The following is a 115343-nucleotide window of genomic DNA, read 5'->3' on the forward strand; positions in this document are numbered from 1 at the left end:
GCAAATGACCGCCAGCAACTTCTGGACAAATTTTCCAAGAACATCAAAGAAATCGCACAGGTCGGCGGGTTGCAGAACTTTACCGTTGCCGACGCCAAGGGTAACGTCATTGCGCGTGCCCACGCGCCTGAAAAATTCGGTGACAACTATCTGAACCGCCGCAAGACGGTCGCCTCGACAATCTCGACCGGCAAGGTTTCCGCCGGTATCGAGCCCGGTCGTACCGGCATTGGCATTTATGCCGTTGCACCCGTTCTAGTGGACGGCAAGGTTGTCGGTGTCGTCGATATCGGAACCGAACTTTCCAACGCCTATTTCACACCGCTTGCCCAAAGACTGGGCGCAGAGATCGCCGTCAACGTCATGTCCGAAGGCAAGCTGGTCAACCAGTCATCGACCGAAGACGGTAAGACACTTCTGCCTATGGAAACGGTGCAGGCTGCTTTTGATGGTAAAGCCATCTTCGAACCGTTGGTGCTCGACGGTCGCGACATACTGGTCAAGGCAGTACCATTCAATTCCTTCTCTGGGGAAAAGATCGGCGTCTTTGAAATTGGCACCGATGCAACGGATATGCTGGCGCAGGCCCGCACCGCATTGTGGACCATGATCGGAGTGACCATTTTGACGTCGCTGCTTGCGCTTGCGGCGTTCTTTATGTTTGCAAAATCACTTGGTGATGCAATCGGTCGCCTGACTGGGACCATGTCACGTCTTGCGGCTGGCGATCTCTCGGTTACCATCGAAGGCGAAGGCCGCTCTGACGAGACCGGTGCCATGGCGCGCGCTGTTCAGGTCTTCAAGGACAATGCCCTCAAGACACAGGAACTTGAACGTCAGGCCGACGAGCAGCGCAATCTGACCGAAGAGCAGCGCCGCAAAAATGGCGAGGAAGAGCGTCAACGCGCCGAGGCCATGGCTGAAGCCACCAACGGCCTTGCTGCCGGTCTTAAACATCTGTCATCCGGCGACCTGACCTATCAGCTTGATCGTCCGTTTGCGGCAGACTTCGAAAACCTGCGTGCAGACTTCAACGCAACGGCCGAACAGCTGCGCAACACGCTTCAATCTGTTGCGCACTCGACCAGCTCTATCGATAGCGGCTCGCGCGAAATCAGCCAGAGTGCCGACGACCTGTCGAAGCGGACTGAACAGCAGGCGGCATCACTGGAAGAGACCGCAGCGGCGCTCGACCAAATCACGGTCAATGTCACCAACTCTTCCAAACGCGCCGAAGAGGCTCGTACGGTCGCGATCCAGGCAAACGAGAGCGCACGCCTTTCCGGGGCCGTTGTTGCCAACGCCGTACAGGCGATGGGACGGATCGAGGAGTCCTCCGGCCAGATTTCCAGTATCATCGGTGTGATCGATGAAATTGCCTTCCAGACCAACCTTCTCGCCCTGAATGCCGGCGTTGAAGCCGCTCGAGCAGGCGAGGCTGGCAAGGGCTTTGCGGTCGTTGCACAGGAAGTGCGGGAACTGGCCCAGCGCTCAGCGCAGGCTGCCAAGGAAATCAAGGAACTGATCAGCAAGTCGTCTGTCGAAGTTGGCAGCGGTGTCAAACTGGTCAGTGAGACCGGAGAAGCCCTTCGCACCATTGAATCCTACATCGTCACCATCAATCAGCATATGGATTCGATTGCGACATCGTCGCGCGAACAGTCTGTTGGACTGGCGGAAGTCAACACAGCCGTCAACCAAATGGACCAGGTAACGCAGCAGAACGCAGCAATGGTGGAAGAAGCCAATGCCGCCGGTGCTACGCTTGCCACCGAAGCCGGTCGTCTTCGCGAATTGATCAGCCAGTTCCAGCTTGGACATGGTGGCGTTGGTGGCGCAACGAACCAGACCGCAGCCCTTCGCAAGACGGCAGGCGTGATGGCTGCCTCGCCGCGTTCAACCCCTGCCCCGTCGCCTGCGCGTGGTATGGTTGGCAAGATTGCCCAGGCCTTCAGTGGTCGTTCTGGTGCGGCAACGGCGGCAGCGACCGACAGTTGGGAAGAGTTCTGATCTGAAGGTTTAAAACGTTGAACAAGCAAAGGCGGGAATGGAGATCATTCCCGCCTTATTCATATCCGGACACCACGGGTATGCTGATCGCGAGATACGGGCTCCGCAATTAGACAGCAGCGCGACCTTCTGCCAGACGAATGGACCGCCGCTCCCATGCGACAAGAACAAGGCTTGAGGCAACGATTACAAAGGCACCGACAAAAACATTGGTCGCGGGGATTTCGGCCCAGATCAGATAGCCGTACACGAAAGCCCAGATGAGACCGGTATACTCCACCGGCGCCAAGGCAGACGCCGGCGCATGGCGGAACCCTTCGTAAAGCAGGTATTGACCTATTGTCGCGACAAGACCCAGACCGATCATCAAGGACCAACCGAGCATGTCAGGCGTTTTCCAGATCCACGGAAATGTCACGGCGCAAGCAAGACCGAACAGCAGGCTTGTCGCCCACATCTGGGTGAGCGTCGTTTCCGTCTTGCTGACAAGGCGAATGAGAATGGTGCTGCAAGCCCAGAAAAAACCAGCAAGGATACACATCAGCGCCGGAATGACGTGGGGTGAATGGGTCGGATTTGCCGCGATCACCATGCCGGCAAACCCGCCAAAACAGGCAATCCAGCGACCAATACCTACCTTTTCCTTCAAGATCGGGATCGACAGGAACACAACCATGATTGGCGCGGAAAAATAGAGCGTCGTCAGCTCCGCCAGCCCCATGACCTTGGCGGAATTATAAAAAAGCAACCAGGCAAACAACATCAAAGCCGCGCGAAGCACCAGCGTCCCACGATATTTACTCTTGAATATCGACGGGTGGCGAAATTGCGCTGCAAGCGTGCCGGTGATCAATACGATGACCAGACTTCGCATGAACAGGATTTGCGGCACTTCATAGGTATCCACCAGCCATTTAACCAGCGCGTCCTGTAAGGCAAAACAGGCGTAGCCGCCAGATGCAAGGGCAATTCCAAGAAGAGTTCTGCTGTCGGGAGCTGCGGTCATTATCTCAATGCTTTTACGATCGTGACGCTATCCGCCCGATGTTGTGGTACAAGGCGTTAGAGTGTGGCGCGCTTTGTTGCAACTGCAAAAGCAACTTGCAGGAGCCGGTGAGATTTGATTGTGCAAACAACCTTTGTCGTCCTGCGCCTGACACGTCGATTGACGAGACCAAGAATTGCGGCGTTCTAATTTCAAATCGCAAGCACTATCATATGGATATGCAGACACTTTGGCCGAATGGCTTGGAAAAGCAAATCTCTGATGCGACCAACTTTATTGATCGACTTTTAAGTAGTCGACGCTAATATGCCTTAATATTGAGCCAAGAAAAGAGCTTCTAGCAGCCTGTGATGAGGGAGAATCTCTCAGAGATGAGCAAAGCGCAATCGAGTTGGCAACGGTCTTCCGGCGGCACCAGTGATTGTGCTGACAAGTTGACGATCTTCGATCGTCAGTTCAAACTCGTTGATGTCACGGCAACTGTGCAAACCTCCGTTTCGCGTGAAAGCGATTTATCCCTTTGGGAGATCTATCCAGAGTTGGACAGGACGAGCGTCTTGAGCCACTTTGGTGCGACACCGGATCAACCACTGCGTCTCAGCCGTGACCTCGGGGCTGGCGCATTTCGCGAACTTGCAATCCACGCGATCGGTGATTTTTACGGCGTCGTCCAGACCCATCGAACGGCAGATGAAACTGAACGCATGGCCCTGCTCTATCAGGCAACCCATGACCCGCTGACCGGACTGCCGAACCGGCGCCAGTTCGCGCGAGATTTATCGGCGGCACTCACCGCCATTTCGTCTGATGGCAACAGTGTTTCACTGATGCAGCTTGACCTTGATGACTTTAAACCTGTCAACGACACGCTGGGGCATCCCGCTGGCGACAAGCTGCTGCAACTGGCTGCTGACAGGATCAAGGAATGTCTTGTCGGCAAGGAGTCCGCATACCGTTTGGCAGGGGATGAGTTTGCCGTCATCACCTCCGGTCAGGACCAGCGCCAACGCACCAGTGAATTGGGGGATGCCCTGGTTCACGCCTTCAAGCGATCCTTCACAATCGATGGAATTTCGGTATTCGTAGGCCTCAGCGTTGGCATTTCGATTGCGCCGGGTGATGGCAGCGATCCCGAGACACTGATGAAGGCCTCCGATATCGCGCTTTATGCGGCCAAAAAGGAAGGTCGCGGCCGCGCCAGCGCCTTTGATGTCGCGATGCTGCAAATCATCGAACAGCGCGAACTGCTGCGGAGAAGCCTACGTATAGCCTTGGAAAAAGACCAGTTTTCCATTGAGTACCAGCCGATTGCCGAAGGCAACAGGATATTCGGCTTTGAAGCTTTGCTGCGGTGGCAACACCCGCTGTTAGGCGAGATTCCGCCTGCCGTCTTCATTCCGATGGCAGAAACAGACGGCCTGATGAGTGAGATAGGACAATGGGTTCTGGAGAATGCTTGCCGCGAAGCCTTGAACTGGCCTGCCGACTACATCGTTGCCGTGAACCTTTCGCCAGCCGAGTTTCTGGTCAGCGGGTTGACCGACCGGATTTCACAGATACTCGATACCGTGGGCCTTGCTTCCGACCGTCTTGAACTGGAGATTACCGAGGGTGTGCTGCTGGAACGCACCGTCAACAATCTCGACACACTCAATACTCTGAGTGTGCTCGGCATCCGAATTGCGTTGGACGATTTCGGAACACAGTACTCGTCGTTGAGTTACTTGAAGAACTTTCCCTTCGATACGCTGAAAATCGACAAGTATTTTGTGTCCGACCTGGAAACAAATGCCAAAAGCCAGGCCATTGTTCGATCTGTGATAGTGCTCGCTCACGATCTGGGCATGGAGGTTGCGGCGGAAGGCGTTGAAACCACCGAACAGGTTACCTGGCTGCGTGGTCTTGGATGTGACCGTCTGCAGGGTTATGCCATCAGCAAGCCGATGCCACCATCGGCGATAAATAGTTTTATGGCCGGTTCAGTGTCACTGCCGGAGACAGTCCCCCGACGATCGATTACTCCTGACAAATATACCCGTCTGTAAGCAATATCTCGACATCTTACCTGAAGTGTTTGGAGGTGATCATGACCGGACCATATGCCAGTCCCAACCCGGAAACGTTTCAGGACATGGCAGCATTGGCGCTAGACGTCAGCCTTTTCACGTCGGAGTTTCGCCTATGTGACACAATCTCCGAATATCTCGCCGACATTGTTGCCCAGTCGCACGAGGACCCGTCTCGCTACGCCAACTTCAGTTCTATGCTTATCAACGAGATTGTGGAATTGGCTTTTCGTTCTGCGAAACCTGTCGGCAATATTGATTTTAATCTTCTGAGGGGTGACGCATGTGTTCGCGTCTGTGTGGGCTTTACCCCGGACAGAAAGGCCCTGCTGCGCTGGCAAAACCCTGATCGATCAGGGCCGAGAGATGAATATCATCCAGACCACGATCTGCTGGTTCTTGCTGATGCCATCAAGGTCAATGTCCAAGCTGAGACAGATGCCGGCGATCGCGTAATCCTGACTGCAGATTTCATGCTGCAGGAGGGCGCATAATGAGCCCGTTCTCGCCATCATTTTCCGCTGAATTCGACGATATCAACCAGGAAATCGTGCTGAGCGGCAGGATACGTCCTTCGTCCCCTGACGAGATGGCTGGTGTTCTTGATCTGATCAGGCGCAGTCTCAATAGCAGCGGCAATGTCATCTATCTCAACATAAAACGGGTCACACATTTGAACATGACCGCGTTTCGTTGTCTTGAGCAGGTACTAACAGAGGCCTGCAAGACAAATACCCAGCGCAACATCATCGTTGTTGCATCGAGTGTCATTGCGTGGTCCGCACCTCTTTTCCAAACGCTTGCCTCCCGCCAAAATAACCTGTCGGTCGAGATTTACGATTCAGCCTTTTATCCCGGGCAAACCTTCGTCGAGGACGAGAGCTTCATTCCTATTCTCCGAACACAGACCAAAATGACCTGGCGACACGAACGCGAAATTCTGCCGCGGCATGGTATGCGAAATGGGCTGAGCATCGCCGACATATGCTGCGGTATCGGTGACTTCGCGACCTTGATCAAACGTCAATTCGAACCGGCACGTCTGGTTGCGCTGGATCACTCGAAAAGAAGCCTCGACTACGCCAGGCGTGTCGCCGCAGAATTCGGTCTGACCTCAATCGAATACACCTATGGAGATGCCGCACAGATGTTGTTGGCCGACAATCAGTTTGATTTTGTCACCTGCCGCCACTCTCTGCAGATCTTTGACCGGCCGGACATCCTTCTGCGCGAGTTGTTTCGGATTTGCAAACCGGGCGGCCGAGTTTACATCACCAACGAAAAAAACTCCCATTGCCTCGGTGAACCCCATTCGGAATCGATCCGCTGGACCTATGAGCAGGTGGCGAAACTGTTCAGCCATTTCGACATGGATGTGGAAATGGGACCAAAAAGCCGTCGTCTTCTCAACGATGCCGGTTTTGACGACATCAAGGTAGAATCCTTCATGGTAACAAACCTCGATGGGGACCCAAGAGATTTCGCCGATGTAATTGAAGCGTGGGAAGATGTTTATGCCGGACAGATGGCCGTGCGTCGCGGTGATCCTCCCGACTTCATCCGCCGGTTCCGGCAAGGGTTCAAGGATCATGTGCTCGCCGCCCTACACCCCAAGGGATATGCGGGATGGCCAATCTGGGCTGCATCCGGACGGAAACCATACTGATGCCCAAAACCTTGACCACAATCCGCCCTTGGGGCTCATTTCGGGCCAAGTTCATTATTGTCGTCGGCAGCGCTGTTCTCATTGACTTGCTGATCAGTGGTGGGTTGGCTTTATGGAATGTGCAGCGCCTGTCGCGTGACGCAACCGAAGAGGTCGGCCATGGTCTTGAGCAGGCGAGCCAGGACTATATCCGTACCTATGCCAATTCTACAGCGGCCCAGGTCTCGCTGCTTCTCGGTCAAGTCAACAATGATGTCAGTGTCCTTGCCGGCGTGTTGCAGGAACAGATCGACAATCCACAACGGCAGAAAAATATCGGCTCTGCAATTTCCGGAACCTCGCCGGCTAGCGTTCAGCTTACCTACGACCCCGCTGGTCAGTGGGCACAGAATGCGCCGGGTGCACCATCTGTCGTCAGCGCCTGGGGTTACCTGCTAAATGAAGACCGTTCACCGCGAGCTGATGTACAGGACGAGATTCAGACAAGCGCCGTTCTTGATCTCGTAGCACCCAGTCTTCTGAAAAACGGCTCTTCCAAACTTCAAATGTATTTTATCGGTCCAAAGGAACGGCCGATCTTTAGGACCGCACCCTATACCGATCAGGCGCAGACTTTTGACCGGCTTTATCCCGGGCACAACACCGCCAATTTCTGGGACTTCTTTTTCCCCGGCCTCTATGAGTCCTGGCAGGGTTGGGACGCGGAGTTGAGGGCACATACCGGTCCCGATGACATCACCCGAACAGCCCCGTATACCGATGCTATAACTGGCAAACAGATTGTCAGCTTTTTTCATCCGCTATGGAGCACTGACAGGAAAAACGTTGCCGGAACGGCTGGTGCCGACATCACCCTCGATCAGCTTGCCGAGATCGTCGAAAATGTGAAAGTTGCCGAAACCGGCTTTGGATTTTTGTCGATGTCCGATGGCAACGTCATCGCGATCAGCAAGGACGGTGAACAGACGATTGGCCTCCGTTCGGCCAGCGACACCAAGGGAACCGGTGTGACCGGTCTCGAACGCTCACTGAAAGGCAGCTCGCAACCTGCCATAACGGAATTGGCCAACAATCCCGGTGAGGACATAAGGCACCTTACACTGGATCAGGACGGCGAGCCGGTGCCCTATATGGTGATCATGAAAAACCTACCACCCAGCAACCTCTGGGAGCCGGGCCATGTCCGCAAAGATGCTATGTCGCTTGGCATCGTTGTACCTGAGCGGGAAATATATGCTTCCCTTTTCGCGGCTCAATCGAAGATTTCCGACGCGACCAACCGCATCATCATCTATCAGATCCTCGCCATCCTCCTGTCATTGATAATCGTGACATTGGCCGTTCTGGCCGTGTCGAAACGCATTACCGGCGGCGTCAGTGCGCTTGCCAGTGCCGCACGCCGGATCCAGACGCAGGATTACTCGGTGCGTGTGCCGGTCACCAGCCGCGACGAGGTGGGGCAGGCCAGTGAAGCCTTCAATCGAATGGCGCAGCAGATCAGTTATCACACCGAAAATCTCGAACAGCTGGTTGAGGAGCGAACCGCCGAAATCGAAGAGGCAAAAGAAGAGATTTCGGTGCTTAACGCCCAGCTAGAAAAAGAAAATCGGCGCTTAGGCACGGAACTCGCAGTTGCCGAAAGAATCCAGATGATGGTTCTGCCGCTTGCCTCCGAACTCGCCTCATCCAAGGATCTGGAGATCGCTGCCTTTATGAGCGCCGCTGACGAGGTGGGCGGTGACTACTATGACGTTCTGGAAGCGAATGGGCGGTTCAAGATTGGTATCGGTGATGTCACCGGGCACGGCCTTGAAAGCGGTGTCCTGATGCTGATGGTGCAATCTGTTGCCAGAGCGCTGCATGAAGCAGGCACGACCGATCCGGTGAAGTTTTTGGTTGATCTGAACAGCGCACTGTTCAAGAATATCATCAGAACCCGGATCGACAAACATCTGACGCTGGCCTTCCTTGACTATGACGGGCACGACATGCTGATTTCCGGACAGCATGAGGAGGTCATTGTCGTGCGTGCCAATGGTGCGCTGGAACGAATTGAAACCATGGATCTCGGCCTTCCAATTGGGTTGGAGTCCGACATTTCGCCTTTTGTTGGAACGCGCAAGATCAGTCTGGCAAAAGACGATATCATCGTTCTGCACACGGACGGTGTGACCGAAGCGGAAAACGTTAGCGGAGAGCTTTTCGGCATAGACCGTCTTTGCGACGAAGCGGTGAAATTACACCGGCAAAGTGCTGACCGTATCGCCGCCGGCATCATCGCCAAGCTTATGGACTACATCGGTCCACACAAGGTTCACGACGACATCACCCTTCTCGTATTGCGGCACAGGTAAGCTATGTCCAGAAACGTCCTTGGGGTTTACAATCTTACTGAAGCAAGCTTCTCACAAGGGGCCCGCCTGACGCTGGTTGACGGTCCGCTTGAACTTGGTTGGCGGCACTCGGGGCTCACATCCGATTTTATCGCCGAGGCGATGGCACTGCCTTTTTTCGGCTCACGAGCGCTGCACACGAATATTCGTCACAACATTGGATATCTGAGCAATGAACTGATCGAAAACGCAGTAAAATTTAGGCAGCCCGGCAAGATCGTCATCGAAGCCTGTGTTGTCGACGGCACGTTTCTGATGCGGGTTTGCAATAAGATCAATGCCGAAACATCAGGTAAATTTCAGGAAATACTGATAAACATGTTATCAGTTGACCCGGGCGAACTGCTTATCCGGCAAATTGAAGCCAATGCCGTATCCGACACCGGAGGTTCGGGATTGGGCTTGCTAACGCTTTTGGCCGATTATGATGCGCGCATGTCATGGGAGTTTGAGACTTCCAATGACGATCGCGTTAGACTGACAACAACAGCTTCGCTTGCGTTGCCACTGACCTCCAACAGGTGAATAGCAGATGGAAATCAGAGACGAGAATTTTCGGATATGGACCGAAAACGATTGCGTTTATTTTGATGGAGTTTTGCGGCTGGCTGGACCGGATGCCTATGCGCCAATCTACTCTCTTGCCCTGACTGCGCTTCACGAAAATCGCGATCGGGTGATCTTTGATCTGACCGGCCTGGAGTTCCTGAACTCATCCGGCATCAACCTGCTGGCGAAGCTGACGATCGAAGCACGCAAGCAATCGGACACGCAGCTTTTGATCAAGGGGACGTCGCAATATCCCTGGCAATCGAAATCCCTGCCAAACCTCAAAAAACTTTACCCACAGCTTGATTTGCAGCTGGCCTGAAAAAGCAGTCAATTCACAACCATCTGAAACCAGATGTCGAGAAACTTGCTGCGTTTGATCGTATCGCGAAACACCAGAAGTTCAGGCCCAAGCTCGATCCCCTGCAGACTGTCGAACGACGTAAAATCGATGGGATAGCTGAAACCGGCTTCGGCAAGAGCGGGCTTCGCGTCAACCGAGTGAAGCACTTGCAGGGCAGCGCGTGCATCGCGAAGGTTTGTTGCACCCTTTGGCATTAGCACAGTCCACGGCACCGCAAGCACGTAGTCTTGCGGTACGGCAACCGTGACACCCGCTGGCAAGGCACCATTGGCTGATAGGGTAGACAGCGGCACATTGTACAAAACATCAATCTCACCGGCCCGCAACGCCTCCAGCAAATCGTCTGTCGTGTCGTAAATTCGCGCCTTGGCAACGCCGAAAGAGCGCATCAATCGCCAATAGAGCGAAGTGCGGATGGAATCCTGCGAAGCCAGCAGGTAACTTACATCATCTATCCCGATATTGACGATGCCGACACGGCGTGAGAACTGCTCGCTGTTCTGTTCGAGGGCACGTACCAGCTCGATACGGGTTCGCGGCAGTCGATCCGCAAAGGCGTCCTGCCTCAACACCATCACGGCGGGGTCTGACCAGAAACCAAAAACTTCATGACGCCATTTTTCTTCGGCAGCGATGACAGCCGCGCCGTTATCGGCTGCGTAACCCTCATTAGCGACGGAAACGGCAATATCCGGCGAAGAGAACAGAGCAATGTCAAATGGCGGGTTGGCACGTTTTGCTTCGGCAGCAATCTGCGCAGAGGAAAGCCTGACGTAAGATAGCTGCGTTCCCGGCAAGCGGCTCTCGATCACTGCAATCAAAGGCGCAATCCGTTCTTCAGACACGACACCGGCAATGCGGACCGCTCTGTCGTGTGCCTGCACGGTCATTGGCACAAGACTGCCAATCAACAACAGGCAAAACAGCGCGCGACGAACAACGTTAGACATCTTTGTCCTGCCCTCCAGCAATCATTGGCAGCACGACCTCGACGACAAGACCACCACCGACACGGTCCGCAACGGAAATACGTCCGCCGAAGGCCACGACCACATCCTTTGCAATGGCAAGGCCAAGGCCTGACCCTGGCTGTCGCGCACCACCGCGAACAAACCGCTGGAAAATCTTGCCCTTTTCCGCATCCGGTATACCCGGCCCACGGTCCATAACCTTTAAGGTCGCCGAACCATCCACCGCCTCCAATTGCACCGTCGTTGGACCAGCCGCGTGAATGAAGGCGTTTTCGATCACGTTCCGAACCATCTCACGCAACACGACCGGTTCTGCCTCAACCGGGACCGGAGCATCATGCGTCGTGAGCGTGAGGCAGAGCATCTGGCTGGTATAGGCGCTCTCTGCCCGCAGCATTTGCAAGGCATTCCTGATGGCGTCGCCGAAATCGACGATCTCGCGTTCCTGCGTTTCCAATCGGTGCAGTGTTGTTGCTTCGGAAAGCAACATGTTCGCCAGCAGCCCAGCTTCACGCGCATTGTGATGGATACGCGACAGACGGCGACGCGTTTGCGGGTCTTCCGCTTCTTCTAGCCCTACCTCGGCCTGTGCCTGAATGGCGGCCAGTGGCGTTCGCAACTGATGCGCAGCATCCGCAGTGACGCGTTTTACTCCATCCAGAACCGAGCCCAAGCGGTCCATAAACTCATTCAATGCAGACACCAGCGCGGACACTTCCACCGGAACTTCCCGGTCAATCCGGCTCAGATCGGACGGACGCCGTGCCCGCAGATTACTTTCGATAAGACGAAGCGGCGAAAAAGCCGACCGGACCGAAACGAGGATCAGACCACCGGCCAACAGCGCAATGGTGACAGCTGGCAACATGCCGTTGAAGGTCAATTGCCCGGCCAGTTCCCGTCGCGCCTCGCGGGTTTCAGCCACCATCACGCCGATCCAGCCGCCCGTTCCCGTCACCGTGTCAGCGCGGTAACGTTGCACAGAAGCGATACGCACTGCATCGCCGCGATAGACCGCATCATGCAGGTGCAGGGTCTCTTCATTGGCAAGTGGTATGTCGAGGCCGAGAATAGGGGAGCCGGTCACCAGACTGCCGTCGGGCGCTGTGACCCGATAGAACACCCGATTGAGACGCGAGGTCCCGAGGATAGCAAAGGCGGAATAGGGAATATCGACCGTAACGGCGCCTTCCTCGATACCAACAGTATCGGCAATGGCAAGTGCGGAGGCCGTCAACACACGGTCAAACGCCTCGTCTGCTGCACGCCGCGCATAGGTGCGGACCGTCAGGGCAAGCACACTGCCAATCACCACGAACAGACAGACAGTTGTGATAAGCAAACGGCGCTCGATCGACAATCGCGCCATCAGCTTACCGCATCGGTCTTGCTGCGCAGCATGTAACCCGCACCACGATGGGTGACGATCTCGACATCAACGGCTTCAAGCTTTTTACGCACACGCGACACCAGCAGCTCAACGGCATTGGGTGTGCCAACATCATCATGCCCGAACAGTTTCAGATAAAGCTTGTCCTTGCTGACCGTATTGCCAGCTTGTGTGGCGAGCACTTCGAGAAATTCGAATTCGCGACGCCCGAGTTCCAGCGGGCTTCCATCCACGCTGGCGGCCCGCGAATTCAGATCAATCTCCAGCCCGCCAATGCGGATTACCGATTTGGCAAGCCCCTTGTGGCGGCGCGTGACCGCCCTCAACCGCGCCTCAAGTTCACCGAGGTCAAACGGTTTGACAATGTAGTCATCGGCGCCAAGATCAAGCAGGCTGATCTTGTCATCCAGCTGGTTTCTGGCCGTAATCACGAGCACCGGGGTCGGTGAATTCCCGTCGCGCATATGCGCCATGACCTCAAAACCGCTCCGCCCCGGCAAGTTGATATCAAGCACCACAACATCAAATTCGCCATGGATCGCTAACTCCTCGCCAGATATACCGTCTTGCGCCCACGTTACATGGTGTCCAGCCCGCATCAGCTTGGATTCAATCGCTTCGGCAATGTCGACGGAATCTTCTATGAGAAGGATGCGCATGAGGTTGACAGGACTCTGACAGGAAATTCGGTATAGCTGTCATCCTATAGCAAGGGTTTTGTCGACGCGAGACGGTAAAATCCTTCGGGAGGAGAAAATGAATTACCACGGCGCCCTTGCGGCAGGCTGCATGCTGATTGCTTTGATGTTGACCGATAGTGCGGTTGCAAGCGCAGCCCCGTGCGATCAGCGCGCAGCGCTTGATCAGGCCTATTGCGACGCCGATGGTGACCTCGTTGCTGACCTTCCGACCGACCCGTCGAAATTGCGCAATCCCGATACACTTGTCTGGGCCTTCGCACCGATCGAGGATCCCGCCGTTTATGCGCGGTTGTTCCGCCCGTTCACAAAACACCTTTCCACCTGTCTTGACCGGCAAATCGTCTATTACCCTGTGCAATCCGTCTCGGCGGAAATTGCCGCGATGCGGTCTGGCCGCCTGCATTTTGCTGGCTTCTCCACCGGCCCGACAGTTGAGGCCGTCAATATGGCCGGTGCAGTGCCCTTTGCCGCCAAAGGACAAAATGGCGAAGTGCGCGGTTATCATCTCGTCGCTATCGTACGCGCAGATTCCCCTTACCAACACCTTGCCGACCTGAAGGGCAAACGTGTCGCCCATGTCGCTGTCGCCTCCAATTCCGGCAATCTTGCACCCCGCGCACTATTTCCCGCCGAAGGTCTCGTACCGGATACCGACTATCGGCCGATCATGTCCGGCGCTCACGACAAATCGGTAATGGGCGTGCTGTCAGGTGATTATGATATGGCAGCGGTCGCCTCCGACGTCCTGCAGCGCCTGGTGGAACGCGGGGCAATTGATAAGGCGGCCATTCGGGTCATCCATCAAAGCCCGCTGTTTCCAACAGCCGCCTTTACCCATGCTCATGATCTTGATCCCATGCTCGCGGACAAGCTGAAGGCATGTTTCTTTTCATTCCGTTTTCCGCCGGAAATGACTGCCGCCTTCAACGGTGACGAGCAGTTCTTGCCAGTTCGATATGACGAGGCGTGGCGAGCCGTCCGTGCGGTGACCGACGCGGTGGGCACCTTGCCGGACTGACGTCGGAACAACCCCGTTCAAACCCCAGAAAGTGATCCCATGACCCTGCAAACAACTTTGCCGGAGGACCCTTTGCGCCCTCAACCGGCCTGGAAAAGGCTTTTTTATCTGTTGCGCGTCAACAGCGCAGACCCGACGCTTTTGCTGGCGCTTTTGCTGCTGGTCGTCTTCGGTTATCTTATCCTCGCCCCGGTCCTGCTGCTGTTGGTCGATGCGGTGACGGTGCATTTCGCCGATCTCGCACGCACCCGGCAAGAACTGGGCGATTTGACGCTCTACTACCTGAACCGCGTGCTTCTTTCGCCAATTTCGCGGGATCTCTTCTGGTGGCCACTTGCCCACACCGCCATCATTTCGGCTGCAGCCATCATCATCGCATTTCTGGTGGGTGCCCCGATTGGCTGGCTGCTGAGCCGAACGGATTTGATGTGCAAGAAGTGGTTCTCCACCGCGTTGCTCGTGCCTTACATGTTGCCATCTTGGACATTCGCACTTGCCTGGCTGACGCTTTTCAAGAACCGCACGACCGGTGGTCAACCCGGATGGATGGAGACACTTGGATTCACACCGCCGGATTGGCTTGCCTATGGTGCGCTGCCAATTTCACTCATTCTGGCGCTCCATTACGCACCCTTCGTCATTCTGCTGTTTGGCAATGCGCTCAAGCAGTTTGATACACAGCTGGAAGATTCCGCGCGCAGCCTCGGTGCGAGCCCTACCGTTGTCGCACGCCGCATTATCCTACCGCTGATGATGCCATCGCTGGTCTCGGCAACAACTTTGATTTTCGCAAAATGTCTCGGTGATTTCGGCGTTGCCTATGTGCTCGGTGTCCCAGTTGGTTTCGATGTGCTCGCAACCTCGCTGTTTCGCGCCATCTCCACCAGCCAGGCCGGTGCATCTGCCGTGCTTGCCGGCATGATCGTACTTTTAGGAGCTATTTCCATCGTCATCGACATGCGGCTTTTGAAAGAAGCCAAACGTTTCGTGACCATTGGCTCGAAAGGCTCGATGGTCCGTCAGACGCCGCTGGGCAAATGGCAAATTCCGGCACTCACCTGGGCATTCACGGTATTCGCCATCAGCGCAGCCATTCCGCTTATCGCGCTGACGCTGACGACTGTCATGCGCGTGCCGGGTTCGTTCAGCCTTGATAACTTCACGCTCGATTACTGGATTGGCACCAATCTCGGCACGACCGCGCTGCATCAGGGTATATTGCTGACCGGTGAATTCTGGCTGGCGCTGTGGAACACTGTCTGGATGGTCGGCCTTGCCGCCACTGGCGCGGGCCTGCTTGGCTTGCTGGTCGGTTACGCCGTGGTTCGCTCACCGGTGCCCTTCGTATCAGTGGCGCTACGGCAGATTACCTTCCTGCCTTATCTGGTGCCCGGCATCGCGTTCGCGGCGGCTTATCTCTCGATGTTTGCCGTTGCCCGTCCACCACTGCCGGCACTTTACGGCACACCGATCATCCTTGTTCTCGCCATTCTCGCAGACCAAATGCCATTCGCGTCGCGCGCCGGCATCTCGTCAATGATGCAGCTTGGCAAGGAACCCGAGGAAGCCGGGCAGATTGTCGGTGCTGGCTGGTTCCGCCGCATGCGCTCTATCGTACTACCAATCCAGCGCGGCGCATTGGTGTCGGCAATCCTTCTGCCTTTTATATCCGGCATCAAGGGCCTCAGTCTTGTCGTGGTGCTTGCCGTTCCAGGCACAGACCTGCTCACGACCTACGCAATCCGCCTCGTCGACTACGGCTACAGCCAGGCTGCCAATGCAGTGGTTGTGATGCTCTGCATCGTCGCATTCACCGGCACGATGCTCGTCCAGAAAATCGGCAAGGCCAATCTCTCAGACGGCATGGGAAGCAAATAATGTCCAGCATTACCCTAGAAAACATTCGTAAAAACTATGGTCGCAGCGGGCCTGCCGCGATCGGCAATCTCAACATGGAAATCGGTGCATCCGAGTTCCTGTGCCTGCTCGGCCCGTCCGGTTGCGGAAAAACCACGACACTGCGCATGATCGCAGGCCTTGAACATCCCACCGACGGTCGCATTCTCGTGGATGGCAAACCTATCGTCTCCGTTGGTGACGGCGTTTTCACCGTTCCGGAAAAACGCAATATGGGACTGGTCTTCCAGAACTACGCCCTGTGGCCGCACATGACGATCCGCGACAACGTCGCCTTCGGCCTGACATTAAGGTCGATACCGACCGCCGAACGCAACGCCATCGTTGACCAGGTTATGACGAAACTGGGCATCGCACGATATGCGGATCGGTACCCGGCACAGCTTTCAGGCGGTCAGCAACAACGCGTTGCCCTGGCCCGCATGCTGGCGTTGAAGCCTTCGATCATTCTGCTCGACGAGCCGCTGTCAAACCTTGATGCCAAGCTGCGTCTGGAAATGCGTGCGGAGCTCAAGCGAATCCACGCGGAAGCCGGTTCAACCATCGTGTTTGTTACCCATGACCAGTGGGAAGCAATGACACTCGCCACCACCATCGCTGTCATGAGTGAGGGAGAGTTGCAGCAGATCGGCACGCCTGACGATATTTATGAGCGTCCTGCCAACCGCTTTGTCGCCGAATTCGTCGGCAGCCTTCCCATCAACATCATTGAACGAGCCGAGGGTCAGACCGGCCCGCTGCATGTCTGGCTGAACGGCGTTCTCTCGCATTTCGGCATCGACAGTGTGGCCGTCGCTTCGGCCGGTATCAGACCGGAAGCCACACGTGTGGGCGCCCTGTCTGATGAAGAGGCCAGCCGCTGCGCGGCCGGACAAGGCACCGTCGTTGACGTCGTTCCGACGGGCGGCAGCTGGATCGTCGAACTCGACGTCGAAGGAGCCAGCTTCTTCGCCATAGCAACCGAAAACCCGCACATCGCCGCAGGCGAGAGCATTCATTTCTGGGTCGAACGACAGCACCTGCATCTGTTCGACCAGGAGAAGAAACGTATCGCCCGATAACGGGGATGCGAAATCAAAGGCAGTGGAGGAAAACTATGCCTAAAACATCAATCTACATGCTGGCTGGCATTTCCGTTCTGGCAATGGGCCTTTCCAGCGCCCAGGCACAGGACGTCAAGGAAATCGGTATTCCCGACAGCGAGTATTCGCTGGAAGCGCTGATTGAGGCCGCCAAAAAAGAAGAGCCGATCACCGTCATCGACGCCACCGGCAAGATCGTGTCGATGGCCGAGAATTTTTCGAAGACCTATGGTCTGAAGGCAACCGGCGTTAAGATGAGCGGACAGGAACAGGAGCAGGTTATCGCTCGCGAAGCCGCCGCTGGCAACGTCCGCACTGACGTCTTCAACATGAGCAACTTGCCATCGGTGGCAAGCCAGATCCTGCCGCAGGGTTTCGGTGTTTCTTGGTTGGCACCCGATCTTAAGGGTAAGATCCCGGCTGAATATCAGAGCCCGGCAATCACCAGCAACAACCCTTGGGTCTTTGCCTACAACACCGACGTCAACGGTGAGACCTGCCCGGTTAACAATCTGTGGGCCTTGACCACAGAGGAATGGAAGGGCCGCGTCGCCATTCCGGATCCATTGCTTCGCAATGAAACGATGTTCTGGTTCAACCAGCTGGCCACCCATGGCGACGACGCGATGCGCGAAGCCTACAAGGCGCAGTTTGGTGAAGACCTGAAGACCGATGAGGCAAGCGCAACGGCCGAGTGGGTCAAACGCCTTGCCCAGAACAAACCGAAGGTCACCAAGACCGATACGGATGTTGGCCCGATCGTTGGTGCCAAGGAAGAGAAGCCACCTGTTGGTTTCCTCAGCGCCGCCATCTTCCGTGATGCGAAGAAAGACGGTTATGGCATGGGCATCTGCAAGGAGATGAAGCCTTGGATCGGCCAGCTTACGCCGCGCGTTGCTGTCATCGCCGCGGGAACCAAAAGCCCGAACACTGCCAAGCTTTTCGCGCGGTTCATGATGACTGAAGAGGGCATGGCGCCGCAGCTCGGTGACGGAAAGATCTCCACCAACACAGAGGCCAAGATGCCTGAAAGCGAAGTCTCCGGCATCGCGAACTTCGTTGACCTACTCTACGTCAACCACTCGGAGACCACCCCGGACGACTTTGCCAAGCTGCAGGATTGGCAGGACTTCTGGCTGAGCAATTCCCGATAACAACACAGTGCCCCACGCCATGGCTGGCGTGGGGCACTGCCTTTACGTTTGGCGAAACGAATAGGCCGCTCTAACGGGTAAGTCTTTGCTTTAACGCGTGAACAACCGTCGCGTCAGTGCGCTTTATCGTAGAAGCGGAAAAACCGAATGCGACCACCGCGGAATCGGTAATGTCGACTGTGGTCGAGCAGGATGAGTGCAGCTCTGTGACCTCAACTGTTTCCAGTATCGCGTCAACAGTGCCAAGATTGACGCCACCACCGGGCATAATACCGATACGCCGGTCGGCAATTTCCACCAGTTTTCGCAGCTCGCTCAGCCCCTTTGGAACAGACGTTGCTCGACCCGACGTCAAAATACGTTCGAAACCGCACGCAATCGCAACCTCAAGCGCTTCCTCCAGATCGGGAACCAGATCGAAAGCACGGTGGAGGGTTCGCGGCATGCCTGGAACTGCTTCCGACAGTTTTTTCATCGCTTCAGTGTCCAGCCTGCCATCGGCCAAATTTACGCCGAAAACAACACCGGCAAGACCGCAGGATGCGGCAAAACGAATGTCATCTTCCATGACAGTCAATTCGTCAGGGCTATAGACGAAGTTTCCGGCGCGTGGACGGATCATCGCATAGCACGGTACCGGAGTGCGTGCCGCAAAGGTCATCAATCCGGCAGAAGGTGTCATGCCGCCCAGGTCGAGCGCACTGCATAACTCGATACGATCCGCTCCACCCTCAATCGCCGCCTGAAGGCCTGCGATGTCATCGACACAGACTTCCAGCAGAATGTCTGTCATCTGATGGCATTGCCGTCTTCGCCAAAACGATGCGTCGCACCGCCGTTGGGAGAGGCATAAACCACATCGTCAGGCTCGTAGGCATGTTCTCCGAACAGGCGCACAGTCAACAGACCGATGGTCTCGCTTTCGAGATAAACGATCGTGTCGGCACCAAGGTGTTCGACATGCACGACCTTGCCGGACCACGTGCCGCTTTCACGTGAAAGGGTCATATGTTCCGGTCTGATGCCGAGGGTTTTATAACCACTCTCGCCCAACCGGGCAGCGTCGATGAAATTCATCTGTGGCGACCCGATAAAACCAGCAACAAACAGGTTGGCCGGACGATTGAAAAGCTCCATCGGCGATCCGATCTGTTCGATGCGACCGGCACTCAACACCACGATCTTGTCAGCGAGCGTCATAGCCTCAACCTGATCATGGGTCACATAGATCATCGTTGCCTTGAGACGGCGGTGCAGTCGGGCAATTTCCAAACGGGTCTGCACGCGCAGTGCCGCATCGAGGTTGGAAAGCGGTTCGTCGAACAGAAACAATGTCGGTTCACGCACAATGGCGCGACCAATGGCAACACGTTGTCGCTGGCCACCGGACAGTTCAGCCGGTCGTCGGGCCAAGTAGGGTTCCAGTGACAGAAGCGATGACGCCATAGCGACACGAGATTCAATTTCGGCCTTCGGCGTTCCTGCCTGCTTGAGACCAAGCCCCATATTGTCCTTGACCGTCAGATGCGGGTAAAGCGCGTAGGACTGGAAAACCATGGCGATGCCGCGTTTGGCCGGCGGCACGTTGGACACTTCGCGACCATCAATGACGATTTCGCCGGCGGTGATATCTTCCAAGCCCGCAATCGTCCGCAACAGAGTGGACTTGCCACAGCCGGAAGGCCCGACAAAAATTACAAATTCCCCGTCGTCGACCTCGAGGTTGATGCCTTTCAGCACATCCACCGTACCAAAGGACTTCGCAACAGATTTGAGTGTCAGTTTACCCAAAACAATTCTCCAGATTCAAAGGTCGACCATTCGGCCGGTTCGCACACTTTCGTCTGCGGCAAGGCATATGCGAAGCGACTGCACAGCGTCGGTCATATGGCGGTCCAGATCAATGTCCTCGCGGATGGCCTTCAACACATAGGCCTGTTCCAGATCGCACAGCTCCTGGTGCCCAGGTTCACCCTCCATCTGCAGGAACTGGTCCGGAGTGACAAATGTGCCGTCGGGTTTGGTGTCGGCCTTGTGCAGGCGAATGGTCGACGTCTTTGTGTGGGTATCAATGTCGTCGGACTTTGCATTCGGATCCATCACGATGGACACGCAGCCATTTGGCGACATTACATCCTTCACGAAAAACGCCGTCTCCGAGATCATCGGTCCCCAGCCCGCCTCGTACCAGCCGATCGAACCATCCTCAAACATCACCTGAAGGTGGCCGTAATTATACATGTCCGGCGCGATCTCATTGGAAAGTCGCAAGCCCATACCTCGAACCGACACCGGCTTCGCATCGGTGATCTGGCACATCACATCGACATAGTGCACGCCACAATCGACGATTGGCGGTGTGGTCTGCATCAGCGCCTTGTGTGTTGCCCAGGTATGACCTGATGACTGCTGGTTGAGGTTCATGCGGAACACATATGGACCGCCAAGATCGCGAGCGAGCGAGATCAATTTCACCCAGGATGGATGGTGACGCAGAATATACCCTACCACCAGCTTACGGCCGTTGGCACGGGCGCAAGCGACGACGCGCTCAGCATCTGCCACGGTGGTTGCCAGGGGCTTTTCCACGAAGACATGCGAGCCCGCTTCCATTGCCTGAATGGCAAATTTGGCATGGCTATCCGAATAGGTGTTGATCGAACACAGGTCCGGCTTCAGTTCGCTGAGCGCCTCATCAAATGATGGCAATATTTCACGTCCCGCAAGGGCTGCAGGCAGCTCAGGCGTTGAGCGATTGACGAGGCCGACAATCTCAAAACCCGGATTGGCCGCATAAGCCAGGGCATGGCTCAACCCCATATTGCCGAGACCGGCCACGAGAACCCTAAGTGGCTGCGCGCTCATTTCACTGCTCCTGCCGTAATGCCGCGGATAAGCTGCCGCGAGAAGATGGTATAAAGGACAAGTACCGGAGCAATGGCCAACGAAAGCGCTGCCAGCACTGCATTCCAGTTGGTCACGAATTGCCCGATGAAGATTTGCGCACCGAGTGTGATCGTTTTGGTGGCTTCGCTGGGCGCCAGGATCAGCGGGAACCAGAGGTCATTCCAGATTGGGATCATGGTAAAGACGGCAACGGTTGCCATGGCGGGACGGATCAGGGGCAGGACAAGCCGGAAGAATATCCGATATTCGGAAAGCCCATCGATACGCCCGGCATTTTTCAGATCGTCAGAGACCGTACGCATAAACTCTGACAAAATGAAGATTGCCAGCGGCAGGCCTTGCGCCGTGTAAACGAGAACGAGCGCCGTTTTGGTGTTGACCAGTCCGGTGGCGACCATGCCCTGCAAGATACCGATCGTGCCAAGCCGGATCGGGATCATGATACCGAGCGCCATATAGAGACCCAGCAGGGTATTGCCGCGGAAACGGTATTCCGACAGAGCAAATGCAGCCATCGCACCAAACAACAGGACCAAAGCAATCGCCCCGACTGTGACGACGAGAGAGTTCTGCATGTACTGGACGAAATCGCCCTGCCCCAATACCGTTGTATAACCCACCAGGTCAAACGTCGCAGGTGTCGGTGGTTGCATCGGATCCCGGAAAATCGCATTTCGCGATTTCATCGAGTTCATGATTGTCAGCACCACAGGAAACAGAGAAATCGCGGTGTAGGCCAGCAGGATTGCGTGGGCGGAGGCCGTGCGGGCAAAGGAAGATCGTGCTTTCGACATTCTTTGCTCCTTAAAATTGATAGCGACGCATGCGACGCTGAATGGCGAAAAGATAGAAGCTGACGCCGGCGAGAATGATGAAGAACATCACGGTTGCAATGGTTGCGCCCATCGAGCGGTCACCGAGCTGAAGCTGGAAACCGAAGAACGTACGGTAAAGCAGAGTGCCGAGAATGTCGGTCGAACCATCCGGTCCGGCGAGCGCCCCTTGCACAGTGTAAACCAGGTCGAAAGCGTTAAAATTGCCGACGAATGTCAGGATCGAAATGATACCGATGGCTGGCAGGATGAGCGGCAGCTTGATCTTCCAGAACTGGCTCCAGCCGGTAATGCCGTCCATTTCAGCAGCTTCGATCACCTCGTCAGGAATATTGAGCAAAGCTGCATAGATCAGCATCATTGGAATACCGACATATTGCCAAACGGAGATCAGGGACACGGCAATCAGCGCCGAGTTCGGGCGTCCAAGCCACGGTGCAAACAGGCTCTTCAGATGAACCAGATCAAGCAGCATAGGGGCGATGCCCCACAAAGGCGACAGGATCAGCTTCCAGATGAAACCGACGATAACGAAGGACAAAAGCGTCGGCAGGAAAATCGCGGTGCGGTAAATCGCTGCAAAACGCAGCTTCGGTATCGACAGCAGGGCCGCCAGCGCGATGCCTATCGGGTTTTGCACCAACATGTGAATGATGAAAAAAATCGTGTTGTTGGTCAGCGCATTCCAGAAGCTGGCCGCCCAGCGCGGTTCACCGAACAACGTCCTGAAGTTCTGTAACCCGACAAAAACCCTTTGCCCATCGACCTCGGTGAAAAAGGAAAGCCACAACGTGCTGCCAAGCGGCACAATCATGACCGCCGTGTAGACGAGAAAGGCCGGCAGCATAAACAGGAATATGTGCCAACGAACGGGGCGTCGGCTGGGCCTTTGATCGATTGAAGTCATGTCGGCGCTCATTGAACCAGCCCGGCTAGCATGAAGAAAATGGATCGCGACATCGTGCAGATGCAACGATACAGGATCGACGTTATAGCGATAGTGATTTTCGGTCAGTGCCCAAGGCGCTTACAAACGCCTTGGGCAAGGGATTATGCCCTTACTTCGCTGGCTTGTACCAGCTGTCGAGGCCCTTCTGCAGCTTTTCAGCGGCCACAGCAGGCGTGTCGGTACCGTTGATCACGTTTGCAGATTCAACCCAGGTTTCATTTTCCAGGTTTGGCGTTCCGCGCGACAGGATCTGGTAGGTCGAGCGGATTGTCGGCTTGCAGGTTTCGCGCCATGAGACGAATTCCTGTGCCAGCGGATCGGCCATCTTGACGGCTGTCTTGTTCAGGCTGAAGAAGCCCGGCAGCGCATTGGCGTAAAGATCAGCAAACTCCGGCGAAGCAACCCATTCGAGGAACTTCGTGGCTTCTGCGGCATGTTTTGACTTTGCATTCAGACCGATACCGATGTCGGTATGGTCAGAAATGTAGCAGGTGTCGCCTTCCTTCTCTACCGGCGGCGGGAAGGCACCCATCTTGAACTGTGCCTGCGTGTTGAAGCCAGAGATTTCCCAGGAACCTGCCGGGAAAATCGCTGCGCGACCCAGCGTGAACATGTTCTGGCTGTCAGGATAGGTCTGGGCTTCAAAACCGTCGCCGAGGTAGTCCTTCCACTTGGCGAGAACCTCATAGGGTTTGACCCAGTCGGCGTCGGTCAGCTTCTGCTCGCCCTTGATCAGTGCCAGACGGCCTTCTTCACCCTTCCAGTAGTTCGGACCGATGTTCTGGTAGCCCATGGTTGCGGCCTCCCAAAGGTCCTTCGTACCCATGGCCATAGGCACATAGGTGCCGTCAGCCTTGATCTTGTCGAGGGCTGCAAAGAACTCGGCCTGGGTCTTCGGCACTTCGATCTTCAATTCGTCGAAGGCGTCCTTGTTGTAGATGAAGCCATGAATAACCGAAGCCATTGGCACACAGAAGGTCTGGCTGCCATCGTCCGTGGACCACGCAGCCTTGGCGACGTCGGAGAAGTTCTCCATACCGCCATTCTTGGTCAGGTCAGCAAGATAGCCCTTCTTGAACAGTTCAAGCGACGCATCGAAAGGACGGCAGGTGATGAGATCACCGGCAGAACCGGATTCCAGCTTGGCGTTCAGCGCGGCGTTATATTCCGTTGGTGCCATAGGCTGAAAGACCACCTTGATGCCGGGGTTCTTGGCCTCGAATGCCGGAATAAACTTGTCTTTCCAGATAGCGAGGTCGTCGTTGCGCCAGCTTTCGATGGTCAACGTTACGTCCTGCGCCAATGCAATATTGGCATAACCGAGAAGGCTTGCTCCCAGTAGCAGAGCCTTGGTGATATTACGGGTCATCGTTCGTTCTCCCTCTTGATGTGACGCCATCTTGGCGTCCAGCAACTATAATTTTTCCGTCTTATCTGCCGATCAGTGCAAGCGCACGGCGGACATTCTGGCCACTTTGCGAAAGCAGATCTTCGGCTGATTTTTTGTCGCCCGCACCCTTGGCAAGCAGAATAGCAACCTTGACGGAACCGGACGCCTTTTCCACCAGCCGTCCAGCCTCTTCCGTCTCGATCCCGGTCACGCCGGCAACAATTCCTGCCGCACGTGCGATGAGCTTTTTGTTATCGGCCCGCAGATTGACCATGTAGCCGTCATGCACGTGACCAAGCCGGATCGCCATCAAAGTCGAAAACATGTTGAGAGCGATTTTCTGTGCGGTACCAGCGCCCATGCGCGTCGAACCCGCCACGAATTCGGGCGGGGTTTTCAGCACAATGGCAACCTCGCTCAGGCTGAAGAGTTTCGCGTCCGCATTGTTGGCAATGCCGACAATACGCGCGCCTCTTTCCTTTGCGACTTGCGCAACGGCCAGCGCATAGGGCGTCGACCCACTGGCAGAAATGATGACAACGCAATCTCCTGCTGCCATCACCGCTTCCGCATCAAGCCGACCTTGCTCAACATCATCCTCAGGACCACCTGGCATTTCAGACAGATTGGCTGTGCCGCCAGCAAACAATATGGCGATCTGTTCTCGCTTGATGCCGAATGTGCCTGGCAATTCCAGCGCGTCAGCCAGCGCCATCAGGCCAGAACTTCCTGCCCCTGCATAGATAAGCTTGTTGCCAGACGAAATGGCTTCTGCAGCAAGCATAGAGGCCGCAGCAATATCGTCCCGCGCCGTGTCCACGGCGCGCGCTGCATCCTGCTGTCCTCCGCTCAGAAGGGCGAGGATCTCACTCGACACCATGGTGTCGAGGCCCTTTGCCCTGTCCTGCAAACCTTCCGTTCCGCCTGCAATCATTATGAAACTCCCAATGACCAGATTTAATGCCAAAAAAATACCACTTGTCCAGCGTCTTTTAATTTTTCTTTTATTTTTGGGCCCCTTGAGCGTTAAGAACGGGCCATAATCGCCTATTTCAATTGGATTTTTACGAAAAATAGAAAATTATCGAGCCGCTACTTGGAAATTGGTATTTTGTTGGTATTATCAATTGAGGAGACAGTTCATGCATCGATATCTCGTGGGAGTCGACGGCGGCGGCACGAGTTGCCGGGCAGCGGTCGCAGATACTACCGGCAGAATTCTTGGACGTGGCAAAAGCGGCGCATCCAACATCATGACCGCGCCTGATATCGCAATCCAGAACATAACCAAGGCCGCACAAGCCGCATTTATCGATGCTGGCCTTGCGCCTGAACTCATTACAGAGGCCTGCACATATCTCGGTCTTGCTGGTAATAATGTTGAAAACACCGTTTCATACGTGCTGCCGCGTCTGCCATTCTATCAGTCGGTTATCGAGTCGGACGGGCTCATTGCACTTCAGGGCGCACTTGGTGACGGCGACGGATCGATTGCCATTCTTGGAACGGGTACGATATACATTGCCCGCATCGGCACCGACGTCCGCTACATCGGCGGCTGGGGTTATTATCTCGGCGATCTGGGAAGCGGTGGCAGGCTCGGGCAGATGGCGCTGCAGGAAACACTGCTGGCCTATGACGGCATTGCACAACACACGCCGATGACGCATGCGCTGATAAGCGAGTTTTCCAATGACCCACGCAAAATGATTGCCTTTTCACAAAGCGCAATCCCAGGTGATTTTGGTCGCTACGCACCGCGTGTTTTTGAATTCGCAGCGCAAGGAGACACAGCGGCGCTTTCGCTGCTCAGCCAATCTGTGGGCTTCATTGATCTGGCGCTTGATCGGGTGGCCGAAATATCCAGTGGCGGCAGGCTTTGCCTGCTGGGCGGATTATCGGCACTTTATGCACCATACCTTGCAGAAAGACATCAGCAACGTCTGGTTCAACCGGCAGAGGACGCTCTCTATGGTGCAATCTCGCTTGCCAAAGACACTTTCTTAAAACACGCGGAGAATACAGCATGACTCTTGCGCTGTCTGACCTGTTTTCTCCCGATGATTTACAGGCGAGCGGCAGAGGTCCGCTTTATATTAAACTGCGTCAATCCCTGGAAAATGCGATTTTGTCCGGTCGGCTCACGCATGGTCAGGCTCTTCCTCCAGAGCGCGATCTTGCCGAATTTGCCAATGTCAGCCGCGTCACGGTGCGCAAGGCGGTCGATGATCTGGTGAAGGATGGCCTTTTGACCCGCAAACACGGCTCGGGCACATTCGTCATGCGGCCGGTTTCCCGGCTTCAGCAGCCACTGTCTCAACTGACCTCGTTTACCGAAGATATGGCACGGCGCGGTTACGTCACACGCTCCGAATGGCTGGGACGCGGTCTGTTTTCCCCGTCCCCGGACGAGATGATGATGCTTGGCCTGAAGGTCGGCATGATGGTCGCACGTCTGGAACGACTGCGAATCGCCAACGAGTTGCCGCTTGCCATCGAGAGGGCCAGCCTCGCCTCCGACATATTGCCGGAACCGAAAGTCATCGAAGCGTCCTTATATGCCGAACTTCGCCGCACCGGTTACAGCCCTGTGCGTGCCGTGCAGCGGATTTCGGCGTGCAACGTCAATCGTGAGGATGCAGCACTGCTCGCCGTTCCCGAAGGGTCGGCTGGTCTTGCAATCGAACGAATATCCTACCTCGACTCCGGCCGGGTCGTGGAACTGACCCGCTCGCTTTATCGCGGCGATGCCTATGATTTCGTCGCGGAGATGACGCTGACGGACGGCTGATCAAATTCGGTAAATGTGACAAGGAAGAATAGATATGCCGACAAATATGCGACGTGAAATCAATGAAATTCCAGAAGCAGCAGAACGGCTGCTCACACAGTCGCATGGCGTGCTGCAGGCCACCGGCAAAGCACTGCGCGAAAGGGATCCAGATTTCCTCATTACCATTGCACGAGGCTCGTCCGATCACGCCGCACATTTCCTCAAATATGCCATCGAGCAGCAGGCTGGTCGCGCAGTGGCATCGATTGGTCCTTCGCTTGCTTCGATTTATGGCAAGTCGCTGAAGCTTGATCGTGCGGCGGCAATATCCATTTCCCAATCGGGAAAAAGCCCTGATATCGTTGCACTCGCCCAGTCGGCAACTCAAGCTGGTGCGTTGACGATTTCACTGACCAACACCAAACCGTCACCGCTCTCCGATGCATGTGCCCATCCGGTTGATATCAATGCGGGTCCGGAACTTGCGGTCGCCGCCACCAAGTCCTTTTTCAACTCGGTGCTGGCTGGCCTGGCCATACTCTCGGAATGGACACTCGACACCGAACTTCAAAAGTCGATCCGGCAGCTTCCAGAAAAACTGACAGAGGCTGTTAAGCTGGATTGGCACGAGCTTTCCGATGAGCTTGGTGAAGCTGAATCGCTCTACATGCTGGGCAGAGGCCCCTCGCTGGCGATTGCGAGTGAAGCAGCCCTGAAGTTCAAGGAGACATCAGAAATGCATGCCGAGGCCTATTCCAGCGCCGAGGTTTTGCATGGCCCGATCGCACTTGTTGACCGCCGTTTCCCGGTCGTGACATTTGCGGCACGGGACGCTGCCCTTTCCTCTGTTCTGGCAACTGCGGATGGTCTTGCTGAAAAGGGCGCTCTGGCTTTCATCTCTGCCGATGGCGCTGCCCACGCACGGCGTTTGCCGTTTATTGAAACCGGCCATCCCTTCACTGATGCCCTTGCGCTGATCGTACCGTTTTATGGTTTTGTTGAAGCATGGTCACGCGCTCGTGGGTTTAATCCGGATGCCCCTGCAGCGCTTAAAAAAGTGACGGAGACCCGCTGACCATGGCAACTGCACTGACGAATGCACGGATTTTTGACGGGCATGACTGGCATCAAGACAAATGCCTGCTGATCGATGACGGCAAGGTTGCCGGTCTGCTGATAAAGAATGACATTCCCGCCGACACACGGCTGGTTGATGCTGGGGGCTTGATCATTGTGCCGGGCTTCATTGATCTTCAGGTCAATGGCGGCGGCGGTGTGATGTTGAATGATGAGCGCTCGGTCGATGGCATTCGCCAGATTTGTGCCGCCCATGCGAAATTCGGCACAACGGCCCTGCTGCCAACTTTGATCACCGATACCCCGGAGATAACCGCGTCGGCTATCGAAGCCGGTTTAAAAGCGAAAGCTGAAAAGGTTCCCGGATTTCTGGGGCTGCATCTGGAAGGACCTCATCTTTCCGTTGTGCGCAAAGGCACACACCATCCGGAGCTGATCAGGCCGATGGAAGATACCGACCTGCAACGCCTTCTGGCGATCGGTGGCAGTTTCGACGCCTTGATGATCACGATCGCGCCGGAAAACACCACGCAAGAACAGGTTCGTGCACTTGCCGATAGCGGTTTCATTGTCAGTCTCGGGCATACCAACGCAACCTATGACATTGTGAAGGATTATGTCGCGGCGGGGGCACAGACCGTGACCCATCTGTTCAACGCCATGAGCCAGATCGAAAACCGCGCACCGGGCCTCGTGGGTGCGACGCTTGATCTCGGCGAACTGTCCACCGGCATTATCGCCGATGGTTTTCACGTTCATCCCGCAGTGATTGATCTTGCTCTGCGCGCCAAGCGTGGACCCGGACGGATTTTCCTTGTGACCGACGCGATGTCCAGCATCGGCACGGACTTGACCGGACTGACACTCAACGGGCGTCACATTTTCCGCAAGGATGGACGCCTGACACTGGCAGATGGCACGCTCGCCGGCGCAGACATCGATATGCTGTCGTCGGTTCTTTACGTCCATCGGAAATTGGGCCTCGAATTCGAAGAAGCGGTACGGATGGCCAGTCTTTACCCGGCAAAAGCCGCCCATGTGGCGGACCGGAAAGGCCGATTGATGAGCGGATATGATGCCGATTTTGTTGTGCTGAGCAAAGACTATCAGCTGCAACACACCTGGATCGGCGGCGAACAGGTCTATACAGCCTGACGACAACATCGACCTCACGGTCGATCTCGATGCGTTACTGCGTCCTACGTTTCGGCACGATTATTCGTGTCTGACGCACCCTTCTGCCGCACGTGATTCCGCGCTCAGTTTCATCAATCGACCGCTCACCAAAGCCAGTGTCTCCAAACCCGACAACGATCTCCAAATGGCAGACGTAATCCGAAAACTTGACCCGACGTCAGTCTAACTATGGACGCAGAACAATAGATGAGTATATTAGTATAGTTTATTAAGTTGTCTGTGGAAGCCTTGATGCATACCAAAGCAGAGTTCACACCAAAAATGCAGACCAATGTTCATTCTCTGCGAACGTTGGAACCGCTTTCATGGCGACGCTTTGCCGGCACAATTGCCGATGTATGGTCCATCCGCGGCAAGGCAGGAGCTGGCGGCTTCTACGTGTCTCCGGATCCACGCATCGTCATAATGCTGGACGACGACATCCCAGCCCATTCTCTAACGACAAAAAAAGATGCCGATGAAAAACGCGGCGTGGGGGCGTTTTATATCCCAGCGGGTGTGCCTTTATGGAGCCGGCTGGAAACGGCCCAGGATTTCAGCCATATCGATTTTCATTTCGAGACATCGGCGCTTCATGCGCGCCTGGGTGCCGCAGGCATCAACGGCGACCTGACAAAACCGAGATTTATCGGTTTGAATGACGTTCTGGCGACGATCGGCCGGATGGCGGCAAAGGAAGTGCGCCAACCGAGCCGTGGCGACATGATGCTTGATGGCCTGTTCAGAGCGGCATTGGGGGAAATTTTCACCACGGCAACCGATGTCGTCGCCCCAGCTCCCGGCAATCTCACACCCCACAAACTTTCAGCACTCAAGCGCTTTCTTCAGGAAAACATGACGCGCCAAGTCACCGTCGCAGAAATGGCCACCGTTGCGGGCCTTTCTCCGAGCTGGTTTGCCCATTGCTTCAGCACGCAACATGGAGAGACCCCGCAGCGCTGGCAGGCGCGTTTAAGGCTGGAGACAGCCTGTGAAATGGTGGCGGAAACGTCCATGTCTTTCGCAGAGATCGCACACGCCACCGGTTTTTCCGATCAGGCCCATCTATCACGCGTGTTTCGTGCGAAATACGGCCAACCGCCATCGCGCTGGAGACGTGAGCGATTTCCAAAGCCCTGTTCAAAACGCAACAGCCCTGTTCAAGACATTATTTAATAGTGGAGTTAGACGCTCATGATATTTTCTTTGGGGGTATCATGATGTTGCACACCAAATCGACCGCATCTCTCATGCTGGGCGTCAGCCTTTCCGCGTTGCTTTCCGTCTCCGCCTTTGCGCAGGATGAGCAGAACGGCACTCGCTCGACGTTTCTGGGTGTGATCAACGTCACGGGCGGCGAAAACCCCACAGCCCCATTGGAAAGCAGTGTTGCAAAGACTGCAGCAACCAGCAAGACGAGCCGTACGATCCTTGAGACGCAGTCCTCCGTTTCGGTCGTGCCCCGCGCTCAGATCGATGCGATTGGTGCCACCAACCTTGCCTCCGCCCTTCGATATTCCGCTGGCCTTATCACCGAGAACTATGGCGGTGACCCGCGCTTCGACAGTCTCTATCTGCGCGGCTTCAACCTGGAAAACGACAAGTTCCTGGATGGTTTGCGCTTGATGCGTTCAACGCAGTTCCCCACCAGCGCGCCGTCATTCGAGCTGTACGGTCTTGAGCGCGTTGAAATATTGCGCGGCCCGGCATCCATTCTTTACGGCGCAGGCACACCGGCAGGTCTGGTCAACTCCATTCAGAAACGCGCCCAGGCGGACGGCAATTTTAGCGAAGTGGGCGTTGGTTTCGACACCAACAGCTCGCTTTCGACATTCGGAGATGTGAACCGTGTCGTAAACGAGGATTTCGCCTATCGCCTTACCGGTAAGGTCAGCAACGAAAGAACCGATGTCCACGAGATCGACAACAAGCGTCTCTATCTCGGACTTTCCGCCAGCTATGCGCTGGGCGATGCGACCGAACTGGAGTTTATGGGCAGCCTTCACAAGGACAAACCGATGACGCCAACCGGCGTACCGGACAGTTTCGTGGGCGTTTATAACGACAAGGATCTGCGCGATTTCTACTTCGGTGACGATTCCGTCGACGATAGTGACCGCACCATGGGAACCCTGTCGGCCGGCATTACGCATGAGTTCGAAAACAACTGGAAGCTGAACGGCACCTTCCGTTATACGAACCATGACTGGAACTATCACAGCATGTACCTTGATCCCGCAACCGGCAGCTCGGTGGGACGCGGCATCATCACGCAGGACGAGTCCTTCAGCGCCCTTGCAGCTGATGTCCGTCTTTCCGGCGAAGTTGACACCGGTGACGTAACACACAACCTCGTCTTCGGCCTCGATGCCCAGAAGCTGCGGGAAAAGGCCTATACCGGCTTTTCCTATTCCAGCGCCATCGATTATCTTTCCCCAACCTATGGCGGTCTGAGCATCGCGGCCCCATGGTATACCGCCAACAAGAATGTCGACGCGACGCAAGTCGGCCTTTATGCACTGGATGAATTGGCGCTTGGCAATTGGCGTGCGACACTCGGTTTGCGCCAGGAATGGACAGACCAGTCCGGTGCCAACGTGACCAATTTCGGCGGCACGACGAATTTTGACCGCCGCGACCATCAGGCAACCGGCCATGCTGGCCTTGGTTATGTCTGGGATAGTGGCGTCGCGACCTACGTCTCCTACTCCACCTCATACCTGCCACAGCCCGGCGTTGACATCGAAAATGTCGCGCTGAAGCCGACCCATGGCAAGCAGTGGGAAGCGGGTGTAAAATACGAACCCACCGCCTTTGATGGCCTGTTTTCTGCGGCGCTCTACGACTTGCGGGAAACCGACCGCAACACAACTGTGTTTGAAGACATCGGTGGTAGCACGATTTCCGGTATCCGCCAGATCGGCGAGGCACAGGTTCGCGGTCTTGAACTGGAATCCGCGGCAGAAATTGCAGACGGTTGGACGGTCAAGAGTGCCTACACCTATTCTACGACCGAGATTCTTGCAGGCCTGAACTCCGGCAACGAGCTGGCCAATACGCCGCGCCACGCGGCAAGTGTCTGGCTTTCGCACACATTCGCCAGTGGCACACTGGAAGGCCTGACGCTCGGCGCCGGTGTTCGTCATATCGGCACTCGCTACAGTTCCGATGCCAACACTCTGAAGTTAGACGCTGTAACGCTTCTCGACCTGGGCGCAAGCTACAAGTGGGACAACGGTCTGGTCGGACGTCTGAACATCTCTAACGTCACGGACGAGGCCTACATCTCGGCAATCGGTCTCAACTCGGCCTATTTCGGAAACGGCCGCAACATACAGGCGAGCCTGACCTATAAATGGTGAATGGTGCCCAATCGGGCGATTTGACCAGACGCACACTTCTCGGGGGCATGGCTTTGGCCTTGCTTCCCCGGAACGCTGTTGCGGTAGGCTCATCATTCGGACCACGGCTTGCCGCAATTGACTGGGCAATGGCCGAAACAGCTGCCATGCTCGGTCATCCGCCAGCGGCGATTGCCGAATTGCGTGGTTTGCGGCGGCTTCTCGACACGCATGTGCCGGAAAACACCGTTGATTTGGGCCTGCGCGGTTCGCCAAACCTCGAGGCGCTGAGCCTCGTAGCACCAGACCTCATTCTCTCGTCGAATTATTACGCGACCTTCGCACCGAAACTGGAGCGCATCGCGCCTGTGTTTTCCCAGTCGATCTTCGTACCGGGTGAACCCGTCCTGCCGAAAGCAATGGGACTGATAGCCAGCATGGCGGAGCGGATGGATCTACCCGAGCTCGGGCAAAACACACAGCGCGCCGCCGCTGACGCGATCGCATCCCTGAGCAGGCGCGTTCAAAGCTGGAGTTCCAGGCCCTTCCTCCTTATCGAGATCGGAGATCCGCGTCATGTCCGCGTCTATGGCACCGACAGCCTGTTTGGCGGCATGATCGAGGCAATCGGGCTACGCAATGCCTGGGGAGCTGGTACCCGGTTCTCATTCGCCGCTCCCGTCCCGATGGAAAACATTGTGCAGTTTCCCGATGCCTGGCTGGTCATAACGGGCGATATACCCGTCCAGACAGAAAACGGGCTTTCCCGCTCGGCGTTATGGAATGCGCTGCCGCCAGTACGTGCCGGTCGGGTCTTACGGATAGGCGACATGAACGGGTTTGGCGGCATGCCTTCAGCACTTCAGTTCGCACGAGAACTGACGCGATCGCTGGAGGAACGGGGATGAGACTATGGCCTCTGGCGACCGGAAGCGTCATCGCAGCCGGTCTTTGGTTTCTTACTGCATTAAATGCCCTTCCCATCACACACTGGCCGACCCTGCCTTGGCATGCCACCGACATGACGATTGAGCAAATCCTTCTGGCCTTCGGTCTGGTCCCCCGCGCGGCGGTCGCCCTTCTTGTCGGTGCACTGCTGGGATTGGCAGGCGCGTTGATGCAGGCTGTCCTGCGTAATCCCCTGGCTGATCCGACCACATTGGGTACAGCCGCTGGCGCACAACTCGCCATCGTTATGGCCACGGTATTTGCCCCCGGCTTGCTGGCTGGCGGCAATCTGCTGATCGGGCTCTGTGGCGCGGCCGTGGCAACCCTCCTGGTGATGACGATCGGTGCGCAAAGGAATTATGCGCCGGTGACAATCACGATCACCGGCATGCTCGTGGGCATGCTTGCATCGGCAGTCGCCATGGCAGTCACCCTCGCACAAGGACATTACCTGCTGACACTGGTTTTGTGGAACGGCGGTGCGCTGACACAGAACGATTTTGTTCCTGCCTTGCGTCTTGTTCTATGCCTGCTCGCAGCGCTGGTTGGCGCCGCTTTGCTCGCCCGGCCACTGGCCGTCATGTCTCTCGGCGCGGAAGGTGCCCGGGGTCTCGGCTTGAAAGTAGCGGGACTGCGCTTGGTGACCCTGTGTCTGGCTGTTCTTCTCTCGGCATTCGTCTCAGCGGAGGTGGGATTGGTCGGCTTCGTCGGGCAGGCGGCGCCGGCAATCGCCCGCATTCTCGGCGCCCGCACCATTTTGCAACGGCTGATAATTGCGTCAGTGTCCGGAGCCCTGCTGCTGTCGCTCACCGACAACGTCCTGTTGTTGGTCGCCGCATTCGGCGGACCTTCCCTGCCGACCGGAGCATTGACCGGACTGATCGGCGGGCCGCTGCTGATCTGGCTTCTTCCCCGAATGCAGGCAACCGTGCCGCAGACGGCCGAGGACGGCAGACACACACAGCCGCGCTCCGACAATCCAGTCCGGCTTTTGAGCATTATCACCCTTATGACAGGCGTCACTTTCGTTATCTGCCTGTTTACCGGACGTGGTCCCGAAGGCTGGAATATCGTGCCCTCCGGGCTGCGCGATACGTTTTTACCGATCAGGGCGACGGTGCTTGTCGCCGCCGCGTCAGCTGGCGCGCTGCTTGCCATTTCGGGTGCCATTCTGCAACGATTGACGGCCAATCCGATGGCTGCACCAGAGGTTCTGGGTGTCACCGGAGGAAGCGCATTGGGCTACGCCGCGACGGTCTTTCTGATCACTGAACCGTCAGGCCTTGCACTGACGCTTGGAACCGCGACGGGCGGCGCGCTGGCCCTGGTAAGCCTTTCAATCTTTGTGCTGCGCCGGGACATGGCACCGGCCCGGATTCTGCTTGCCGGCTTGGCGATCGGAGCGCTCGCCTCTGCCGTGTTGATGGCGATCATGGCATCGAGCAGCCCTCAGGCCTGGTCCATACTCGGATGGCTGGCAGGCAGCGCATCTTCGGTTACGTGGGGTGGGGCGACAATACTTGCAACGCTCGCACTTGCCCTGCTTTTTATCCCGCTCGTTACGGCACGCTGGCTGGAAATGCTGCCGCTTGGTACAGAAACGGTATCGGCGCTTGGGCTTCCTGTCCGGCGTGTTCAGTTCCTCCTTATCATGACTGCGGGACTTGCGACCGGGGCGGCCACAACCTTTGTCGGTCCGGTCAGTTTCGTTGGCCTGATGGCGCCGCATCTCGCCCGCAGTGTCGGCCTCGTCCGCCCTCGGTCTTTCCTCGTGGCCAGCTGGATGCTCGGGGCCCTGCTGATGGTGCTTGCAGCCTTTGGCGCGCGCACCGCCACATATCCCTATGAACTGCCCATCGGGCTTTTCGCCACGCTCATCGGCGTGCCTTGGCTGTTCATTCTTCTTCTCAGGAAAGGCCAAGCATGACCCTCTTTGCTTTGTCCGGCGTTAGTTACAGCGTCCCATGCCGCCAATTGATCGACGAGCTCGATCTTGAGCTTGAGCCGGGCGTCGTGACCGCGCTCGTCGGGCGCAACGGCTCGGGCAAATCGACGCTCCTCCGGTTACTTGCCGGACAGGCACACCCATCCGCCGGCTCCATCGCCTATCATGGGCGCGCGCTCACCGACTGGCGCCGACAAGAGCTCGCCCGCGACCTTGCCTATTTGCCACAGGTCACGCCACCAGCGGAGGGCATGCAGCTCGGCGAACTCGTTGCACTCGGCCGTTACCCCTGGCGTGGTGCGCTGGGGCGCTTGAGATCGGAAGACAGACAAGCCATAGCATCTGCCGTCGCGCGTTGCGGCGTGTCACATCTGACGGAACGGCTGGTGGATACGCTGTCAGGGGGAGAGCGGCAGCGCGGCTGGATCGCCATGATGCTGGCGCAGGGTGCCCGCACCTTGCTGCTCGACGAACCGATCTCCGCACTCGATGTGGCGCATCAGGTGGAGGTGCTAGGACTGGTGCACGATATGTGCCGCGAAACGGGGCTCTCCGCGGTCATTGTACTGCACGATGTCAACATGGCCGCCCGCTACTGCGACCGTGTCGTGGCACTTGGTGGGGGCAAGCTGCTGCTCAACGGCCCCATCTCAGACCTCATGACCCCGGACGCCCTGATGCAGGTTTACGGACTGCCTATGACGGTGGCTTTGCAGGACGGTGATGCCTTCGCCCTTCCGCGCAATCAGCGGATATGCAAAGAAACGCCCTAGCGGGCCTCCCACCTATCCAAACCTTTCAAACTGCAAGCTTTCAGCGCAATCCTTGTGGATTGGGAGATGGCTCAAGGGAAGGTGACGACGGCTTTTTCGTCATCAGGATTTACGCGCCGAGTTTCAATTTGTAACCAAGGTGCGTGGCGACGAAGCCAAGCTTTTCATAAAACCGGTGTGCATCGGGGCGGTCCTTGTCGGTGGTTAGCTGCACGAGGGAGCATCCGCGTTGACGGCTCTCTTCGATTGCCCACTCAAACATCATCTGGCCAATACCAGCTCCCCGATGTCCCGCACTAGTGCGAACGCCCTCAATCTGACCGCGCCAAGCACCCATTCTTGCGATGCCAGGAATGAAGCTTAATTGCATCGTGCCGACCAGCTCACCGTTGAGCTCTGCGACAACCTGCATTTGGTTTGGATCGGCAATAATGGCCTGTAGCGCCGAAACGTAGCGCGGGTTTGGGGGCGTGCTTCTGTCTTCTCGGTCTTTTCCAAGGACATCGTCCGCCAGCATCGCGACGATGGCGGCTAGATCCTCGATTTTCGCGGCACGGAATTTCAACTCTGTCATCTACAAGTCACCTTATACCACTGAGCACGGTGATTTCTCGCCCACTTCGAAAAATCAAACCATGACGTTTTCTAAGCCGCTTCTCCACCGAACGACAGCGACAGATTAAAGTCGCGGTGGATAGAATGCAAAAAGAGCAATGACCGCGATGGACAGAAACACAAATCAGGTTTAAAGCCCCCAGCAACAACGCTTAACGTTGTCGGCGGGTGATTAGCTCAGTTGGTAGAGCAGCTGACTCTTAATCAGCGGGTCGTAGGTTCGAGCCCTACATCACCCACCAAATCAGACAGATATTACGGCACACTCTCGTCGACTTACCCATACTCTCTCAACCTGCGCCCTTTCGCGTCGGCACGATCATTGGCGTCTGGGAGATGGGATCGGGAATGACGATGCAGGGCAGCTTGAAGCCAGTTTCGATTAATGGGACGTCGACAATGTGCTGCGGGTGACCGCTGGCAACAATCACTCCATTGGCCATGGCGACGAGGCAGGCCTGATTGACATCATGCTGCACGGCGACGATCGTACGGCCTTGCGCAGCTGGTCGATAGCCGCATTTTGTACATCTTCGTCTAAGATATGCCTGGTGAGGACAATTCGCTCAATCGCCTTGTCCAACAGCCGCGTAAAACATCAATCGTCTGTGCCCAACCCTGCAGACAGAAACTCATCCGACCGAAGGCGCTTACAGCGACAAAGCTTTAAAAAAATTCTGCCTTTGTATCGCTAATGTCCCGTCCGGATTTAAAACCGACCTAATGGCAAGTTGATATCGTCAATGGTCTGGATAGCCAAACAGAGTCGTCTTGGCAGTTCGGAAAACGCACCGTGAACATTGGGCTCAGATCAATCGAAGATATTGGTGCCTTCGAAATCTTTCTGCTGACGGATCATTCTTCCAATCACCCGGTCGCGCGATTGCTTGACATGGCGGATAATGGCTGTCCGAGCCCGTTTTCCATCATGAAGTGCCAGAGCTTCGATGATTTCATCGTGGTCGTGTTCCAGTTCTTCGCCATCACCAAGGTCGAGATCTGCGAAAAGCAATCTTTGCATCTCGTCGAACATCTGACTGATGGCACGACGCAACCGGCCATTGTCAGCAATCTCTGCAATCTTTTCGTGAAAGTCCTGATTGGCCTGCATGAACTGGCGATAACTGGCCTTGTCGCCCACCACAAGCTTGGCGCTGGACAGGCGCCGCATTTCAAAAATATGTTTGTCGGTCACGCGTGGAGCAGCGAGCTCCGCAGCAGCCCCTTCAATGATCAACCGCATCTGCATCAGCTCGTGAAAATCCTTCAGGCTGAGTTCGGTGACCGTGTATCCACGTCTTGCAATAACCTTGACCAGTCCGTCCTGACGCAAGCGGGTCAATGCTTCGCGCAGTGGCGACGAACTTACCTTGTACTGCGCCATCAAGTCAGCTTCGTTGAAAACTACTCCCTGACGAATTTCACCCAGCGTAATAGCGGTACGAAGATCATTATAGACGCGGTCGCCCAGCGACTGTTTCGGTGGAGTGGTAGCGTCTGTCATGCAGGCTCCGCGTGAGGATTGGACGATGGCGGAAATCCGGCCATCGAATTGGCCCACCATGTGTAAAAAGTACCCTGATATGTCTAAAGATATCAGGGTACTGGTGCAATGTCAGATATTGGTGCGAAAGCACCTCAAAGGCGATGAGATCTCTCGTTTACACTTCTGCTGGAACTGCCTTTGTTTCCGCGGTCATGAACCTATGAACAAGCAGAACAAGCAGCGCGGCAGCCAGCAAACCAAGACCACCAACTGTCAGAAGTCCGGCGGAAACACTGCCCGTCTCAGTTTTCAGAAGCCCCAGACCGTAAGGTGCCAGAAAGCCGCCGAGGTTGCCAAAGGAGTTGATAATCGCAATGCCAGCGGCAGCAGCCGTTCCCGCGAACAACTTGTTCGGCATCTGCCAGAACACCGGGATGGCCCCATATGCGCCGGCCAGCGCGAAAGCAAAAGCCGCAATAACCAGAGGCGCGTTATTATAGATCGGAAAGGACAGGGCAATGAAGGCAAGCCCGCCGACAATGATCGAAGCGACGCACTGGCCAAGCGGCCGTTTGGTACGGTCGGCCATTACACCATTGAAAATCATAGCCGCTGAACCGCACAGGGATACGCCTGAAATGATCCAGCCGATCGTCGCAATGTTCTCAAAGCCAGACTCCCGCACGATTGTTGGACCCCAGAAGGCCGCGGTCGCATTCATCACGATGATGAGGAAATACACGAGTGTGAAAATCCAGAGGCGACGGTCACGAAGAACAAGCGACAATGAATGCTGGCGCTCACCCAGTGCGCTGCTGTCTCGGTCAAGATCAGACCGGAGTTCTGCGCGCTGCCTGACGGTAAGCCAATGGGCGTCCTCAACCTTGTCGGTGAGATATTTTAGAACGAACAGACCGATCAGAATTGTCGGAATACCTTCCAGCAAGAAAAGCCACTGCCAGCCTGACGTTCCCAGATAGCCGTGCATTTGTGTCATGATCAATCCTGCAAGTGGCCCACCGATGACGCCCGACAATGCGACTGAAGACATGAAGATGCCAAATACCTTGGCGCGGCGATCTGTCGGGAACCACAGTGTGAGATACATGATCACACCCGGGAAGAAGCCCGCTTCAAATGCACCCAGCAGAAAGCGCAGCGTATAAAAGACCGCTGGGGTGGTAGCGTGCGCCATCAACATGCAGATGATGCCCCAGCCGATGGCGATACGCGCAATCGTCTTTCGCGCTCCGATCTTTTGCAGCAACAGATTACTCGGCACTTCGAAGATTAGATAGCCAATGTAGAATATGCCAGCGCCAAGGCCATAAACGGCATCGCTGAACTGCAACTCCTCCATCATCTGCAGCTTTGCAAAACTCACATTCACACGGTCGATCCACGCCAGAACCCATAACACCATGAGAATGGGTATCAGTCGCCAGAAGACCTTCTTGTAGATCGCGTCCAGATCGCCTGATGCCGCAACCTTTCCACTTGTGTTCAAACCAACGCTCATTTTGGAGGTCCCCTCTTGTTATTTGAACGCTCAAACATCTCGCGGGCACTATCTGCACTATCCGCGTTAACAATTAATGCATCATAAAAACATCATGAGTCAATTATCACGACATAAAATCGAGTTTTTTTGCGATACATCAAAATACGCCTTTACATTTCCAGACAAAACGCTCGATATTGTCCTTAGTTAAATGCATCTAAAAAACATTAGGAGTTGTCCGTGTCTTCAAAACTCGTTTTTTCAGCCGCCGGTGATATTGTCGTGCGCAATCGCCTCTATGCCGATGGCAACCCGGTAAGTGCCGGATATGAGAAAACGCTGCGCTATCTGCGTAAGGCAGATATCGTGTGGGCATCCTGCGAAGTTCAGTTTTCGGCGAAGGGATACCGGACGGATGCGCCCATTGCATATTTGGTCGACCCAGCCGTCGCAGCAGACCTAGGCAAAGCCGGTTTTTCAATGATGACGGTCGCCACCAATCATACGCGAGACTTCGGCGCCGAAGCGTTCATGGACACCATTGCGCATTTACATCAGGCAGGCATTGCCACTGTGGGCGGCGGTGAAGATCTTGCAGCAGCGCAGGCACCCCATATTGTGCAGATAGGCGAAACGAAGCTCGGTGTAATCGCCGTGTCATGCCTATTGCCACCTGACTATGCGGCGACCGAAGGCCGTCCCGGCATTTCACCCATCCGCATTGAACAATGGCCGGAAATCAATCCGGTATTGCTAGCGACAGAACCCGGCGCACCAATAAAGATGCGCAGTCGCGCAGTCGCTGAGGATGTTGAAGGACTTGTTGCCCAAATAAAAAGCCTGCGGGCGGAGGTTGATGTTCTTGTCGCCAGCGTCCACTGGGGCTTTGGACGTGGAAACCCGAAAGCGGAATATCAGCAGCCACTCGGACATGCGATCATTGATGCTGGCGCAGATATGGTTCTCGGGAACCATCCACATAGCCCGGCTGGCCTTGAAACATACCAAGGCAAGCCAATTCTCTACAGTCTTGGCAACCACATCGCCCAGCAGGACTGGGACAACGCCACCCCTGTGCAGAAGGATATCTTTTCGCAGATCGATCCATGGTCGATGGTGTGTTCCATCGCGATCGACAACCACAAAATCCGCGAAATCGAATTCCGGGCAACCCATTGTGATAGCGATGGCATGCCTGTGCTCATTGACGACGCAGATATCGCAGCTCCGGTTTTGGCGGATTTCAAGCGACTTTCGGCCGCGATGCAGACAGAGACTGTAGTGGACGGTGTGCGGGCAGTCTGCCGTTTCACACCCGCGGGCTGAAATCACTTTAGCCAGACAAACCATCCAAGCGCTGCGGACTAAGTGAGCATAATTCTTTCTCCATAAAGCTCGCAGCGCGCACCTTTCAGGAAACTACACAATGGCTGATTTAATTGCCGAGATAGCACAATGGCGCCAGTCGCTGCATCGTGTTCCGGAACTGCTCTACGACCTGCCCATCACTTCAAATTTTGTTCTGGAGCGTTTGAAGGGCTTCGGAGTTGATACAATTTCTAACGGCATCGGCGGAAGCGGTATCGTCGCAACCATTCGCGGGAGTACTGGCGGTGGAAAATCCATTGCCCTAAGAGCCGACATGGATGCCCTGCCTATCTTGGAAGCGACCGGGCTGGATTATGCATCACACCATCATGGCCGGATGCATGCCTGTGGTCATGATGGCCACACCGCCATGTTACTCGGTGCGGCACGCCAACTCGCCGTCAAAAGAGATTTTGCCGGCACCGCCGTCTTGCTGTTTCAGCCAGCGGAAGAAGGCGGCGCTGGTGCAAAGGCCATGATCGACGATGGCGTCCTTGATCGATTTGATATTGATGAGGTCTACGGTCTTCACAACATGCCAGGGCTTGCTGCGGGCAGCTTCGGTCTGCACGACGGAGCAATCATGGCGTCCTCAGACATCTTTGCTCTTCGACTGAAAGGCAAGGGTGGACACGCCGCAGCCCCTCATCTTGCGCAAGACATCGTCCTTGCCGGGGCGTCGCTTGTTCAGTCTCTGCAGCAGGTCGTGGCACGTAATGTTGACCCGATTGTTGCTGCTGTCCTTTCCGTCACCTGTTTTCAGGCGGGCTCGGCGGAAAATATTCTGCCCTCCGAGGCATTACTCAAAGGCACGGTGCGTGCCTTTGATGAGCAGACACGTGCGAAAGTTCAATTACGCCTGTCTGAGGTCGCACAGGCAACAGCCAAGGCCCACAACATCGAGATCGACGTGGATTACATCCGCCAGTATCCCGCTACGGTGAACACACCGGACAATGTGGCTTTGGTTAGCTCCGTAGCAGAAGACCTCGTGGGAAAGCAGAATGTTGATCGTCGAACTCCGGCACAACTAGCGTCCGAGGACTTTGCATATTTTCTCCAGAAACGACCAGGCGCTTTCTTCTTCCTGGGGAACGGCAACAGTGCGCCGCTTCACAGCCCTGACTACGACTTCAACGACCAGATCATCGCAACCGGCGTCGAATTCTGGTGCCGGCTCATACGAGTCGCGACGTAAGACCAACTTGGCTGGTCATCCTCACCGCGCGGGCCAGTTCCAGCCAGGCGCCTCAATGTCTCCAGCCACGGTTTCACCCAGCACCTTGCTGAGCATCACCATCATGGCCTTACCCTCTGCCTCCAGAGCCGAGACCAATTCATCCGCATGGGAAACGACAATAAGCTGTGAGCGCTCGCAAGCCCGCATGATCAGGCGCGACAGTGGCGCAAGCAGGCTTGGATGCAGGCTTGTCTCAGGTTCGTTCAGCACCATGAGCGATGGTGGGCGGGGTGTCATAAGTGCTGCGACCAAAAGCAGATAACGAAGCGTGCCATCGGACAGTTCGGCAGTTGAAAGCGGTCGCAGCAACCCCCTCTGCAACATCAGTAGCTCGAAGCGGCCACGGTCCTGCGTAATCTCGACGGTGCTTCCCGGAAAAGCATCATCTATAGCGGCGTGGAACTCCGCAGCGTCACCGATTTCCAAAATGGTAGCAACTGCGGCGGCAAGATCTGCTCCATCCGACGACAACACCGGCGTGCGGGTTCCCACCTGCATTTGCCGGACTGGTGCGTAAGGATCGGTACGGAAATGGTCGTAAAAGCGCCAGCCGTTCATGCGCGCACGAAGATAAAGCAGTTCAGGCAGGTTTTTCGGATCTGCCGATTGCGTCATCATGCTTTCAAAAGATGGCAGATCACGGATCAGCACCTGACGCTGCCCACTTGCTGAAAGCACAGTAACAGCGGGGCCTGCACGTTCTGCGAATGCATTGCGTCGGCTCAAGACCTCGCCCGCCCAGACTGCCTCCGCCTTGATGACAGGATCGAGCGAAAAATAGCTCGGCGGCGGTGGCGGCACCGGCAGGCCAAGATCGATGGCATACCCGTAGTCTTCAGATGCAAACCCCAGTTTCAAGGCAACCGGATTTTTGCGCACGGTTCCCTGCAAGGCTACGCTGCCATCCTTCATGCCACGCGAAAAGGCTTCCGGCCCGGCCCAGATTGTCGACTGCAATCCGCCTTCGGCCGCCAGCGAAGCAATGGCCCGGCCTTGCGCAACATCGGCAAGAAGCCGAAGCGCCCGATAAAAGCTCGATTTGCCTGAGCCGTTTGCGCCGGTCACGACGGTCAGCCTGTCTAACGGCAAAACCAGATTTCGAAGAGAACGATACCCTGATATGGCGATGGTCAAAATCATAGGTGGAAAGCTCTCACAAATTGCAAGGGCAAGGCAAGAGCTGGCTCACTTCGAAACATTACAACGTCCATCGTTACAGACCGTCACCGGCAGAAAAGAATGTGCAGCACACCGGCTCCATCAGGCCGACAACTCACACGAGAAATCTAAAAAAATCCTCAGGCATAAATCATCTTTTAAAGCCTGAGGATTTTTGTATTATGTGTGTTTATAAATCATTTTTACTTTAAGGGATTCGTCGTTCGTGAGTGCAGTTGGGTATACGCCGGAACAGTTCACCCTTGAGACAGGTGAGTTAAGCTCCCTGCAAATCGAGGTGGCCCGCAAACTGATGCCTATTATCCGTGGTGGACGCTGGGCGGCAGGTGAAAAGATTTCCGATGCGGTGCTTGCGCGTGAGTTTGGCATTTCCCGCACCCCGGTCCGGCAAGTCCTGCAGTTTCTGACTGAAAAGGGCATGTTGGCACAGATCGACAACAGAGGTTTTGCATTAGTGCGTGCGCCAGCCGAAAACGACAGGCTGGACGAATTGGTGCCGCCATCAGGGGTGGATACACTTTACCGACAAATCATGCATGCGAGAGCAAACGGCTTGATCGGCAGCGAAGCCTCCGAGACGGAACTGCTGGAACATTTCGGCACGTCACGTGGTGTCGTGCGTCGCACGCTGATGCGCCTGTCTGCCGAAGGACTGGCCGAGCGACGAGACGGGCACGGCTGGCGTTTTGCCGAATGCCTCGACAACCGGCAAGCGGTCAATGAAAGTTATGCTTTCCGCGCTATCATTGAGTGCGGCGCCGTCATGGAGGATACATTCCGGGTCGACATGGACATGCTGTTGGCGCTTGAAAGTGAACAGACGGCACTGCTCAACGCCCCCTTGGCATCCATCGAAGGATCCGCATGGTTTGAGGCAAATGCCCGTTTCCACGAAACTGTGGTTTCTTGGGCAAACAACCGCTTTCTTGAGCAGGCAATCCGCCGCCAGAATAGCCTGCGGCGCATGACGGAATATGCCGAGTTTGCCGAATTGAGCGAGGCTGGTGTGCGCAAGGCGGCGCGTGATCACCTGGCAATCCTCGAAGCCATCAAAAGCGATGACCGAAAGCTGGCTTCGGCCATCCTTTTCCGGCACCTCAGCCGTTCCTCCGCAAGTGCAGAGGCCCACCCTGCCCGGCTGGGCGATTGATCCCAGATGGCATCACGCATCTTTTGCCGTGATCTGTGTGGCGAGCGCGGCGAACCGGCATCGGGGCTTGGCCCATCATCAAAAAGCTATGTGCTGCTTCACTGGCCGCGCGGTGATTGGCGTGTGCCACGCATCAAATCGCACGGCATGTCCGAGGGGCTTGGGCAAGCGATTTTGGCCGCAAACGCCGCAGGCATTCATGTCGCGCTGGTGGATGGCGACGACATCGGCTTCACGCATCAAGATACTGTCAGGGACCATGTAACGCCTGAGGAAGCCGAACAGCTGCTGCTGCATATTGCCGGTGGAGGCGTGCTTGACGGGATACGTGACCCACGCTCAACCATCGTATGCTGCACCGATGGCAAACAGGACCCTTGCTGCGCCCGTTACGGCTTTGCGACATGGAAGGCTCTGCGGCAGGCAGCCGATCCAAATCGTTTTCGTATTCTGCAATCCACCCATCTCGGTGGATGCCGATTTGCCGCCTCGCTTGTCGTTTTACCACAAAGGGCTCGCTACAGCCGACTGGAACCATTGCAGGTTGGAGATTTTCTCGACTGCGTTGAACAGGGCATTCCCTACCTGCCCGCCTATCGCGGCAACCCCTCCTACGATGCGCCTGCGCAGACGGCAGAAATCGCGCTGCTGGAATGGGCAGGACAGCGCGGTATAACAGGAGCAGCGACACTTCATAAGACGGAGAGCGACATCTCCAACCACGACCAACTTCATTTCCACGCGACGATTGGCACGCAACACGCCACTGTAACCGTTGAGAGACCTGAATTCGCGGTCAACACACGCTGTGTCACGATTGGTGAACCTGATGGCACAAAAAACGTGGCGCGGTGGGTCGCCACATCTGTTCTGGCCGAAGACTGACCAACGTCGTAGTCTCCGGCCAAACCGATATTTTCTCAGCCTTTAAGAACGGCCGAGAAGAATGCCTTGACGGGCGGCTGAATGCCGGTGCCATCATGACTGATGCCGGCAACCGTATCGAAACGCGGTTCGACACCAACCGCCTTCAGGCCCTTTTCCAAGGTGCGCAAACGCTCAACGCGCGTTTCGCCGCTATCATTGATGCCCTCCATCCAGAATGGTGATTTCGGCCCGACGGTGACATCCCAGGTTTCGATATCCGCGTCACCGATCACTAGCTGCACGGCCACCTGACGCATCGCGTCGATATCAATGGGCTGGCCAAATATCTCTTCCATGCCATCTAAACCGACCCACCACTTGGCACGATCATCGGGAAGCGTGACGGTACCCGGCGCACCCACCGAGACGGCGCGGAGCCTGCGCGGGTGAAGGTAGAGAAAACGATGGGCAAATTGCGCGCCGCCGGAAAATCCGTGCATCAGCACCTTGTCTTTTTCGACACGGTAACGTGTCGCCAGTTCATCGATCATATCCAGTAGAACAAGATCATAACGAATGCCGTGATAGATCATGTGTTTGTAATTGTGCAGATCATCAGGATCATCGATGCCAGCCGGGAAAAGCGGCGCCAGCAAAACGCATTGGTGTTGTTCGGCAAAATCGATGAATTCATCCCGCAGGATATCAGCATCCCGCAGGCTGCCATGGACGAGAACGGCAAGCGGATGCACGGTTTCACCGGTTGGGTCATAACCTTCTGGAATATAGCAGCACCACGAAAAGCGCTGATCCATACGTGACGCAAAGATCGGTGTGCGGCCACGGCGATAGAAATTAAGTGGCGCAGCTGGTTGCGGGACAGACATGAGACAATTTCCCTTACAGTTTTTTCGGTGGTTGCTGGCTGGCGTAATCGGCCAGCACGCGGTTCATACGGGCAAGAATGTCTTTTAATGCCTCGTAACCGTCGTTACGCTCGCGCGTTGTCTCATCCATGTAGAGCTTGCGGTTGATCTCGAACTGCACACTGTGACGTTCAAGTGCGGGGTTTGAATAGGCCGCGACCAGTTCCGCGCCACGAAAAGGTTTATTGAGCGCAACGACCAACCCCTCCGCTTCAAGAGTTTCGGTGATCAGCGCAATAAATTCACTGGAGGCTGACCCGCCATGCAGATCGCCAAGGCAGATATCTGCCCGCACCGTACCCGCAGGATCAGACGAAATCGCATGACCAACGGCGGTCATGGAATGGCAGTTGATGTGATAAACGCGGCCAAACCGGCTGTAGACCGCATTCAGCAGGCCAGCCAGATGCTCATGATAGGGCTGCCAGTAGGTGGCGATCCGCGCCTCAGCTTCCGCCACACTCATGGGTGCCGCATACATTGGCTCATCGCCCCAGGCGTAACGCCACATCAAGCCCATGCCGCGTTTTACGGTTGCGCTTTCACGCACGGGATGAGGCCAATCGCCGTCCACTAACTGGGTGTCCATGTCGAGCAAGGACCGGTTCACATCGAGAAAACTGCGGGGAAAATGCGCACTCAGCAACGGTGCACCGACATCACATGCCGACAAAAACAGATCATCGACATGGGTGTCTGCGGCCACTCTCACACGCTCTGCGGAAACAGCAGGGTTGAACCCCTTGGGCATGTCCAAACCGCTATGGGGGCTGTCAAACACCATAGGGACCAAAGGCGTGCGGGGTGCAATCACCGAAAGCACGCCATCCAGCGTCACATCTTTCAACTGGCCATAGAGCGGGGTCATTTCTGTGTTCCTTCCATTGCGCCCGGGTTGAGGCGCGCATTCACCTTGTCTACCGCGCGGGTGATGTCACCGAGCTTTTCGCCATCAAGCAGCCGCTGCATGGTACGGGCGACACGTGTTTCACGGGCAATGCAGATCTCAGCTATGTCTGCTGCCTCATCTGCTGGCAACACCACCACGCCGGAAGCATCCGCCAATACGATATCGCCCGGCAAAACCGGCACACCACCACAAGCGATCGGACGATTGAACGTGCCGCCGAGATCAAGCTGACGTGTTGTCACAGACGAAACACCGCGGCACCATACAGGGAGTCCTTCGGCGATGATTTCCGCCACATCGGTGCACGGGCCGTCAATGATCACACCCGCAACGCCCGCCATACGCGCAGCCCGTGCCACCGCACCGCCCAGGCAGGCATGGCGACTGTCGCCCAGCCTATCAATTACCAGCATATCGCCGGGGCGCACCTGGCTCAGCGCATAATGCAAAAGGGTCGAGCACATGGCCGGAATGGCGAGCGTGACGGCGACACCGGCACGGGCCTGTTGTTGCGGCAGGATCGCCTGAATGGAACCGCTCATGAAACCGGTATGACGCAGATGCCCGACACTGGCCGTTTCAATTTGCTGCAACGCGTCGACAATCTCCTGCGCAGGCGTAAGCGGCATTGCACCGATGCGTAATTCAGTCATGGCGTTCTCCTTGCGACAGGCCTGCGGCAGATGCCTCAAACGGCTGTACAGCATTTCGTGGATCGAAACCGGCCAGATGACGCATCAGCCGTGCGGTATGGCCGACAATATGGTCACAGATCACCTGGCCTTTTTCAGCACGTGCCAATGAGGCCCGACCACCGAGCATGCCGGCCGGATCAACCTCAGTGCAATCCAGCGGTATCTGGACCGGAATTCCTTCAAAACGAGTGGCCGAGACACCGCCGACAGGCAAACCAAACACACTGCCGCGCGGGGCAGGATCGCGCATCGCTTCGGTTCGAACCAGTTCGGGAAAAAGATGCATATAAACCGAGGTCATCGGCTCACCGCCGTGGCCACGCACACGCGCAACATCATCGCCGTAAAGTGTCTTCCACAGGCTATCTGGCAGGCTCTGCCAGATGTTCAGTGCCGGTATCAGCACGCCTTTTTCACGGCGCAACTTGCGGCAAACTTGATCGATCAGCGGCGCATTGGTTGTGTGGCCGTTGAAAATCAGCAGCTGTTCATGGCCGTGATCAAGGAAGGAGGTCAGGATATCCTCGAGCACTGCAGTGAACGTCGCGGCACGTAACTGAATTCCACCGGCAATGGCCCGGAAAAATTCAGCATGGCCAAATGGTAGTACAGGTGCTGTCAGTCCGTCGCCCGCCCGGGCGCTCATTTCCGCCAGCCTTTCAGTCAGCATGAAATCACCCATCGGCGCATGCGGGCCCTGCTCTTCTTGCGACGCAAGCGGAATGAGAATGACTGCGGGACGCTTCATACGCTGCGCAAATGTCTCGTGTGTCATGCGGGAAATCGCAACCTGTTGATCGTCAACCATGCTGTTTCTCCCTTGCATGCTGCTCCAGCAATCGCCCCTTGATGTCAGGCAATTCGAGCTCGGATGAGTTGACATTCACCCGCCGCGAAAGTGTCATCGAATTGTCTGCAAAGCGTAAGCGGACAGTATCGCGGAACGCCGTTTCAACGAATATCCAGTCCATTTCCAGCACCGCGCTGGCACGGTCATTTTCAAGAAGACGGGCAGAGGCCAAGACCCTCAATCCGCCAGCAGGCTGGTAGGAATGGTGCAGCCTTGCGCCGGGTATTGTGGTGACGGTTTCAACGTAAAAACCGCATCCTGCCCGCACGAGATGTTCACCTTCGGCGTCGCGAAGAATGACACTCAGTTCGTTATTGTCGGGCGCAAGAGCGATGCTTTTGATGCCTTGATCGTTGGGCTCGACCATCCATATGCCGCATGGCACTTTGTCTGACGAAAACGGGTTGTCAGCAAAATTTTCAAGCCGTAATCCAGCCAAACGCGCTTCCAGTTTCTCGGCACTCTCAGGGGTGCCGCCGCCTTTCCCGAGTGCTGGACGCAGCACGTCATAGATAAGCTGATGGACACGGCGATCACTGTCTTCCAACCCGCCGGTAAACGCCACGACGGCATTTTCATCCGGCAGCACGATACAATATTGGCCAAACAGGCCATTGGCGGAAAAGCTGTTATGTGGCCCACGCCACCATTGATAACCGTAGCCTTCACGCCGGCTAACCTTTTGACCGTCACCAACTTCGTCCGGGCCGAGATAATGGTCACCGGTAAACACACCGAGCACCACGTCGCGAATCTGCATGCCGGTTGCCGCTTGAACCCATGGGCGCGGCAGAAGCTGTCGGCCCTGCCATTCGCCACCCTGCAAATGCAATATACCGAGTTTCAGCATGTCCTCACTGGTGCAGCTGAGACCATTGCCGCCGGTGTTGACGCCGTCAGTGCCGGTGTCCCACGTCATGTTGGCGGACATGCCCATCGGCAGGAATATCCGCTCTGAGAGGTAATCCGCGATCATGCGTCCTGTGACCTGTTGCACGATGGCGGACAGCATGTAGCTTGCGGCACTGTCGTAGACGAACACGTCTCCAGGATTGTGGGGGCTCGGCTGGCGCAGGAAATCGTCCACCCAGCTTGAAAGCACTCGCCGCCAAGAGCCACCGGAAATGCCACGTCCGTGACCGCTGGTCATCGTCAGCAGATGCCGCACCTTCATGGCCCGGAGGTTATCGTCGACCGGTCCAGCATAGTCAGGGAAAAATTGCAGAACCGCATCATCGACCGACAGCAGACCATCCGAGACCGCCAGACCAACAGCCATGGAGGTAAAACTTTTGGTCACGGAATGCATCATATGCGGGCGGACAAGTGAGTAAGGTGCCCAGTAAGCGCTGATGATCAGTGCACCATCCTGCCAGACGAGAAGGCTATGCAATTCGAGATCGTGACGTTTGATCTCATCCAGCATGGTAAGGATTATCGCTGGATCCGTGCCACGCGAAGCAGGTGTTGCCCGTGGCAGATCCGCGGTTATTGCTGTCATTTTCATTGCAATGCGTCCGCCTGCTGTTTTTCCGTTTCTGCGAAACGCCAATTCAGCGAAACGCCGGTTTCGGTGCGGGTTAGGGTTGGAATGGCGGACAGCAAGGCCCGCGTATATTCCGACTGCGGAGCATCGAAAATGTCGTCGCGGTTGCCTTGCTCGACGATGGCGCCATCACGCATCACCACTACCCGGTCTGCGAGCTGTTCGACTACACCCAGGTCATGGCTGATAAACAGGCACGAAAAACCATATCGTTTTTGCAGATCAGCCAGCAGTTCCAGCACTCTGGCACGCACAGTAACGTCAAGCGCCGACACCGCCTCATCAGCGATCACGAACTGCGGTCGCCCAACAATGGCACGCGCAATTGCCACGCGCTGACGCTGGCCGCCGGAAAGCTCGTGCGGGAACCGGTCAAGATAACGCCCGTCCAGCCCCACCTCTTCCAGAATGGCGCGGGTTCGTTGCTGCTTTTCTTCCCCCATCGACGTAGTGTCGTGACGCAAGGCTTCCGCCACGATATCGCGTATTTTCATGCGCGGATCGAGTGAACCGAACGGGTCCTGAAAGATCATCTGGCAATTGAGACGGTAGTTACGCCATGCCGGTGAATCCGGCTTTACCTCTTCACCGTCAAAGAAAATACGGCCGGCGGATGCAGGAACCAGCCCGGCAATACAACGACCAAGCGTGGTCTTGCCGGAACCGGAGGCGCCGACCAGCGCCACGATTTCACCCGGCCGCACGACAAGGTCGACGCCATGCAAAGCTTTCTTGGTCGTCTGCGGTGCCAAAAACCCTGCCCGGGCGCTGTATGTCACCTCGATGCCCCGCACTTCCATGACCGGTTTCGATTGCGGATCGATGTCTCTCAGCGGTCCACGCATCGGCATGCATTGCAGCAACTCGCGTGTGTAATCGTGGCGCGGGTTAGAGATGATGTCGGTTACCGGACCCTGCTCGACAATCTCGCCTTGTCGCATCACAATCACACGGTCGCAATAACGCGCCACCATGGGCAAGTCATGGCTGATCATCAACAGTGCCGTGTTTTCACTGCGCACCATCTCCAACATCAGTTCCAGCACTTCGCGCTGCACCAGCGCATCAAGCGCCGTAGTCGGCTCGTCGGCTATCAGCAGGGATGGTCGCAGCAGCATGGCAGATGCCAGCATCATGCGTTGGCGCATGCCGCCGGAAAAATGGTGCGGAAAGGCCAACAAGGCACCTTCTGGATCATGAATGCCAACCCGCCGCAAAATCTCGAGAATTTTGGCGCGCCGCGCCGCAGCATCCAGCCGCGTATGCAGTTTCAGTGGCTCTTCCAGTTGCTTGCCGATAGTCATCGACGGATTGAGTGAGGTCATCGGCTCCTGAAACACCATGCCCAGCCGGGAGCCGCGCAATGCGCGGATGTCCTTACCTTTCATTGATGGTACCGAGCGACCTTCGAAACGGATATCTCCACCGGAAATGGCGATAGCTGGTGGTTGGAGACCCATGAGGCTGCGTGCCACCATGGTTTTTCCCGAACCGCTTTCGCCGACAATACCGACGATTTCACCCGCACCAACGCTGAACGAAACATCGCGGACGATGCGGTGATCATCGATTCCATTCACGGAAAGGCTAAGATTTTCGACCTGAATAAGAGGCTGTTTCATTGCTTACAATCCTCGCATGCGGGGGTCGAAACGGTCGCGGATCGCATCACCGAACAGATTTATGCCAAGCAGCGACAGCGAAATGCAGAGACCAGGGAAGATGCCGAGCCATACAGCTTCTGCGATATGGGGACGGCCACTGGCCAGCATGTTGCCCCAGGTCGGCGCTGGCGGCGGCACACCAAGACCAAGGAAGCTGAGTGCACTCTCAGTCAGCAGGACCGATCCGAACATGGAGGTTGCCAGCACGATCACCGGACCAAGGCAGTTCGGCACGATGTGGCGGAACATGGTATAGGCGGCCGAATTGCCCATGATGCGGGACGCTTCGATAAATTCCCGCTCACGCAGCGACAGCACCGAGCCACGCACAACGCGAACCATGGACGGCGTATAGGCAATGCCGAGCGCCAGGATGATGCCGTACATATTGGCGCCGGTAATCGACAGCAGCGCCAGCGCCAGCAACATGCTGGGAAACGCCAGCAGCGCATCGTTGAATGCCATGATGACGCGGTCCGTCCAGCCACGGGCATAACCCGCCAGAACACCAAACGACACGCCGGCCAGAACTGCAATGCATACTGTCACAAGGCTGATCGACACACTGGTACCTGCCGCCGTCATCAGTCGGGACAGCACGTCACGACCGAATTCATCGGTCCCAAGCCAGTGGGTAGCATCCGGCGCCTGCAACTTGGAGCGCAGATCGATGCGCATCGGATCGAAAGGTGTCCAGATGCGTCCGGCAAGCGCCGCCCCGAAAAAACAGGCGAGAAGAGCGCCGCCAAGGATACGGTTTCGTTGATGGCGTTTCATTCTGCAGTCACTCTCGGATCGAACAGGGGATAGAGCAGGTCAACCAGCAAATTGACGAGCAGGTAGGTGACAGCCACAAACAGCAGGCATCCCTGCACCACAGCGTAATCACGGGCGTAAATGGAATCGACGATCAGTCGGCCGAGGCCCGGAATGGTGAACACGGTTTCCACCACCGCAACACCGCCAAGAAGGTTGCCGAGAATAAGACCGATCAGCGTCCAGGTCGGGCCAAAAGCATTGCGTGCCGCGTGGCGCAGAAGCACAGCCGCCTCACCCAAACCCTTGGCGCGGGCATGGGTAATGTAATCCAGCCGCAAGACATCAAGCGTCGAGGCACGGGCCATACGAACGATAATGCCTACTTCATGGAGCACCAGCGTTGCCACTGGCATGATCAGGTAGATCAATCCGGCAATCGGGTCGTCAGTAACCGAGACATAACCCAGCACCGGTAACCAGCCGAGTTTGAGGCCGAAGCCGAGCAGGATCATCAATCCCAACCAGAAGGTCGGGACTGAAAGCAGCAAAGTGGACATGGCAACAATAGCAAGATCAAGTCCGCCATTCTGTTTCCATGCCGCTGCCATGCCGAGTGGCACGGCAATGAGTACGGAAAGACCAACTGCAATCAGCACCATCCACGCACTGGTCGAAAAACGCTGCAACACAAGATCAAGCACCGGTTGGCCATTCAGCACAGAGTGGCCGAGGTCACCTTGCACGACATTGCCGAGCCAGATGACAAATTGCAGCGGCACGGGTTTATCCAGTCCCATCGTCTTGCGGGCGGCGGCCAGCGCATCTGCATCGGCGAGATCGCCGAGCATCAGGCTGGCCGGGTCGCCGGGTATCAGGCGGATGAGGCCAAACACCGCCACCGAAACGATGAACAGGGTGGGGACAGCCGACAATAATCGGCTCAGGGCAAATTTCAGCATGGTCAGTATCCGCCAGTCATTCTCACTGGGTTTTCTCGACACCCCAGAAGCGGGCGAAGCCCTGCCAGGTGCGATACCCCTTCACCTTCGGGCCGGACACGCCGACATCGAGGCCGTTGGCCAGCATCACCAGGGGCGCCTGCTCCAGAAAACGGGCATGCAGGTCATCGAAGATTGCCTGACGTTTTGCCTGATCGGTTTCCTGCAGCGCCTGATTGACGAGTTTGCTGACATCAGCATCATCCCAGACAGCATTGGCTTTTTTGGCTTTCGAACCGACAACCGTCTGATAGGCGAGCGCCGGATCAGTGCGGTTGGAATAATTGAATGCCATGATCTGGTATTTGCCGCTGTTGAAGCGGTCGAGTTGGCTTGCCCACTCAAGAACTTCGATTTCCGCATTGATACCGGCAGACTGCAACATGGCCTGCGCGATGATTGCGGTATCGTAGTTGATGGCCGAACGACGGTTGGTGAGAATATTGATCTTCTCGCCCTTGTAGCCTGCCTTGTCGAGCAAGGCTTTCACCGCAGTTGGGTCATAGGTGTACCCCTTGTCCTGTGCCGCCGTATGATAAAGCGAGCCGGATGCAACGAGCGAATTGTTGGGGACACCCAGCCCGTAGGTTACGGAATCAACGATCTGCGGCGTATCCAGCGCGGCAATGACAGCTTGACGCATTTCAACCTTGGACATCAATGGATCAGCCGTCTGGAACAGCATGGTCACGAGGCCACCGTGAGGAGCCGCAACAATGTTGAAGTCCTTTTCGTCCTTCAACTTTGCGGCCTCGCCCGGCGGCAGGTAGGGCAGCACATCAAGAGCGCCACTTTTGAGACCGGCCACCGCCGTTGCGGTGTCTGGCACCACAACATACTTCACCTCATCCACAAGGACTTCCTTGCGTCCGCCGTAACCATCGGGCTGCTCTCCTGAAATGGAGTAGTCAGCGAACTTCTTCAGTGTCAGCCCCTGCCCGCGCTTCCATTCGCCGAATTCAAATGGGCCGGTGGCGATTGGCGCCTTCCATTTACCGTCATCTCCGAATGACGCACGGTGGACGATACCTGTAGAACCACACTGCGCCTGCGCCATATAGTTCAGGAACATCGCATCGGGACGATCGAGCGTTACGACAACCGTGTTGTCCTTCGCTTCGATTGTTTCTACCTTGGCGTCACGGCTGCCGTCAAAGAATGTCTTGCAGCTGAATTCCGGATCACGAATGAGTTTTTCAAGGCTCCACTGCACATCGGCAGCGGTCATCGTCTCACCATTGTGAAATTTCACGCCGTCACGCAGCGTAAATGTATAGGTTTTGCCATCGTCGGATACCGTCCATGCCTTGGCCAGCATTGGGTGGATTTCGCCCTTATCACCCGCCGCAACCAGTCCTTCAACCACGTTGAGCATGACAGAATCCGTGCCAGCATCGCGGTTTATACCCGGTTGGGAGCTTCGGATATCAGCGGTAATCTGCACGTTCAGTGTGTTGGCTACAGCAAGTGCGGGGATAGCTAGGGCCACAGATGCAAATAATGCACGCAAGGCCGGTTTCGACAGTGACATAAGTTCGCCCTCTTGTTTTATGTTGATGCAAAAAACATTTCATATGTAAAAATCATAGTCAAGCATGTTTCGATGTGCATTATGAAAACATGTTCGAACCACCCAAATTACGCCATTCCGCAACTCTCGCGGCGGCCCTATGGAGGAAAAACTGAAACTGGATGCAATAGACCTGCGCATTATCGAGGCCATGAAGCGCAATGGGCGCCTGACCAAGCAGGCGCTGGCGGAGGCCGTTGGCCTGTCGGCCACCCCTGCCTGGGCGCGATTGAAACGGCTTGAGGCACAAGGCGTGATCACCGGCTATCACGCCCGCATATCGAGGGCGGAACAACCACTGCCCGTTCGGGTGCTGATGGAAGTAACACTGGCCAGCCATCGCCATGCGGATTTCAAACGCTTCGAGAGCGCTGTCAGTGACATAGCGGAAATTGTGTCCTGCTGGTCAGTGGGCGGTGGCGTCGATTATTTCCTGACCGTGGAAACCACTGATATCGACAGTTATCAACGCCTCGTCGACCGAATGCTGGCCATGGAAATCGGTATTCAGCGCTACTTTACCTATATCGTGACCCGGGCTGTGAAAGACCGAATGGACTAAATTCAATCCAGGATCAGACCGGACGGGCTGCGCAGCAGCTCTCTTTGGCCCGATCATGTCGCCGTGTTCTGCAATACTCGCTGTATTCAATAACAGCCAAGGACAGAACACATGAGCGAGGCCCGGATGAGTCGCCACGAAAGGCGGCATGCCGCACTCGACAGCCTGGATGATCCGGGCCTGCTGCGCGAGCTTTCCTACTCCGGCGGGCGCTGGATCGCTGGACCTGCCGATTTTGCAGTCAATGACCCGGCAAGCGGTCTGCCGGTGGCACGGGTCACTGCCGTCGGTGTGGACGACGTTCGCGAGACCGTCGCGGCAGCCGCGGCTGCATTTCCCGTCTGGCAGGCATTGTTGCCGGAACAGCGTGGCACCCTATTGCGTCGCTGGGCAGAGCTTATCCGCGAACACCGCGAGGATCTGGCGCGGATCATGGTGCTTGAACAGGGCAAGCCGTTCAATGAAGCACTAGGAGAACAGGATTACGCCGCCTCGTTCCCGGAATGGTATGCAGAAGAGGGCAAACGCCTCAACACGGAGAGCGTAACGTCGCATCTTCCTGGCGCGGAGATGATTGTCCGCAGGGAAGCGATTGGCGTTGCCGCATTGGTGACGCCGTGGAACTTTCCTTCCGCGATGCTGACACGTAAGGCAGCTGCCGCACTGGCAGCGGGTTGCACGGTCGTCGCCCATCCCTCCGGAGAAACACCGCTTTCTGCGTTGGCCTTGGTGGAACTCGCCGAGCGCGCCGGCATTCCCTCGGGTGTCTTGAATGTACTGACCGGCGATTCCAAAGAAATCGTAGGAGCACTGTGTGATGACAATCGTGTCCGCGCACTGAGTTTTACGGGATCAACCACCGTCGGAAAACTGATTGCCGCACGGTGTGTACCCTCGATGAAACGGTTGGTCATGGAACTGGGTGGCCATGCACCTCTGATTGTTTTTGAAGATGCAGACGTATCGCGTGCAGTCGACATCGCCATGGACGCAAAATTTGCGACCTCCGGCCAGGATTGCCTCGCGGCAAACCGCATCTTCGTGCATCGCTCGATCTACGAACAGTTTCTGACGCAATTCACCAAACGTATTGCCGCCCTTCGCGTAGGCAACGGACTGGATCAGGCAACGGAGATCGGTCCGCTGATGCATCAGCGGGCAATAGACAGCGTTGAAAACCAGGTGAAGGATGCAATGGCCCATGGTGCACGCTGCCTGACCGGCGGAAAACGTCACCCGGCCGGATCACTGTTTTACACCCCTACTTTGCTTGCCGACGTGCCGGATGACGCACTTATCATGCACCAGGAGACATTCGGCCCTGTGGCCGCAGTCAACGCATTCGACAGCGAAGAAGAGGTCATCAGACGCGCCAATAATACCGATTACGGCCTTGTCGCCTATGTGCTGACGGAAAACGGCGCGCGCCAGTGGCGCATGGGACGCGCACTGCAATTTGGCATGGTTGCCATCAACCGCATCAAAATCACCGGCGGCCCGGTGCCATTCGGCGGCTGGAAACAGTCCGGGGTGGGGCGTGAGGGCTCACGCCACGGCATCGAGGCATTCACTGAACTCAAATATCTGTGCATCGACACCCCCGCTGACCGCGGGATGGAAAGGAACTACGCATGAACGACCATCGCAACGATCTTAACGCTTGGGACCGCAATCACTTTTTCCACCCCTCGACGGCCATGGGCGCCCATGCACGCGGTGAAAGCCCCATTCGCACCATCGCCAGCGGCGAAGGCGTCTACATTACCGACACCAATGGTCGCCGCAGCCTTGACGCCTTCGGCGGTCTCTACTGCGTGAATGTCGGTTACGGCCGCCAGAAAATTGCCGACGCCATTGCCGAACAGGCGCGGTCACTGGCTTACTATCACGCCTATGTCGGTCATGGCACCGAAGCGTCAGTAACACTGGCGCGGATGATCATTGAACGGGCACCGCGCAATATGAGCCGCGTCTATTTCGGCCTTTCCGGGTCCGATGCCAACGAGACCAACATCAAGTTGATCTGGTATTACAACAACGTACTCGGTCGTCCGGAAAAGAAGAAGATCATTTCGCGTTGGCGCGGTTACCACGGTTCTGGCATCATGACCGGCAGCCTGACTGGCCTTGAAGCGTTCCAGAAGGCTTTCGACCTGCCTCGCGCGCCGATCCTGCATACCGAAGCACCCTATTTCTTCCGCCGCGAAGACCGCAGCATGGATGAAGCCCAGTTTTCGGCACACTGCGCAAACAAGCTGGAAGAGCTTATTCTGGCCGAAGGTCCCGATACGATTGCCGCATTCGTGGGAGAGCCAATTCTCGGTACCGGCGGCATCGTGCCACCGCCACAGGGTTACTGGCAGGCCATTCAGGCCGTTTTGCGCAAATATGATATCTTGCTGGTTGCCGATGAAGTCATCACCGGTTTTGGGCGCTTGGGCAGCATGTTCGGCTCAGATCATTACGGCATGGAACCGGACCTGATCACCATCGCCAAGGGGCTGACCTCTGCCTATGCACCGCTTTCCGGCAGTATCGTCAGCGAAAAAATGTGGAATGTTCTGGTTCAGGGTTCCGATCAGCTCGGGCCTATCGGCCATGGCTGGACATACTCTGCCCACCCCGTCTGCGCCGCAGCTGGTGTCGCCAATCTAGAGCTGATCGACGAATTGGGTCTGCTAGAGAACGCTCGCGTTACCGGCGCATGGTTCCACGAGGCACTGGCACAGGCCGTTGGCGGCCACGCCAATGTCGGTGATGTGCGTGGTGACGGCCTGATGGCCGCCGTGGAACTGGTGGAAGATCGCGATGATCGCCGTTTCTTTGATCCATCAAAGAAAGTGGGCGCCTCCATCGTGGCGGCCATGCTGGAGCGAGGCATCATTGCGCGCGCCATGCCGCAGGGCGACATCATCGGCTTTGCGCCGCCGCTGTGCCTGACACGTGAAGAGGCAGAAGAGATTGTTTCGGTCACCGCCGACGCCGTCAGACAGGTGCTGGGATAAATGCGCCAGCCAATCCATTTCCATATCAGGGATACCGTCGCATGACAAAAAATTCCGGACATAAATCAGCCGTCTGGCTCTCCGGGCCGAACATCGCAGCTGCAGAAATTGCTGCCTCCATCGGCTACACCGCCGTCGTGCTCGATATCGAGCACGGCAATTTTGACCTCGACACACTTGAACGGTTCATTCCGGTTCTCAAGGGTTTGGGACTGGAGGTCCTGGCCAAGGTATTGGCGCCTGAGCGTGGTCCCATCCAGCAGGCGCTGGATTTCGGCGCAGATGCCGTGGTCATTCCCCACATTCTTGATGCTGCCCATGCAGAGAAAACATGTGCCTTTGCAAAGTTCCCGCCGCATGGCGAGCGCAGCTTTGCCGGAGGTCGAACCGTGGCCTATGGCAGTCCCGATGACCAATGGTTCATCGATCAGGATCGCAAGACCAGGTGTTACCCAATGATCGAACACGCCAGCGCATTGAGAGATATCGAACACATCCTGTCACTCGACACAGTGGACGGCGTTTTTATTGGTCCGAGCGATCTCTGCCTGCGGCGCGGCCGCGGATCCTACAAACGCAGCGAGGCCGATTTTGCCGATCTGAAAGCGATTGCCGATGCAGCTAAGGCCGCTGGCAAACACTGGCTGCTACCAGCCTGGAGTGTCTCCGAAAAGCAATTCGCCCTAGAAAATAATGCCCACACACTTGTGTTGACCATGGAGCATGGTGCCATCGCACTTGGTTTTCGTGACGCCTGGAACACCACCGCGCAACTTCTCTCGCCAGCGCACTGACAAAGGAAATAGCGACATGAAAATCTCACTGATCCAGATGAATTCGCAAAACGACAAGGCGGCGAACCTGCAAACCGCGGCGAAGCTTATTGAGACCGCCATCCGCGATGAAAAACCTCAACTCGTCGTCTTGCCGGAATATTTTGCATTTTTGGATGATGACAGAAACGCCATGCACGCCAGTGCTGAAATATTTCCCGGTGGCGAGACTTGGTTCTTTCTCTCAGAAACCGCAGCGCGACATGGCGTAACCTTGCATGCGGGATCGATCGTCGAAAAGGATGGAGAGGATTTCTACAATACGTCACTGGTGTTCGGACCAGACGGAAAACAGATAGCACGATACCGCAAGATCCATCTTTTTGATGTCGAAACGCCTGAAGGCATTGTCTACCGCGAGTCTGACTCCATCCGTCGCGGTGAGGATGTCGTCACCTACAAGGTGGGAGATATCACCGTTGGCTGCGGCATTTGCTACGATATCCGTTTTCCCGAGCTGTTTCAGCGGTTGCGTGACCTTGGCTCCGAAATCATTGTCCTGCCTGCCGCATTTACGCTCTCGACCGGCAAGGACCACTGGGAAATTCTGGCACGAGCGCGCGCCATTGAAACGCAGACATATTTTGTGGCTGTTGGACAAACCGGCACTCATGCCGGTGGTAGGAAGGCATGTTACGGCCACTCGATGGTGGTCAATCCTTGGGGTCACATGATTGCGCAGAGCCCGGATTTGGTAACCGCCATTACGGCGCGGATTGACCTACCATACATAAAGTCCGTCCGGCAAAACCTGCCAGTTGCCAACCATTGCGTGATGCGTTCAAGACCGGGCGCGACCCAGGCCTAAAGGCTGGTTTCGCGACGCGTAAACAAACGGCGTTCCGCTCTCGCGGGCGGAGCGTCATTTTTGATATCTGCAATAAAGCACTAAATCGACGTTAGGTCCGGCACACTTGAAACCTGCTGGATGACCTGCCGCAGGTTCTCGACAAACAGGCTGGCAAGCGCACTTGGTGTTCTTTCACTGCCAATCAGCATCAATTGCTGCGTGTGATGCGCGAGTTCATGGATCGGAATATAGACTAGCCTCCCCTGCCTTAGCTCATATTCGATATCGAATGGCGTCAGGAAAGTAATACCCTCGTCCGACAGGGCCGTGTGCCGCATGACCTCAATCGAGTTGGTTTCGACCGCGAACTGCGGCTCCAGCTTCATTTTGCTAAACAGCCTGTCGAGATGCGGCCGGATAGCCATGGTCATATCCGCAACGATCAGACGGTAACCGATGCAATCACTGATCCGAATGCTGGACCGCGACGCCAGCGGATGATCCGGCGCCATGACAGCGCCCAGACGGCCGATTGCTACATCAAGAACGCGGATGTTGGGTCTGGATGGAAAGTCGAATCCGATACCGATATGTGCCTCACCATTTTCCACGCTGTCCATGATGTCATCACCAGTCGGCAGCAGCCGAAGCTGGAGTTTGACGCGCGGATTACGCTTCTGGAAATGCGCAACAGCACGCGGCACCAGGTTGGCGGCAAGGCCGCTCATAACCGCGACCGTAATTTCACCCCGTCTTAAGCCTTTCAGCTCCTCGATCTGCGACTGGACGCGCTCCATGTCCTTCAACGTCGCACGGATATGTCTAATGAGAATTTCACCCGCCGCCGTCAGCAACAGCTTGCGGGTCGTGCGCTGAAAAATCGGCGTTCCGAGCTCCTCTTCGAACGCAAGAATCTGCCGGCTAACTGCGGACGGCGCGACATTGAGCTTTTCGGCGGCCTTACGGATCGAGCCTGAACGGGCCACTTCATCGAAATAGCTGAGCAATCTGGCGTGCAGCATAACGTCAAATCCATGTTGCCCAAAAGGCAACGCAAACAACACAATTAAGCGCTTTTAATTCATTTTATCCTTGCTAACAATGTCTATGCGCCTGAAAAAACGCCACGCCTACAAACTAGGCAAATACCATAGGAAGCGAATATGAAAACCTTTTCTTTTGAAAATGCGACAAGTGCCGAGGCGTTCCAGATCTCGCCGACGGATACCAACTACTTCGCCATCCTGTTCGACCCGAAATCCGCACCAACCGACAACATCTTCGTCGTCGAAATCTTCAATGTCGGTGGCGCAACGCCTCCCAACAGCCACTCAGATGCGCATGAATTTTTCTACGTGCTGCAAGGTGAAGGCACCGCCGCAAGCGACGGCGACGAAATGCCGATCAAAAAAGGTGATGCATTGTTGCTCAACCCCGGCAGCGTCCACATTGTCAAAAACACGGGCACATCAAAGCTTTACACACTGACCGTGATGACGCCGAACCAGGATTTTTCCGAACTTATCCGCAGCGGCCAGCGCATCAGCCTCGACGAAGAAGACCTTCGCGTTCTGCAGGGGCTTTGATCAATGGACACTATGGCAACCCAGCCGCACCTCAATCCCCTCGGCCCATCAGCCCGCAATGAATGGCGGGTTTCAGCTGACACGGTCAACATGATCCGTGTACCGGTCAGCGCACGTCCAGTCTCGGTACAGGACCGTAACCGCACCATCACATTCGACGCGGCCCGCACCGCGGTCATCGTCATCGATATGCAGAACGACTTCTGCCATCCCGACGGCTGGCTTGCCCATATTGGCGTAGACGTTACCCCTGCACGTGCGCCGATAGAGCCATTAAAAGCGCTTTTACCAGTGCTGCGCAAATCCGACGTCCCCGTGATCTGGGTGAACTGGGGCAACAGGGCGGACCGCGCCAACCTCTCGCCCGGCGTGCTGCATGTCTACAATTCGGACGGCGTCAGCATCGGCATCGGCGACAAGTTGCCATCACGCAACGCGGGGGTTCTTCAGGTCGGAAGCTGGGCTGCACAGGTCGTTGATGAACTGGCTATCGAGCCGGATGATATCTGTGTCGACAAATACAGCATGTCCGGTTTTCATGACACGGTTTTGGAAAGCATCCTACGCAATCTCGGCGTTACAACCTTGCTGTTTGCTGGCGTGAATGCGGACCAATGTGTTCTGTGCACACTACAGGACGGAAACTTCCGGGGTTTCGACTGCATCATGCTGGAAGATTGTTCGGCCACGACATCACCGACCTTCTGCATGGATGCTACCCTCTACAATGTGCGCCAGTGCTTCGGTTTTGTCTGCGGTTCCAACGAAATTCGGGAGCAGCTGGCATGACGACGAACATCACTCCGTCAAGCGCAGCCGTATTGCCCGTCAACCTGCCCGACGTCATCGCCGAAGTCACCGTTTTGTGTGACGCCTATGAGGTGGCATTGATGGCGAATGATCTGGACACGCTTGACGCGCTTTTCTGGTCTGCCAGCGAAACGCTACGCTACGGCATTGCCGAAAATCTCTACGGCATAGAAGAAATCCGCGCCTACCGTGTCGGGCGTACTGGCGGCTCGCCTCAACGGGACGTCCTTCGCCGCGTCATCACGACCCACGGAACCGATGTCGCGACCTGTAATCTCGAATTTATCAGGCCTGCAACCGGCACCCGAGGGCGCCAGAGCCAGACCTGGATACGTACCGTCGACGGCTGGAAAATTGCCGCCGCTCACGTCTCACTCATCAACGCCGACCGTTAAGCCGCAGGAGGCCGGAATGTCTGATATTCATGCCTTCATTTCAGATCTTGGCGATATTCCCGCAACAACAGATCCACGCACCATCCGGACAAAAAGCCGCGATCACTATTCGCTTAGCCCGCTCTTGCAAAAGACACTGGCGGGATTGCAGGCGGAACTGGTGGTGTCGCCCCGCACCAAGGATGAGGTTCTGACTGTTGCCAAAGCCGCCCACAAACACCGCATATCACTGACACCACGTGGTGCGGGAACTGCAAATTATGGTCAGAGTGTTCCCCTTCGTGGCGGTGCCATGCTGGACCTTTCCGGGCTGAGCGGCATCGTATCCATTCGCGATGGTGCGGTGCGGGCACGTGCGGGAACAAAGATCGAGGATATCGAGGCCGCAGTTCAGGAAACGGGACAGGAACTGCGTTTCTTCCCGACCACCAGACGACAGGCAACGATTGGCGGTTTCATCGCAGGCGGCACGGGCGGTGTGGGTTCTATCACCTGGGGCGTTCTGCGTGACCGGGGCAACATCATCGCACTGGAAGCCTGTTCCGTAGAAGCGGAGCCGCAACTGGTGGAACTACGCGGCAAGGAGACCCGTCTTCTGCAGCATGGCTACGGCACCAACGGCATCATTACCGAAGTCGAATTTGCGCTGGCACCGGCCCGCAAATGGGTTGAGATCCTGGTCGGTTTCAACGACTACCCGACAGCCATACGTCACGCACTGGCAATCGGTTACGAGACCGGGCTCGTCAAAAAACTGGCCTCGGCTTACGAGTGGCCAATCGGTCAGTGGCTTACCCCTTTCGCACCCTTTGTGCCGCAAGGACAGTCCGTGGTCATGGCAATGATCGATGCCTCCTCGATGGAGCTTTACCACGAGATGGTCAGCGAGGCTGGTGGCACGATACTGACCGAGGCACCTGAAGCCCAAGGCCCCTATGGCAGGCCAATGCATGAATTTGCCTTTGGTCACACAACGCTTCAAGTCCAGAAAACCGTGCCGACGGTCACAGAGGTTGAGGGATTTTTCCGCTCAAGCGACCTCGAGGGTCAGGTTTTGCGGGTTTATGAGCGCATCCGTCACACCGGCCCCCTGCGGCTGGAGGTTCGCCGCTGGGAAGGCGATCTCGTTTGCTCCGGCTCAACCTTCATCACGTTCGAAAAGGAAGAAGAGGTCGACGATGTCGTGCGGATGATGCGCGAAGAGGGAATTCGCGTCGCCAATCCCCATGCCTCAAACGTGCGTGGCGTCGGGAAAAAGGAAATCGGCCCGGCCGACATCGCCTTCAAGAAACGCATGGATCCCGAAGGCCTGCTCAATCCGGGCCGTTTCGAGATTGATGAAACCAAGGATGCCGTCATCGATAAATTTTTGAAAACCGATGGCTGGCTGGAAGCCAAAACCGCCTGATCGCATACCCCAAAACAACAATGAGGGAACAATGGAAATGAAGATAGGCAATTACCTGAAATCCTCCATCGCGGCCCTGGCCGTGTTTGCAGGCCTCGCCGCTCCCGCAGCCGCCAACGAACCAGTCACCTTTCAGTTAAGCTGGAAAGCCCAGCCGGAATTTGCAGGTTTCTATGAAGCCCTTGAAAAAGGCTATTATGCCGCCTGTGGAATCGACATGACGTTGCGCGAAGGCGCACCAGGTATCGATCCAACCCAGCTTCTGACAACAGGCGCGGTCGATGTGGCCCTGCTGCCGCAGAATGATGGTGTTTTGCGCATGAATTCGGTCGGCTTCCCGGCCAAGGCCGTGATGGCGTCGATGCAGAAATTCCTGACGGTGATGCTGTACCACGACGAATCCGGCATTAAGAAGCCTGAAGACATCAAGGACAAACCTGTCTTGATTTCGCAGAGCAACCGCACGACTTTCTGGCCATTCCTGAAATCCAAATATGGCTACACCGACGATCAGCTGCGCACTTACACTGGCCAGATAGCAACCTGGATGTCGGACAAAACCTCCATCCAGCAGGGTGTCGTGACGCAGGAACCGTTCCGCATCAAGGCTGAGACCGGCAAGCTGCCATCCTACTTCCTGCTGTCGGACATGGGTTACAACCCCTACACCGTGATCGTCGTGGTCTCGCAGAAGATGATCGATGAGAAGCCTGAGGTCGTGCAGTGCCTGGTTGACGGCTCTCGCAAGGGCTGGGTCGATTTCCTGAAAGACCCGTCGGTCGCTTTTGCTGCCATCAACAAGCTCAATCCCCAGATCACCAAAGAGCTGATGGATTACAGCCACGAGATGATGACGGCCAATAACCTGGTCGAGAACGACGACACCGCCAAACACGGTATCGGCTGGATCTCAGCCGAGCGATGGAAGTCTCACTATGAGATGCTGGTCGCTAACGGCCTGTTTGCTGCGGACTTCGACTACGCGAGTGCCTTTACGACACAGTTTCTCGAAAAGCCGATGAACTAACAACGACGTCGAGGGCGGGCGCTTGCCGCCCCTCTCACAACACTTCGCATAATAACCGGGAATATGAGTATGAAACTGAAATCGCATTGGTGGTGGGATCTGACGGCGCGTGACTTTGCAACGCTGGACATGAGCAAGATCGTGGCCGTTCTACCGGTTGGCGCCGTCGAACAACACGGACCGCATCTACCCGTCCGAGTGGACGCCGCCATCAACAATGGCATCATGGAACACGCGGTCGCCAAGATGGCACCCGATTTTCCAGCCCTTATCCTACCAACCATGAGTGTTGGCAAATCCAACGAACATTCTGCCTTCCCCGGAACATTGACACTGTCTGCCGAAACGCTCGGCCGTCTCTGGTACGAAGTCTGCGAAAGCGCCTACCGCGCTGGTGTGCGCAAAGTGCTGTTCGTCAATTCGCATGGTGGCCAGCCGCAGGTCATGGAAATCGTCTGCCGCCAATTGCGGGTCAATCTCGGCATGTTCGCCGTTTCATCGCAGTGGTCGCGCTTCACCGACCTGAGCGACCTTTTCGATGGCGAAGAACGCAAACACGGCATTCATGCCGGCGAAGTCGAAACCAGCGTCCTTCGTTACCTGCACCCGGAACTCGTCGACATGCAGTATGCCGAGGATTTCGTACCGCTCTCCAAGCAGCTCGAAAAAGAATACGACATGCTGATGACCGAAGGCGGTGCAGTCGGTTTCGGCTGGCAGTCGCAGGATATTCACCCATCCGGCGCTTGCGGCAATGCCGCCGCAGCCGACGCGGAGCGCGGCCGCATCACCGTCGAGCGGGCGTCTGACCGACTGATCAAGCTGATCGGCGAAATTGCCCACTACCCACTCGATCGCATCACATCCGAGACAATGTACACGAAGGGGAAATGAGCCAATGACCTCATACCCGCTGACCGAGTTCGCCGCCGCCATTGAGGGTGTCGAATTGACGATGGACCCGCGCCGCATTCGCGTCAAAAGCCGTGACCGCTACGCCGTCAGCCCGCTGCTGCGCACCATGCTGGAAGGCAAGCAGGCCGATGTAGTCGTCACGCCGAAAACCATTGAGGAGTTGAAGCGGGTCGTCTCGGCAGCGGTCCGTTATCGCATCCCCATCACCGAACGAGGTGGCGGGTCTGCCAATTACGGCCAGAGCGTGCCGCTGCGGGGCGGCATCCTGCTCGACATGAGCGTCTATGCCGGCATGGTCGAGCTAGCTCCCGGCATGGCCCGCGCTAAGGCAGGCACACTGGTCATCGACATTGACAAGGCAGCCCGCGAGATCGGCTGGGAGTTGCGCGTCCACCCGACAACAGCTCGCATTGCTACCATCGCCGGCCACATCGCTGGCGGTACCGGCGGGCCGGGTTCGGTCGTCTACGGCATCCTGCGTGATCGCGGCAATATTGCCGGCGCGCAGGTGCTGACAATGGAGGAAGAACCACGCTTGATCGAACTGCGTGGGCCAGACGCGCAGCTCATTCACCATACCTATGGCGCAACCGGCATCATCACCGAAGTCGAGATGCCACTTGCTCCGGCATGGCCTTGGATCGAAGCAATTGTTGCTTTCCCGGAATACATGCAGGCGGTGCGTTTTGGCGTGACGCTTGCCAATGAAGCGGGCATCAACCGCAAGGTCGTTTCGGTTCAGGAATGGCCAACACCAAAGCTGATCCGGCAATTTGCCGATATCGTGCCCGAAGGTCATTCGATCTGCTCGACCATGATCGCAAAAGACAATTGGGAGGATTTCGAGGCCTGTGTCGCCTCCTTCGGTGGCACCATCGTTTCGTCCGCGCCAGAAGGCAAAGGTCCCTATGGCGGGCCGATCTGGGAATTCGTGTTCGGCCACGCGCTGTTCCAGATTCAAAAGACCGAGCCCGGCCGTTCCGTCGTCGAAGGCTTCTTCCGCGATGCCGATCTGGTGGGACTTGTGCAGCGGGTGCACGACAAGGTCAGCCATTATGGCCCGATGCGCATGGAAATCCTGCGCGTTGGTGGTCAGGTGGTTGGCTCCGGCTCGCCCTATTTCGTTTACGAAAGCCCGGAACAGATGGCCACCATGGTGCGGCTGATGCAGGAGGCCGGAGCCGTGGTCTCCAACTCACATACCTCCAATGTGCGCGCCGTCGGCAAAAAGGAAATCACCGAACGCGAGATCGCCTTCAAACGTCAGGTCGATCCTTACAATCTGCTCAATCCAGGCCGCTTCGAAATCGACGACAAGGCCGATGAAAAATTCGCCATCGAACTTCCAACAGACAAATGGGATCGGCGTCAGGCATGAACGACATTTCAAACACCAAAGACCTCACTGGCAGGCTTGCCGTTTTGCCTCCGGAAACGCAGTCGATGCATTTGAGTGACGGCATAAGGCTTGATGCAGATATCTACCGTCCGGTTGGCCCCGGCCCTTACCCGGTGCTTCTTCAGCGGCAAGCCTATGGCCGTCGCATCGCATGCACCATCTGTTACGCGCATCCGGCCTGGTATGCGTCGCATGGTTATATCGTTGTGGTCCAGGACATCCGTGGTCGCGGCACGTCGGAAGGTGTGTTCCGTCCCGGCGAAAACGATATCGAGGATGGTGCGCAAGCGGTTGAATGGGCTGCAGCACTGGAAGGATCGACCGGCGATGTCGGCATGTATGGTTTTTCCTATCAGTCCTACAACCAGCTCCTTGCCGCCGCTGGCAACAGCCCGTCGCTAAAGGCCATCGCACCGGCCATGGGTCCATGGGATGCAGGTTCCACCTGGGCCTATGAAAACGGCGCGCTGCGGATGAAACAGATGGTCGGCTGGGGCATTCAGATCACCGCCGAAGCGGCACGCCGTGCCGGTGACGACGAAGCCTACGCGGCACTGATGGCTGTATCCGCCAACCTACCGGTTAACGGTCCAATTGCCGCAAAGCCCGAAATTCTGGCAAAATACCGCGATTACTCTCATGTCATGGACTGGCTTGAAACACCTGCGGACTCCGATTTTTGGGCCAAAATTTCCCCTTCAACCCATGCCGAAAAAATCAAGGCCCGCAAACTCCCCGTGCTGGTCATTGGCGGTTGGTTTGACACACATCTGGCCAGCACGATCAAAGCGTGGAAAGAGCTTTCGCACGGCGATGACGGCATATCACGGTTGATCATCGGCCCCTGGGTCCATTTCCCTTGGGTCAGCAAGGTCGGCACTGTCGACTTCGGGCCTGCGGCGGAGCGAGACACCGACATGGAGCATATCCGATTCTTCGATCAGGCTCTCAAACATAAGCCAACTACCGAAATCACCAGCAAGCCAATCTCATTCTTCGACATGGGCACAAAATCCTGGCGCGACCTGGAAAGCTGGCCTGAGGATGAGCAGACCTTCTACCTTGGCAGCACCGGACGTGCGGCGATCCGCGCCGATGACGGCACGTTGAGCGAACAGCAAGGTCTATTGGATGCCAGCGATTACATCGTACACGATCCTTGGCGCCCAGCTCCTGTAAGCGGTGGCTGTTACGGCGTACCGGCCGGCCCTGTCGACCGCCGCATCACTGACGAGCGCGGTGATGTTCTGACATTCACGACCGCGCCGTTGCAATCCAGCCTGACCTTGGCCGGAGAACCGGTGATCGAGATATCCGCGACCTCAGATTGCCCGAGTTTCGATCTGTCCTGCGTTCTCTCCGCAGTCACAAAGGACGGTAGGGTCCTGCAGATTTCGAGCGGTTATGCACATTATAGAGACGCTGGCGAGGGAACCTACACCCTGCCTCTGACAACAACGTGTTCGACCATTCTGGCGGGTGAACAGTTGCGACTATCCATTGCAGCCTCCGATTACCCCGCCCATCCGGTCAATCCCGGCACCGGTGAAGACCCGGTATCCACCCCAAAAACAAAGGCGGTGGTTACGACGATTTGCGTGTCACATGGCCCGTCGCATAGCTCAACCCTGCGTCTGCCCATCGCCAAACTTTCGGGAGTGCCGTCTTGACCGATCTTGCTGTGAGCTCTTCCAATCCAACCCCGGTCAAATGGCGCAGGGCGGCGGCCGAGACTGCTGCTCCAGCTCTCGGCGGTGTTATTTTCCTCATTGCATGGGAAGCACTGGTCACCCATTTTCAGGTGTCGCGTTTTATCCTGCCACCACCGTCGGCAATTATCGTCAAGATGGTCGATGAGTTCCCCTCGCTGTTGAGCGCTCTTGGGTTCACTGCATCGATCACCGTCTGCGCCTTTGTCGCCGCACTCGTATCCGGCGTAACCCTGGGCGTGCTTCTGACCCAGAACAAGCAGGTGGAACGTATCCTGTGGCCCTATGCCGTTGCCCTGCAGGTGACCCCCATGGTGGCGATTGCTCCGCTCGTGGTAATCTGGGTTGGCCTGAACCGGGTATGGCTTGGACTGATGATCCTTGCCTGGATCGTGGCTTTCTTTCCCATGCTGTCCAACACCGCAGTCGGCATGAAATCTGCCGATCACGGCCTGCGCAACGTCTTCAGCCTCTACAAGGCAACCCGCTGGCAGCGTTTTCGCTACCTGCAACTGCCATCCGCACTTCCCTTCATACTGGCAGGGGCGCGGATATCCTCCGGTCTTTCAGTCATTGGTGCCGTGGTTGCCGAATTTGTTGCTGGCGCTGGTAATGCCACAGGCCTTGCCTGGACCATCGTTGAAAGCGGCGCGATGCTGGATGTCGCCCGCATGTTCGCGGCACTTTTCATGCTCTCCGCCTTTGGTCTGACGATCTGGTTCATCATGGCCAAGGTGCAACATGCTTTGCTCAGCCGGTGGCATGAGAGCGAACTGGTGCAGGAGGGTTGATGATGAACGCAGGAAACACCGCTATGCTCGACATTGCCTCGACACAGGTAAAACCAATCGTGCGCCTCAGCGGCGTCGACAAGATTTATGGCAATGGCACGGTTGCTCTTCGCGACCTTAACTTGAAAGTTCAGCCCGGCGAATTCGTCAGCCTTCTCGGCCCAAGCGGCTGTGGCAAGTCTACCGCACTGCGCATTGTTGCCGACCTTGGCCAGCACACCGCAGGGCGTGTCGACCGACCGGGAGACGACGTAACCGACGCACGCGGGGAAATCGGTTTCGTTTTTCAGGAGCCGCACCTCATGCCTTGGGCAACGGTTTTCGACAATATTTTTCTGCCGCTGAAACTGGCGGGAAAATCAAAAAACGCCGCCCGTGATGACGTGCTGTCCGTCATTGAAATGGTTGGCCTGCAAAACTTCGCGAATGCCTATCCGCGCGAGCTGTCCGGCGGCATGAAAATGCGTGTTTCCATCGCCCGCGCATTGGTCACAAAACCAAAACTGCTGCTGATGGATGAGCCCTTTGCAGCGCTGGATGAAATTACCCGCAACCGCCTGTCCAACGACCTGTTGCGCATCTGGGCATCTACCTCGTCCACAGTGATGTTCGTCACCCACAGTGTTTATGAAAGCGTGTTTCTCTCAAGCCGCATCGTGGTCATGGCAGCCCGCCCCGGCCGTATCATTGGCGAAATCCCCATCGAGCGGGCTTATCCACGCGATGCCGAATACCGCCTTTCCCCTGAATATGCTGGTTACTGCCGCGACGTATCCGCGCTGCTCAACAAGGCGATGGAGTAAGGCCGATGCAGGTTTCGATGCGTGACATCGTCATTACCGACATCGATGATGAGGCAGACGGCATTCGCTCCTACAGACTGGAAAGTACCGATGGTGAGCCTTTCGCAGCTTCTCCGGCAGGGGCACATATCGATATCCACCTGCCCGACGGTCTGGTGCGGCAATATTCGCTTTGCAATGATCCGGCGGAAACCAACTTCTACCGGATTGCCATCAAGCGAGAACCTCAGTCACGGGGTGGTTCACAATGGTTTCATGAGGTCGCGCACATCGGCGCCAAATTGAAGATGGGTGCTTCGCGAAGCCTTCTCTCCGTATCAAGCAAAGCCGAGCGGCATATCCTATTGGCAGGCGGTATTGGCATTACACCGCTTTACAGCATGGCCATGCATTTCCTCACCGCCGGCAAACCGTTTGAACTGCATTACTTTGCGCGGTCGAAAGAACAGGCCGCCTTTTTCGAAGTGCTTTCATCCGGCGCTTTCGCAGACCATGTCCATTTTCATTTTGGTCTGGAGACCGCGGCACTAGCACCGGTTCTGGATGGAATTTTCGCGCAAAGAGGCAGCGGTAGCCATCTTTATATGTGCGGCCCCGGCCCTTTCATGGATCACGTACGCACGCAGGCATCACGCCTCTGGGCCGAGACGGAAATCCATGAGGAACGGTTTTCCGGAGCGGCGGCTCCAGAGAATGCGGATAGTTTTCGTGTGGTTCTTGCGCGTAGCGGAACCACAATCGATGTGCCGACCAATCGCAGCATACTCGACGTGTTGATGGCCAATGGCCACGACATCGAACACTCCTGCGAACAGGGTTTTTGCGGAAGCTGCATGACGGCCCTGCTTGAAGGCGAGGCCGAACATCGCGACACATTTCTCACCCCCGAAGAGATCGCATCCGGCCAGTGGATCATGCCTTGTGTGTCCCGCGCCAAAACCGCTCAACTAACCCTCGATCTGTAATTTAGGACTGCCCCATGCCCGATATCTCCGATGCCTTTATCCAACGGTTTGATCACACGCTTCAAGCGAGCCCGGTAATCAACGACCAGCCGCTCTCCGGCTTGAGCGTCGCTGCGAAGGACAATTTCGACATTAGGGGCCTGATCACAGGAGCTGGAAACCCGGAATTTGCGGAGGAACAGAAACCAGCAGCGGCAAATGCGGGCGTTGTCGACACGCTACTGAAAAACGGCGCCTCCATCATCGGCAAAACCCATATGGACGAACTTGCCTACAGCCTGATGGGTTTGAACGCACGTTACGGCGTGCCGTTGAATACGGCAGCACCATCGCGCGTACCAGGCGGCTCTTCCTCCGGCTCAGCGTCTGCGGTGGCCGCTGACCTTGCCGACATTGGATTAGGAACAGACACCGGTGGATCTGTTCGGCTTCCCGCCTCCTTTTGCGGCCTTTATGGCTGGCGCTCTACCCATGGGCTGATTTCATCCGAGGGCATGGTGCCGCTGGCCGCGAGTTATGACGTTTCGGGGTTCTTCACCCGGGATCGCAATCTGATGGAACGGATCATCTCGGTCTTTTGCCAGACATCAGCCGACGCTACAGACATTCGTTATTGGGCACCCGAAGACCTTTGGGCCTTACCGATGGATGAAACCCGTGAACATTTCCGCTCTGCCCTCCCCGACTTCGATTACAGGCTTGATACGATCCTGCCTGACGGTGGAGCGGAAGCTTCCTTAAGCGCATTTCGTCTCCATCAGGGATACGAGATCTGGCAGCATTTCGGGGAATGGATTACCAAACGTCAACCGGCCTTCGGACCGGGCATCAAAGAACGTTTCGCCATGGCGAGTAAAATTACCGAAGCCGAATTCAAGGACGCCAGCGCCTACCGCGAGCGACTTCGTGCACGGCTGGATGCACTTTTACCCGAAGGGACAATCCTGCTCTATCCCACGGCGCCCGGCCCTGCACCTTTGCTGACAACACCGCAGTCAGAACTTGAGCCCTATCGCAATCGAGCGCTGAGCCTGATGTCGGTCGCCGGTCATGCGGGTCTACCGCAACTCAGCATTCCCTTCGGAACGGTGGATGGCGCACCCGTTGGACTTTCCCTGGTCGGTAGGCCGGGCAGCGACCTGCTGCTCATCAAAGCCGCCGCCTCGTTTCAATCCTTCTGACGTGTCAGGACATCAGCATGCTGCAAACCGCGCTCGCCTTTAACGGCACTTTCACCGCACCGCACCGCGAAGCTGCCTATGCCGGACGCCGTATTCTTGATGAAGGTGGAACCGCCATGGAAGCCATGGTTGCCGCAGCAGCGATGATCGCCGTTGTCTATCCGCACATGAACGGTATCGGCGGAGATGGCTTCTGGCTAATCCACAGACCGGGCAAACCACTCACTGGCATTTCCGCCTGTGGGCAGGCAGCCGGTCTTGCGACGGTTGACTGGTACCGTGACCGTGGCCATGTCGCCGCCATTCCTACGCGCAACGGCGAAGCCGCACTGACCGTCCCCGGCACCATCGGCGGATGGGACATGGCGCTGTCGATGGTTGATAACGCAAAGCGTTTTTCTGTCTCCGAACTTGTTTCAGCTGCCGTCGCGAAAGCACGCGACGGAATTGCCGTCACCGCCAACCAGTCAATCTGCACATTAGACAAATTACACGAACTTGCCGGTGTTGCGGGTTTTGCCGAAACCTATCTGATCGATGGAAAAATACCGCCAGCTGGCGCGCGTCTGCGACAGTCACGACTGGCCGATACGCTGGAAGAGCTCGGGCGCAAAGGCCTGCGCTCCTATTATGACGGCGATCTCGCTCAAAGCCATGCAGCCTTTCTTGAGCGCAACGGCAGTCCGTTGCGGGTTGAGGATTTCAGGCACTATGCACCGCGTGAAGTTACACCGCTCAGCGTCACGACGCGTGAGGGCACGCTCCACAACATGGTCGCGCCTACCCAGGGTGTCGCCTCCCTGATGATCCTCGGTCTCTTTGATCGGCTGCAAATCGAAACTGGCGAAGGTTACGACCACATTCACGGGCTGATCGAGGCAACAAAACAGGCCTTCATCAAACGCAATCGTGACCTTGGTGATCCGGCCACAATGACTGCCGACGCCCAGACATGGCTTGAGGCTAAAGCGCTCGATAATCTCGCCGCCAGGATTGACATGAACCGGGCACTGCAATGGCCGTACAAACCAGCAGAGGGCGATACAATCTGGATGGGGGCTGCCGACCGATACGGCAATGTCGTCAGTTTTATCCAGAGTGTGTATTGGGAGTTCGGCTCTGGACTTACTTGCCCCGAGACCGGTGTGTTTTTCCAGAACCGTGGCGCCGGTTTTTCGCTTGCCAAAGGTCCAAACCAGCTGCAGCCCGGCAAACGGCCGTTCCATACGCTCAATCCGGCCTTCGCAAAGCTCGCCGACGGTCGCGTGATGGCCTATGGCACGATGGGCGGTGAGGGCCAGCCGCAGACGCAAGCTGCAATTTTTACCCGCCATGCCCGTTTTGGCATGCAGCTTCAGGAAGCTATCACCGCACCGCGCTGGCTGCTCGGCCGCACATGGGGCGCCAGCAGCACCAATTTGAAACTGGAAAGCCGCTTTGATACGGCACTTGTCGAAAAGCTCAAGACCGCTGGACACGACATCGAGATGATCGCGCCGTTTTCCGATCTTTGCGGCCACGCCGGAGCTGTTTTGCTGCATCCAAACGGGCTTTGCGAAGCTGCCACCGATCCAAGATCAGATGGTGCGGCTCTCTAATGGCATGCCCCTTGCATTTCCTGAACCAGACGACCGGGAATGACCATGTTTGCGAATATTAATCCCTCGATAGATGTGCGGCTGCTCCGCACCACCTACCTCCTGCTTACCGAGCGCAATGTCTCAAGAGTGGCGGTGCTGCTCGGGCACAGCCAGCCCACGGTCAGCGCCTGCCTGAAGAAAGCGCGCGAAATCTTTGCCGATCCGCTGCTCGTGCGAGCCGGACAACGGCTTGTGCTGACCGAAAGAGGCGAAGAGATCAAGACGCTGATCGGCAGTGTGCTGCTTGGCCTGTCTGATGCCTTAAACGGTCAAGACCATTTCGATCCGCGTCTATCCAGCCAGAATATTCGCATTGCTGTGCTCAACTGTTTTGGGGTGTTTCTCGTCCCGGAAATAGCCAAGCGCATTCATCACAATGCTCCCAATGTCACACTCGACTTCTTTCCGCCGGGTGATAATCCTGACCTTCCCGAAGAACTTGGTGCGGGCCGTGTCGATGTGGTCATCGGCAATTGGCCTGCACCGCAGCCAAGCCTGAAGTCTACCGCCTTGTTTCAATGCGACATTGCCTGCATTGCCCATCGCGATCACCCCTTGGCTGCAGGGGACGCGATATCACTCGATGCCTATCTCGCCGCTAGCCACATTTCACCGACAGCAAGTTCCAGCGCCGGGTTCAGCCCGATCGACGGGCGGTTGGCGCAGCTCGGGCTGAAACGCAACATTGCCATGTCCGTGCCCGAATATGCGATGATCCCGCCTATCGTCGGCGGCACCGATCTTATCTTCACCACGGCGCGCGCCTATGCCGAACATATGGCCGCCAACACACCTGACCAGCACCTGCAGGTCATTGATGCGCCGTCAGAGTTCGACCGCATGCATCTTTACCTGCTTTGGCACGAGCGTAACCACACCAGCATTGCCCACAAATGGCTGCGCCGTATCATCCGGGATGTCGCGAAGGAATTTGAATTCAGCCTGCACGAGCCGACCCTGTCGCCGGTACGCCCTTCCCTCAATCAGCTGCCGATCTGAGCGTCGATATAGCGTTTCATCTATACCGCATATCGGCGTCCGTGGAGTTCACTCAATACCTTAATGCTCATATGATAAGCAGTAATTATTGAAGCTCAAATATTGAGCATTTTGCAGCTGATTTCATCATCACTGCGATACAGCCCGCATGAATTTACAGCCCCGAGGATATGACGTTGTCAAATAAACATTATCTCACCCTGGACAACGTAACAGCGAGCTACGGCGACCAGACGGCCGTCGACGGTCTGACGATTGAAGTGCCGAAAGGCGAACTTCTTTCGCTTCTCGGCCCCTCTGGCTGCGGCAAAACTACGACGCTGCGCATGATTGCAGGCTTTGTCAAACCGACCATGGGACGGGTCATTCTCAACGATGAGGACATCACCAGAAAGCCGGTGCACGCCCGCAATATCGGCGTGGTCTTCCAGTCCTATGCGCTGTTTCCGCATCTGACAGCATTGGATAATGTCGGCTTTGGCCTGCGTATGCGACAGGTCGACAAGGCAAAGTGTCGTGAACGGGCGGCGGCAGCCCTTGAGACTGTGGGCCTCGGCCCCTACAAGGATCGATATCCAACGCAGATGTCCGGCGGCCAGCAACAGCGTGTGGCGCTTGCACGTGCGCTCGTCATCGAGCCTGATGTTCTGCTCCTCGACGAACCACTTTCCAACCTTGATGCCCATCTGCGCGCCGATATGCGCAGCGAAATCCGCTCGCTTCAGCAGCGCCTTGGCATCACCACCGTCTTTGTCACCCACGACCAGCAGGAAGCACTGGCCATGTCGGACCGTGTGGCCGTCATGAGCAAGGGCATCATGGAAGAAATCGGCAAACCGGAGCAGCTTTGCGACAATCCACGCTCTGCCTTTACGGCATCCTTCCTCGGTGCCCGGACCGTTATCGAAGGCCGCAGCGAAAATGGCGTTTTCCGCGCACCCGGCCTGTCCTGCACCGGCGCGCCAGATGGCGCAACCCGACTGGTACTGCGCGCCTCACGGCTTAGAATTACTGACGAAGCCGGTCCGCTGACCCTGCCCGGCACACTCATCAACGCAGCTTATCTCGGAGACACCTGGGAAGCGGACATTCAGTCTGCAGCCGGTACGATCCGGGTGATCGTTCCCTCGGATTTGCCGCCACCACCGCTTGGCGCACCATGCAGCCTTCAGGCCCAGCCCGGCGGCGCTACCTTTATCTGACCCCACCCAACATCTGAACCGGACAGGAGTATTTGCAATGACCCTATCGCGTCGCAATTTCAACAGGCTCGTACTTGGCGCAGGTGCTGGCGTTGGCCTCGCAGCTCCATTTCACATCATCCGCCCGGCCTACGCCGAAATCAAAAAAGGCGACGAACTGGTTGTCGGCATTTGGGGCGGCGCCCAGGAAAAGATCGTCAAAGAATATGTTGAAAAGCCGCTTGTCGAAAAATACGGCTGCAAGATCAGCTACGTGCTTGGTGGTACTGGTGACCGTCGCGCACGCGCCTATGCCGAGCGCGGCCGCCCGAGCTTCGACGTCCTTTACCTCAACATCTATGAGAGCCGCCAAGCCGTAAAAGATGGCGTCACGCAGGAACCGACCGCGAACGTTGCCAATTTCGAAGCGCTTTACCCGAGCGCCCGCAAGGGAGGTTATGGCGTTGCCTTCAACCCTTGCACGATCGTTTACGACAAGCGCAAGGCATCCAAGCCGATCACGTCCTGGAAGGATCTCTGGAACCCGGAATGGAAGGGTCGTATTGCTTGGCCGGACGGCCTCGGCGCGGAAGGCATTTCTGCATTGATGATGACAGCCCGTGCATGGGGCGGCACTGAAAAGGACTTCGATCTGGTGGTCGAAAAGGTCAAGGAATTGAAGCCTTTTGCCGCCATTCAAGCAAGTCAGGCACAGCTGTTTGAAATGTTCGATCAGGGCATCTGCGATCTCTCCGTCGAGTTCGGCAGCTTCACCCGCTCTTACGCGGAAACCCGCAATCCGAACATCGAGATCGCGTCTCCAACTGAAGGTCAGGCACTGGCAATGAACGTTGCCTGCATCACCGAAGGTACCAAGAACCAAAAGCTGGCAGAAGAGTGGGTCAACCTGCACCTGTCCGAGCCATGCATGCTGGCCTATGCCCGCGAAATCTATTACTCCCCGACCGTCAACAACATCACCATTCCTGACGATCTGAAGAGCAAGCTGATCGTTGGTGATGAGCAGGTTTCGCAGCTGGTTGATTTTGATTGGGACTTCATCAACGCCAACCGCGCCAAGTGGCAGTCCCGTTATGACCGGGAGATCGCCGGATGACACGGTGGATAGGACCGGCCCTTTCAGCACCGGTCACTTTTTGGCTACTCCTGTCTTTCGCGGCCCCCATGGCCGCGATCTTCCTGCTGTCGCTGCACGAATACCCTGATCCGTTTGGACCACTGATCACTGCGCCGTCGCTGGCGCAGTATATTGGTATCGTCACCGACAGTTTCTATTTCCGCGTTGTGGGTGAAACGATTGCACTCGGCCTTGGCGTCACCTTGCTGACGGCCCTGCTGGGTTATCCACTCGCCTACTGGCTGGCCCGCATTCCGGTGAAATACCGGGCTGCGGCCTTCGCCATCATTCTCATTCCGCTGCTAACCAATGTGGTCGTGCGTTCGCTCGGAATCATTCTGCTGCTTGCGCCGGACGGATTGATCAATTCGGTGACTGGCCTCGTTGGTATTCCCAAGGCCGCCAACATGCTGTTCAACCATGGCGCTGTGGCGGTTGCTCTGGCGCAGGTCTTCCTGCCCTTCATGGTTCTTGCGCTTTACGACAGCATGCAGAACACCTCACCGCGTGTGCATGAGGCTGCCGAAAGCCTTGGCGCATCGCCTGCGATGCGTTTTCTGACGGTCGACCTCCCCCTGTCGCTGCCCGGCCTGCGTTCCGGCCTTGTCATCGTCTTCCTGATGGCCAGTACAGCCTATGTGTCCGCCACCTTGCTTGGCGGCAAGAAGGTCTGGACGACAGGCATGCTGGTCATGCAGGAGGCGATCAAGAACCTCAACGCACCGCTTGCCTCGGCGCTTGCGGTCATCATGACCATCACCAGCTTGGCGTTTGCTGCCCTATGCGGCATCGGCATGAAACGTCTGATGCCATGGCTGAACGAGCGCGCCAGCAACCCGGTATTCCTGCCGAATATCATTGTCAGGCTGGCAGATACCGTCGGTTTCGTGATCGCCCGCCTTTTGCTTGTGGCATCGCTTGGCTTGCTTCTCTTACCACTGGTGCTCGTATGCATCCAGAGCTTCAACGATGTGCCACAGGCAACGGCCGCCGGTTTCAAGGGCTTCACACTCAAGTGGTATTACGCAGTTCTGTTCAACGGTGCCTATGCGGATGCTTTCTGGGTTTCAGTTCAGCTCGCCACGGTCTCGGTGCTGGTTGCCATTGCACTGGCGCTTCCGGCAGCATTTGCCCTAGCCCGCTTTCCGTTCAAGGGGCGCTCCGTCCTGATGACATTCTGGATGCTGCCACTGTCTTTGCCGCATGTGGCAATTGGTGTCGGCATGCTGAAACTGCTGCAAATCTATCTGATCGTGCCGCCGTTCCTCGGACTTGTGGCAATCCACGTCATCGTCATCCTGCCGTTTGCCATCACCCTGCTCACCACCTCGGTCATGCAGCTTGATCGTTCGCAGGAGGAAGCGGCCGCAAGTCTGGGCGCCGACCCTTTCAGGATGTTTTTCCTGATCACACTGCCAGGCCTTGCCCCGGGTCTGTTTGCAGCAAGTCTCGTCGGCTTCCTGCTGAGCTTTGGTGAAGTAACGGTCACCAGCTTCCTGACCACGGCACGCCTGACAACCCTGCCGGTTCGTATCTACGCAGAATCAACCTTTAGTCTTGAACCAACAGCCCATGCAATCTCCGCAGTGCTGATTGTGTTCACGGTGATGGCCCTGATCCTGGTCGGTCGCCTTGTCCGACTGGACAAGCTCTATGCCCGCTAAACGGTAACGGCGAAAAGGAAGCCAACATCATGCAACAGGTTTTCAATCCGCCTGCGGTTCCCAAACCGTTCGGAGCCTATAATCACGGTGTGCTGGTGCCTCCGGGCGCCAGCCTGCTGGTCACCTCCGGGCAGCTCGGCATCGGTCTGGATGATGTCATTCCATGCGATGTCAGCGAACAGGCAGAACTATGCTTCAAGGCAATAGGTGCAATTCTCGAGGAGGCGGGCATGAGTTTTGCGGATGTTATCCGCATTTCCGGTTTCGTGACACGCCGGGAAGATTTTCCAGCCTATATGGCCGTGCGCGATCGCTTCACTCTGGATCGCAAACCCACCTCGACCTTGATCGTGGTGGGTGGCTTCACGCGTCCGGAATTCAAGGTCGAAGTCGAGATTACCGCCGCAAAGATATTTTAAGGGAAAAGTCCCGCTGTTCTCAGCCGGAATACAATTCATCCAGCGAAAATCCTTCGAATTCGCGCAGCAGTTCGACGAAACCTGCCACCTGATGGCGGCAGATGATCTCGCCCTTTTCTGCAGTACCCTTGGTCGCGTCACCAACCACACCATGTGGGTTCAGGTCATGGGCAAGCCAGGACAGTACATGCGGCGGCGCTGGTTGCATGAATTTCGAGCGGCTTTCAGCCTTCGACACGAAGTTCTGCGCATTTTCCATACGCACGAGCTCAGGCCGGAAATGCAGCATCAGCGACGTTTCCACTTCGCCGCCATGAATGCCGAATTGTCTCTCATGCTCACTGATCAAACCATCCGGGTGACCGAAGCGGCCCCAATGAGTGCAGATAACCGCCATCTGGTGGCGCACCCGCAGCTCCCTGCCAACAATGCTCATGATGTCTGCATTACCGCCATGGGAGTTGACCATCACGAGTTTGCGGATACCGGCTTCCGCAACTTTGGTTCCGATGGCAGTCCAGGCTGGGATAAGAATTTCGGGACCAAAAGACAATGACCCCGGACCGTAGACATGCTCATTCGCCTTGCCGATCTCCTGCGTCGGCAGCACGAGTATGTCGAGGTCGTCAGGGCGCTGTATCTTCAATTCGTCAAGCATACCATTGGCAATGGCAACATCCGTTGCAACGGGGAGATGTGGCCCATGCTGCTCAGTCGAGGCGAGTGGCAGGATGGCTATGGTTTTTTCCGGCGATAAATGAGCAAAATCGTAGGTATTCAATTCATTCCAGTAAAACGGCTTGCTCATGTAAATCCCTCTGATTGTTTTGCGATCATCGTTAGAAGATTAGCCGGGTCTCGAACAGCATCAATTTGCGTCCACCTTGTTGCTTTTCTGCGAACGCCCCCCGACGGTTTGAAGTCTGCTCACCGTACCTCCATATCAAACAGCAATGAAGCACATGCGACCAAAGGTATCGTCCGCCTCTCAAAGTTAATTACATTCTTGACTGCAAATATCATGTTATGTAGGCCCAAGCAGGATCAGGTAGAGCATGCGCACCGCACACGCTCCAAATTGAAAGTATTCGATATGTTCGTCCAACGCCGTTTGAGAGATGTTTCAGCGCGAACTAGAATGTCTCGCAGGATTGTTGTCGGTATCATCGCGACATTGCTGGCCAGCATGTCTGCCGCTCCAAGCGCCATCGCCCAGGAACAAAAGGCGCTGCGCATTGCTTTGGCGACGAGCATTTCAAATGAAGCGGTTGAGATTGCAGCGAAAGAGGCCGAAGCCAAGGGCTTGAAGATCGAGATCATCGAGTTCAACGACTGGAACACCCCCAACACGGCTGTTGCCGATCGCGAAGTCGATGCAAACCTGTTCCAGCATATTCCGTTTCTGGAATTCACCAACGCAAATACCGGGCACAATCTGGTTCCGGTCGCCCCGGCATTCAGCACGCCCTTCGGACTCTATTCCAAAAAATACAAAACGCTTGAAGAATTGCCTGACAATGCCCGCGTGGTTTTCTCTGGGGACCCCGTCAATACCGCCCGTTCCCTATTGTTGCTGCAGCGTGCGGGCCTGATTGAACTGAAGCCCGATGTTGGTCACCGCGCGACATTGGAAGACGTTCTCGTCTGGCACAAACCGCTCAACATCGTGCAGCTTGATGGCCCGCAGATTGCCCGCGCGCTGGATGAGGTCGATGCCGCTGCCACCTATCCGACATTTGCCAAACTGGCAGGTCTTGACCCGGCATCTGGCCTGATCTTCGAGAACGACCCGATTTATGCGTTCCAGTTTGTCACGCGTCCTGACATGAAGGACGACGCAAACCTGCGCAACTTCATCGACATCTATCGCGGCTCGGATGCTGTAAAGGCAAAGCTGCGCTCACTATATGGAAATCTCGTCTCTTTCCCCTGATTGAAATGACAAGGCATGGGCCTTCTGGATTGGAACACTAGCATGCATGGTGAATACAAGGTGCAGGGCGGTAAGCTCGTGGTCGTGGATCTTGATAATATCAACGACCGTCTGACGAACGTGCAGGTGCACGGCGACTTTTTCCTCGAGCCGGCCGAGGCTCTGGACGATATCCGCACCTCACTGGAAGGGCTACCGGTTATCTCGACCGTTGAAGACATTGTTGCCGCAATCAGAGCCGGCCTGCGCCCTGGCGCTGAAATGATCGGCTTCAGCCCTGAGGCCGTCGCAATCGCTGTGCGCCGGGCGCTCGGCGTCACTGGCACCTGGCGGGATTATGAATGGCAGATCATCGAGACCCCTGCGCTTCGTCCGGCCATGCATCTTGCCCTTGATGAAGTTCTGGCAAAGGAAGTGGGCGAAGGCCGCCGCGCCCCTTGCCTGCGCTTTTGGGAATGGGAACGTCCGGCCATCATTATTGGCGGTTTCCAGTCACTTCGTAATGAAGTGGACATGGAGGCTGCGACCCAATTCGGCGTTGAGACCGTACGTCGTATCACGGGTGGTGGGGCAATGTTCGTCGAGCCCGGCACGACCGTGACCTATTCACTTTATGCACCAGCCGAACTCGTTCGCGACATGAGTTTTGCAGACTCCTATGCCTTCCTTGATGACTGGGTTTTGAAAGCTCTGAACTCCCTGGGAATTGATGCGTTTTATAAACCGCTCAACGACATCTCCAGTTCCAAGGGCAAGATCGGTGGCGCTGCACAGAAGCGCTTCACGTCGGGTGCCGTTCTCCATCATGTCACCATGGCCTACAACATGGATGCCGACAAAATGGTGCAGGTGTTGCGCATTGGCAGGGAAAAGCTGAGCGACAAGGGCACAACCAGCGCAAACAAACGCGTTGATCCCCTGCGCAGCCAGACCGGCTTACCACGCGAAGAGATCATCGAGCGGATGAAGGAAACCTTCCGATCCCTCAATGGCGGAATTGCCGGTGGCGTTTCTGCGGATGAATACGCAGCGGCCGAAAAGCTGGCAGCAGAGAAATTCTCGACCGACGAATGGCTGCGGCACATTCCCTGAAATCATAACTGGCCATGACATCATGACTGGGCCGTCGGCCCAGATCATTCATCCAGGAGAGTTGCCTTGGCACAGATGACGGTTGGCGCCGCAACCACAAACGATGATTATCTCAACCACCGGGCCGAACAACTGGTCATCGAGGGTTATCGATTGTTGGCAGGACTGGCTGATAGTTGCTCCAAACCGACATCACCATCAGTACTGCGTCTTTATCACGACAATCTTGGCGAACCTGCGGGCGCGGAAGCTGCCGTAGCTCTTGAACGACTTGTCGCCGCACTAAAAACTTTTCGAGCTAGCCCAATTGCCGCCTACCCGCCAGGTTCACGGTTTATCAGTCCGGACGAAGTTCTGGTGCTCGGTATTATCGCTGGGATTCAGCATTGGGATGAGCAAATATTCCGTGCCTGCCTGAAACAGCTATGCGCCGAAAGCGATCGGATCAGGGTGGCGGCGTCTGCCGAGACCTTTGCAATGGCCTTACACAATGCCGGCATGATCCTGGCACCATTGCCATTCAGCTTAAGAGCCCGCATCGTCAGGCAGTCTGAGACACGCCGACAGAAGGTGCCAGCCTCCATCACCCTGCATTGATTTCCGCTCACACCTGGAAGCTCATTCAACTCGAATTGCGATTTAACCTGATAGCTTGGCGGAAATGGCCGGTATTCTCAAACCCGACGGCCAATTGGCACTTGTGATACCTCCCGCTCCCATCAATCGGGCAGGCACACCCCATGAAGTGGTTTCCTTGCAACCCGCACGGCTGTTGATGGTCGGTTAGCCGGCGTTACAACAGGCCTTTCCAGACATCGAAATAACACCAGGGCCCTTTCGGGCCCTGTTTTCGTTTTTAGAGGAACAGCCTTGGTACGATCAGCGAAATCCAGGGGATGTAAGTCACCAGGAATAGCACTGCGAGCAACGCAAACAGGAATGGCCAGCTTTCGCGGATGTAGTGGCCGATTTTCACCTTGGCGATCGATATGGTGATGAACATCATCGTACCAACCGGCGGAGTAAAGCCGGCAATCGTCAGGTTGATCGACATGATGATGCCGAAGTGTACCGGGTCGATGCCCATGCCCAAGACCACAGGCACAAAAAGCGGTGCCATCAAGATCATTGCAGAACCACCCTCAAAGAACGCGCCAACAGCGAGCAGAATGAGGTTGATGACAAGCAGCATGATTAGCGGATCGGAGATATTCGTCGTCAGGGCTGTGGCTACCATGGCGGGAATGCCTTCCCACGTCAGGTAGGCCGAGAACACAGTCGCCGCGCAGATCAGGAACATCACGCCCGCAGTCGCCAGTGTAGACTCCATTAGAATGAGAGGAATGTGCGACCATTTCAGCTGGCGATAAACCAAGGCACCGACAAGCGCCGCATAGATCACGCAAATCGCGCCAGCCTCGGTTGGGGTAAACAGGCCATAACGCAAGCCACCAAGGATAACGATCGGCAGAAATAGGGCCCAACTGGAATCCAGCGCCTGACGGCCGATCTCGCCCCATGAGGCCCTGCCTTCTCGGCTAGGCTTGTAGTTGCGCTTTTTCGAAATGATCGCAACGGTAATAGCAATCGCTACATAGATCAGCAGCCCCGGCAAATAGCCGGCAAAGAAAATCCGCGTAATCGAGACATCAGCCACAAGCGCATAAAGGATCAAGATGATACCGGGCGGGATGATTGGCGCGATACAGGATGAGGCGGCGGTTACCACAGTGGAAAAACCCTTGTCGTAACCAAGTCGGGTCATTTCAGGCACGATCATCTTGGTGGTCATGGCCGCGTCAGCATTGGCAGAACCCGAAGGCCCGCCCAGCAGCATGTTCACCAACACATTCACCTGCGCCATTCCGCCAGTGTAATGGCCAACCAGCACGTTCGACAGCTTCAGGATTTTATCTGTAATTCCTGAATAGTTGAAAATGACGCCCGCACAGGTGAACAGCGGAATTGCCAGATAGGAAAACGCCTCCGTATTGGCCATCAGATTGGTGACCATCGTGTCGGTCGGCAGCAAAGTGTTGATGAACACGAAGTAGAAAGCCGCCGCACCCATCAGTGACAAAGCAACCGGAACACGCAAAAGAAACAGCGCAAAAAGGACGAAAAGCGGCAGGTAGGAAGTCAAGCCCAAGTGAGCCCCCAGACGCTCCCAATGGAGCAAGTAATAACGGGATGAAGAAGGTCGCAGCACATGACAGTTACATCTGCTCTTCCAGATCAACAGATGGCAGTTCCTGCCCTCTGAGGAGCATCACCAGAAAGCGGATGCTGTAAAATGTCATCAGACCAAACGAGATGGCCGGCGCGAGATTGATCCAGAAATAGGGAATTTCAAGAAACGCTGTACGACGAATCCATCCGGACATCGCAAGCGTTGCAGCCAGATAAAAGAAATACCCACAGATCACGACCATGATGATGTAGCTGATGATATGCGCAATATGCTTCGGGCCGGGCGCGAACATATCAACGACCAGATCCACCGCGATCATCGCACGCATTCGAAACAGCAGTGACAATCCAAAAAAGACGGAATAGCCGAAAGCGATATAGGCAATTTCTTCAGTGAAAACCAATGAGTTACCCGTCGTAAAACGAATGATGACATTGGCCGAAATAACCAGCACCATGGTGGCAAATGCGACCATAGATACCGTCACCTCGAATTTTGAGACGAGCCCAGCTAACCGGTTCATCACATGCATGATCTTTACTCCATAGATAAACGATGTCCGGCAGAACCGGACATCACGATGAGTGCGTGGAGGAGATGGGAACTTACTTGATGATGTCGTTCATCTTGTCGTAGACGCCAGGCGTCCACTCAGGAAAGGCATCCGGAACCTTCGCAGCAGCTTCAAAGAAGGACGATTTGTCCACGTCATTGAAACGGATGCCCTTGTCTTCAAGCGTCTTGCGGAACTCGGTTTCAAGCGCTTGGATTTTCGGGATACGCTTGGCCGATTCAGCACGACCCACGCTATCGAGAGCTTTCTTGGCGTCATCAGGCAGGCTGTCATACACCTTCTGGCTCATCAGGATTGAGGTGGTGGCAACAACGTGACCGGTCAAAGATATATTGGGACGGGTTTCATAGAGCTTCGATGAATAAAGCAACGATAGCGGCGCTTCCACGCCATCCGCCACACCCTGCTCAAGGGCGCTGTAAGCTTCAGACCATGCGGTGTTGGTCGGGTTTCCACCAAGGGTCTTGGACACTTCGTTCCACATCTTGGTTGGGGCATTACGGATCTTCATGCCAGCCGTATCGGGACGAGCCTTTACCTCACGGTTGGAAAGCAGATGGCGTGTACCGAAATAAACAAGCGTAACAACACGTAGCCCCTTTTCGGAAAGCTTCGCTTCCATGTCCTTGACCGTGTCAGAGTTCCACAGCTTCTCGATATCCTCAGGCTTCTTGACAAGATAGGGGGCCATGAAAGTCGAGAAGTCAGGCACATAGTTGGAAAGGTGGCTGGGATCGGAATCCTGCAGTACCGGCGCACCACGCGAGATGGTGTCGATCATGTCGACCGTCTTGCCCAGAGCTTCCGACGGGAAGATTTCGACCTTGAGTGTGCCATTCGAAGCAGCTTCCAGCTCCTTGGCAAACTCCTGCCAAAGCGGGTAGGTCTTGTCCTGGTTGGACACCACCATGTTCATGCGCAGCAATGTCGGCGATTGCGCGAAGGCAGGCAGCGCGCAGGACATTGCAAGGCTGGCAGCAACGCTCGCCGCAACAACTCTACGGGTGAATTTCAGCATATATTTTCCTCCAGATGGACGTGTCGTGCCTCCCCGGCACGGTTAAGACGATCCCGACCTGTGGTCCGTGTGCGGCAGGCTGCTCCTCCAGCACCGCTCACTCCTCTTCGGCCTCAGTCATATATCATGCATCATATTCTTTCAGCGTCAAGCCCGGTAAAGGCCTGCAAACGCGTGTTATTCAAACAAAGTGGCCCGCATCGACGGTTTGGCGGAGACAGCATCCAACCATGACGCGAGTGCCGGGTGACGAACTCGCCATGCATCTTCGGAAAAACGGAAATCCAGATATGTCAGCGCACAGGCAATCGAGATCGTGCCGATATGGAAGCGGGACAGTTCACCAACGTTTTGCTCCAAATGCGCCAGTGTTTGATCAATCGTGCGTCTGTAAAGCCGGATACGCTCAGGCGATTGCTGTTCTACGGGGCGCAATGTTTCATGGCGGCGGGGGACTGCTGCGTCCATGATCCCGTCACCCAGGGCCTGTTGCAACAGCGCCTGCCAGCGCGCGCCGCTCTCAAGAGGAAATAGCTTTGGACCATAGGTTACATCGAGATATTCACAGATCAGCGGGCTGTCGAAAAATGCCTTTCCGTCGTCCAGCAGTAGGGCCGGAACACGGTTCATCGGATTGACGGCAGCAAGCGTCACATCGTCAGACATGGCATTGACGGTAACCAGTTCAAGCGGCACATCCAGTTCGTGCGCAACCGCCCTGACCTTACGGGAATAGGGTGAAGGCACTGCATATAGAAGTTTCATGGGGGTTCTCCGGGCGTGAAAAAGCGTCCGCCGATGAGGTCATCGGCGGTTATAAAATCAGAAATGCAGGATTGCTCAGACCGCTGTCTTGCGCTCGGCTTCGAGGGTCCGCACCATTTCTTCGCCCCACAGGATATCTTCCTGCATGGCGGCACGGCTTGCCTGTGCGTCTCCGGCTTCCAGCGCAGCAATCAGGTCATAATGTTTGTGATTGTCACCCGAAAGCTGACGTACCGGCATCCGGTCGTGGAAGGTACGGAGGAATGGGCCCATCAGGACCCACATATTTTCACAGATGCTTTCGAGGATCGGCAATTGCGCAAGACGCAGGATTGCAAAGTGAAAATCGCGGTTCAAAACACTTGCTCGCTCAGGGCTTGTCGCAGCGGCCTTGATAAATTCAGCGTTGATGGCTTTCAGCGCCTTGATATCTGCCTTGGTGGCCAATTCTGCTGCACGTGCTGCTGCAACACCTTCAAGCTCGACGCGAATACGTTGCACCTCCCGCAAACTCTGCGGGGAAAGATCAGGAACCTGCACAGATGTGGCAGCGCGCATTTCCAGGGCCCGCTCGCTGACCAGACGGAAAATCGCTTCGCGTACCGGGGTTATGCTCGTGCCATATTCTTCGGCCACGCCTGAGATCGTCAGGCGTTGGCCCGGTGCATACTGGCCGTCCATAAGTGCATTGCGCAAATTGCCATAAAGCTGTGTCGACAGGTTTTCCCGCGAAATAGGTTTCTGGGCCAATCCGGCATCCTTTCAGGCAACGAAACAAATCATATATGATCTAACATACTTCTCTATGACCTGGGTAGCTCGACCAGTTCGATAAGCACGCCATGTGGATCACGCATGTATAACCCCCGCAAACCGGCCGCTATTCCCTCGGTAATCTCGGTCAGTTCGCCTTGCTCAGATCCGCCATTCCGGAGAATGTCATCGCGCAGCTCCTCGACATTTTTTATGCGCAGGCAGATATGTGCGGCACCCGGCTGGCTGCCACGCGGCATGGATGGCGTGTCCTGTTCATCAAACTGGATGAACTCGATATGGCCTCCATGGCCATAGAGATGCACGAGCTTCACCTGCGCATTTGGCACACCCATGAAGCATGAAATCCATGGCTGACGTCGTTCGCCAATCGGTTTCGCCTCAAATCCCATCACATTGGTCCAGAAGGCAACCGAGCGCTCAATATCGGGTGTAATCCAGCCGGTGTGGTCGAGGCTGGATTGTCCCCATTTTTCCAGATAGGCCTGATCTGTCATTTCGAAAAAATTTCCTGACGGGTTGTGTAGGGCGCCACCCGGTCCCAATCGAGTGCGAGACCCGCACCTTTGCGTCCAGTGGCAATGATGTTTCCGCCTTCGATGACCGGAGGTGACACGAAAAACTGGTCGATCGGATCGGCCCCGACCTCCGGCATGATCATTTCGACACAGCGAACCGCATCAAAAGCCAATGCCAGCTCAGCGTGAAGCGCTGCAAAAACATGCGGAATGACGGGCCTGTCAAAGGCGCGAGCCACCGCAATTGCCTCTACTGCACCGGTAATGCCGCCACTGACCGAGGCATCGACCCGGAGAATACCGCCAGCATTGGCAAGATCACGAAAGCCCGAGAGATCGATGACGTCCTCGCCCACCGCCAGCGGAATGTCGAGCCGCGAGGACAATGAGGCGATGGCATGCACCTGCGTGGGTGCGAATGGGTCTTCAACAAAAGCGGCACCAAGCTTTTCCGCCAGCCTGCACCAGGGAAGCGCCTGATCAATGCTGGTCCACGACCAATGCGCATCAATCCCAAATTTGACACCTGTTGGCAGTGACGCAGCAAGAGCCTCCATGACAGCCTTGTCAGCCTCGAAATTTAGCCCATCAATCATGCATTTGATGGTCTTGAACCCGCGGGCAGCGAGATTTGCGCCTTCCGTGGCAGCCCGTTCCGGCGTCATGCCGTAACCGATCACCGGCATGACAGGCACCTTGTCCCGGACGGCGCCCAAAACAGTGGAAAGCGGTTGGCCAACGGACACGCACCAGGCATCCCAAAGCGCAATGTCACATAGGCTCGTTCCTCTGACCATGGCCGCACGCGGTGCAGGCGTTGGTCCCAGTGCAAGTTTGCGTAACCGGTTTCGATCAGCCGCCTTTTCGCCCGGATAAAGCCGGGCCGCCTTGGCCACCAGATCAAAAAGCGGCAGACCACGATCATAGCCATAAGCGTAACCTTCCGACCCGTCGGAAAGCACCAGCTTCACAACGACATAATCCCGTTGTGCGATGGTAACAGGACCGAGTTGAACCGGTTTTTGAAGCGGGATGCAGACAGACCTCGCTTCGAGTTTTGCAATTGTCGTCATCAGCTTGCCACGCCCAGATCAGCGCTTTCGGTCAGGAATGCATTGGCTGTCATGCCGCCATCCACCATCAAGACGTGGCCTGTCACAAAACTTGCTGCTTCGGACGCCAGGAAGATTGCCGAACCCATTAACTCATCTGGCTCGGCCCAGCGTGCCAGAGGCGTGCGGTCGATGACCTGCTGCTCAAAAGTTCCCGTCCCCAGCACCTTCTTGTTCATGTCAGTCAAAATATAACCGGGACCGATCGCATTGACCGTGATGCCGCAGGAACCAAGCTCCGCTGCCAGACCACGTGTGATGCCAACCACCCCGTGCTTGGCCGCAACATAGGATATGACGCCGGGGCGCGAACTGATGGCCATGACCGACGCTGTGTTGATGATACGCCCGTATTTCTGCTTGCGCATGTGGCGAATGCATTCACGCGCCACGCCGTAGAGCGAACTGAGATTGATGGAAATGACCTTGTTCCAGTCATCCATGTCATGGCTTTCAACCGGCTTGCGAATAAGAATACCGGCATTGTTCATCAATATGTCGAGCCTGCCATTGCGCTCAACAATACCGTCGACAGCGGCGGCAACCGCTGGCGTGTCAGTCACATCAAAGGTGACGGCTTCGGCACTCCAGCCGCTGGCCTTCAAGCTCTCGACCGCAGCGTTGGCGTTATCGGCATTGATATCGTTGATAACGACGTGCGCACCTGCCGAGGCAAGTCCTTTGGCAAAGGAAAAACCAATGCCGCGACCAGCACCGGTTACCAATGCAACGCGGCCTTTCAACGAGAAAAGTTCAGTCCCTGTGGTCATGATCAGGCGGCCTCGATGATGGTAATAGCGCGGGCGATATCGTCAGCCGAAATCGGCTTTACAAATTTCTTCATATGCGCGGCCTCGGCAGACACGGTGGCGATGGTTTCGACAACCGAATTCGACCGCTCGTCCAGACCGAGATCCGCCAGTTTCAGCGGCAGTTTGGCGTCACGATAGAAATCGTACATATCGGCCATGAAGTTATCATCGCGGTCCTCAAGCACAAGCTGCACCAGCAGGCCGTAAGCGACCTGATGACCATGAAGTGCGTTGGCGATACCGGGCACTGCTGACAGTCCACGCGTCATGCCGTGAGACACGGAAAGTCCGCCACTTTCAAAGGCCAGACCGCTCATCAGAACGCAGGCTTCAACCAGTGCTTCAAGATGTTCGTCCGGTTCGCCGCGCTCAAGCGCGGCATAAGCGGCGGTGGTGTGTTCACGCACAGTATCATAACATGCATGAGCGAGCGCCAGAGCAGAGCGGGGGGACGCCGCACCAAACACGTTATTGCCCTTTGCTCCGATGCACTGCTCAACCTCGAAACGTTTGACCAGCGCATCACCAACGCCTGCGGACAGCAATTTCAGCGGTGCCTTGGCGATAATAGCTGTATCGACAAGCACCAGATCAGGGTTAGCACGGTTCTGTTCCACGCCGACCAGCTTGTGGTCGCTGTCGTAGACAACCGCGATATGACTGGTGGGAGAATCATTTGAGGCAACCGTCGGAACCGAAATGAAAGCGGCCTTCAGCGCCCTTGCCACCAGCTTGCCGGTATCGATGGTTTTGCCACCACCTGCAGCAATCACCACGTCATGTTTTGCATCGGACACTTCCTTCACCAGTCGCTCAATCTCGGCATAGGTGATTTCGCCGCCAAAACGCAGACCTGTCACACTAACGCCTGCCTCCTGCGCACTGCGGGTGATGGTTGGGCCAACAATTGCGTTGACATTATCATCGGCCAGAAGGATCGCGGATGTTCCAAATCCCGCAAGTTCCTTGCCGATGGCTGCAAGAACGCCTGGCCCCTGAATATAGCGGCGTGGTGCTCCAAAAATAATCATGCGTTTTCTCTCCGGATATTCAAAATATGTTCGTCCGGGACCTGCCGGACAACGAAATCAATGAAAGGATCTATCTGGCCGGTCAGCATATGAACGCCCTCGTGGACAGTCGCGCCGCGTAGGCGCGCTTCTTCCAGAAGCCGCGTAACGGGTGGCGACATGATGACTTCGGCAACGATGCTGTCACGCTCCAGCGTATCGGGATCAAGCGGCAGCGGATCATTATCATGCATGCCAAGAGCCGTGCCATTGACCACCAGATCGAAACCGGTGCCATCGGCCTTGCCAACACTGACAGGTGTTGCCGGATACAGTGCCCGCAAACGGTCCACCAACGCTTGCGCACGGGCTTCGGTACGGTTGCTGATAACCAACTCGCGGACACCGGCCGCCAGAAGCGCATCGGCTATGGCAACAGAAACACCGCCCGCGCCCACCAAAAGCGCTTTCTTGCCAGCTGGGTTACGCCCCAGACGCGATAGACCGCCCGTAAAACCCTCACCATCGAGTATACGACCGACCAAGGCTCCGTCAGCATCCTTGCGAACGACATTGGCAACACCAAGCAATGCGGCAGGGCCTTCAAGCCTGTCGCACAACGCAGCAACGGTCTCCTTGTGAGGGATTGTGATAATCGCACCGGGCACACTTTCGCTGATGCGCAGCGCATTCATCACGGCGACGAGATTGTCAGGGTGGACCTGCCAGGGCACCAGCACCGCATCCAGCCCACGCTCCGTGCAGCGGGCATTAAAAAGCTGCGGAGTCCGCAAATGCGCAGACGGATACGCAATATGAATGAGAACTTGCGTTCTCCCGTTAATCTCCATCGGCGCCTCCCTCGCATTGTCATCACATATCATGCATGATATTTGATTGTCGTCAACGCAAAAGTCTTTGGGAGGAGCAATGAAGGCAGTTGTATTACACGCACCACATCATCTGGTGATCGAGGATCGAGATATGCCCGTTCCAGGCGACGGAGAGGTGCTGGTCCGCATTCATAAGGGGGGAATCTGCGGCTCGGACATGCATTATTACCATCATGGCGGCTTCGGGACAGTGCGCATGAAGGCACCGATGGTGCCCGGACACGAACTTTCGGGCGTTGTCGAACGCCTTGGCGCAGATGTTTCTGGAAAAAGCGTCGGTACATCAGTAGCAGTCAATCCGTCGCTCGCCTGTGGAAAATGCAGCTACTGCGCGTCGGGCATGCCACGGCACTGCTCCGATATGCGCTTCATGGGCAGCGCCATGCGCAACCCACATATTGATGGCGGTTTCCGCGAATATGTAGTGGTTCGGGCGGCGCAGGCCGTGCCGGTCGGGACACTTGCAGGGCTTGATGAAGCAGCCTGCGCAGAACCATTGGCCGTATGCCTGCATGCGGTATCGCAGGCACCGGATCTGCGGGGCAAACGCGTTCTTGTCACCGGTTTCGGGCCAATCGGCGCACTGACATTCCTTGCTGCAAGACACGCCGGAGCAGCTGCAATCTCTGCGACCGATGTTGCCGACATGCCGCTTCGTCTTGCAGCGCAATTGGGGGCAGAAAAGACTTGGAACGTCACAATGCCCGGTATGATGGAAGAAGAATACCGCGATCGGGGGCAGTTCGATGTGGTATTTGAATGCTCTGGCAATCAGGCTGCAATGCAGACAGCCATTGGCGTCACCAAGCCCGGCGGCACGATTATTCAGGTAGGGCTTTTGCCTGACGAGATAACCACAGCCTTTAATCCTGTCATCACCAAGGAAATCACCTTCCGGGGATCATTTCGTTTCGACAGCGAATTTGATCTGGCTGTCCGGCTGATCTCAGACCGCACCATCGATGTGCGGCCAATCATTTCCCGCACCTTCAAATTTGACCGCGCTGACGACGCTTTCGCCTTCGCCCGTGATCGACAGCAGGCCATCAAGGTCATGCTCGACTTTGCATAACAACAGGAAACCTTATCCCGTGACACATGATCTTCGTTCCCGGCTCACTGATCCGAGCCTGCTTGCAGACAAGGCGTTCATCGCTGGCCAGTGGGCAATAGCTGACAGCGGTCGCACACTGGCTGTCGATAATCCCGCAACGGGCAAGGAAATTGCCACAGTGCCCGACATGGGTCGCACAGAGACCGCGCGAGCAATCGACGCGGCATATGTTGCCCAGAAAAAATGGGCAGCCCTGACCGCCGGTGAGCGCTCCAAGATACTGCGCAACTGGTTTGAACTGACAATGGCCAATCAGGAAGACCTGGCGATCATCCTCACCACGGAAATGGGCAAACCGTTGGCTGAAGCGCGCGGCGAAGTTGCCTACGGCGCGGCCTATGTCGAATGGTTTGCCGAGGAAGCAAAACGTGCTTATGGCGACATGATCCCGGGCCACTCCGACGACAAACGGATCATGGTCATCAAACAACCGGTTGGCGTGGTTGGCTCGATAACCCCGTGGAATTTCCCAATCGCCATGATTGCCAGAAAGGCTGCTCCTGCGCTGGCGGCAGGATGCACATTCATCTCCAAGCCGGCAAAACAGACACCACTTTCAGCATTGGCACTGGCGGTCCTCGCAGAGCGTGCCGGCGTCCCGACCGGCGTATTTTCTGTACTGACCTCCGCCTCAAGTTCAGCAATCGGCGCCGAATTCTGCGAAAATGAAAAGGTCAGGAAACTGAGCTTCACCGGATCTACAGAAGTTGGCCGTATCCTGATGCGTCAGGCCTCGGACCAGATCAAGAAACTGAGCCTTGAACTTGGCGGCAACGCGCCGTTCATCGTTTTTGAGGATGCCGATATCGATGAGGCCGTCGAAGGCGCAATCCTTTCGAAATTCCGCAATGCCGGGCAAACCTGTGTATGCACCAACCGCATCTATGCCCATGACAGCATCTACGACACATTTGTCGAGAAATTAGCGAAAGCCGTGGCAAATCTGAAAATCGGCGACGGCCTGCAAGAAGACATCAAAATCGGCCCGCTGATCGACAAGGCAGCTGTGGCCAAAGTCGAGGAGCATATAGCCGACGCCCTCTCAAAAGGCGCCACACTGGTTGTGGGCGGCAAACCTGATGAGCGTGGTGGACGTTTCTTCCAACCAACCGTGCTGCGCGACGTTCATCAGGGCATGGCTGTTGCACGCGAAGAAACATTCGGACCGCTCGCTCCGGTTTTCCGGTTCAGCGGCGTCGACGAAGTCATTGAGATGGCGAATGACACGATATTCGGGTTAGCCGCCTATTTTTATGCTCGCGATCTATCGCGTGTCTTCAAGGTGGCGGAAGCACTTGAATACGGCATCGTCGGCGTCAACACCGGGCTGGTATCCACCGAAGTCGCACCGTTTGGTGGCATCAAACAATCCGGCACCGGCCGCGAAGGTTCGAAATACGGCATGGATGACTACATGGAGCTAAAATATATCTGCCTGGGTGGCATCGGGAGCTAAACGTTTCTATTGTCACAACAAAAATGGCGATCTCCCAAGAGACCGCCATTTTTTCAAGCCCGTTTTTACGGACCACGGGAGATCAGACCAGACGTGATGCCACGTCTTCAATACCGGCCGCATCAAGTTTGTAGTGGCGGTAAAGATGGGTTGGCGGGGCAATCAGGCTGTATTCATCCATGATACCGTGACGCACCAATCGAGCCGAACCCGGGTTTTCCGCCATCACTTCAGCGACCGCGGAACCCAGACCACCAAGAATATTGTGCTCTTCCACCGTCAGGACGACTTTGGAGGCTTTGGCCGCTTCAAGAACCGCCTCAACATCGAGCGGCTTGATGGTGTGCATATCGATCAAACCGACGGAATAACCCTTGGCGTTAAGCGCCTGCATGGCCGCTTTCGCGCCATGTACCGGCATGCCGCAGGCAATGATGGTGAGGTCCTTGCCGATAGCATGAACCTTCGCCTTGCCGATCTGGAATTTTTCCGTGTCGTCATAAACAACCGGATCGTGACCACGATGGGTTCTGAAATAGATCGGTTCCTTGTATACAGCAGATTCCAGCAAAAGCTGCTTGTACTGCTGACCATCAGAGGGTGAGATAACCGTTAGATCCGCGATGGCCCGCATGGTGGAAATGTCTTCCGTGGCATGGTGGGACGTGCCGTAAAAGCCCATGGAAATGCCGGTATGATGCCCGATCAGCCGCACCGGCTGCGCGCAGTAGGCCACATCCATGCGAATCTGTTCGCATGTCAGCAGACCGATGAAAGACGCGAAGGTTGCGACATAGGGAATAAGCCCGGTCGTCGCCATACCAGCGGCGGCAGACACCATGTTTTGTTCGGAAATACCGAACTGAACAAAACGATCGGGGTAACGTTCCGCGAAGGCAAAAAGGCCGTTGGAGTGCTGAAGGTCGGCAGTGCCTGCAGCAATGGGATGACCAGCTTCGACAAGTTCAATCAGCGCATCGGACAGCACGGAAAGCGACGGCGCCTTCTTGTTGAGATCGCGATATTGCCAGGATTGTGGGTTCTGTGGGGCGTTCATTATTGGACTCCATCTAGAATGGTCTGGCGCGCGCGCTCTTCATCATCCGGGGCAAGCCAACCAAGATGCCAGCCAGGCTCCGTTTCCATGTAATCAATGCCCTTGCCTTTCAGCGTCTTGGCAATGATGCAGCATGGCTTGGTACGCTCGCGGTCGGCCTTGACCTCACGGAGTTTTTCGGTGAGCTCAACAATGTCGTGGCCATCGACCACATGCACTTCCCAACCGAAAGCACGCCACTTTTCATCCAGTGGCTCGATTGCAATGACATCGTCCACCTTGCCATCCAGCTGATAGCCGTTGCGGTCAACGATGGCGATGACGTTGGACAGGCCGTGGCTGGACGCGTTCAATGCCGCTTCCCAGACCTGGCCTTCCTGCATCTCGCCGTCACCCAGCAAGACAAAGACGTCGAAATTCTGCTTCTGGATCCGCGCGCCATGCGCCATGCCAACACCATTGGATAGCGCATGGCCGATAGAACCTGAGCTGAAGTCGACACCCGGCACCTTGCGCATGTCAGGATGGTCACCCAAAGGGCTGCCAAGACGCGTATAGTCGTCCAGCCATTCTACGGGAAAGAAATCAAGATCAGCGAGAATGGGAAACAGACCAACCGCCGCATGGCCCTTGCCCATCAGGAAGCGATCACGATCAGCCCATTTCGGCTCTCCACGCCGAATATTCATCACGTCATAATAGAGTGAAGAGAAAATCTCGGCGCATGAAAAGACGGACGAATAGTGTCCGACCTTGGCGATGCTGATAAGCCGAATGGTCTCCAGTCGGACGAATTTCGCCCGCTCCTCGAGACGGGCAATCAGCTCCGGCCCCAGTTCGGTGTTCTGCATAAACATATCTCGCTTTTGTCGTTACGAGGCACGCCCCGACCTCCGCCGTTTCCGGCGGCGCCCGGGCCAGCTCCTCCACTGTGGCCCCTGCCGTTCAGTAAAAAAAACATACGAAGAAAAATATCATGCGTCAAGCATGATGCATCATATATGATGTTGACTCATGTTTTACCTGAAATCCGCCCCTCCGGTTTGACAGAAAGTTTGGGGGTAGCGTCACAGACTAACGCAACCAAGCAGCCCCTTCAGCCAAAAATTCAATTTTCAGCGATGTCGCAAATTGGACACTAATTTGTCGTTTCCGGCATTCCAATTTGGTCGTAATAAGAGGAGATTGCCGCCGAATTTGATTATTCGGACTGGTTCAGCAACGACGCTGAAACGGTTCCGTCAGACTGGATTATCCCTTTGTAAAAACATCAGTATTTACGACCAATATGTCGTTACCTGTTTCCGGCAATGTCCAGCTTGATCTGTGTAAAACCCGATGAATGCCAATGTTTGCAGGTACTCATCACCCTTCCCATATCCTCCCCCCTGAAATGAGATACTCATGTCTATGCAACTCCTGGCAAAGGTGTTGGCTCCGCTACTCGGCCTTTTTATTCTAAGTGTCGGAAATGGCTTCCTGTCATCGCTTACCACCCTGCGGCTTGACGCCAGCGGCGCATCCGCCACCATGGTTGGCATTGTTTCTTCCGCCTATTTTATTGGCCTCACGATCGGCGCACTGTTCCACGACCGACTGATCGTGCGGATAGGTCACATTCGCGCCTATAGCAGTTTTGCATCGCTGGGCGTCGTTAGCATCCTGATGCAGGCACTGTCCGCGGACTGGACCGTCTGGATCCTCGCGCGTCTGGTTTATGGCTGGACGACAGTTGGTATTTTTCTTGTCATCGAAAGCTGGTTGTTGCTTGCCGCCGACCAGAGTGTACGCGGCCGTCTGCTGGCTTTGTACATGATTTCCTTTTATGGCGCTGGCGCTCTCAGTCAGGTGTTGCTTGGATCCGTTGCAGGCCTGGGAGAAACTGCACCGTTCATCACCGCAGCGATGCTTGCCTCACTCTCGGTTCTGCCAATTGTGATCTTGCCGCGCATAACACCAACAGTGGAACGGGTGGAAGCACTCAAACCATCCCGACTGTTTCAGATGTCGCCGAGTGGCGTTATCGGCTGCTTTGGTTCTGGTGTCGCAATTGCGGCAATATATTCGCTTCTGCCGCTTTATCTCCAACATGCTGGTCTGCAGGTTGAAGAGGTCGGTCACATGATGGCCAGCGTCATCCTAGGCGCTATGGTGCTGCAATATCCAGTGGGACGCTGGTCTGACCGGCAGGACAGACGTATCGTGCTGATCACACTGGCATTCATTTGCCTGTTGTTGTGTGCTGCCATTTTGTTGCTGCCACATACGTCGACGACACTCATGATCACCATGTTCCTGTTCGGCGGCGGCGTGTTTGCCATCTATCCGGTATCGGTCAGCTTTGCGGCCGACCGCGCCTCATCAGAATCGCTGGTACCGATCATTCAGGGTCTGCTGCTGATAAACTCCCTTGGTTCGGCCATAAGCCCAATCGCCATTTCGCCCGTCATGAACCATTTCGGTGCGTCCGGCCTGTTCTGGTCACTGGCTGTTCTCAACGTCGGCCTGATATCATTCTTCTTCTGGAGGCGTGGTGTCCGCCCGGAATCGAACCACGTTGCGCCATTTGCAGCAACAACCGCGATGACGCCGGTTGGCGCGGAACTGCGTGTCACCGACGAAATGATCCAAGGCGTACACGACAACGAGACTTGATCGGTGTGAAGATGCGGCCTGAACATTCAGGCCGCATGCTTGCAAAAGTTTATTCGAGATCAGACCCGCCGATCCCGAGTGTCGTGCCAACGGCCTGGTGCCTCATTCAAAACGGTGAGATCAAAACTTTGCGGTCATGTTGACACGGAACGTACGTCCCGGAGATGGCATAAGACCAAGCGTCAATGCGTCCATGTAGTAAACGTCGGTAACGTTATCGACGGCGAGGTCGATATTGACACTGTCATTGACCTTATAGCTCGCGAACAGATCAAGCAGTGTGTATTTCGACCAATTGACCACGGTCGTATAACCACCGGTGTCATTGCTGGTCATGGTTCCTCGGTCGCCAACAAAAGTCACACGTCCGCCAGCTTCCAGAGCCTCTTCCATTAGCCGGACACCGGCTGTCAGCGAGGCGGATTTGCGAGGCGGCAGATGCAACTGGGCATAACCGTTCTGAATGCCGGAAGATCGGCAATTCACGCCAAGATTCAACTCTGCAGCACAAAACTCGGTCTTGTCGTAAACCGTGCCACCGATATCGAAGTAGCCCCACCCGACGTCATAACCGATCGACGCCTCGTAACCGCGAAACAAAGCGCTATCGATGTTCTTGACCGACACATCCGGGTAGTTTGTACGGGACAGATAGTCCTTCACATTATTGTTGAAATAGGACGCCTTGAACCGCACCTTATCCCCGCCAAGCAGAACATCCTCCTGAAGAACATTGATACCGATTTCCGTGTTGCGTGAATGCTCCGGTCTTACGCCAACCAGCGGGTTGGTATTGAATGAAAAACCGGTGGTCGATTCAAACAGACTCGGCGAACGAATTGCTTCGGAATATTTCGTGTAAAGCTGAATGCCGTCCCACGGCTCGAGCGTTGCGCCGATCATCGGCGCCCAGCCGCTGTTTTTCTCTTCGTTATGCAGGGTGGAACCATAATTGGTGTTGTTGTCATAAGACTGCGTCCACGTGTAACGGATCGCACCATCGAACTTCAGCCAATCGGTGGGTTTCCAATCGACGGCAGTAAATGCACTGGCTTCCTTGCGCCATCCGTCACGCGAGGCGAGCAATCCATTGGAATCAATATTCACATGACCGGATGGCGGTTCAATGGTCTCATACACAAAGGATCCGCCAACTGACACACCGACTTCGCCCCAGTCCGTGTCGATCTCAGATGCGTTGACGACGTCAAAACCGTAGCGTTTGGCGATATCCCAATAGGCTTGCGGCAACTCCAATGTTCCGCCGAAAGGAAAGCTGAAGGCATAAGGCGTAACAATCTTGGTGTCGGTGTCTGTCATCCAGAGGTTGGCTTTGAGATCGATCAGATCGTTTTCTTCCGGGTTCCATTTGTACCCTGCGCGGTATGTGTTGACGGAAACCTCACTGAGAGGTGCCTGCGTTGCGCCATCAAAACGGATGATCACCGACGGCATCATTTCACCAAACATGCTGTGATACCGCATGTAGCTCATATCAAAGGTGTGGCCGCCGTCCAATTCCAGTTTCGACTTCAGCATATAGGACGTGTTATCCTGAGAGGTATTGAGAACCTCCTCACCGCCTCTATAGCGGTTCAGGCCATTTAGAGAGAAAACCGTATAGTCTGTAATCCGGTCCGGAGTGCCACTTCGTCCCGGACGAATAATCGTGTCATAGGATTTTTTCAGGACGGGTGTCCTGCCCCGCGTTCCGGCGAAATAGTTGCCATTCTTGCGTCTTGCATAGGCGCCGACGACCTCGAACATGTCATTGCGTCCGGCAATTGCGACACTACCATTGCCGGTGGTCGGGGTAAGAAAAGCAGGGCGGTCCAAACCGTAGGGGCTGCCCGAGAGCAAGTCATCAGGAATAGTATCGACGGCGCAGGGGGTGTAGTTGCAACCGGTAATGAAGCGGGACTTTGCCAAGGGCGGATAACCACCCGGCGTGCCAACGGCTGGCGGTGTGGTCGTATTGCTCATCAAGCCACCACGCACCCGAATACCCCAGTTTTTATCACCCTTGATAATATCGTCTGCATTGATGGTTTCCATGCGTACAAGGCCGCCGGTTGCGCCAACACCATAGACGCTGGCAGAGGGACCTTTTTCGATAACAACGCCACCAATCATGTCGGGATCAACATAGTTGCGTGAGGCGACGCCAGAATAACCGCGGTAAACCGTGTTCTGCTGCGTGGTGCCATCAACAACCACGGGAACACGGCCAAACCCCTGCATACCGCGAACGTTCACGTCGACAGCACCGCTGTTGCGGTTATCCCCGGTCAGAACACCCGGCGTTCCCTTGATAAAATCGCCAACCGACGATCCGCGAAACCGCTGAACCTTCTGTTCACTTAGAAACGCGCTGCTGCCGGCGTTGCGATAATTGGCATCCTCGTCGGCCAATACGCCAAGCGTTGCTATGCGCCCTGTCTTGCCGACGATCGTGATCGGATCAAGCAGTATTGAACCACTCGCATCGACGGGACCAGTCGCAGCACTGTCGCCGACAATCAACGCTGCAGAATTTGCTCCACTCAAACGGATGCTGACGCCGGTACCGGCAACAAGCTGCTGCAAAGCCTGCGATGGCGTGTAGCTGCCAGCAACAGCAGTCGAGGTTTTGCCGTTGACCAGCGCGGAAGAGTAGCTGATCTGCCAGCCGGTCTGGCGGATAAAGGCATTGATGGCGGATGACAGAGGCTGTGCAGGAATGGAGAACTTGACGGCATGATCGGCAACCAGCGCGGCATTCTGTTGAGCCTGTGCAAACGTGGTCGTGCCGGTAAAAACAAATCCCAGAACAGTGGATGCCATCAGCAGCGACACCACGCGCAAACGGCTTTGCTGTCTGCCAGCGGTCTTTGCAACGCCGCCTTCAAAATTCTTATGCCCCATTCCCAAACCCTTCTCATCAATTCCAAAGGGCCCTGCTCACATCATGTTGGCATGGGCCTTCGTATTCTTTGACGAACGAGGTGTGGCGAGTCGGAAAAAATAGTTGAGAATTTAACGAAGGATTATGATCCCGCCCGGCAGACGCGTCATGGAGACACCTTCTGCATCCGCGAGTGTCTGGATTGCAGCCTCAACATTGTCGAGACGATAGTTACCGGTCACAGCCAACTGGTCGTGACGTTTATCGACCATAACGACCGTACCTCTGTAGTAACGCTGCAATTCACTGAGCACGCGGGAGAAGGGTTGGTCTTCAAAAATAAGGCGGCCATCGCGCCATGCAAGCGCAGTTGATAGATCGGCCGGAGAGATGGCCGAAAGCGATGCTCCACTGGCAAAAATCATCTCGCCGGGGCGAAGATTGGCTTTCTCTGGCTGATTGCCGACACGGCGAACCTCGACAAGCCCGTGTTCCAGTACCACACGGTCGGCCTCATCGTCGCGACGCACCGAAAACGCCGTGCCCCTCACTTCGACTTCACTGTAACTTGCCACTACGCGAAATGGATGGGCCGGATCTGGCTTAACGTCAAAAAACGCCTCTCCCTGCAACAGCTTGATATTGCGCTTTCCATCAGCAAAATCGACGGCAACCGCAGACGCGGTATCCAGCGTCATCACCGATCCATCCGGCAGCGTCACGCTAGACCTGTCGCCAACGGTGGTGAGGTAATCAGCCTCCCACCGCAACATCATCACCGGATATTGCCATATACCGATGGCCATCACAGCGGCGGCCGCCATGGCAGCAAAACGGCGCGTCCAGCCAAGGTTTTTTGTTTTGACCTCCAGCTGCGGCAGGGGTGTTGACGGAAGGCTCTGTACTGCCTTTTGGAATGCGGGCGCTCCCCACATCTCTTCAAGTTCGCGATAATGCTGCGCGTGAAGCTGGCTTGTCGCAATCCAACGTTCAAAGGCAGCTTGGGTCGCCGGATCAGGTGTTGTGTTGCGCAAGCGGGCAAACCACTCCAAGGCTTCATCCACGATGGGATCGTCGTGTTTAAAGCCGCTCTGGTTCATATCCTGATCGTCGTCCTGTGGTGCCACTCAAGCCGTCCAATTGATGCTGGTTTCGCGCCCTTTATATATGAGACGCTCGTCGCGCTGAAATTCAGCAAAGAAAGTTATCCCGTTTTCAAAACCGGGGAGTTATCGACTGTCAAAGCGGGCAAGCGTTTCGCGGCAATGGGCCATGGCAAGCTTGAGGTCATTGAAAACGGTTCGCTCTGAAATATCGAGATGTTCGGCGATCTTTCGGTTGGACCACTCTTCGATCCTGCTCAGTCTCATCACGGTCTGCGTTCGCTCAGGCAATCCACTCAGCGCCTTTTGCAGCGCATGAAAACGCTCCCTATCCAATATTGCCGCCTCAATCGACGGCACATTGTCAGGAATGGTCTGCAGAAAATCGTCGCTCACACCATCGGCTTCATAGGTCGAGCGCATTTTGCGATGGCGCTGGTGATCAAGAGCCAAGTTGCGCGCGGTCTGGTGAAGGAATGCTTCAATATGGTCTATTGAGCCGTTTTCTATCGCCCGCCGGGCACGCAGATAGGCTTCCTGCGCGACATCCTCAGCGATCTGTGGATCACCAACGATCTTCATGACCGCCCAGATCAGGGAGCGTCGGCGAGACTGGAAAATTGCATTCAGGGCTGCGGACAAATCAGCCTCCCGCGCCCTTCAAATCTGTAAAGCCAAACACTACTGCACATGTCAATTTCGCCTGAGACGCTGGACGGCTTATGCGTTTGCAGCACCCGCGCCACAGGGCTTAGTCAAGGTCAAATGGGATTGCAACCATGCGAGACGACGCTGAAACATGCGCGTTTAGCCCCCCGCTAAAAAAACATGAGTATTCTACACATATTTTCTATTTGATTTTACTGCATGAATCGCGGTTCGTTCAGCCATGCAAATGAAACCGCACAGGCTTAAAACAAAACCACCCCACCCGGACACGCCGGGTGGGGTGGAGTTGTCATCAAGATTCGTCAACCGCTAAGGCTGTACGACAATCAAAACTCTTCCCAGCTATCGGGAGAGGTCTTCAGCGCAGCATTGCCTGCAAATGCAGCCCGAACTTTGCCACCAAGCGCACGCGCCGGAGAGGCCGCCGGTTTATCGACTGGGGATGCCGGGCGAACGTTGGGAGAAGCAGAGCCATATCCATTGTCAGACAGCGTGAACCTGGACAGCAGCTGGTTGAGCGACAGCGCCTCGCGTGCAAGTCCGTGGCTTGCAGCGGTGCTTTCTTCGACCATCGCAGCGTTTTTCTGCGTGTCCTGATCCATCTGGTTAATAGCGGTGTTGATCTGCTGCAAACCGGATGACTGTTCCTGCGAGGATTCTGCAATCGCAGCAACGTGGCGGTTGATCTCCTGCACTTCTGCAACAATCACCGACAATGCATTGCCGGTCTCGCCGACCAGTTGCACGCCCTGCTGTACTTGGCTGTTTGAGGTTGTGATGAGGTTCTTGATTTCCTTTGCAGCACCTGCAGAACGCTGCGCAAGTTCACGCACTTCCTGCGCAACAACCGCAAAACCCTTACCGGCTTCACCGGCACGCGCGGCTTCTACACCGGCGTTCAGCGCCAACAGATTGGTCTGGAAGGCGATTTCGTCGATGACGCCGATGATGTTGGAAATCTCACCTGCAGATTTTGCGATCTGTTCCATAGCCGCGACGGCCTTCTGAACAACCTCGCCAGACTTCTCGGCGCCGACCTTTGTGCGGCTGACGAGCTGGCCTGCTTCCTGCGCACGTTTTGTCGAGTCCTGAACCGTCGTCGTGATTTCTTCTAGTGCTGCAGCGCTCTGCTCAACAGCAGCCGCCTGCTGTTCTGTTCTTCTGGCCAGGTCATCAGCAGCGGACTTGATTTCATTTGCGCCAGCATCGATACCGCGCGCATTCTGGGCAACCTGGTTGAGCGTCGTCTGCAGCTGTTCTGCAGCTTTGTTGAAGTCGCCACGAATACCGTCAAGATTACCAACGAAAGGCTGTGCAATCCTGTAGGTGACATCGCCATGCGCGATCTTAGAAAGAGCTGTGGCCAGATTATCGACTGCAAACTGCACGTCTCGCTCTTCCTGTTCTTTCTGCTTGGCGCGTTCAATTCGCTCTTTTTCAGACAGCGAACGATTGGCTTCCGTTTCATTCTCAAGGCGAATGCGCTCAATGGCACCTTCACGGAAGACCTGTACGGCAGCGGCCATCTGGCCAACTTCATCCTTGCGGTCCATGCCGTCAACGCCTGCGGCCGTGTCGCCATTTGCCAGCGAAGCCATCCGTTCGCGAAGACGGGCAATCGGCATCGTGATGCCACGCGACGAGACGTAAAGGCCAAGCGCAATCAGCAGACAGGACAGGATGACAATGCCAGTAATGCTCTTGAAAATCGTGCTGTTGGTATTTGCAGTAAGCTCGTCGCTACCCTTGACCATTCTCTCTATGAGTTGCTCGTTACCGGCACTGATTTTTGGCGAAACTTCGCCCAGCTTCTTGAGGAGCTCCAGCGCCATCTTCTGAGCATCTGCAGTTTGTCCTGCCTGCATCAGTGCAATAGTGCGTTCTCCGACAGCCTGAACCTCTGCAACGCCGTTAAGAATGTCACGCGCCGCATCGGCGCGCGATGGAATAAGCTTTACGATCGTGTTCTGGCGTTCTTCAAGCTGCTTGCTGTCAGCACGGAACGTCTTGACGGCGTTTTCAAAATCGCTGCTGCCAGCTTCATTGAGAGTGGCACGGAGAACCTGCATGCCCAAGGCATTGAGGTTACCACTGGTTCTGGCGTTCAAGACCGCTGCAACACCGTTATTGGCGATGAACTCACTATAATTATTATCAGTGTGTTTATATTGCAGGCTGACATAACCCAGGCCAGACAACGAAACGATACTCATCAAAGCAATTACAAAAACGACTTTTGTTTGTATCTTGGCATTTTTCAAAAACGACATATAGACCTCAAGCCAGACGGCCTCGAAACCGGCCCTACGGGGGCAGTTTGTGAGCACATGATAAGACATTGCAGGTAGGTGGGCCCACTCATCGGGCGACAAGCGGCAATGCTGTTGGCAACTGCATCATGCAGGGCAAGAGCGTGATCCGATTGTTCTACCGGCTCCAGCCTTGAAAGCGGGAACCTGCAAATTGTACATTTTGCGAAAAGTTTAAATTAAGTATTACTTTATTCATACAAACAATCATGGAAAGAGATTAAATCCCAATATTTCCAGTTATTTAGTTATGGCAGTTTGTGAGACGCACGGAAGGCTTGAACATCAGGAGGTCAGGCTCGCGGAGCGGCTCGACCGTCTTCTCAAGGTCGTCCGTTAGCTACGGGATATTGTGATGTCAGTGTGTCTGTCTGCATCGCTCCAGGAGATTGCGAAACGAGACGGGCCAACTCGTCGTCATTGAGTCCCATCCCTCTTATGCAAGAACCAAAGCAAGCGCTCCGCCGATGCCAAAAGCCGCATCAATATTTGCCCTTCATGTGTGTTCCCAAACAACAGTTTTTCGATCTAGAAAAATACGGCCCGTGAAAGGCTTCTCAGCGCGCCCACTCGTAAAGCCGCGATAGCATCTGCGTAATCTCCCGTCCTGCATCGGTCAGCGTATAAGTTGTCCGGCGGGGAAAGGTCGATGTGGAGGACCGGGTTACCAATCCCCTTTCGACAAAACCTTCGAGCCGCTCCGTCAGGACTTTCGGGCTAATCTTCGGCAGCGTCTCCATGAGTTCTGAAAAACCGAATTCACGATCGGAGAGACGCCAGAGGATCAACGCACTCCAGCGGTGTCCGAGAAACGTCAGCCAATCCTCAACCGGGCATTGCGACACATGGCGGGGTGCCTGTTTCGTGCCCACTGCCTCACCTCGCAGTCCCTGTTCTTCCCATTTGGATAGTTCAGTTGCCATCTGCTTTATCTGCCATCGGACCAATCGATTCGCCGGAACATAAATTTTTCGGCCTGACATGCAAAGGCGCGACACTAATGGGTGATAACACAACAATCCGACCGGGCGTCATGATCGTCGGCGGATATGGCCATGTCGGCAGCCAGATCGCTCGCCGTCTAAAGAAAGCCGGTCACTATGAGGTCTGCATCGCCGGCCGTGATGAAAACAAAGCCAATGCCATGGCCACGCGTTTGGGATGCAAAGCAACACAGCTTGATGTGCGCGATCCACAAACCTGGAGCAAAGCACTTGCCGCAATTAAGACGGTTGTTGTCTGCATTGACCAAACCGACACCGGCTTCATCGAACATGTTCTGACGAAGGGCTTGCGCTATATCGACATTACTGCCGACGATACGTTTTTCAGAGACGTCGAGCAGCTAGCCCAACTCGCCAGGGCATCAGGCGGAACGGCGCTTCTGTCCGTCGGTCTCGCGCCGGGCCTCACCAATCTGCTGGTCAAGGCCTGTGCCGAGAAACTGGATGACGCGACGGATGCGCGTATCGGTATCTTGCTCGGCCTTGGTGACACGCACGGACCAGCTGCCATCGACTGGACACTTCAGAATTTCAAACGCGCACCCATTGAAAAACTGCATTTCGGTAAAAATGACCGCCCGCACCCGGCAATGGAATTCAACTTCGCAGATCAACACGTGCTTCGCCGCACACGCGGTATCGGCAAGGTTAGAACATTGCTGACCTTTGATAGCGCGACTCTAAGTCGGATTTTATTCCACCTGCTGCCAGTCATGACAAAGAGCGCGTTTCTCCGCCGCCTGGTCAGCAAGAGCATGATGCACATCAGGCTCGGTTCTGATCGCACGGCTCTTTCAGTGGTGGTGACGGGCTCACGTAGTGGCCGCGAGGCCACGGCCACCATGTCACTGGAAGGAAGAGAGGAAGCGGCGATCACTGCGTTGGTCGCTGCAAACACCGTGCAGTTACTTACTGACACACCCATCGCGCCCGGCGTATGGCATATCGATCAAGTCGCGTCGATCGAACACTACAGCAATTGCCTAGCCGCCGAGGGCGTAACTTTCTCAGTCGTTGCGTAACACAACGCAATCGGTTTTGGACGTTGAGTGTGAAAGCAGGGACAGATTCTGTCCAACAAGCATAGCTGTGGCACGGAGAGCTATGTGGAGTTTGATGCTGATCTACACCCAAAACCGCACGCCCCGTCGTCAGGTTCTTAATCGGCAAAAATAGCGGCTTTTGCTTCGATTGCGAAGCTCAACGTCCAAATCCATCCGAAATGGCTGGTTCAATCCCAGTTCCAGCCTGCGAGAATCCAGTGTCATCGGTGTAAAAGCCAGAGCGCAACATATTGAACACACGCAGATGTGCTCTGGCCTGTTCCGATCAGCGCTTAGCAGTATGCGCCGTGTATTCCCGCGACAGCAGATCGACGACCTTCTCGATAAATTCCGGATCAATTTTTCCGACAAAGTCGATCCGCGGCGCTTTGCCATCGACGCGCAGTGTCGCAAACACCTTCCCCTTACCGTCGCGGAGTTCACGTGGACGCTGGGTTTTCTGTTTGGCAGGCGGGCGGGCCGAAAGTCGTTTGAACAGCAATTCAAACCGCTGGTCGCTTTGCGATGTGCCGAAACGATCTGTGCCGATCTCGTCCATGGCGTTGCCCTGAGCGGTATCACTCTGCAGCATCTCACCCAACTTCATCCAACGATCACGGCCGGCCTTCGGAGCAGCCCCGATAATAGTGATGAACCGGGCTGGCACTTTTTCCACCACCTGCATGAGGCGGGAGAGCTCGCTTTTCTGAACCGAAAGCGCGTCACCGATCACCTTACGATCAAACCCGCGCTCCGCGAGGTTTCTGGCAAAAATTGCTCTCTCGATGAAGGAAAGATTACGGCGTTCGGCATTTTCCTTACCCTGCGCCAAAACCAGCTCATCATCGCTCAAAGAGCGAATGATTGCGTTGACCGGCTGCCCCAGTTTAAGCGCCGCACGAATACGACGGTGACCATAGGCCGTCTGGTAACGACCTTGTTTTTCCGGATGCGGACGCAGGAGAACCGGCACCTGCTGGCCACTTTCGCGGATACTTTCCAGCAGCACCGCAAAGTCTTCATCATCTACACCCGCCACACTCAGACGGTCCTCGACGAATGAGGCATCGATCTGCGCTGGATCAACGGCCAGAACGTGCTCGCCGTCGCTCATGGCCTGGCGCAGCGCCCTCGCCTCTTCGGCTTCACGGGTCATTGAACCAAGCGACAGGCCCATGGCACGAACTGCACCAGAGGCGCTGCGCGCCGGTGCATTTGTCTCTGTATTGCTGACCGGAGCCACTGGTGCGGGGCTGGCAGGTTTGACTTCCGGCGCAACAGCCGGTGTTGTCGTAACAGGCAGAGAGCCGCCAAACAAAGCCTTGAGTTCGGTTTTACGGGAGTTTCCAACCATCTTCGTCAGCCTCCTATCGGCCCCATGCGTCGTGAACGAGTTTCTCAATTTCCGCATTGACCGCATTCATCGCTTCCTGCGCGCGGTCGTAGGTGGTGCGGGTAAAGTTTTCGCGGCCCACTTCATACAGTGTCTGCTTGGTCAGGCCTGCATCGGAAACAGCTGTGGATTTCAGCATCGGCGCGGTCAGAACCCGATCCCCAAACAGCGAACGCATGAAGCCGACAATCTGTGTTTGCGGTCCATCGTTCGGTTCAAAACGGGTAACGAGATAGCGGAGGAAGTCGAAGTTTAACTCCCCGCCAGCCTCACGCACCACGCCCAGCAAATCCGAGGTCATGAACAGAAACTGGTTCATCGATGCCACATCCAGCATCTGCGGATGGACGGTAACGATAACGGATGTGGAGGCGCACAGCGCTGACAGGGTGAGATATCCGAGCTGCGGCGGGCAATCGATGACCACCACGTCGTAATTCAGCTCCACGCTGGCCAGAGCGGCCTGTATACGGGCAAAGAACAGCGGCCCGCTGTCTATGCCGCTGTGGCGGCGTGTCAGCGCCTGTGGCGTCTCGTGCTCGAATTCCTGCAGTTCGATATTTCCAGGGACCAGATCAAGCCCCGGGAAATATGTGCCGCGGATGATCTGCGAGAGTGGGCGGGCCTGATCGTCATAACGAATAGCGCCGTACAGCGTATCATTGCCGGTCAGATCCAGCTCCGGCTGATAACCGAACATCGCCGACAATGATGCCTGCGGATCGAGGTCGATGGCGAGAACCCGGTGACCGGTCAGCGCCAGATATTGCGCCAGATGAACAGCTGAAGTGGTCTTGCCAGAGCCGCCCTTGAAGTTGGTCACCGAGATGACCTGCATGTGTTCGCCGCGCGACAGATCACGCTGCGGCAGATAACTGCGTGCCTTCGCAGTGTTGCCTTTCGCCAAAGCCTGTTCAGCGAGGTGATGGCGCAGTGCATTGATGTCGTTCAACGTATAGAAACGTCGGCCGCCGGTCCCGGTTTCCGGTTGTGGCCCCTCGCCCGCCAGCGACAATTGGCGCAAGTAGCCATCCGAAACACCGATGAGCTTTGCAGCCTCACCTGAGGAAAACTGGCGCAGTGTCTTCTGTGCCATCGGTGGATACAGGCGTTCACGCATCGCCTTCAATTGCTCGGACAGCGCACGCGCGTCCGCCGCAATCGCGGCATCTGCCACGATGCTCGGCGTGCCCTGTGGCTTTTCATCGGTCGCCTGCACTACAGACACCATGGGTTCTATCTCCTGACTGGCGAGTATGAGGACTGTGGGTTCGACAGCGGTGAAATCATTCCTTGAGCGCCAGAAGGAGGACCAGGACAACTATCTCAAGCTGACGAACCATACCGAGATTTACAGAAATCTGGTCCAGTTACGACAAATACTCAAATTTTTGCGAATTTCCGTAACAGGATGACGGATTCAGTGATTCCCGTCAAGCACTCCGCGACCCAAAACATCTGAAATTTGGCACGAAACTCAGCACTGGTTGACAGCTGTCAACCGAATAATATGAAAGCATTTCAGTTATTTAACTTTATCGACGGCCCGCCAACCACCACTTACGTGGTCTAAATGTGGCATAAGGGCACAAACTATCCCATTTCATAAGGACAAAATAACAACCGCAAAATCTGGGATTCTGCGGTTTTGTTGACTGAGTTGACAGCTGTCAACTCGCGGGATGTCTTGGTCTTCAGCAGCTTATGCTAGCGTAAATCCAGAGAGACGGCTCTCCAGCTTGGCAATGGTTTCAACATCGGCATTGGCGAAAGCGAAGCGCAGATAGTCCTCTTGGCCCTCACCAAAATAGACGCCCGGCAAACACACCACCCCTGCCCTTTTCGCCAGCTGCTCCGAGACTGCTGCAGACGAAACGCCACGGAACGGATGGCGGATGAACGCAAAGTAAGCACCAACAGAAACCAGGTCCCAACCACTGATCTTCGGCATGACCTGACGCAGTGCATCGGCCCGTCTTTCAATCTCGAGCCGATTGTCATCGCGCCAATCGGCCAAAGCGGGAATAGCCTTTGCAACGGCGGCCTGCGGTGCACGCGCTGCACAGATCTGCAGATTGTCCATGATCTTGGCGATCTCGGTCACAGCCTGTGGGCCCGCTGTTATCGCGCCAAGTCGATGCCCGGGCACGCAGAAGGACTTCGAGAAGCTGTACAGCATGATGAGATTATCCTGCCATCCCTCGACATTCATCAATGTGTGTGGACGCGGCGTCTGGCCGGGAAGGAAGTCACGGTAGGTCTCGTCGAGGATGAGCCAGACGCCTTTTTCGCGGCAGGCGTGGAAAATCTCCAGCAACAATTCAGGCGGATAAACCGAACCGGTCGGATTGTTTGGCGTCACCAAAGCGAGAGCCTTCACACCGGTTTCCAGCACTCTTTTGACGTCAGCGACATCTGGCAAAAACGCATTATTGGGATCGCAGGATACAAGCACCCGGTTGATGCCGAGCATGGCAAGCGTCGTATCCTGATTGAAATAAAACGGATCCGTGAGTGCTACACTGTCACCAGCCTTGGCCACAGCCATTGCCGCACACATGAAGGCCTGATTGCAGCCCGACGTGATGTGGATATTGTCGATGCCAACACTCGCACCATAAAGCTCTGACACGTGCTGCGCATAGACATCCCGCAACTCGGTCTCACCCTCAATCGGACCGTATCCGCAATATTGTTTTGAGGATGCCGCCTCACCCAGCCAACGCAGAATATCGTCATGCGGCGCATAACCCGGTACGGCCTGAGACAGGTCGATCATCGGTCCGCGTGCGCCATCGTAAGCCCGTGCCCAGGCAAAAACGAAGGGAACAGGTGGTGGCGACAACTCAGCGACAAGAGAGTTGAATACAGGTTTGTTATCGGCGGATGGCATGGAATGTCCTTGAGCGTCTTGCAAAATCGTTATCGGGCAGGGGCCGTCTTATCTGGCGACAGACCATGAAATAGGAGCGGAAAGCGTGCAAGTGTTTTCATGCGGTTTGATAGCGTCACAGGGTTCGCAGAATAGCATTTCATCCAAAACCACACATTGCATCTAAATTGCTCTGCATCTCAAAAAAGCTGAAATGCAATTGCTGTCTTATCGTCCCTTTAAGATGGACACTCCTCTCACCGCAGGCATAAGATGCTGCATTGCGGCCCGCGAAGCATCTCATCTATCGGAGTGAAATCATGTCTTTCTCATCCTCACTGTCCCGACGTCTGCTCTTGAAAAGCACCATTCTGCTGGCCGCTTCGACCACACTTGCGGGCAGGGGCTTTGCGCAGGAGGCAGCCTCCGGACGTCTGATCGTCGCAGCCGACTCCGAACCTAAAAACCTCAACCCTGCTATCGTCGCGTCAAACGGTGTATTCTTCATTTCCAGCAAGGTTATCGAGCCGCTGGCCGAAGCCTCGTTTGATGGCAAGGATGGGCTCGCGCCGCGTCTTGCCGTGGAATGGCAGGGCTCTGAAGATGGCCTGAGCGCCACGTTCAAACTGCGTGAGGGCGTCACGTGGCACGACGGAAAACCGTTCACATCGGCTGACGTTGCTTTCTCGGCGCTGTCCGTCTGGAAGACATTGCAGAACCTCGGCCGTCTGGTTTTCGCGCATCTCGAAACCGTCGACACACCGGATGCCCATACCGCAATCTTCCGGTTCTCAAAGCCAACACCATTCCAGCTTATCCGTAACGCGCTTCCGGTCGTCACCAGCGTCCTGCCAAAACATGTCTATGAAGGCACCGACATTGCCACCAATCCGGCCAACAACAAGCTGGTTGGTACGGGCCCATTCGTGTTTGCGGAATATAAACCAGGTGAGTATTACCGTCTGACACGCAATGAAAAATACTGGAATGCCGGCCAACCGAAGCTGCAGGAAATCATCTACCGCATTCTGCCAGACAGGGCAGGGGCGGGTGCTGCGCTTGAGGCGGAAGAAATCCACTTTGCGGCCTTCTCGGCGGTTCCGCTGGCAGACTTGTCGCGCATCTCCAAGGTGCCGGGCATAAAGGTGATTGCCGACGGTTACGAAGCGCTCACCTACCAGCTGGTCGTCGAAATCAATCACCGCCGCAAGGAGTTGGCCGACCTTAAGGTGCGCCAAGCGATTGCGCATGCTATCGACAAGAAGTTCGTGGTCGACACCATCTTCCTTGGTTATGCAACGGCCTCGAGCGGCCCTGTACCCAAGAATGCGCCTGAGTTCTACACGGACGACGTGGAGACCTATGATTTCGATGTTGCTAAGGCCAACGCCCTTCTTGATGAGGCTGGTTACAAGCGCGGGGAGGGCGGTAATCGCTTCTCGCTGAAGCTACTGCCGGCACCTTATTTTAATGAAACCAAACAGTTTGGTGCCTATCTGCGGCAGGCTTTGGCGGAAGTCGGCATTGATGCCGAGCTGGTCAACAATGATTCCGCCGCACATCAGAAGGCAGTCTACACCGATCATGCATTTGATCTGGCGATTGCTCCACCTGTGTTCCGTGGAGACCCGGCCATCTCCACCACCATTCTCGTCAAATCAGGCACACCGGCTGGTGTCGGCTTCTCCAATCAGGGTGGCTATGAAAACAAGGATCTGGATGCGCTGATCGACAAGGCTGCCGAGGCGGTCAATACAGAGACCCGTACGGAACTCTACAAGGAGTTCCAAAAAAAGGTCACCGAGGATCTGCCTCTCATCAATGTTGCTGAGTGGGGCTTCATCACCGTTGCCCGCGATACCGTGCAGAATGTGGCAAGCAACCCACGCTGGGCGGTTTCGAACTGGGCAGATACGGAACTGGTTTCCTGACACCTGACAGGGTTTGGCAGGGTGACAACTCTCCCAAACCCTAACTTCAACAACAGTCGGCCTCCATAAAAATCCGCTGCACTTTGCAGTATCGACGTTTTCGAGTTCAGCAATTATCGCCGTGGCTTTACCACCGGCCGAAGTTCGGGATGACAAATTTTCACAACAGGCTGGTCAATGCTTCCGAATACTGATTGGCTGCGCTCGCAAGAATATCG

102 protein-coding genes and 1 tRNA gene (1 of these 103 running past the window's edge) are annotated in these 115343 nt (G+C 55.9%); 56 read left to right on the top strand and 47 right to left on the bottom strand.

From position 1 onward, the window contains the following. Positions 1 to 2010, top strand: partial view of a methyl-accepting chemotaxis protein gene (locus PYL13_RS19865; protein WP_275642072.1) — the 3' portion only. It extends 255 nt beyond the left edge of the window; the window shows 2010 of its 2265 coding nt (coding positions 256-2265); the start codon falls outside the window, past its left edge; its stop codon occupies positions 2008 to 2010. Between the two features lie 109 nt (positions 2011 to 2119). Here the strand turns inward: PYL13_RS19865 and PYL13_RS19870 are convergent, their stop codons facing one another. Continuing rightward, complete coding sequence (locus tag PYL13_RS19870; RefSeq protein ID WP_250985098.1) at positions 2120 to 3016, bottom strand: DMT family transporter; 897 nt, start codon at positions 3014 to 3016, stop codon at positions 2120 to 2122. 371 nt (positions 3017 to 3387) lie between these two features. Here PYL13_RS19870 and PYL13_RS19875 point away from each other — a divergent pair, with 371 nt between their 5' ends. The 6 genes from PYL13_RS19875 to PYL13_RS19900 are packed head-to-tail and all read left to right on the top strand — an operon-like array spanning position 3388 to position 10012. After that, positions 3388 to 5061, top strand: a complete 1674-nt coding sequence (locus PYL13_RS19875) for a putative bifunctional diguanylate cyclase/phosphodiesterase (protein ID WP_275642073.1) — start codon at positions 3388 to 3390, stop codon at positions 5059 to 5061. A 41-nt stretch (positions 5062 to 5102) separates the two neighbouring features. After that, entirely contained in the window at positions 5103 to 5576 is a 474-nt protein-coding gene (locus tag PYL13_RS19880) for a hypothetical protein (protein WP_275642074.1), read from the top strand. Then, a complete protein-coding gene (locus tag PYL13_RS19885; protein ID WP_275642075.1) occupies positions 5576 to 6748 on the top strand; it encodes a class I SAM-dependent methyltransferase in 1173 nt (390 codons plus the stop codon). The genes PYL13_RS19880 and PYL13_RS19885 overlap by 1 nt, the downstream gene beginning before the upstream one ends. Next, a complete protein-coding gene (locus PYL13_RS19890) occupies positions 6748 to 9102 on the top strand; it encodes a SpoIIE family protein phosphatase (RefSeq protein ID WP_275642076.1) in 2355 nt (784 codons plus the stop codon). Before PYL13_RS19885 ends, PYL13_RS19890 begins: the two co-directional genes overlap by 1 nt. A 3-nt stretch (positions 9103 to 9105) precedes the next feature. Continuing rightward, positions 9106 to 9666 (top strand): slr1658 superfamily regulator, encoded by a 561-nt coding sequence (locus PYL13_RS19895; RefSeq protein WP_275642077.1) that lies wholly within the window; start codon positions 9106 to 9108, stop codon positions 9664 to 9666. A gap of 7 nt (positions 9667 to 9673) precedes the next feature. Next, positions 9674 to 10012, top strand: coding sequence for a slr1659 superfamily regulator (locus tag PYL13_RS19900; protein WP_259147327.1), 339 nt, complete (start codon positions 9674 to 9676; stop codon positions 10010 to 10012). A gap of 8 nt (positions 10013 to 10020) precedes the next feature. Here the strand turns inward: PYL13_RS19900 and PYL13_RS19905 are convergent, their stop codons facing one another. From PYL13_RS19905 to PYL13_RS19915, 3 genes are read right to left on the bottom strand one after another with little or no spacing between them, the layout of a single operon-like run. Continuing rightward, entirely contained in the window at positions 10021 to 11004 is a 984-nt protein-coding gene (locus PYL13_RS19905) for an ABC transporter substrate-binding protein (protein WP_275642078.1), read from the bottom strand. Further along, positions 10997 to 12394 carry a sensor histidine kinase gene (locus tag PYL13_RS19910; RefSeq protein ID WP_275642079.1) on the bottom strand — a complete coding sequence of 466 codons (1398 nt, stop codon included), beginning with the start codon at positions 12392 to 12394 and terminating at the stop codon, positions 10997 to 10999. The genes PYL13_RS19905 and PYL13_RS19910 overlap by 8 nt, the downstream gene beginning before the upstream one ends. After that, positions 12394 to 13074: a response regulator transcription factor gene (locus PYL13_RS19915; protein WP_275642080.1), complete on the bottom strand. Its 681-nt coding sequence runs from the start codon at positions 13072 to 13074 to the stop codon at positions 12394 to 12396. The genes PYL13_RS19910 and PYL13_RS19915 overlap by 1 nt, the downstream gene beginning before the upstream one ends. Positions 13075 to 13171: 97 nt before the next feature. Between PYL13_RS19915 and phnD the strand changes: the two genes are divergently transcribed. Genes phnD through PYL13_RS19935 form a run of 4 tightly spaced genes read left to right on the top strand, consistent with a single transcriptional unit; the run spans position 13172 to position 18287 of the window. Next, positions 13172 to 14134, top strand: coding sequence for a phosphate/phosphite/phosphonate ABC transporter substrate-binding protein (gene phnD / locus PYL13_RS19920; protein ID WP_275642081.1), 963 nt, complete (start codon positions 13172 to 13174; stop codon positions 14132 to 14134). Positions 14135 to 14173: 39 nt separating this feature from the next. After that, positions 14174 to 16012, top strand: a complete 1839-nt coding sequence (locus PYL13_RS19925; RefSeq protein ID WP_275642082.1) for an ABC transporter permease — start codon at positions 14174 to 14176, stop codon at positions 16010 to 16012. Continuing rightward, positions 16012 to 17112, top strand: a complete 1101-nt coding sequence (locus tag PYL13_RS19930; protein ID WP_275642083.1) for an ABC transporter ATP-binding protein — start codon at positions 16012 to 16014, stop codon at positions 17110 to 17112. The genes PYL13_RS19925 and PYL13_RS19930 overlap by 1 nt, the downstream gene beginning before the upstream one ends. Positions 17113 to 17147: 35 nt before the next feature. Continuing rightward, positions 17148 to 18287: an ABC transporter substrate-binding protein gene (locus PYL13_RS19935; RefSeq protein ID WP_250985086.1), complete on the top strand. Its 1140-nt coding sequence runs from the start codon at positions 17148 to 17150 to the stop codon at positions 18285 to 18287. Positions 18288 to 18357: 70 nt separating this feature from the next. Here PYL13_RS19935 and PYL13_RS19940 read toward each other — a convergent pair whose 3' ends face one another. From PYL13_RS19940 to PYL13_RS19970, 7 genes are all read right to left on the bottom strand, one after another. Beyond that, positions 18358 to 19080 carry a copper homeostasis protein CutC gene (locus PYL13_RS19940; protein ID WP_275642084.1) on the bottom strand — a complete coding sequence of 241 codons (723 nt, stop codon included), beginning with the start codon at positions 19078 to 19080 and terminating at the stop codon, positions 18358 to 18360. Then, entirely contained in the window at positions 19077 to 20078 is a 1002-nt protein-coding gene (locus PYL13_RS19945; protein ID WP_275642085.1) for an ABC transporter ATP-binding protein, read from the bottom strand. Before PYL13_RS19945 ends, PYL13_RS19940 begins: the two co-directional genes overlap by 4 nt. A 15-nt stretch (positions 20079 to 20093) precedes the next feature. Beyond that, complete coding sequence (locus tag PYL13_RS19950; RefSeq protein WP_275642086.1) at positions 20094 to 21152, bottom strand: Gfo/Idh/MocA family protein; 1059 nt, start codon at positions 21150 to 21152, stop codon at positions 20094 to 20096. Beyond that, the gene (locus PYL13_RS19955) at positions 21149 to 21988 is read right to left on the bottom strand and encodes a carbohydrate ABC transporter permease (RefSeq protein WP_250985082.1); all 840 of its coding nucleotides are present in this window, start codon (positions 21986 to 21988) and stop codon (positions 21149 to 21151) included. Before PYL13_RS19955 ends, PYL13_RS19950 begins: the two co-directional genes overlap by 4 nt. A gap of 10 nt (positions 21989 to 21998) precedes the next feature. Beyond that, complete coding sequence (locus PYL13_RS19960; protein WP_441296679.1) at positions 21999 to 22934, bottom strand: carbohydrate ABC transporter permease; 936 nt, start codon at positions 22932 to 22934, stop codon at positions 21999 to 22001. 151 nt (positions 22935 to 23085) lie between these two features. Next, a complete protein-coding gene (locus tag PYL13_RS19965; protein ID WP_259147315.1) occupies positions 23086 to 24345 on the bottom strand; it encodes an ABC transporter substrate-binding protein in 1260 nt (419 codons plus the stop codon). 61 nt (positions 24346 to 24406) lie between these two features. Beyond that, the gene (locus tag PYL13_RS19970; RefSeq protein WP_275642088.1) at positions 24407 to 25300 is read right to left on the bottom strand and encodes an N-acetylmuramic acid 6-phosphate etherase; all 894 of its coding nucleotides are present in this window, start codon (positions 25298 to 25300) and stop codon (positions 24407 to 24409) included. 208 nt (positions 25301 to 25508) lie between these two features. Between PYL13_RS19970 and PYL13_RS19975 the strand changes: the two genes are divergently transcribed. The 9 genes from PYL13_RS19975 to PYL13_RS20015 all read left to right on the top strand — a co-directional run bounded on the left by PYL13_RS19975 (position 25509) and on the right by PYL13_RS20015 (position 36399). Beyond that, positions 25509 to 26396 carry an N-acetylglucosamine kinase gene (locus PYL13_RS19975; protein ID WP_275642089.1) on the top strand — a complete coding sequence of 296 codons (888 nt, stop codon included), beginning with the start codon at positions 25509 to 25511 and terminating at the stop codon, positions 26394 to 26396. After that, entirely contained in the window at positions 26393 to 27157 is a 765-nt protein-coding gene (locus PYL13_RS19980; protein WP_275642090.1) for a GntR family transcriptional regulator, read from the top strand. Before PYL13_RS19975 ends, PYL13_RS19980 begins: the two co-directional genes overlap by 4 nt. 34 nt (positions 27158 to 27191) lie before the next feature. After that, the gene (locus PYL13_RS19985; protein WP_275642091.1) at positions 27192 to 28214 is read left to right on the top strand and encodes an SIS domain-containing protein; all 1023 of its coding nucleotides are present in this window, start codon (positions 27192 to 27194) and stop codon (positions 28212 to 28214) included. After that, positions 28211 to 29371, top strand: coding sequence for an N-acetylglucosamine-6-phosphate deacetylase (nagA, locus tag PYL13_RS19990; RefSeq protein WP_441296686.1), 1161 nt, complete (start codon positions 28211 to 28213; stop codon positions 29369 to 29371). The genes PYL13_RS19985 and nagA overlap by 4 nt, the downstream gene beginning before the upstream one ends. Before the next feature lie 273 nt (positions 29372 to 29644). Beyond that, positions 29645 to 30568 (top strand): helix-turn-helix domain-containing protein, encoded by a 924-nt coding sequence (locus tag PYL13_RS19995; RefSeq protein WP_250985074.1) that lies wholly within the window; start codon positions 29645 to 29647, stop codon positions 30566 to 30568. Between the two features lie 41 nt (positions 30569 to 30609). Beyond that, the gene (locus PYL13_RS20000) at positions 30610 to 32754 is read left to right on the top strand and encodes a TonB-dependent receptor (protein WP_275642093.1); all 2145 of its coding nucleotides are present in this window, start codon (positions 30610 to 30612) and stop codon (positions 32752 to 32754) included. Between the two features lie 47 nt (positions 32755 to 32801). After that, entirely contained in the window at positions 32802 to 33641 is an 840-nt protein-coding gene (locus tag PYL13_RS20005) for an ABC transporter substrate-binding protein (RefSeq protein ID WP_275642548.1), read from the top strand. Further along, complete coding sequence (gene fhuB / locus PYL13_RS20010) at positions 33638 to 35608, top strand: Fe(3+)-hydroxamate ABC transporter permease FhuB (protein WP_275642094.1); 1971 nt, start codon at positions 33638 to 33640, stop codon at positions 35606 to 35608. The genes PYL13_RS20005 and fhuB overlap by 4 nt, the downstream gene beginning before the upstream one ends. Beyond that, positions 35605 to 36399: an ABC transporter ATP-binding protein gene (locus PYL13_RS20015; protein WP_275642095.1), complete on the top strand. Its 795-nt coding sequence runs from the start codon at positions 35605 to 35607 to the stop codon at positions 36397 to 36399. The genes fhuB and PYL13_RS20015 overlap by 4 nt, the downstream gene beginning before the upstream one ends. Positions 36400 to 36508: 109 nt before the next feature. Here PYL13_RS20015 and PYL13_RS20020 read toward each other — a convergent pair whose 3' ends face one another. After that, a complete protein-coding gene (locus PYL13_RS20020) occupies positions 36509 to 36973 on the bottom strand; it encodes a GNAT family N-acetyltransferase (RefSeq protein WP_275642096.1) in 465 nt (154 codons plus the stop codon). Positions 36974 to 37180: 207 nt separating this feature from the next. Here PYL13_RS20020 and PYL13_RS20025 point away from each other — a divergent pair. Then, positions 37181 to 37256: transfer RNA gene (locus tag PYL13_RS20025), tRNA-Lys, on the top strand. 48 nt (positions 37257 to 37304) lie between these two features. Here the strand turns inward: PYL13_RS20025 and PYL13_RS20030 are convergent. The 3 genes from PYL13_RS20030 to PYL13_RS20040 all read right to left on the bottom strand — a co-directional run bounded on the left by PYL13_RS20030 (position 37305) and on the right by PYL13_RS20040 (position 40019). Further along, positions 37305 to 37493 carry a hypothetical protein gene (locus tag PYL13_RS20030; RefSeq protein WP_275642097.1) on the bottom strand — a complete coding sequence of 63 codons (189 nt, stop codon included), beginning with the start codon at positions 37491 to 37493 and terminating at the stop codon, positions 37305 to 37307. Positions 37494 to 37825: 332 nt separating this feature from the next. Then, positions 37826 to 38518, bottom strand: coding sequence for a GntR family transcriptional regulator (locus PYL13_RS20035; RefSeq protein WP_259147293.1), 693 nt, complete (start codon positions 38516 to 38518; stop codon positions 37826 to 37828). A gap of 157 nt (positions 38519 to 38675) precedes the next feature. Further along, on the bottom strand, positions 38676 to 40019 hold the full coding sequence (locus PYL13_RS20040; RefSeq protein ID WP_275642098.1) for an MFS transporter: 1344 nt from the start codon (positions 40017 to 40019) through the stop codon (positions 38676 to 38678). Between the two features lie 222 nt (positions 40020 to 40241). Here PYL13_RS20040 and PYL13_RS20045 point away from each other — a divergent pair, with 222 nt between their 5' ends. After that, positions 40242 to 41327, top strand: coding sequence for a CapA family protein (locus tag PYL13_RS20045; RefSeq protein WP_275642099.1), 1086 nt, complete (start codon positions 40242 to 40244; stop codon positions 41325 to 41327). Positions 41328 to 41427: 100 nt separating this feature from the next. Continuing rightward, complete coding sequence (locus PYL13_RS20050; protein ID WP_275642100.1) at positions 41428 to 42567, top strand: M20 aminoacylase family protein; 1140 nt, start codon at positions 41428 to 41430, stop codon at positions 42565 to 42567. Positions 42568 to 42588: 21 nt separating this feature from the next. Here PYL13_RS20050 and PYL13_RS20055 read toward each other — a convergent pair whose 3' ends face one another. Next, on the bottom strand, positions 42589 to 43749 hold the full coding sequence (locus PYL13_RS20055) for an AAA family ATPase (RefSeq protein WP_275642101.1): 1161 nt from the start codon (positions 43747 to 43749) through the stop codon (positions 42589 to 42591). Between the two features lie 244 nt (positions 43750 to 43993). Between PYL13_RS20055 and PYL13_RS20060 the strand changes: the two genes are divergently transcribed. Together PYL13_RS20060 and PYL13_RS20065 are read left to right on the top strand one after the other, a co-directional pair. Continuing rightward, positions 43994 to 44938: a GntR family transcriptional regulator gene (locus tag PYL13_RS20060; protein ID WP_275642102.1), complete on the top strand. Its 945-nt coding sequence runs from the start codon at positions 43994 to 43996 to the stop codon at positions 44936 to 44938. A gap of 6 nt (positions 44939 to 44944) precedes the next feature. Next, positions 44945 to 45823, top strand: coding sequence for a sucrase ferredoxin (locus tag PYL13_RS20065; protein WP_275642103.1), 879 nt, complete (start codon positions 44945 to 44947; stop codon positions 45821 to 45823). 35 nt (positions 45824 to 45858) lie between these two features. Here PYL13_RS20065 and PYL13_RS20070 read toward each other — a convergent pair whose 3' ends face one another. The 9 genes from PYL13_RS20070 to PYL13_RS20110 are packed head-to-tail and all read right to left on the bottom strand — an operon-like array spanning position 45859 to position 55684. Next, a complete protein-coding gene (locus PYL13_RS20070) occupies positions 45859 to 46692 on the bottom strand; it encodes an alpha/beta hydrolase (protein WP_275642104.1) in 834 nt (277 codons plus the stop codon). A 13-nt stretch (positions 46693 to 46705) separates the two neighbouring features. After that, entirely contained in the window at positions 46706 to 47599 is an 894-nt protein-coding gene (locus tag PYL13_RS20075) for an N-formylglutamate amidohydrolase (protein WP_275642105.1), read from the bottom strand. Beyond that, positions 47596 to 48294 (bottom strand): RraA family protein, encoded by a 699-nt coding sequence (locus tag PYL13_RS20080; protein ID WP_259147280.1) that lies wholly within the window; start codon positions 48292 to 48294, stop codon positions 47596 to 47598. Before PYL13_RS20080 ends, PYL13_RS20075 begins: the two co-directional genes overlap by 4 nt. Further along, the gene (locus PYL13_RS20085; RefSeq protein ID WP_275642106.1) at positions 48287 to 49144 is read right to left on the bottom strand and encodes a creatininase family protein; all 858 of its coding nucleotides are present in this window, start codon (positions 49142 to 49144) and stop codon (positions 48287 to 48289) included. The genes PYL13_RS20080 and PYL13_RS20085 overlap by 8 nt, the downstream gene beginning before the upstream one ends. Then, on the bottom strand, positions 49137 to 50693 hold the full coding sequence (locus PYL13_RS20090) for a serine hydrolase domain-containing protein (protein ID WP_275642107.1): 1557 nt from the start codon (positions 50691 to 50693) through the stop codon (positions 49137 to 49139). Before PYL13_RS20090 ends, PYL13_RS20085 begins: the two co-directional genes overlap by 8 nt. Then, positions 50690 to 52354, bottom strand: coding sequence for an ABC transporter ATP-binding protein (locus tag PYL13_RS20095; RefSeq protein WP_275642108.1), 1665 nt, complete (start codon positions 52352 to 52354; stop codon positions 50690 to 50692). The genes PYL13_RS20090 and PYL13_RS20095 overlap by 4 nt, the downstream gene beginning before the upstream one ends. 3 nt (positions 52355 to 52357) lie before the next feature. Next, positions 52358 to 53173: an ABC transporter permease gene (locus PYL13_RS20100; RefSeq protein WP_060725923.1), complete on the bottom strand. Its 816-nt coding sequence runs from the start codon at positions 53171 to 53173 to the stop codon at positions 52358 to 52360. Then, a complete protein-coding gene (locus PYL13_RS20105; protein ID WP_192488967.1) occupies positions 53170 to 54114 on the bottom strand; it encodes an ABC transporter permease in 945 nt (314 codons plus the stop codon). Before PYL13_RS20105 ends, PYL13_RS20100 begins: the two co-directional genes overlap by 4 nt. A gap of 22 nt (positions 54115 to 54136) precedes the next feature. Further along, on the bottom strand, positions 54137 to 55684 hold the full coding sequence (locus PYL13_RS20110; protein ID WP_275642109.1) for an ABC transporter substrate-binding protein: 1548 nt from the start codon (positions 55682 to 55684) through the stop codon (positions 54137 to 54139). A gap of 139 nt (positions 55685 to 55823) precedes the next feature. Here PYL13_RS20110 and PYL13_RS20115 point away from each other — a divergent pair, with 139 nt between their 5' ends. The 5 genes from PYL13_RS20115 (at position 55824) to PYL13_RS20135 (ending at position 60931) form a co-directional block, all read left to right on the top strand. After that, positions 55824 to 56285 carry an Lrp/AsnC family transcriptional regulator gene (locus PYL13_RS20115; RefSeq protein WP_259147412.1) on the top strand — a complete coding sequence of 154 codons (462 nt, stop codon included), beginning with the start codon at positions 55824 to 55826 and terminating at the stop codon, positions 56283 to 56285. 126 nt (positions 56286 to 56411) lie between these two features. After that, the gene (locus PYL13_RS20120) at positions 56412 to 57920 is read left to right on the top strand and encodes an NAD-dependent succinate-semialdehyde dehydrogenase (protein WP_275642549.1); all 1509 of its coding nucleotides are present in this window, start codon (positions 56412 to 56414) and stop codon (positions 57918 to 57920) included. Then, on the top strand, positions 57917 to 59290 hold the full coding sequence (locus PYL13_RS20125; protein WP_275642110.1) for an aspartate aminotransferase family protein: 1374 nt from the start codon (positions 57917 to 57919) through the stop codon (positions 59288 to 59290). The genes PYL13_RS20120 and PYL13_RS20125 overlap by 4 nt, the downstream gene beginning before the upstream one ends. Positions 59291 to 59331: 41 nt before the next feature. Then, on the top strand, positions 59332 to 60084 hold the full coding sequence (locus PYL13_RS20130; protein WP_275642111.1) for an aldolase/citrate lyase family protein: 753 nt from the start codon (positions 59332 to 59334) through the stop codon (positions 60082 to 60084). Between the two features lie 16 nt (positions 60085 to 60100). Beyond that, a complete protein-coding gene (locus tag PYL13_RS20135; protein WP_275642112.1) occupies positions 60101 to 60931 on the top strand; it encodes a carbon-nitrogen hydrolase family protein in 831 nt (276 codons plus the stop codon). An 80-nt stretch (positions 60932 to 61011) separates the two neighbouring features. Here PYL13_RS20135 and PYL13_RS20140 read toward each other — a convergent pair whose 3' ends face one another. Further along, positions 61012 to 61935, bottom strand: coding sequence for a LysR family transcriptional regulator (locus tag PYL13_RS20140; RefSeq protein WP_192488973.1), 924 nt, complete (start codon positions 61933 to 61935; stop codon positions 61012 to 61014). A 141-nt stretch (positions 61936 to 62076) separates the two neighbouring features. Here PYL13_RS20140 and PYL13_RS20145 point away from each other — a divergent pair, with 141 nt between their 5' ends. The 18 genes from PYL13_RS20145 to PYL13_RS20230 all read left to right on the top strand — a co-directional run bounded on the left by PYL13_RS20145 (position 62077) and on the right by PYL13_RS20230 (position 80943). Next, entirely contained in the window at positions 62077 to 62499 is a 423-nt protein-coding gene (locus tag PYL13_RS20145) for a cupin domain-containing protein (protein WP_275642113.1), read from the top strand. A 3-nt stretch (positions 62500 to 62502) separates the two neighbouring features. Next, positions 62503 to 63288, top strand: a complete 786-nt coding sequence (locus tag PYL13_RS20150; RefSeq protein ID WP_275642114.1) for a cysteine hydrolase family protein — start codon at positions 62503 to 62505, stop codon at positions 63286 to 63288. Then, positions 63285 to 63704 (top strand): oxalurate catabolism protein HpxZ, encoded by a 420-nt coding sequence (hpxZ, locus tag PYL13_RS20155; protein ID WP_275642115.1) that lies wholly within the window; start codon positions 63285 to 63287, stop codon positions 63702 to 63704. The genes PYL13_RS20150 and hpxZ overlap by 4 nt, the downstream gene beginning before the upstream one ends. 16 nt (positions 63705 to 63720) lie before the next feature. After that, a complete protein-coding gene (locus PYL13_RS20160) occupies positions 63721 to 65112 on the top strand; it encodes an FAD-binding oxidoreductase (RefSeq protein ID WP_275642116.1) in 1392 nt (463 codons plus the stop codon). A 31-nt stretch (positions 65113 to 65143) separates the two neighbouring features. Next, positions 65144 to 66139, top strand: coding sequence for an ABC transporter substrate-binding protein (locus PYL13_RS20165; RefSeq protein ID WP_275642117.1), 996 nt, complete (start codon positions 65144 to 65146; stop codon positions 66137 to 66139). Positions 66140 to 66208: 69 nt separating this feature from the next. After that, positions 66209 to 67033, top strand: coding sequence for a creatininase family protein (locus PYL13_RS20170; RefSeq protein WP_259147254.1), 825 nt, complete (start codon positions 66209 to 66211; stop codon positions 67031 to 67033). Positions 67034 to 67037: 4 nt separating this feature from the next. Then, a complete protein-coding gene (locus PYL13_RS20175) occupies positions 67038 to 68432 on the top strand; it encodes an FAD-binding oxidoreductase (RefSeq protein WP_275642118.1) in 1395 nt (464 codons plus the stop codon). Beyond that, complete coding sequence (locus tag PYL13_RS20180; protein WP_259147248.1) at positions 68429 to 70123, top strand: CocE/NonD family hydrolase; 1695 nt, start codon at positions 68429 to 68431, stop codon at positions 70121 to 70123. The genes PYL13_RS20175 and PYL13_RS20180 overlap by 4 nt, the downstream gene beginning before the upstream one ends. Further along, on the top strand, positions 70120 to 70953 hold the full coding sequence (locus tag PYL13_RS20185; protein ID WP_259147245.1) for an ABC transporter permease: 834 nt from the start codon (positions 70120 to 70122) through the stop codon (positions 70951 to 70953). The genes PYL13_RS20180 and PYL13_RS20185 overlap by 4 nt, the downstream gene beginning before the upstream one ends. Before the next feature lie 2 nt (positions 70954 to 70955). Continuing rightward, complete coding sequence (locus PYL13_RS20190; protein WP_259147410.1) at positions 70956 to 71756, top strand: ABC transporter ATP-binding protein; 801 nt, start codon at positions 70956 to 70958, stop codon at positions 71754 to 71756. A 5-nt stretch (positions 71757 to 71761) separates the two neighbouring features. Continuing rightward, the gene (locus tag PYL13_RS20195) at positions 71762 to 72721 is read left to right on the top strand and encodes a PDR/VanB family oxidoreductase (RefSeq protein WP_275642119.1); all 960 of its coding nucleotides are present in this window, start codon (positions 71762 to 71764) and stop codon (positions 72719 to 72721) included. A gap of 14 nt (positions 72722 to 72735) precedes the next feature. Continuing rightward, positions 72736 to 73902 (top strand): amidase, encoded by a 1167-nt coding sequence (locus PYL13_RS20200; protein ID WP_275642120.1) that lies wholly within the window; start codon positions 72736 to 72738, stop codon positions 73900 to 73902. Positions 73903 to 73919: 17 nt separating this feature from the next. After that, positions 73920 to 75500 (top strand): gamma-glutamyltransferase family protein, encoded by a 1581-nt coding sequence (locus tag PYL13_RS20205; protein WP_275642121.1) that lies wholly within the window; start codon positions 73920 to 73922, stop codon positions 75498 to 75500. A gap of 45 nt (positions 75501 to 75545) precedes the next feature. Continuing rightward, positions 75546 to 76541, top strand: a complete 996-nt coding sequence (locus PYL13_RS20210) for a LysR family transcriptional regulator (RefSeq protein WP_259147236.1) — start codon at positions 75546 to 75548, stop codon at positions 76539 to 76541. 170 nt (positions 76542 to 76711) lie between these two features. Continuing rightward, positions 76712 to 77743 carry an ABC transporter ATP-binding protein gene (locus PYL13_RS20215; RefSeq protein WP_275642122.1) on the top strand — a complete coding sequence of 344 codons (1032 nt, stop codon included), beginning with the start codon at positions 76712 to 76714 and terminating at the stop codon, positions 77741 to 77743. A gap of 37 nt (positions 77744 to 77780) precedes the next feature. Then, positions 77781 to 78839, top strand: a complete 1059-nt coding sequence (locus tag PYL13_RS20220) for an ABC transporter substrate-binding protein (protein ID WP_250985039.1) — start codon at positions 77781 to 77783, stop codon at positions 78837 to 78839. After that, a complete protein-coding gene (locus PYL13_RS20225) occupies positions 78836 to 80524 on the top strand; it encodes an ABC transporter permease subunit (RefSeq protein WP_192488987.1) in 1689 nt (562 codons plus the stop codon). Before PYL13_RS20220 ends, PYL13_RS20225 begins: the two co-directional genes overlap by 4 nt. Before the next feature lie 29 nt (positions 80525 to 80553). Then, the gene (locus PYL13_RS20230; RefSeq protein WP_275642123.1) at positions 80554 to 80943 is read left to right on the top strand and encodes a RidA family protein; all 390 of its coding nucleotides are present in this window, start codon (positions 80554 to 80556) and stop codon (positions 80941 to 80943) included. Positions 80944 to 80962: 19 nt separating this feature from the next. On the opposite strand, the gene PYL13_RS20235 is transcribed toward PYL13_RS20230, so the two are convergent. Beyond that, positions 80963 to 81751 (bottom strand): creatininase family protein, encoded by a 789-nt coding sequence (locus tag PYL13_RS20235; RefSeq protein ID WP_275642124.1) that lies wholly within the window; start codon positions 81749 to 81751, stop codon positions 80963 to 80965. A gap of 330 nt (positions 81752 to 82081) precedes the next feature. Here PYL13_RS20235 and PYL13_RS20240 point away from each other — a divergent pair, with 330 nt between their 5' ends. From PYL13_RS20240 to PYL13_RS20250, 3 genes are all read left to right on the top strand, one after another. Further along, entirely contained in the window at positions 82082 to 82876 is a 795-nt protein-coding gene (locus PYL13_RS20240) for a MetQ/NlpA family ABC transporter substrate-binding protein (protein ID WP_275642125.1), read from the top strand. A 15-nt stretch (positions 82877 to 82891) separates the two neighbouring features. Beyond that, entirely contained in the window at positions 82892 to 83968 is a 1077-nt protein-coding gene (locus PYL13_RS20245; RefSeq protein WP_303299126.1) for a lipoate--protein ligase family protein, read from the top strand. A gap of 66 nt (positions 83969 to 84034) precedes the next feature. Then, complete coding sequence (locus PYL13_RS20250; RefSeq protein ID WP_275642126.1) at positions 84035 to 84565, top strand: hypothetical protein; 531 nt, start codon at positions 84035 to 84037, stop codon at positions 84563 to 84565. A gap of 259 nt (positions 84566 to 84824) precedes the next feature. Here the strand turns inward: PYL13_RS20250 and PYL13_RS20255 are convergent, their stop codons facing one another. The 10 genes from PYL13_RS20255 to PYL13_RS20300 all read right to left on the bottom strand — a co-directional run bounded on the left by PYL13_RS20255 (position 84825) and on the right by PYL13_RS20300 (position 93593). Then, the gene (locus PYL13_RS20255; RefSeq protein ID WP_210323934.1) at positions 84825 to 86117 is read right to left on the bottom strand and encodes a TRAP transporter large permease; all 1293 of its coding nucleotides are present in this window, start codon (positions 86115 to 86117) and stop codon (positions 84825 to 84827) included. Between the two features lie 67 nt (positions 86118 to 86184). Beyond that, the gene (locus tag PYL13_RS20260) at positions 86185 to 86691 is read right to left on the bottom strand and encodes a TRAP transporter small permease (RefSeq protein ID WP_250985032.1); all 507 of its coding nucleotides are present in this window, start codon (positions 86689 to 86691) and stop codon (positions 86185 to 86187) included. Positions 86692 to 86764: 73 nt separating this feature from the next. Next, the gene (gene dctP, locus PYL13_RS20265; protein ID WP_275642127.1) at positions 86765 to 87751 is read right to left on the bottom strand and encodes a TRAP transporter substrate-binding protein DctP; all 987 of its coding nucleotides are present in this window, start codon (positions 87749 to 87751) and stop codon (positions 86765 to 86767) included. A 177-nt stretch (positions 87752 to 87928) separates the two neighbouring features. Next, positions 87929 to 88516, bottom strand: a complete 588-nt coding sequence (locus PYL13_RS20270; RefSeq protein WP_275642128.1) for a glutathione S-transferase family protein — start codon at positions 88514 to 88516, stop codon at positions 87929 to 87931. 75 nt (positions 88517 to 88591) lie between these two features. Further along, positions 88592 to 89266, bottom strand: coding sequence for a GntR family transcriptional regulator (locus PYL13_RS20275; protein WP_250985029.1), 675 nt, complete (start codon positions 89264 to 89266; stop codon positions 88592 to 88594). Positions 89267 to 89319: 53 nt separating this feature from the next. Continuing rightward, on the bottom strand, positions 89320 to 89787 hold the full coding sequence (locus PYL13_RS20280; protein ID WP_275642129.1) for a VOC family protein: 468 nt from the start codon (positions 89785 to 89787) through the stop codon (positions 89320 to 89322). Next, positions 89784 to 90881, bottom strand: coding sequence for a mandelate racemase/muconate lactonizing enzyme family protein (locus tag PYL13_RS20285; protein ID WP_275642130.1), 1098 nt, complete (start codon positions 90879 to 90881; stop codon positions 89784 to 89786). The genes PYL13_RS20280 and PYL13_RS20285 overlap by 4 nt, the downstream gene beginning before the upstream one ends. Beyond that, positions 90881 to 91690, bottom strand: coding sequence for an SDR family NAD(P)-dependent oxidoreductase (locus PYL13_RS20290; RefSeq protein WP_275642131.1), 810 nt, complete (start codon positions 91688 to 91690; stop codon positions 90881 to 90883). The genes PYL13_RS20285 and PYL13_RS20290 overlap by 1 nt, the downstream gene beginning before the upstream one ends. A 2-nt stretch (positions 91691 to 91692) precedes the next feature. Next, positions 91693 to 92763 (bottom strand): glycerol dehydrogenase, encoded by a 1071-nt coding sequence (locus PYL13_RS20295; RefSeq protein WP_259147216.1) that lies wholly within the window; start codon positions 92761 to 92763, stop codon positions 91693 to 91695. Beyond that, positions 92760 to 93593 carry a shikimate dehydrogenase family protein gene (locus tag PYL13_RS20300; protein ID WP_275642132.1) on the bottom strand — a complete coding sequence of 278 codons (834 nt, stop codon included), beginning with the start codon at positions 93591 to 93593 and terminating at the stop codon, positions 92760 to 92762. Before PYL13_RS20300 ends, PYL13_RS20295 begins: the two co-directional genes overlap by 4 nt. Positions 93594 to 93672: 79 nt before the next feature. Here PYL13_RS20300 and PYL13_RS20305 point away from each other — a divergent pair, with 79 nt between their 5' ends. Next, positions 93673 to 94707 carry an L-idonate 5-dehydrogenase gene (locus PYL13_RS20305; protein WP_275642133.1) on the top strand — a complete coding sequence of 345 codons (1035 nt, stop codon included), beginning with the start codon at positions 93673 to 93675 and terminating at the stop codon, positions 94705 to 94707. A 19-nt stretch (positions 94708 to 94726) separates the two neighbouring features. Next, complete coding sequence (locus PYL13_RS20310; protein WP_275642134.1) at positions 94727 to 96205, top strand: NAD-dependent succinate-semialdehyde dehydrogenase; 1479 nt, start codon at positions 94727 to 94729, stop codon at positions 96203 to 96205. Between the two features lie 82 nt (positions 96206 to 96287). Here the strand turns inward: PYL13_RS20310 and PYL13_RS20315 are convergent, their stop codons facing one another. Both PYL13_RS20315 and PYL13_RS20320 read right to left on the bottom strand, forming a co-directional pair. Further along, entirely contained in the window at positions 96288 to 97262 is a 975-nt protein-coding gene (locus PYL13_RS20315; protein ID WP_275642135.1) for a transketolase family protein, read from the bottom strand. Continuing rightward, positions 97262 to 98113: a transketolase gene (locus PYL13_RS20320; RefSeq protein ID WP_259147215.1), complete on the bottom strand. Its 852-nt coding sequence runs from the start codon at positions 98111 to 98113 to the stop codon at positions 97262 to 97264. Before PYL13_RS20320 ends, PYL13_RS20315 begins: the two co-directional genes overlap by 1 nt. 553 nt (positions 98114 to 98666) lie before the next feature. Between PYL13_RS20320 and PYL13_RS20325 the strand changes: the two genes are divergently transcribed. Continuing rightward, complete coding sequence (locus tag PYL13_RS20325) at positions 98667 to 99917, top strand: MFS transporter (protein ID WP_250985020.1); 1251 nt, start codon at positions 98667 to 98669, stop codon at positions 99915 to 99917. 120 nt (positions 99918 to 100037) lie between these two features. Here the strand turns inward: PYL13_RS20325 and PYL13_RS20330 are convergent, their stop codons facing one another. From PYL13_RS20330 to PYL13_RS20350, 5 genes are all read right to left on the bottom strand, one after another. Then, positions 100038 to 102821 carry a TonB-dependent receptor gene (locus tag PYL13_RS20330; protein WP_250985019.1) on the bottom strand — a complete coding sequence of 928 codons (2784 nt, stop codon included), beginning with the start codon at positions 102819 to 102821 and terminating at the stop codon, positions 100038 to 100040. Between the two features lie 111 nt (positions 102822 to 102932). Next, positions 102933 to 103928 carry a FecR family protein gene (locus tag PYL13_RS20335; protein ID WP_275642136.1) on the bottom strand — a complete coding sequence of 332 codons (996 nt, stop codon included), beginning with the start codon at positions 103926 to 103928 and terminating at the stop codon, positions 102933 to 102935. Between the two features lie 102 nt (positions 103929 to 104030). Continuing rightward, a complete protein-coding gene (locus PYL13_RS20340; RefSeq protein ID WP_250985017.1) occupies positions 104031 to 104546 on the bottom strand; it encodes an RNA polymerase sigma factor in 516 nt (171 codons plus the stop codon). A 353-nt stretch (positions 104547 to 104899) separates the two neighbouring features. Further along, positions 104900 to 106843 (bottom strand): methyl-accepting chemotaxis protein, encoded by a 1944-nt coding sequence (locus PYL13_RS20345; RefSeq protein WP_275642137.1) that lies wholly within the window; start codon positions 106841 to 106843, stop codon positions 104900 to 104902. A 596-nt stretch (positions 106844 to 107439) separates the two neighbouring features. After that, complete coding sequence (locus tag PYL13_RS20350; protein WP_250985014.1) at positions 107440 to 107805, bottom strand: winged helix-turn-helix transcriptional regulator; 366 nt, start codon at positions 107803 to 107805, stop codon at positions 107440 to 107442. Between the two features lie 77 nt (positions 107806 to 107882). On the opposite strand from PYL13_RS20350, the gene PYL13_RS20355 reads away from it, so the two are divergent. Beyond that, positions 107883 to 108908 carry a saccharopine dehydrogenase NADP-binding domain-containing protein gene (locus PYL13_RS20355; RefSeq protein ID WP_275642138.1) on the top strand — a complete coding sequence of 342 codons (1026 nt, stop codon included), beginning with the start codon at positions 107883 to 107885 and terminating at the stop codon, positions 108906 to 108908. 307 nt (positions 108909 to 109215) lie between these two features. Here the strand turns inward: PYL13_RS20355 and repB are convergent, their stop codons facing one another. The 3 genes from repB to PYL13_RS20370 all read right to left on the bottom strand — a co-directional run bounded on the left by repB (position 109216) and on the right by PYL13_RS20370 (position 113215). After that, positions 109216 to 110283: a plasmid partitioning protein RepB gene (gene repB, locus PYL13_RS20360; RefSeq protein WP_275642139.1), complete on the bottom strand. Its 1068-nt coding sequence runs from the start codon at positions 110281 to 110283 to the stop codon at positions 109216 to 109218. 13 nt (positions 110284 to 110296) lie between these two features. Continuing rightward, positions 110297 to 111553, bottom strand: a complete 1257-nt coding sequence (gene repA, locus PYL13_RS20365; protein ID WP_250985011.1) for a plasmid partitioning protein RepA — start codon at positions 111551 to 111553, stop codon at positions 110297 to 110299. Positions 111554 to 112024: 471 nt separating this feature from the next. Continuing rightward, positions 112025 to 113215 (bottom strand): aminotransferase, encoded by a 1191-nt coding sequence (locus PYL13_RS20370; protein WP_250985010.1) that lies wholly within the window; start codon positions 113213 to 113215, stop codon positions 112025 to 112027. 299 nt (positions 113216 to 113514) lie between these two features. Here PYL13_RS20370 and PYL13_RS20375 point away from each other — a divergent pair, with 299 nt between their 5' ends. After that, entirely contained in the window at positions 113515 to 115125 is a 1611-nt protein-coding gene (locus tag PYL13_RS20375) for an ABC transporter substrate-binding protein (RefSeq protein WP_275642140.1), read from the top strand. Positions 115126 to 115343 lie beyond the last annotated feature (218 nt).

The organism is Agrobacterium sp. Azo12, assembly GCF_029193765.2.
GTDB lineage: Bacteria > Pseudomonadota > Alphaproteobacteria > Rhizobiales > Rhizobiaceae > Agrobacterium.

Bases quoted from the DNA above. Each gene is read 5' to 3' on its own strand.
- PYL13_RS20100 (WP_060725923.1), bottom strand. From the start codon at position 53,173: ATGAAACGCCATCAACGAAACCGTATCCTTGGCGGCGCTCTTCTCGCC.
- PYL13_RS19925 (WP_275642082.1), top strand. From the start codon at position 14,174: ATGACCCTGCAAACAACTTTGCCGGAGGACCCTTTGCGCCCTCAACCG.
- PYL13_RS20220 (WP_250985039.1), top strand. From the start codon at position 77,781: ATGACCCTATCGCGTCGCAATTTCAACAGGCTCGTACTTGGCGCAGGT.
- PYL13_RS20050 (WP_275642100.1), top strand. From the start codon at position 41,428: ATGGCTGATTTAATTGCCGAGATAGCACAATGGCGCCAGTCGCTGCAT.
- PYL13_RS19875 (WP_275642073.1), top strand. From the start codon at position 3,388: ATGAGCAAAGCGCAATCGAGTTGGCAACGGTCTTCCGGCGGCACCAGT.
- PYL13_RS20355 (WP_275642138.1), top strand. From the start codon at position 107,883: ATGGGTGATAACACAACAATCCGACCGGGCGTCATGATCGTCGGCGGA.
- PYL13_RS20245 (WP_303299126.1), top strand. From the start codon at position 82,892: ATGGGCCTTCTGGATTGGAACACTAGCATGCATGGTGAATACAAGGTG.
- PYL13_RS20080 (WP_259147280.1), bottom strand. From the start codon at position 48,294: ATGACTGAATTACGCATCGGTGCAATGCCGCTTACGCCTGCGCAGGAG.
- PYL13_RS20015 (WP_275642095.1), top strand. From the start codon at position 35,605: ATGACCCTCTTTGCTTTGTCCGGCGTTAGTTACAGCGTCCCATGCCGC.
- PYL13_RS20240 (WP_275642125.1), top strand. From the start codon at position 82,082: ATGTCTCGCAGGATTGTTGTCGGTATCATCGCGACATTGCTGGCCAGC.
- PYL13_RS20305 (WP_275642133.1), top strand. From the start codon at position 93,673: ATGAAGGCAGTTGTATTACACGCACCACATCATCTGGTGATCGAGGAT.
- PYL13_RS19950 (WP_275642086.1), bottom strand. From the start codon at position 21,152: ATGAGCGCGCAGCCACTTAGGGTTCTCGTGGCCGGTCTCGGCAATATG.
- PYL13_RS20105 (WP_192488967.1), bottom strand. From the start codon at position 54,114: ATGCTGAAATTTGCCCTGAGCCGATTATTGTCGGCTGTCCCCACCCTG.
- PYL13_RS20090 (WP_275642107.1), bottom strand. From the start codon at position 50,693: ATGAAAATGACAGCAATAACCGCGGATCTGCCACGGGCAACACCTGCT.
- PYL13_RS20085 (WP_275642106.1), bottom strand. From the start codon at position 49,144: ATGGTTGACGATCAACAGGTTGCGATTTCCCGCATGACACACGAGACA.
- hpxZ (WP_275642115.1), top strand. From the start codon at position 63,285: ATGACGACGAACATCACTCCGTCAAGCGCAGCCGTATTGCCCGTCAAC.
- PYL13_RS19995 (WP_250985074.1), top strand. From the start codon at position 29,645: ATGCATACCAAAGCAGAGTTCACACCAAAAATGCAGACCAATGTTCAT.
- PYL13_RS20115 (WP_259147412.1), top strand. From the start codon at position 55,824: ATGGAGGAAAAACTGAAACTGGATGCAATAGACCTGCGCATTATCGAG.
- PYL13_RS20110 (WP_275642109.1), bottom strand. From the start codon at position 55,684: ATGTCACTGTCGAAACCGGCCTTGCGTGCATTATTTGCATCTGTGGCC.
- PYL13_RS20170 (WP_259147254.1), top strand. From the start codon at position 66,209: ATGAAACTGAAATCGCATTGGTGGTGGGATCTGACGGCGCGTGACTTT.
- PYL13_RS19910 (WP_275642079.1), bottom strand. From the start codon at position 12,394: ATGGCGCGATTGTCGATCGAGCGCCGTTTGCTTATCACAACTGTCTGT.
- PYL13_RS20180 (WP_259147248.1), top strand. From the start codon at position 68,429: ATGAACGACATTTCAAACACCAAAGACCTCACTGGCAGGCTTGCCGTT.
- repA (WP_250985011.1), bottom strand. From the start codon at position 111,553: ATGGTGTCTGTAGTGCAGGCGACCGATGAAAAGCCACAGGGCACGCCG.
- PYL13_RS19870 (WP_250985098.1), bottom strand. From the start codon at position 3,016: ATGACCGCAGCTCCCGACAGCAGAACTCTTCTTGGAATTGCCCTTGCA.
- PYL13_RS19970 (WP_275642088.1), bottom strand. From the start codon at position 25,300: ATGATTGCAGGCGGAACGGAAGGTTTGCAGGACAGGGCAAAGGGCCTC.
- PYL13_RS20315 (WP_275642135.1), bottom strand. From the start codon at position 97,262: ATGAACGCCCCACAGAACCCACAATCCTGGCAATATCGCGATCTCAAC.
- PYL13_RS20055 (WP_275642101.1), bottom strand. From the start codon at position 43,749: ATGATTTTGACCATCGCCATATCAGGGTATCGTTCTCTTCGAAATCTG.
- PYL13_RS20095 (WP_275642108.1), bottom strand. From the start codon at position 52,354: ATGAAACAGCCTCTTATTCAGGTCGAAAATCTTAGCCTTTCCGTGAAT.
- PYL13_RS20070 (WP_275642104.1), bottom strand. From the start codon at position 46,692: ATGTCTGTCCCGCAACCAGCTGCGCCACTTAATTTCTATCGCCGTGGC.
- PYL13_RS19915 (WP_275642080.1), bottom strand. From the start codon at position 13,074: ATGCGCATCCTTCTCATAGAAGATTCCGTCGACATTGCCGAAGCGATT.
- PYL13_RS20285 (WP_275642130.1), bottom strand. From the start codon at position 90,881: ATGACGACAATTGCAAAACTCGAAGCGAGGTCTGTCTGCATCCCGCTT.
- PYL13_RS19975 (WP_275642089.1), top strand. From the start codon at position 25,509: ATGCATCGATATCTCGTGGGAGTCGACGGCGGCGGCACGAGTTGCCGG.
- PYL13_RS20235 (WP_275642124.1), bottom strand. From the start codon at position 81,751: ATGAGCAAGCCGTTTTACTGGAATGAATTGAATACCTACGATTTTGCT.
- PYL13_RS20270 (WP_275642128.1), bottom strand. From the start codon at position 88,516: ATGAAACTTCTATATGCAGTGCCTTCACCCTATTCCCGTAAGGTCAGG.
- PYL13_RS19935 (WP_250985086.1), top strand. From the start codon at position 17,148: ATGCCTAAAACATCAATCTACATGCTGGCTGGCATTTCCGTTCTGGCA.
- fhuB (WP_275642094.1), top strand. From the start codon at position 33,638: ATGAGACTATGGCCTCTGGCGACCGGAAGCGTCATCGCAGCCGGTCTT.
- PYL13_RS20225 (WP_192488987.1), top strand. From the start codon at position 78,836: ATGACACGGTGGATAGGACCGGCCCTTTCAGCACCGGTCACTTTTTGG.
- PYL13_RS20165 (WP_275642117.1), top strand. From the start codon at position 65,144: ATGGAAATGAAGATAGGCAATTACCTGAAATCCTCCATCGCGGCCCTG.
- PYL13_RS20135 (WP_275642112.1), top strand. From the start codon at position 60,101: ATGAAAATCTCACTGATCCAGATGAATTCGCAAAACGACAAGGCGGCG.
- PYL13_RS20280 (WP_275642129.1), bottom strand. From the start codon at position 89,787: ATGACAGATCAGGCCTATCTGGAAAAATGGGGACAATCCAGCCTCGAC.
- PYL13_RS19955 (WP_250985082.1), bottom strand. From the start codon at position 21,988: ATGTCGAAAGCACGATCTTCCTTTGCCCGCACGGCCTCCGCCCACGCA.
- PYL13_RS19930 (WP_275642083.1), top strand. From the start codon at position 16,012: ATGTCCAGCATTACCCTAGAAAACATTCGTAAAAACTATGGTCGCAGC.
- PYL13_RS20320 (WP_259147215.1), bottom strand. From the start codon at position 98,113: ATGCAGAACACCGAACTGGGGCCGGAGCTGATTGCCCGTCTCGAGGAG.
- PYL13_RS20145 (WP_275642113.1), top strand. From the start codon at position 62,077: ATGAAAACCTTTTCTTTTGAAAATGCGACAAGTGCCGAGGCGTTCCAG.
- PYL13_RS20160 (WP_275642116.1), top strand. From the start codon at position 63,721: ATGTCTGATATTCATGCCTTCATTTCAGATCTTGGCGATATTCCCGCA.
- PYL13_RS20290 (WP_275642131.1), bottom strand. From the start codon at position 91,690: ATGACCACAGGGACTGAACTTTTCTCGTTGAAAGGCCGCGTTGCATTG.
- PYL13_RS20330 (WP_250985019.1), bottom strand. From the start codon at position 102,821: ATGGGGCATAAGAATTTTGAAGGCGGCGTTGCAAAGACCGCTGGCAGA.
- PYL13_RS20370 (WP_250985010.1), bottom strand. From the start codon at position 113,215: ATGCCATCCGCCGATAACAAACCTGTATTCAACTCTCTTGTCGCTGAG.
- PYL13_RS19960 (WP_441296679.1), bottom strand. From the start codon at position 22,934: ATGACTTCAATCGATCAAAGGCCCAGCCGACGCCCCGTTCGTTGGCAC.
- PYL13_RS20120 (WP_275642549.1), top strand. From the start codon at position 56,412: ATGAGTCGCCACGAAAGGCGGCATGCCGCACTCGACAGCCTGGATGAT.
- PYL13_RS20200 (WP_275642120.1), top strand. From the start codon at position 72,736: ATGCCCGATATCTCCGATGCCTTTATCCAACGGTTTGATCACACGCTT.
- PYL13_RS20190 (WP_259147410.1), top strand. From the start codon at position 70,956: ATGAACGCAGGAAACACCGCTATGCTCGACATTGCCTCGACACAGGTA.
- PYL13_RS20350 (WP_250985014.1), bottom strand. From the start codon at position 107,805: ATGGCAACTGAACTATCCAAATGGGAAGAACAGGGACTGCGAGGTGAG.
- PYL13_RS19880 (WP_275642074.1), top strand. From the start codon at position 5,103: ATGACCGGACCATATGCCAGTCCCAACCCGGAAACGTTTCAGGACATG.
- PYL13_RS20325 (WP_250985020.1), top strand. From the start codon at position 98,667: ATGTCTATGCAACTCCTGGCAAAGGTGTTGGCTCCGCTACTCGGCCTT.
- PYL13_RS20295 (WP_259147216.1), bottom strand. From the start codon at position 92,763: ATGATTATTTTTGGAGCACCACGCCGCTATATTCAGGGGCCAGGCGTT.
- PYL13_RS20215 (WP_275642122.1), top strand. From the start codon at position 76,712: ATGACGTTGTCAAATAAACATTATCTCACCCTGGACAACGTAACAGCG.
- PYL13_RS20020 (WP_275642096.1), bottom strand. From the start codon at position 36,973: ATGACAGAGTTGAAATTCCGTGCCGCGAAAATCGAGGATCTAGCCGCC.
- repB (WP_275642139.1), bottom strand. From the start codon at position 110,283: ATGGTTGGAAACTCCCGTAAAACCGAACTCAAGGCTTTGTTTGGCGGC.
- PYL13_RS19980 (WP_275642090.1), top strand. From the start codon at position 26,393: ATGACTCTTGCGCTGTCTGACCTGTTTTCTCCCGATGATTTACAGGCG.
- PYL13_RS19940 (WP_275642084.1), bottom strand. From the start codon at position 19,080: ATGACAGACATTCTGCTGGAAGTCTGTGTCGATGACATCGCAGGCCTT.
- PYL13_RS19985 (WP_275642091.1), top strand. From the start codon at position 27,192: ATGCCGACAAATATGCGACGTGAAATCAATGAAATTCCAGAAGCAGCA.
- PYL13_RS20130 (WP_275642111.1), top strand. From the start codon at position 59,332: ATGACAAAAAATTCCGGACATAAATCAGCCGTCTGGCTCTCCGGGCCG.
- PYL13_RS19895 (WP_275642077.1), top strand. From the start codon at position 9,106: ATGTCCAGAAACGTCCTTGGGGTTTACAATCTTACTGAAGCAAGCTTC.
- PYL13_RS20040 (WP_275642098.1), bottom strand. From the start codon at position 40,019: ATGAGCGTTGGTTTGAACACAAGTGGAAAGGTTGCGGCATCAGGCGAT.
- PYL13_RS20300 (WP_275642132.1), bottom strand. From the start codon at position 93,593: ATGGAGATTAACGGGAGAACGCAAGTTCTCATTCATATTGCGTATCCG.
- PYL13_RS20375 (WP_275642140.1), top strand. From the start codon at position 113,515: ATGTCTTTCTCATCCTCACTGTCCCGACGTCTGCTCTTGAAAAGCACC.
- PYL13_RS20150 (WP_275642114.1), top strand. From the start codon at position 62,503: ATGGACACTATGGCAACCCAGCCGCACCTCAATCCCCTCGGCCCATCA.
- PYL13_RS20075 (WP_275642105.1), bottom strand. From the start codon at position 47,599: ATGACCCCGCTCTATGGCCAGTTGAAAGATGTGACGCTGGATGGCGTG.
- PYL13_RS20140 (WP_192488973.1), bottom strand. From the start codon at position 61,935: ATGCTGCACGCCAGATTGCTCAGCTATTTCGATGAAGTGGCCCGTTCA.
- PYL13_RS20260 (WP_250985032.1), bottom strand. From the start codon at position 86,691: ATGCATGTGATGAACCGGTTAGCTGGGCTCGTCTCAAAATTCGAGGTG.
- PYL13_RS19965 (WP_259147315.1), bottom strand. From the start codon at position 24,345: ATGACCCGTAATATCACCAAGGCTCTGCTACTGGGAGCAAGCCTTCTC.
- PYL13_RS20035 (WP_259147293.1), bottom strand. From the start codon at position 38,518: ATGACAGACGCTACCACTCCACCGAAACAGTCGCTGGGCGACCGCGTC.
- PYL13_RS20230 (WP_275642123.1), top strand. From the start codon at position 80,554: ATGCAACAGGTTTTCAATCCGCCTGCGGTTCCCAAACCGTTCGGAGCC.
- PYL13_RS20210 (WP_259147236.1), top strand. From the start codon at position 75,546: ATGTTTGCGAATATTAATCCCTCGATAGATGTGCGGCTGCTCCGCACC.
- dctP (WP_275642127.1), bottom strand. From the start codon at position 87,751: ATGCTGAAATTCACCCGTAGAGTTGTTGCGGCGAGCGTTGCTGCCAGC.
- PYL13_RS20125 (WP_275642110.1), top strand. From the start codon at position 57,917: ATGAACGACCATCGCAACGATCTTAACGCTTGGGACCGCAATCACTTT.
- PYL13_RS19900 (WP_259147327.1), top strand. From the start codon at position 9,674: ATGGAAATCAGAGACGAGAATTTTCGGATATGGACCGAAAACGATTGC.
- PYL13_RS19885 (WP_275642075.1), top strand. From the start codon at position 5,576: ATGAGCCCGTTCTCGCCATCATTTTCCGCTGAATTCGACGATATCAAC.
- PYL13_RS20000 (WP_275642093.1), top strand. From the start codon at position 30,610: ATGATGTTGCACACCAAATCGACCGCATCTCTCATGCTGGGCGTCAGC.
- PYL13_RS20205 (WP_275642121.1), top strand. From the start codon at position 73,920: ATGCTGCAAACCGCGCTCGCCTTTAACGGCACTTTCACCGCACCGCAC.
- PYL13_RS20195 (WP_275642119.1), top strand. From the start codon at position 71,762: ATGCAGGTTTCGATGCGTGACATCGTCATTACCGACATCGATGATGAG.
- PYL13_RS20345 (WP_275642137.1), bottom strand. From the start codon at position 106,843: ATGTCGTTTTTGAAAAATGCCAAGATACAAACAAAAGTCGTTTTTGTA.
- PYL13_RS19905 (WP_275642078.1), bottom strand. From the start codon at position 11,004: ATGTCTAACGTTGTTCGTCGCGCGCTGTTTTGCCTGTTGTTGATTGGC.
- phnD (WP_275642081.1), top strand. From the start codon at position 13,172: ATGAATTACCACGGCGCCCTTGCGGCAGGCTGCATGCTGATTGCTTTG.
- PYL13_RS20175 (WP_275642118.1), top strand. From the start codon at position 67,038: ATGACCTCATACCCGCTGACCGAGTTCGCCGCCGCCATTGAGGGTGTC.
- PYL13_RS20065 (WP_275642103.1), top strand. From the start codon at position 44,945: ATGGCATCACGCATCTTTTGCCGTGATCTGTGTGGCGAGCGCGGCGAA.
- PYL13_RS19890 (WP_275642076.1), top strand. From the start codon at position 6,748: ATGCCCAAAACCTTGACCACAATCCGCCCTTGGGGCTCATTTCGGGCC.
- PYL13_RS20005 (WP_275642548.1), top strand. From the start codon at position 32,802: ATGGCTTTGGCCTTGCTTCCCCGGAACGCTGTTGCGGTAGGCTCATCA.